Here is a 112062-nt window from a genome sequence, read left to right on the forward strand (position 1 = left end):
GTAAGCAAAGGAGCCCATGCTGTCCTCGTCCTCGACGGCGCGGGCTGGCACACCTCACCCAAGCTGCAACTGCCCGCAAACATCAGCCTGCTGCCGCTGCCTCGCTATGCGCCCGACCTGAACCCGGTCGAGAACCTGTGGGAGTTCCTGCGGGCCAACTTTCTCAGTCATCGCGTGTGGGAGAGCTACGACGCTATCGTGGACGCCTGCTGCTCAGCCTGGAACGCGCTGATGCGCAGACCAGAGCAGGTCACCTCCATCACCACCCGTGCCTGGGCTCAGGTCAAGCTCTAGGGCGGCTGGTATGAGAGGCTTCGCCATGAAGACGCGGCTGAAGCTCTTCTGAACCTCGCGCCCCGTCTCGGCATAGCCGCGGCGGGCGTAGAGGGCGATGTTCCGCTCCATCAGGACATTGGTGTAGAGCCGCACCTCCGGCAGGCCGCGCCGGGCCGCCTCGGTCTCGACGAAATCGAGCAGCAAGCGGCCCTCGCCGTGGCCCTGGCGGGCCGGGTCGACGGCGATGTTGTCGAGCAGGAGGTGGTCCGGATGCTGCTCGATGACCACGAGGGCGACGGGCGCGCCTGCCTCCTCCAGCACCCAGGCCTCGCCGGCGGCGATGCGCGCGGCGTAGTCGTCCTCCATCGGCATGGGGCGGCGGCCGATGACCGCCACCCAAGGGGCATAGGCGCGCTCGACGATGGCCGCCAGGACCGGCGCCTCCTCGGGCCGGGCCGGGCGGATGGTCATACGGCGGTGCCGCCGACCGTGAGGCCGGCGAGCTTCAGCGTCGGCTGGCCGACGCCGACGGGGACGCCCTGGCCCTGCTTGCCGCAGGTGCCGATGCCGGGGTCGAGCGCCATGTCGTTGCCGACCATCGTGACCTTGGTGAGGCTATCCGGGCCATTGCCGATCAGCGTCGCGCCCTTCACCGGGGCGCCGATCCTGCCGTCCTCGACCATATAGGCCTCGGAGGCGGAGAAGACGAACTTGCCGCTGGTGATGTCGACCTGGCCGCCGCCGAAATTCACCGCGTAGAGGCCGCGCTTCACGCTGCGGAGAATTTCCTCCGGCGCGTGCTGGCCGCCCAGCATCACCGTGTTGGTCATGCGCGGCATGGGGATATGGGCGTAGCTCTGGCGGCGGCCGTTGCCGGTGGAGGCGACGCCCATCAGCCGCGCATTCTGCCGGTCCTGCAGGAAGCCCGTCAGGATGCCGTCCTCGATCAGCACGGTGCGGTTGGAGGGCGTGCCCTCGTCATCGACGGTGAGGCTGCCGCGGCGGTCGGGCATGGTGCCGTCATCGATGACGGTGACGCCCGGGGCGGCGATGCGCTGGCCGAGCAGGCCGGCGAAGGCCGAGGTCTTCTTGCGGTTGAAGTCGCCCTCAAGGCCATGGCCGATCGCCTCGTGCAGGAGGATGCCGGGCCAGCCAGGGCCGAGCACCACCTCCATCTCGCCAGCCGGGGCCGGGACGCTGTCGAGGTTGACGAGGGCCTGGCGCAGCGCCTCATCGACGGCGCCCTGCCAGACCGGCTCGGCCAGGATGCGGGCATAGTCGAAGCGGCCGCCGAGGCCGTGGCTGCCGGTCTCGCGCCTTCCGTCCTGCTCCACCACCACGGCGACGTTGAGGCGGACCAGCGGGCGGATATCGGCGACGCGGGTGCCGTCCGGGCGGATGATCTGCACCGCCTGCCATTCGCCGAAGATCGAGGCCATCACCTGCTTGACGCGCGGGTCGCGGGCGCGGGCGAAGGCGTCGATCTCGCCGAGGAGGGCGGTCTTGGCGCCGAAATCCATCAGCGCCAGCGGGTTGCCGTCGGCGTAAAGCCGGGCATTGGTCGAGCGCGGGGCGAGGTCGAGCGTGCCGGAATGGCCGTGGCGGACGGCGCCGACCGTCTCCGCGGCGCGCTTCAGCGCGGCTTCCGACATCTCGCCGGAATGGGCGTAGCCGGCGGCCTCGCCGGCGACGGCGCGCAGGCCGAAGCCGCGTGTGGCGTCGAAACTCGCCGAGCGGATGCGGCCGTCATCGAGCGAGATGCCTTCGCTCTCGCGGTACTCGAGGAAAAGCTCGCCGTCGTCGGCGCCGGAGAGCGCCTCGCGGACCAGGCGCTCGGCGCCGGCGCGGTCGAGGCCTTCCTCGGCGAAGAAGAGGCGATCGGTGACCGAAAGCGGCGTGTCGAGCGGCATAGTGGGGCTCTCCGAGGGGCTGGTTATGCGGCCAGTTCGGCCAGCAGGCGGGCTTTCGGGAAACGCAGCAGGGCGGTGGTGCCCTGGCCGGGCGTGCTGTCGAGGGTGAGGGTCGCGCCCTGCGCCTCGGCCAGCGCCCTGGACAGATATAGGCCGAGGCCGGAGCCGGGGAAGCGCCGGGACAGCGAGGAATCGAGCTGGGTGAAGGGCTCGAAGGCGCGCGAGATGTCGCCCGGGGCGATGCCGATGCCGGTGTCGCTGACCTTGAGCAGCAGGTCGCCCTCGGGCGCGATCTCGGCGCCGAGGGTGACGCTGCCGCCGGCGGGGGTGAATTTCACCGCATTGGCGAGCAGGTTGAGCAGCACCTGGCGCAGCCGGAGCTCATCGGCGCGGAGCAGCGGCAGGTGCTGGGGCAGGCTGGCGGCGAGGCTGACCCCGGCCGTCGCCGCCGTCGCCTGCATCATCTGCACCGCGCCCTCGGCCAGGGGCAGCACCGCCACCTGACCCTCGGTGACCTGGAAGCCGGTCGTCTCCGAGCGGGTGACGTCGAGGATGTCGTCGATCAACGAGAGCAGGTGGCGCCCGGCCTCGTGGATCGATTGGACGTAGTCGAGGCGCCGGGCCGGGTCGGCGTCGATCAGGTAGGCCTCGGAGAAGCCGATGACGGCGTTGAGCGGCGTGCGCAGCTCATGGCTCATGGTGGCGAGGAAGCGGGACTTGGCGCGGTTCGCCGCCTCGGCCGCGTCGCGGGCGCGCTCCAGCTCGGCGCGGGCGCGCAGCTCCTCGCTGATGTCCCGGTAGCTGCGGATGTAGCCGACGCCGCCGACGCTGTCGGTGGTGATCTCGACCATCCGGCCGCCGAGCAGCCGGCGATGGGTGGAGGGCACCGGCCAGGGCCGGTCCGTCGGCACCAGCGCCAGGGCTTCGGCAAAGGCGGCCGGGTCGAGGTCGCCATTGGCGGCCTGCAGCTGGATCAGCGCCTGGATCGGCTGGCCGGGCCAGACCGCCTCGGCCGGAAGACCGTTCAGGGTGGCGGCGATGCCGTTGGCGGCGACGACGCGGCCTTGCATGTCGAACAGGATGATGCCCTGGCGGCTGTGGTCGAGCATGGCCTGAAGGATGGCGGCGCGGCTGCGCGTCTCTTCCTCCGCCCGGACCAAGGGGGTGATGTCGGCGGTGGTCACGACGAAGCCACCGCCCGGCGTCGGGTCCGAGGTGACTTCCAGAATCCGGCCGCCCACGCCCGGGCGGGTGTAGCGGGAGGGCTGGCTACGATCCATGGTGAGGGCGAGCTGCGCCGCCTGGGCGCCGCTCTCGCCGCCGACCTCGTGGGCGAGCTGGTCCTCGATCAACTCCTCGAGGCTGCGGCCGGGGCGGAGGCCGCCCGGCGAATAGCCGCCGAACTCGGCGGCGAGGGAGTTGGCGGCGATCACCCGGCGGTCCGGTCCGTAATAGCAGATGCCGTGCCGGGTATTCTCCAGCATCACCTGCAGCACGCCGGCCCGCTCACGCGCTGCGGCCTCGGCGCGGGTGAGGGCAGTGATGTCGGTATAGGTGGTGACGAAGCCACCCTCAGGGGTCGGGTTTGTGGTGACTTCGATCACCTGGCCTTCCACCCCGGGCCGGACGAAGCTGAGCGGGCGGCTGTAGTCGTCCGCGACGATCCGCGGGATCGTCGCTGGATCGAGCAGGCCGGCGGCGGCGATGTCGGCGACCACGTCGCCCCAGGCGCGGCCCGGCTCGAAGGCCGCCGGGTCGAGCCCATTGAGGCGGGCGGCAAGCGCATTGGCGGTCACCAGCCGGTGCTGCCGGTCGAACAGCGCGATGCCATGCAGCATGTTGTCCATCATCACCAGCAGCTGGGCGCTGCGGTCGGCGGCGGCGGCCTGCGCCTCCAACAGATTGGTCACGTCGGAATGGGTAACGACGAAGCCGCCATTCGGCGCCGGGTTCGAGGATACCTCGACCAGCCGGCCACCGGCGGTGCGGCGCAGGTAGCGGTGCGGCTTGCTGCGGTCGAGGGTGAGCCGCGCCTGCTTGATCGCCGCAGTCGCCTCGGCGTTGCCGTAGATGCCGGTGGCGGCGCTCCGCTCCACCAGATCCTCGAGCGAGTCGCCAGGTTGCAGAGGCACGCGGCCGCTTTCCCCGGCCAGTTCCTCGGCCAGGGAGTTGAAGGCGATCAGCCGGCGGTCCGGGCCGAAGTAGGAGATGCCATGCCGGATGTTGTCGAGCATCAGCTGCAGCGTGGCGGCGCGGTCGGAGGATTCAGCCTTGGCCTCCTCCAGCGCGGTCACATCGGACTGGGTGATGACGAAGCCACCCTCCGGCGTCGGGTCGCTGGCGATGTCGATCACCCGGGCGTCGGGCATGCGGCGCTGGATGCGCGCCGGGTGGGAGCGGTCGCGGCCGAGCGCCGCGGCGTAGCGCCGGCTCGCCTCCGGCTCGGGACCGAAATAGCCGAGGGCGTGCTGCTCGCGGAGGATGTCGTCGAACAGCCAGCCGCTGCGCTCGTGCAGGTCGGGCAGCCCGTGATGCGGCCCGGCCAGGCTGTTGGCGAGGATCAACCGGCGGTCCGGCCCGTAATAGGCGATGCCGTGGCGCACGCTGTCGAGCGTGACCTGGAGGACATGGGCGCGATTCTTGGCCTCGGCCTCGGCCTTGGCGCGGGCGGTGATGTCGGTGAAGGTGATGACGAAGCCGCCATCCGGCGTCGGTTCGCTGTAGACCTCGACCACCTGGCCGCCCGGCATGGGCCGCGTGCGCCGCCAGGACCGGCTGCGGTCGACCTTCAGCAACATGGCCAGGGTTTCGCTGCCCTCCGGCTCCGGGCCATACATGCCGCGGGCATGGTGCATGCGGATCTGGTCTTCGATGCTGATGCCGGGCGCCAGCTCCGCCGCCGAGAGCCCGCCGATCTCCGTGGCCAGGCTGTTGGCGACGAGCAGCCGCCGGTCGGGGCCGAACAGCATGAAGCCGTGCCGCATGGTCTCGAGCGCGGCGCGCAATATGGCGGCCTGGGAGCGCGCGGTCTCCTCGGCCTGGACCAGTGCGGTGACGTCGGCGAAGGTCAGGGCGAAGCCGTCGCCCGGCATCGGATCGGAATGGATCTCGATCAGCCGGCCGTCCGAGGTCTGGCGCATGTAGCGGTGCGGCTGGCTGCGGTCGAGCGCGAGCAGCTTTTCGATCTCCCGCTCGGGCTCGGGGCCGAGGCCGCCGATCGCGGCCTGGCGTTGCAGGATGTCGAGCATCGACGTCCCGGGCGGCAGCGGCGCGTCGCCCTCGGGGAAGGGGAGGTTGTCCGGCCCGCTATAGAGTCGGTGCACCGCGATCAGGCGCTGCTCGGCATCGTAGAGGGTGATGCCGTGCCGCATCGCCTTCAGCATCGCCCCTTGCAGCTCGGCGCGCTGGCGCAGCTCGGTCTCGGCGCGGGTGAGGGCGGTGATGTCGGTGATGGTGATGACGAAGCCGCCATCCGGCATCGGGTCCGAGGTGACGTCGAGCATGCGCCCGTCGCGCGTCGGGCGGGTATGGCGCTGCGGCTTCGAGCGGTCGGCGGCGAGCGCCGCGGCGGAATAGCGTTCGTCGAGCGCCGGGTCGCCGGAGACGGAGGCATCGCGCTGGGCGGCGATCAGCTCCTCGATGCGCAGCCCTGGCACTACAAGCTCGGCGGGGACGCCGGCCAGCTCGTGCATCAGCCGGTTGGCCGCCACCACGCGTCCTTCGGCATCGAACAGGGCGATGCCGTGGCGCATGTTTTCGATCATCGCCTGCAGGGCAGCGGCGCGGGCCTCGGCGGCGCGCTCCGCCTCGATCAGCGGCGTGACGTCGGACCAGGTGATGACGAAGCCGCCGTCGGGCGTCGGGTCGGAGCGCGAATCAACGATGCGGCCGTCATGCAGGCGGCGGCGAACGAAGCGCGGCAGCCGGCGGTCGTGACGGGTTGCGGCCTCGGCGATGGCGGCCGCCTCCGCCCCTTCGCCGAACAGGCCGCGGGCGAGCTGGACGGCGGCGATCTCGCCGGCGGTGGTGCCGGGCGGCATCTCGCCCGGGTGGAGGCCGGCCAGTTCGGCGGCGAGGTCGTTGGCGGCGATCAGCCGCTGGTCCGCGCCGAACATGGCGATGCCATGGTGCATCGTCTCCTGCATGGTCTGGAGCAGCTCGGCGCGCGCCCGCGAGGCGGCTTCGGCCTGGGCGATCGGGGTGATGTCGGTATAGGTGACGACATGGCCGCCTGGGCCTATCGGGTTGGAGATGACCTTGATCACCCGCCCGTCCGGCGTGGAACGGGTGATCTCATGGTAGCGGCCGGTCGGGCGTGCGGTCAGCCGGTCGCGCTCAGCCGCTGCGGCCTCGCCGCTGCCGAAGACGCCGCGGGCATATTGAAGGTCGATGAGCTCGGCGCGGGGACGTCCGGGGACCAGATCCTCGGGCGCCAGGCCAGTGCTGGAGGCGGCGAGGGCATTGGCGGCGACGAGCCTGTCGTCAGGCCCGTAGATGAGGCAGCCATGCTGCATCGAGTCGAGGGCGGCGGTCAGCGTGATGGCACGGTCCCGGGCGGCTTCCTCGGCCCGGGTACGGGCGGTGATGTCGGTATAGGTGACGATGAAGCCGCCATCCGGTGTCGGGTTACAGGCGATCTCGAGCACGGTGCCGTTGGGGCGGATGCGGACATAGCGGCCGGGAATGGTCCGGTCGAAGGCGCTGATGGCGGCCAGGCGCCGCTCGGTGGCCTCGGCATCGCCGAACTCGCCGGCGGCGGCCTGGGCGGCGACGATCGCCGCGTGGGTCGCGCCGATAGGGATGGTCTCGCCGGGGATGGCGCCGTAGCGGCGGGCCAGGTCGTTCGCGGCCACCAACCTGTCCTCGGCGTCGAACAGCGCGATGCCGTGCTGCATGCTGACGAGCACCAGCCGCAGCAGGGCAGGTTGGTCCGCCCCCGGCGCGACTGCGGCTTCTCCCTCGGTCATGTGGCTCTCCCGGGAGCGCGCAGCCCGTGCAATGCGAGCAGCGCCGCGGTCAGCACCAGGACGGCGGTCGCCTGATGCAGCGTGCCGAGCCAGACCGGCACGGCATGCAGCAGCGTGGCGACACCCAAAGCGTATTGCAGCACCACCGTGACGCCGAGGCCAATGCAGGCGCTGCGGGCGAAGCCGGGCGGCAGGCGGCGCCAGCCGGCGAAGGCGGCCCCCAGCGCGGCCAGGGCCGCTAGGCTCGCCAGCAGCCTGTGGTTGAATTGAACCGTGGCGATATTGAGTGTGAGGTTGGCCCAGGCGGAATCGAGGCGCCAGTACCCCGTGGGCACCAACCGTCCTTCCATCAGCGGGAAGGTGTTGTAGTCGAGGCCCGCGCGGTTGCCGGCGACGAAGCCGCCCGCGAGCATCGCCGCGGCCAGCAGCCAGGCAGCCGCCTTGGCCTGGCGGTGGATGCTGCCGACGGCGGGGAGCGCCTCGGCGGGGCGGGGGCGCAGCAGGCTGAGGCCGGTCCAGGTCAGCGCCGCGAAGAGGCCGAGCGCGAGGCTCAGATGCATCACCAACCGGTATGGGGAGACGGCCGTGCGGTCCGCCTCGAAGCCGGAGGCGACCATGAACCAGCCGACCGCGCCTTGCAGGCCGCCCAGCACCAGCAGCAGCAGCAGGCGCCCCTTGTATCCGGCCGGAATGCGGCCGCGCAGCCAGAACCAGGCGAGCGGCAGAGCATAGGCGAGTCCGATCAGCCGGCCCCAGAGCCGATGCGCCCATTCCAGCCAGAAGATCTGCTTGAAGCCCTCGATCCCGAAGCCTTGGTTGACGAGCTGGTATTGCGGAATGGTGCGGTAGAGGTCGTAGAGGCGTTGCCACTCGGCATCGGAGAGCGGCGGCAGGGCGCCGGAGAGCGGCGCCCATTCCATGATGGACAGGCCTGAGCCGGTGAGGCGGGTGGCGCCGCCGAGGGCGACCATGACCCAGACCATGGCAGCCACGCCGAGCAGCCAAAGGCCGATAGCGCGGGGCGCCGCCCGGCTGCGGACCGGGTGCGCGGAGGGAGCATCGAAAGGCATCCCCATACTATAGGATGGCAAGGCGATCAGGACACCAACCGAACGCCGCCCCGGCGCAACAATCGGCGCGGCTTGCGGCGCGCTCCCGTGGCTGCTACCGCAGCGGCGCGATGCAGACCGCCCCCGATGCGGCCGGTGGCCCGGCCAATCTCCCCTTGGCGGCTCCGGCTGGCTCCCCCCTGATCTCCGTCGTCATCCCGGTGCGGAACGAGGCGCCGAACATCGCGCCGCTGGTCGCCGAGATCGAGGCGGCGCTGGCCGGGATGGCGCATGAGATCGTCTATGTCGACGACGGCTCGACCGACGGGACGCCGACTGCCTTGCGCGAGGCGGCGGGCGCGGCGCCGCTCCGGCATCTGCGGCACCGGGCGAGTTGCGGCCAGTCGGCCGCCGTCATCACCGGGGTGAAGGCGGCGCGGGGAGCCTGGATCGCCACCCTCGACGGCGACGGGCAGAACGACCCGGCGGACATCCCCCGGCTGCTGGCGCGGGCGCAAGCCGAGATGGGGCCGGTGCTGGTGGCGGGGCATCGGGTGACGCGGCGGGACAGTTGGGTGAAGCGCCGGTCCAGCCGCATCGCCAACCGCATCCGCGCCCGGCTGCTCGGCGATGCGACGCCGGATACCGGCTGCGGGCTGAAGGTCTTCCCGCGCGCGCTCTTCCTCGACCTGCCGCATTTCGACCACATGCACCGCTTCCTGCCGGCGCTCGTGCTGCGCCAGGCCGGGCGGGTGGTGAGCGAGCCGGTGAACCATCGGCCGCGGGTGCGCGGGCGCTCGAATTATGGGACACTGGACCGGTTGGCGGTTTCCATCTTCGACCTCCTCGGGGTCGCCTGGCTGCAACGGCGCGGCTCCCGTCCGGTGGTCGAGGAGTGAGCGAGCGGGGGCGGGCGGTCGCCAAGCTCCTCGTGCTGGCGGCAGGGCTGGTGGCGGCCGGGCTGCTGCTCAGGGCGCTCGGCGGGCTGCTCGGGACGGAATGGGTGGACCGCGCCATCCGCGGGCAGGGGCTTTGGGGCGAGGGGATCTTCCTCCTCGTCGGGATGGCGGCGACGGCGGTAGGCATCCCGCGCCAGGGCGTTGCCTTCCTCGGGGGCTATGCCTTCGGCGCGGTGGTGGGGACGGGGCTCGCGCTGCTGTCCCAGTTGCTGGGCTGTGCGGTCTCCTTCCTCTGGGCGCGACTGGTCGGGCGCGGCTGGGCGGAGCGGCGACTGGCCGGGCGCTTCGGGCGGCGGCTCCGGCCGCTGCGCGACCTGCTGGCGGCTAGTCCCTTCGATGCGACGCTGGCGCTCCGGTTGCTGCCGCTTGGCAACAACCTGGCGCTCAACCTGCTGGCGGGGATGGCGGGGATCGCGCTGCTGCCCTTCCTCGCCGCCTCGGCGATCGGCTACCTGCCGCAGACGGTGGTCTTCGCCCTGCTCGGCAAGGGGGTGCGGGTGGACGGGGCCTGGCAACTCGGGCTTTCGGCCGTGCTGCTGCTGGGCTCGGTGGCGATTGGCTTCGCCCTGCTCAGGCGGCACCGGGCGGGGCGGGCGCTAGAGGAGTAGCGCCCACGGAGGCCACTCAGTGCAGCACGAATTGGCCGTTGGCGAAGCGCAGTTCAGCCGGGCGGGTGAGGGCGGCGGAGGCGACGCGGACGGAGTGCAGTGGTCCCTCGATCTCGCGCCGCCAGAATTCCAGGAAGCGGGAGAGTTCGGGGAAGGCCGGAGCGTGGTCGACCTTCTGCCAGACGAAGGTCTGGAGGACGCCCGGATGGTCCGGCATGTGGTAGAGGATCTCGGCGGTGGTCAGCCGCCAGTCGGGGATGCGGACGAAGCGTTCGAGGCTGTACAGCACGCAAGGCGATCCTTCTCTTCGGTGCCAGCCGTTGCGGCCGGCGATTTCCTCCACTTCTGCAACGCGAAGCTTGCCACGTCTTTCCGGGCGGGTTGCAACAAAATTGTTGGATTTCAGTGGGTTGGCACTCGCACTCCGAGAGTGCTGCAAATCCCTTGACGCCAACGCGAGCCTGCCCTAGATCGCTTGGCACTCCTCCGGGGTGAGTGCTAGCGGTCCCGCTGGCGCCTCCCGGCGGGGGGACCCATTCCTTGAGAATAGGCCAGGAGAGGACCGCATATGAGCTTCCGTCCCCTGCATGACCGCGTTCTCGTCCGTCGCGTGACGGCCGAGGAGAAGACCCGCGGCGGCATCATCATCCCCGACACCGCCAAGGAGAAGCCGCAGGAAGGCGAGGTGATCGCCGTCGGCAGCGGCACGCTGAACGACAAGGGCGAGATGCGCCCGCTCGACGTGAAGGCCGGCGACCGCATCCTGTTCGGCAAGTGGTCGGGCACTGAGGTGAAGCTCGATGGCGAGGAGCTCCTCATCATGAAGGAGTCCGACATCATGGGCATCCTCGACAACCCTTCCGTCGCCAAGGCCGCCTGACCCACCCGATCAGCCGCCTGACACTCGTCGTCAACAATGGCGGACGGGACCGCGCCGGGGCAGACCGCCCGGGCAGCGACCGGACGCCGAACCAATGAGGTACATACATGGCTGCGAAGGACGTTAAGTTCGGCGCCAATGCGCGCGACCGCATGCTGCGCGGCGTGGACATCCTGGCCGACGCCGTGAAGGTGACGCTCGGCCCCAAGGGCCGCAACGTCGTCATCGACAAGAGCTTCGGTGCCCCGCGGATCACCAAGGACGGCGTGACCGTCGCCAAGGAGATCGAGCTGGCCGACAAGTTCGAGAACATGGGCGCGCAGATGGTGCGCGAAGTGGCCTCGAAGACCAACGACATCGCCGGTGACGGCACCACCACCGCGACCGTGCTCGCCCAGGCGATCGTCCGCGAGGGCGCCAAGGCCGTGGCCGCCGGCATGAACCCGATGGACCTGAAGCGCGGCATCGACAAGGCTGTCGCCTCCGTCGTCGCCGAGCTCGAGGCCAAGACGAAGAAGATCTCGACCTCGGCCGAGGTGGCGCAGGTCGGCTCGATCTCCGCCAATGGCGAGACCGAGATCGGCGAGATGATCGCCCAGGCGATGGAGAAGGTCGGCAACGAGGGCGTCATCACGGTCGAGGAGGCCAAGGGCATCCAGACCGAGCTCGACGTCGTCGAGGGCATGCAGTTCGACCGCGGCTACGTCTCCCCGTATTTCATCACGAATGCGGAGAAGATGATCGTCGAGATGGAGAACCCCTACCTGCTGATCTTCGAGAAGAAGCTCAGCCAGCTGCAGCCGATGCTGCCGCTGCTCGAGGCGGTTGTTCAGTCCGGCCGTCCGCTCATCATCGTCGCCGAGGATGTCGAGGGCGAGGCCCTGGCTACGCTCGTCGTCAACAAGCTGCGCGGCGGCCTGAAGGTCGCAGCCGTGAAGGCGCCGGGCTTCGGCGATCGCCGCAAGGCGATGCTCGAGGACATCGCCATCCTGACCGGCGGTGAGGTGATCTCCGAGGATCTCGGCATCAAGCTCGAGAACGTGACGCTGGCCCAGCTCGGCCGCGCCAAGATGGTGCGGATCGAGAAGGAGAACACCACGATCGTCGACGGCGCTGGCGAGAAGTCCGCGATCACCGGCCGCGTGGAGCAGATCAAGGCGCAGATCGAGGAGACCACCTCGGACTACGACCGCGAGAAGCTGCAGGAGCGCCTGGCGAAGCTGGCCGGCGGCGTCGCCGTCATCCGCGTCGGCGGCTCGACCGAGGTCGAGGTGAAGGAGCGCAAGGACCGCGTCGACGACGCGCTGCATGCGACCCGCGCCGCGGTCCAGGAAGGCATCGTGCCGGGTGGCGGCGTGGCGCTGCTGCGCGCCTCGACCAACCTCGGCCACCTGAAGGGCCTGAACAACGACGAGCAGGTCGGCATCGAGATCGTCCGTCGCGCCATCCAGGCGCCGGCGAAGCAGATCGCCGAGAATGCCGGCAAGGACGGCGCGGTCGTGGCGGGTGAGGTGCTGCGCACCGACACCTATGTCTACGGCTACGACGCCCAGAAGGACGAGTACAAGGACCTCGTCGCTGCCGGCATCATCGACCCGACCAAGGTCGTGCGCACGGCGCTGCAGGACGCGGCCTCGGTCGCCTCGCTGCTGATCACCACCGAAGCCATGGTGGCCGAGCGTCCGGAGCGTAAGGCTCCGGCCGGTGGCCCCCCGGGCGGTGGCATGGGCGGCATGGGCGACATGGACTTCTGATCCAGCCCGCAAGGCTGATCGGAGAGAGGGGGCGGGCCGTGAGGCCCGCCCCTTTCTCGTGTCGGTTAGGGGCCTTTCCTGTTCCGAATCCCTCACGATAACGCGTATGCGTGATCGTTGACTTCAACCGGTCGATCCGTGTCCACTTCGGAAGCCAGCAGTCCTTGGCCCGCCTTGCCGTGCCGTCCCGGAGCCCTCCGGCCGCCTTCAAGCGATCAAGCCTGGCGGTTTCGCATGGGCGATCCTCGCCCGTGCCTGATGCAGGGGAGGGCGCGTCGCAATGGCGATCGGCACCGTGAAATGGTTCAACGCCACCAAGGGCTTCGGCTTCATCGTCCCGCAGGATGGCGGCAAGGACGTGTTTGTCCACATCACCGCCGTGCAGAAGGCCGGCCTTCAGGGGCTCAACGAGAATCAGAAGATCAGCTACGAAGTGGTGATGGAGCGCGGCAAGGCTGCGGCCGCGAACCTCAAGCCGCTCTAGGCTAATCCAGGCGTGCTCCGCTGCGCCGGACGACCCCGGTATGGTGGTGGAGTTCATTGGCGAGATGGGTGGACAGCCGCTCGGGCGGGCCGCCATAGGGGCGAGGCCGGCCTCCTCCAACCGCGCAGGCCGGGCCGGCTGAGCCTGGGCCGCGCCACCGGCGAGGTCGAGAAGGCTCCGCCGTGCCACCCGACCTGCCATAATGCCTCAATGCCCGCTGCCTGCGGGACACATTGTGGCCTGGTGGCGCAGGCTCAGGCGGCCTTGCTGTCCTCGACCCAGACGCGGCGAGCGCCCTGGCTTTGCAGGAAGCGCTGCGCCTCGGCCTTCTCCGCCTCGGTCTGCGCCTGGATGCCGAGGGAGGGGCCTGCGCTCTTCGTCACCTCCTCCGGGCGGCTGCCGCTATCGGACGGAGCGGCAGCGGCGCCGGCCGTCTCGCCGACCGCGAGCGTCGCGGCGCCAGCGGCCGCCGCGGCCGCGACGGCAGGCAGGGCGGCACCGCCAGTGGCGATGACGATGCCGGCCGCAAGCATCGAGGTGGAGGCCGTGCCGATGCCGACGAAATTCTGCCGCAGGTTGCGGGCATCGGCGCCCTTCGGGTTCTCGTCCGGGGTGATGACCTGGTCGTTGTCGGCGGGGCGCTCGCCTTGCGGCGCGGCGCGGGCCTGAAGCTCGCGGAACCAGGCCTCGGCCTGGAGCTTCGCGGCGGCGCTGTCGAGCGTCGCGCGATCCTCGAACTCGCCCCAGACGACCGGGCCGGCATGGGAGGTGTGGTCGTACTCGCCAGTCCACTGGCTGCTATCGGCGACGATGGCCATGGGCTTTCCCCTTGCAATGCTGGGCAAGAGGAACGCCGGCGGGGGGGCATTGTTCCGCGGCAGTGGCACCGCCGGAAGCATCGGAACGCGACGTTTCTCGAGGTCAGTAGCGGTCGGGGACGTAGAGCTCCACCGGCAGGGTGCGCCGCTCGTAGTTCGGGTCGAAGACGCGCTCGGGCAGCGCGACCGGCTGGTGCGGCACTTCCTCGTAGGGGATCTGCGAGAGGAGGTGCTGGATGCAATTCAGCCGCGCGCGCTTCTTGTCGTTGCCCTCGACGATGTACCACGGCGCCTCGGGGATGCTGGTGCGCTCGAACATCGCCTCCTTCGCCTTGGTGTACTGCTCCCAGCGGACGCGGGATTGCAGGTCCATCGGCGAGAGCTTCCACTGCTTGATCGGGTCGTGGATGCGCATGAGGAAGCGGAGCTGCTGCTCCTGGTCGGTGATGGAGAACCAGTACTTCATCAGGATGATACCGGAACGGACGAGCATGCGCTCGAATTCCGGCACGTCGCGGAAGAAATCCTCGACCTGCGCCTCGCTGGCGAAGCCCATGACACGCTCGACGCCGGCGCGGTTGTACCAGCTGCGGTCGAACAGCACGACCTCGCCAGCGGCGGGGAGGTGCGCGACGTAGCGCTGGAAGTACCACTGCGTCCGCTCGCGGTCGGAGGGCGCGGGGAGGGCCACGACGCGGCAGATACGCGGGTTGGTGCGCTGGGTGATGCGTTTGATGGCGCCGCCCTTGCCGGCACTGTCGCGGCCCTCGAACAGCACCACCACCTTGAGGCCGCGATGGGCGACCCAGTCCTGCAGCTTCACCAGCTCGCCCTGAAGGCGCAGCAGCTCCCGGAAGTAGAGGCTGCGGTCGATGGTACGGACCTGGCGGGATTGCAGCAGGTGGCGAACCTCCTCCGGCAGGCGGCGGTCGTCGATCTCCTGCTCCAGCTCCTCGTCGAAATCGTCCTCCAGCTCCGCCTGCAGCCACGGCCGCATGGCCCCCTCGTCGTCCGGCATCCGCCTCTCTCCATTCGTCGGCGGCAGAATAGCCCAGGAAGGTTGCAGGCCTATGACGCCGAGCCGCCGGTGCGGCGCATCACCGGGCCGCACAGGCCGAGGCCAGTATTGATCAGGGCGATATGGCTGAGCGCCTGGGGGAAATTGCCGATCAGGCGGCGGCTCGGCAGATGGTATTCCTCGGCGAGCAGGCCGACATCATTGCGGAGATCGAGCACGCGAAGGAACAGCGCGCGGGCTTCCTCGTGGCGGCCCTGCATGGCCATGCAATCGGCCAGCCAGCAGGAGCAGGCGATGAAGGCCCCCTCCTGGTCGTCGGCCCGGTCGGCATAGCGGTGGACGATGCCGCCATCGAGCAGGTGGCGCTCGATGGCAGCGATGGTGCCGGCGATGCGGGGGTCCTCGATGGGGAGGAAGCCCATGAGCGGCAGCATCAGCAGGCTCGCATCCAGCGCCTGCGCCCCGTAATACTGGACGAAATGGTCGAGCCTTGGGTCGTAGCCGCGGCGGCAGACCTCGGCATGGATCTCGTCGCGGAGGGCGGCAAGGCGGGTGAGGGCTTCCGGCTCCAGCCCGTCATCGGCATGGACCTTGAGGAAGCGGTCCACCGCGACCCAGCACATCGCCTTGGAATAGACGTGGTGCTGCGGCTCGCCGCGGCTTTCCCAGAGGCCCTGGTCGGGCTGGCGCCAGATGCGCTCGACGAACTCGATGAGGGTGCGGCCGACGCGGCGGCCATGCTCGCTGCCGTCGATGCCGGAGCGGCGGGCGAGATGGACGGTGTCGAGGATCTCGCCGAAGACGTCGAGCTGGACCTGACTGGCCGCAGCATTGCCGATGCGGACGGGGCGGGAGCCCTCATAGCCGGGCAGCCAGGGCGCCTGCCATTCCTCGAGGCAGCGGGAGCCGTCGACCCGGTACATGATACGCATCTTCTCCGGCGTGCCGCCGATGGCGCGCAGCAGCCATTGCAGCCAGTCGCGCGCCTCCTCGCGGAAGCCGGCATTCAGCAAGGCGCAGCAGGTGAAGGTGGAATCGCGCACCCAGCAATAGCGGTAGTCCCAGTTCATCCCGCCGCCCGGCTTCTCCGGCAGGCCGAGGGTCGGGGCGGCGATGAGGCCGCCGGTGCGGGGGTGGCTCAGCGCCTTCAGCGTGAGGAGGGAGCGGCGCACTGCCTCCGGCCATTCGGTCGGCTTGTCGAATTGACCTATCCAGCCCTGCCAGTAGGCGAGGGTGCGGTCGAGGGCCGCCCCGGCATCGATAGGGCCCGGCTCCGGGTCGTAGGAGCGGGCATAGCGCAGGACAAAGGGGATGGTCTCGCCGGCCGCAAGGGTGAAGCGGCCATGGGTGGTGCCCTCCGCCGTCTCGAGCGGGGCCGGGCTGTGGAGGATGACCTGGTCGGGGCCGACCACGGCATGCATGCCGTCCGGCCGCGGCGTCAGCCAGCAGGGGACGCTGCCATAGTCGAAGCGAAGGCGCAGGTCGCACTCCATCTCGACCTCGCCGCGGAGGCCGGTGAGCATGCGGACGAGCGCGGTGCCGCCCTCGGGCTTGGCCGGCATGAAGTCGGTGAGGCGGATGGCGCCGGTCGCGGTTTCGAACTCCGTCTCCAGCACCAGCGTGTCGCCCTGGTAGCGGCGGGTGACGCGCAGGGCGGGGTCGCGCGGGGCGAGGCGCCAGCGGCCATGGTCCGGGCCGCCGAGCAGTGCGGCGAAGCAGGCATCGTCGTCGAAGCGCGGCCAGCAGAGCCAGTCGATCGACCCGTCCCTCGCCACCAGCGCCGCGGTCTCGCCGTCGCCGATGAGCGCATAATCCTCGATGGGCTTTGACATGCGGCGCTGCAACCCGGAGCGGCGCCCCGGGTTGCCTGAGCGATATGGTTTGCGCCGCGCACGAAAGGAGGATGGATGGCTGGACGGCGGCATTCACCCCTGCGCAGCACATCTGCCGGCGGTGAGTGTCCCGCAATTCAAACGGGCGTCGATCGAGATGTGGCGGTGGGCCTGAGGGCCCGGCCTGGCTGACAGCTACGTCAACCGATACGGCCACACTTGCAATTGAGAATAACTCTCATTAATGGCGCTTCAAACCATTCCGGGGGTTGTTCCTTGTCCGCTCGCAGCCGCCTGCCCTTGCTTTGCCTTGGGCTGACCCATCTCGCCCTTGCCGGCCCCGCCTGGGCGCAGAGCGCCGATGATGCCGCGGTCCGCCTGCCGGAACTCTCGATCTCCGGCCGGCCGGCGCTCGGCGCCACGGAGCCCCCGCGTGGATTCGTCGCCAGCGAGGAGACCGCGGGCACCAAGGGCGCCTCCCGCCTGACCGAGGTGCCGCAATCCGTCTCGGTCGTGCCGCGGGCGACCATCGACGCGCTCCAGGCCCAGAGCCTGGGCGAGGCGGTGCGCTACCAGGCCGGGCTGCGGGCGGAGAGCTACGGGCCCGATCCACGCGCCGACTTCCTGCTGCTGCGTGGCTTCGATGCGGTGGACAACGGCTATTACCTCGACGGGCTGCGCTACAGCGTCGGCTTCGCCGCGGGCGCCTACGAGCCCTATGGCCTCGACCGCTTCGAGATCGTCCGCGGTCCGGCCTCGGTGCTCTATGGGCAAATCCAGCCGGGCGGGTTGATCAACCAGGTCTCGCGCCGGCCGACCCAGACGCCACAGGGCGAGATGCGCCTCACCGCCGGGGATTTCGGCCGGGCGCAGGCGGCAGGCACCAGCAGCGGGCCGCTCGACCGGGACGGCAAATGGTCCTACAGCCTGACCGGGCTCGGGCGGCTGGCGGACAGCCAGATCGACAAGGTGGGCAATGACCGGGCCTTCATCGCCCCGGCCATCACCTGGCGGCCGGATGAGGACACGCGCCTCACGCTGCACGCCTATTACCAGCGCGACCGCACCCAGGGCGCGCAGTTCCTGCCCTATCTGGGCACGGTGCGGGAGACGGCCTTCGGCCGCATCCCGACCCGGCGCTTCGTCGGCGAGTCGGGTTTCGACAAGTACGACATCACCCAATGGGGCATCGGCAGCGAGTTCGAGCGGCGGCTGAGCGACGCGGTGACGCTGCGGCAGAACATGCGCTGGGCGCATTCGGGGATCAATTGGCGGCAGACCGTCGGCATCGGGCTGCTGGCAGATGAGCGGACGCTCGGGCGCATCGGCTTCCTCTCGACGCCGGATATCGACCGCTTCCAGGTCGACAACCAGGCGGAGTTCCGCTTCACGACCGGCCCGGCCGGGCACCGGCTGCTGGCCGGCTTCGACTACTCGACGGTGCGGATCTCCAACCCGCAGGCCTTCGGCAGCGCGCCGAGCCTCGACGTCTTCCGGCCGGCCTATGGCTCGCCGGTGCCGCTTGCCGCGGCGGGGACGAATACGCGGCAGAACACCGCGCAATACGGGCTCTATGCGCAGGATCAGGTGCGCCTCGGCGAGCGCTGGGTGCTGACGGCGGGCGTGCGGCAGGATTGGGTGGAGAGCAGCACGCTCGACCGCATCGGCGGCGGCACGCAGCGGCAGAGCGATTCGGCGACGACGGCGCGGGTGGGGCTCGTCTATCTCGCGCCGGGCGGCTTCGCGCCCTATGCGAGCTGGTCCACCTCCTTCCTGCCCACGCCGGGAACGACTGCCGCCGGACGCGCCTTCACGCCGCGCGAGGGCGAGCAATTCGAGGTCGGCATCAAGTACCAGCCGCCGGGGCGGGACAGCTTCGTCCAGGCCTCGCTCTTCCAGATCACCCAGACGAACAGCCTGACGACGGACCCGAACAGCCCGCTCTTCCAGGTGCAGAGCGGCGAGATTCGAGTGCGGGGCGTGGAGCTGGAGGGCGTCGCGCGGCTGCCGCGTGGGCTCAGCCTCATCGGCTCCTTCACCGCGCTCGATGCGGAGATCACCAAGGGCGCGCCTGAGGAGCGCGGCAACCGCCCGGCCGGCGTGCCGGCGACGGGGGCCGGCCTCTATGCCGACCAGACCTTCGGCGAGGAGGCCGGGCGGCTGGCGGGCCTCGGCGCCGGCCTCGGGCTGCGCTTCCTCGGCAACAGCACGACGGGCAATGCGGCGCACAACGTCGTCCCCTCGGTGACGCTGGTGGATGCGGCGCTGCGCTACGACCTCTCGCGCTTCGGCAATGCCCTCGCCGGCGCGCAGCTCGCCGTCACCGCGAACAACCTGTTCGACACCGCCTATGTCGCGCGCTGCACCAGCGACACGGCGTGCTTCTACGGCAACCGCCGGACGGTGCTCGCCAGCCTGGTGAAGCGCTGGTGACCATCCGTGCCTGGTCGCGCCTGCATACCTGGTCGAGCCTGGTCTGCACCGTCTTCCTGCTGCTGCTCTGCCTGACCGGCCTGCCGCTGATCTTCCACCACGAGATCGGCCACCTGACGGGGGCCGAAGTGGAGGCGCCGGCCATGCCGGAGGGCACGCCGATGGCCGACCTCGACCGCGTCGTCGGCGCGGCCCGGGCGCAGCGGCCGGGCGAGGTGGTGCAGTACCTGATCTGGGAGGAGGACGACCCGGCCATCCTCTACTTGAGCCTGGCGCCGACCCCGACCTCGCCGCCGCAGGAGCTGCGCACGGTGGTGATCGATGCGCGCACCGCCTTGGTGCTGGACGAGCCGCGCGACGAGGGCTTCATGTACTGGATGCTCCGGCTGCACACGGACCTCTTCGCCGGCATTCCCGGCAAGCTGTGCCTCGGCGCGATGGGGCTGCTTTTCGTCATCGCCACCGTCTCGGGCGCGGTGCTCTACGGCCCCTTCGCGCGGCATGGCGAGTTCGGGACGGTGCGGCGCGGGCGGAGCGGGCGGCTGCGCTGGCTCGATCTGCACAATATCCTCGGCATCGTCACGCTGAGCTGGGTGCTGGTGGTCGGCGCGACCGGCGTCGTCAACACCTTGGCGGAGCAGGTGCTCGCGGTCTGGCGGGCGGACCAGCTGGCCGAGATGGTGGAGCCCTGGCGCGGGCAGCGGCCGGTTGTGGAGCCGGGCTCGGTGCAGGCGGCGGTGGCGGCGGCGCGGGCCGCGGCGCCGGACCGGAAACCGTTCTTCGTCGCCTGGCCGCAGACCATGTTCTCGAGCGGGCACCATTATGCCGTCTTCCTGCGCGGCGACACGCCGCTCACCCACCGGCTGCTGACCCCGGCACTGGTCGATGCCGAAACCGGGCGGCTCACCGACCTGCGCGCCCCGCCCTGGTACGTGACGGCGTTGCTGGTCTCGCAGCCGCTGCATTTCGGTGACTATGGCGGGCTCGCGCTGAAGATCGCCTGGGCGGTGCTCGACATCGCCACCATCGTCATCCTCGGCAGCGGTCTGTGGCTGTGGTGGCGCCGGCGGCGCGGGGCGGCGGCATGAGGGCGCGGCCGCGGGTGTGGCGCATCCCGGCGGTGCTGGCGGTGCTCTCCGCCGCCGCGCTGCTGGGCGGGCTGATGAGGGACGGCGTCTGGGACGCCGTCGCCAGCCTGGCCCTGGTGCTGCCGCTGCTCGTCGCCTGGTGGGCGGGGCGGCGGGTCAGAAGCCCAGGCGCGCGCGTGCCGCGCTGAGGGTGGCGCGGGCGCCCGAGGCATAGAGGGATTGCAGCCAGTGGCGGAGCGGCCCGGTGAAAGCCGGCTGCGCCGCGAGGTCGCCAAAGACGGCTTCGACCGCGAGCAGGGGGCCGGGGTCCGGGCCGCCCGCCGCCGCGCGTTCCCGCAGCAGCGGGGCGAGGGCGTGGCGGAGGGCGACCGGCCGGCCTGCCTCGTCCTCGCCACGGGCGCAGCGCATCCAGGCGGCGATGGCGAGGGCGAGGAGGTCCACCGGCTGGCCGGCGCGCAGCCGGTCGTGCAGTGGCTCCAGCACGATGTTGGGCGAACCGTCCGCGACGATGCGGCCGGGCGTGTCGCGGATGGCGGGGTTGGCGAAGCGCGCCGTCACCGAGTCCTTGTAGGCGTCGAGGTCGATGCCCGGGACGGGCGGCACGGTCGGGCCGGTCTCGCGGTCCATGACGGCGCGCATCAGCGCGGCGAGGTCGGCATCGGCCATGCAGTCGGAGACATGGGCGTGGCCGAGCAGCACGCCGAGGCCGGCGATGGTGTGGTGGCTGGCGTTCAGCAGGCGCAGCTTCATGAACTCGTAGGGGCCGACATCGGGGACGAGCTGTGCGCCCACCTCCTCCCAGGGCGGGCGACCGGCGGCGAAGCGGTCCTCGATCACCCATTGGCGGAAGGTTTCGCAGGGCACCGGCCAGCGGTCGCGGAGGCCGTGGCGGGCTTCGAGCGACTGCCGGTCCTCATCCGTGGTGCCGGGGGTGATGCGGTCCACCATGGTGGAGGGGAAGGCGGCGTTGTCCTCAATCCAGCGGGCGAGCGACGGGTCGCGCAGCGCGGCGAAGGCGAGCACGGCGTCGCGCAGGACCTGGCCATTGTGCTGGAGGTTGTCGCAGGACATCACCGTAAAAGCGGGAGCGCCGGCCTGGCGGCGGCGGCGCAGCGCCTCGGCGATGACGCCGATGGCGGAGCGCGGCGCCTCGGGGGCGACGAGGTCTGCCTGGATCAGCGGATTGGCGGGGTCGAGGCGACGGGTTGCGCGGTCGATGCAGTAGCCGTTCTCCGTCACGGTCAGGCTGACGATGCGGATGGCGGGCGCGTCCATCGCCCGCAGCAGGGCGGCGGATGATTCGCCGGCGAAGGTTAGCCCCGCGAGCGAGCCGATGACGGTGGCGCGCTCCTCGCCATCGCCCCGCTCGATCAGGGTGTAGAGCCCGTCCTGCGGCGCGAGCGCGTCCACGACCCACCGGTCGGACGACATCAGCCCGGCGCCGAGGATGCCCCAGGCGAGCGCATCGGCGTGGCGCTCCATCAGGTCGTGCGCGTAGCGGGCCATATGGGCGCGGTGGAAGTTGCCGGGGCCGAGATGAAGGATGCCGGCCGTGACGGCGGCCGGATCGTAGCAGGGGATGCGCAGGCTAGAGGGGAGGGTGCGCAGCGTGGCCCGGTTCAGTTCCATGGCGCCGTCCTTTCCTGTTGTGCGGGGATGATCGCCACGGCCGCCGCGCGGCGGAGTCTTGGCGCATCCGCCACGATCGGCAAGCGGCCGGAGGCGGTGGAATGGGCCTGCTGCGAGTTGCCTCGGGCTGCAGCGCCTGGCTGAGGTGGTGGAGCGCGCTGTCAGGGGCTGAACCCCCCTGGCGGTGCCGCGGGGCGAGGGTTATGGAGACGTATGCTGCGTGCAATCCGCCTCATCGTCCTCGGCCTGACCTTGCTGCTCGGCGGTGCCTGGGCCTATGCCTGGGTCAGCCGCGCGCCGAATCAGAGCGTCGGCGAGGCCTTCGTCGCGCTGCTCGGCGGCGCTTCGGGTGGCGGCGAGGCGGGGCCGGTCTCTTCCGGCGGGGTGCAGCTGCCGGCGGGCCTCGCCCTCGGTGGCCCCTTCAGCCTGACCGACCAGTCCGGCAAGCCGGTCACCGAGCGCGACTATGCCGGTGGGTGGATGCTGATCTACTTCGGCTACAGCTTCTGCCCGGATGTCTGCCCGACGGAACTCGGCACCATGGCGGCCGCGCTCGACCAGCTCGGCCCGGCCGGGGCGAAGGTCGTGCCGGTCTTCATCACCGTCGACCCGCAGCGCGACACGCCGGAGCACCTGACCGACTATGTGGGCCGCTTCCATCCGCGGATGCAGGGGCTGACCGGCACGCCGGAGCAGGTGGCGGAGGCGGCGCGGCGCTTCCGCGTCTACTACAGCAAGGTCCAGCGGCCGGAGATGACGGACTACCTGATGGACCATTCGAGCTTCATCTACCTGGTCGGGCCGGATGCGAAGGTCCGCAGCCTGTTCCGCCCGGAGCAGAGCCCGGAGGCTATCGCCGCTGCCATCGCCGCGCAGATCGGCCGCCCCACCGGATGAGCCAAAGCACGATTCCCGAGCCCGGGAAAATTTGTTAACCTGTTCATTGCAGCCGGTCCGCCGGCCGCGAGCGGAGACGACGCATGGCGGATGACGATTCGGATCAGGACGGCACGAGGGAGGCAGGCCGGGGCGCCGCACCGCGGCACAGCCGACGGCTGTCCGACAAGATCCTGATCGCTTTCCACCACGCCTGCGACCAAGGCGATTACGAGGTGGCGGAGCAGCTTCTCCGCATCCTCGAGATGATGCTGACCCGCCGCCCCGTTTCGCCCGACACCAACCGGCGCCGCAACATGGAAAGCCTGGTCGCGGCGCATGAGCGGCTGTGGCACCTGCGCCACCCGGACACCAACATCAGCTGATTGGGAGAGGGGCTGCGTCGCGCAGCACCGCCTCCGCCGCCGGGCTGAAGCCCTCGCCTGGCCCGTGCAGCACGAGGCCCGGGGCGATGCGTGCCGGGCCGCGCCCCTCGCGCCGGGCCTGGAGCAGCATCCGCTTGGCGGCGACGCCCTCGCGGGGCCAGAAGGGCAGCAGCAGCGTCCCGGCGCAGCCCGCCCCGGCCAGCGCGGCCATCCCGGCATCGAGCCGCGCCGCCGGCAGAATCAGGCTGAGCGTCCCCCGTCGGGCGAGCGGTGCGGCGAGGAAGCGCGCCCAATCCTCGAGCCCCGCCGCCTCGCCCGCCGCATGCGTCATCGCCTGGCGCCCGGGCTCCGGCGGCGGGGTGCCGCCCGGCCAGAAGGGCGGGTTGGCGAAGGCATGGTCGCAAGACGGCAGCCGTCGGGCCAGCGCCCGGTCGCGCACATCGCCCTCGATCACCTCGGCGGCGAGGCCGGCGGTGGCGGCATTCTCGCGCGCCAGCGCCGCCAGCCCGGCATCCCGCTCCAGCGCGATAATGCGGAGCCCCGGCACCCGCGCGGCGAGGCAGAGGAAGGCGGCCCCGCTGCCGCAGCCGGCCTCCAGCACCACCTGGCCGGGCCGGGCCGGGATGCCGGCGGCGAGCAGCACCGCATCCAGCCCCGCCCGCAGCCCCCGCCGCGGCTGCCGCAGCCGGACGCGCCCGCCGAGCAGCAGGTCCTCCGTGCAGTCCTCGCTCACCCTGCTTCCTCGCCCGCCTCCTGCAGCACGCGGCGGGCGCGCTCCCAGTCCTCCTCGGCGACGGCGAGCCGTCGGGGGAAGGCGCCGATCCCGCCTTCGATCGCGCTGATATGCTGGTCGAGCAGCACGCAGCCGATGCCGGCATCGCGCAGCAGAGCCATGAGGAAACTGAGGCGAACCGGGTCCACGCCCTGGGCGATCAGCCGCATAGTGCCGTCAAATCCTTGTTTTTCCTGCGCTTGCCGCCATCTGCCCGCATGGCTATGGTGCCGGCCGCCGCGGCGGCCCCGCCACGGCCTTTGTATTGGCGGGCGAAACGGGGCGTCCAGGCGATTCCGCCGAGAGGCCTTGCCCACCCGGAGCCAGGATTCAAGCGAAGTGGCAGCGGTTGCGCGTGCTGTGCCGGACGATTCCTCTGTGACCATGCCGGCGAGCGATGAGGGCGCCGAGGATGCGCTGACGGTGCTCACCACACTGGTCCAGGCCGATCTCGAAGCCTGCAACCGGCTGATTGTGCAACGCATGCACAGCCCGGTCGCGCTCATCCCGCAGCTTGCCGCGCATATCGTCGCCGCCGGCGGCAAGCGGCTGCGGCCGCTGCTGACCCTCGCCGCCGCCCAACTCTGCGGCTATCGCGGCGACCGCCACGTGGCGCTCGCCGCCTGCGTCGAGTTCATTCACACCGCGACGCTGCTGCATGACGACGTGGTCGATGAGAGCTCGCTTCGCCGCGGCCAGGCGAGCGCCAATGCGCTGTTCGGCAACAAGCCGAGCGTGCTGGTGGGCGACTTCCTCTTCGCCCGCGCCTTCCAGGTTATGGTCGCGGATGGCAGCCTGAAGGTGCTCGCCATCCTCTCCGAGGCCGCCGCCACCATCGCCGAGGGCGAGGTGCTGCAGCTTGCCACCCAGAACGACACAACGACGACCGAGGCGCAGTATCTAGAGGTGGTCGAAGGCAAGACCGCCGCGCTCTTCGCCGCCGCGACGCGCATCGGCGCCGTCGTCGCCGAGAGGCCGGAGGCGGAGGAGGCGGCGCTCGAGGCCTATGGCCGCAACCTCGGCATCGCCTTCCAGCTAGTGGACGATGCGCTCGACTATGCCGCGGAGCAGGAGCGTCTCGGCAAGACCATCGGCGACGATTTCCGCGAGGGCAAGATCACCCTGCCCGTGCTGCTCGCCTTCGAGCGCGGCGATGCGGCGGAGCGGAAGTTCTGGCGCCGCACGCTGGAGGAAAAGGAGCAGGGGTCGGAAGATCTCGCCCGCGCTCAGGCCCTTATCCAGCGTCATGGCGCGTTGCGCGACACCGTCGCCCGTGCCCAGGCCTATGGCGATGCGGCGCTGGAGGCGCTCGGGCATTTCGCCGACAGCCCGGTACGCCGCGCGCTGGCGGGCATTGTCGCCTTCTGCATCGCCCGGGCGCGGTAGGCCGTCAGGGACGGGCCAGGATCACTCCGGCGCCGACCAGGCATAACAGGGCGCCGAGGAGGTCCCGCCCATCGGGCGCCACGCCTTCGACCGCCCACATCCAGCCAAGCGATGCGGCGATATAGACCCCGCCATAGGCGGCGAAGGCCCGCCCCGCCGCCTCTGCCTCCACCAACGTCAGCAGCCAGGCGAAGAGGGCGAGGCTACCCATCCCTACCGCCAGCCACCAGGACGAAGCGCCGAGGCGCAGCACCGACCAGATGGCGAAGCAGCCGCCGATCTCGGCCAGCGCCGCGGCGGGATAGGCGAGAGGGGCGATCATGCTCCCCTCTCTCACAGCGCGAAGCGCGTGCCCACCAGCAGGCTCCGCCCCGGCGTGAGGAAGCCGTTCGCCGGCTCCCACCGGCTGTTGCCGAGGTTGCGCGCCTCAAGGAAAACCGCTGCCTGCTCGAAGGCCTGCCAGGTGGCGGTGAGGTTCACCAGCGTCCCGGCCGGGTTGCTGCGGGCATAGGTGTAGCTGTTGCCCCCGTTGTCATAGGAGGCGAAGGCCGCCTCCGGGCTGCGCCCGTTGAAGAGCACCGTCGGCGCGATCACCAGCTTCGGCAACGGCGCTACCCGTGCGGTGATGCTCACCACATGTTCGGGCCGCCGCGGCAGCCGCCGGTCGGTGACGGCGTCGAAGGCCTCGGTGATGGTGCAGGCAGCCGTCGTTTCGAACCAGGTGGCCGGCCGCAGCGTCAGCCCCAGCTCCACGCCATGGATGCGGGCGCGGTCGATATTCACCAGCGTGCTGAAGCCGCCATCGAAGTTGATCAGGTCCCGCACCCGGCTCTGGAAATAGGTGAAGCTCGGCGTGGCGAAGTTGGCGCGGCCGAAGGCGGGGATGTCCGTCTCGCTGCCGATCTCCCAGCCGGTGGAGCGCTCCGGCCGGAGTTCCGGATTGCCGCGGAAGAAGCCGGTGATGACGCCGAAGCGTTGATAGAGCGAGGGCGCCGCATAGCCCGTGCCCGCCGAAACCCGCAGCCGCGAGGCGATCTCCGGCACCGCCAGCACCGCGCCGACCCGCCAGGTGGTGGCGTCGGTGAAGCCCGTGGTCGCGTCGTGGCGGAGCCCCGCCGTCAGGTCGAGCCGGCCGAAGGCGCGGTATTGCAGCGTCGCATAGCCGCCCGTGCTGTGCTGGCTGGCATCCACCAGGGTCTGGAAGCCGGCGCCGCCGCTGCGGCTCCGCGCCTCCTCGCCTGTATGGGTCAGGCCGAAGCCGAGCGCCCCGTCATCGAGGGTGCCGAAGGCGGGCAGCCGCACCGTGTTGCCCCAGTCGAGCGTCGTGCGCGTGCCGCGGTAGAAGTCACGGGTGGTAGCGCTGCTGAGCCGGTCCGGCAGGTTGGAATAGGCGCGCCGGTCCTCGGTGGCGGCGACGCGCAGCCCGGTCGTCCAGGCCCCGTCGAGGAGGCGGGTCTGGCCGCGAAGCTGGCCGTAGTACCGGCGGTCCTCGCCCGAGTAATTCGGGTCGTCGTCGGGTATGTCGTCGAGGCCGGAATTAGTCTGCCGCCAGCGCAGCAGCGCCTCCACCCGGCTGCCCTCCGCCGGCGTCCAGCCGAGCCGCGCCGTGCCGAAGCCGCCGCGGAAGCCGTCCCGCTCGCCGAGCGAGCGTTCGAAGCGCGGCGCCGTGGCATTCGACCCCTCAGTCGACACCGACTGGCCGGAGACGAGGTAGTCGAAGGCGCCGACCGTGCCCGTCGCGCCAAGCCCGCTACGCAGCGTCCGCTGCGTGCCGCCGGCCAGTTCGCTATAGGGCTGGATGGCGCGGTCGGCCGGCGCCCGCCGCGTCACCAGGTTGATGACGCCGCCGACCGCCGAGGAGCCGTAGAGGGCGGAGGTCGGGCCGCGCAGCACCTTGATCCGCTCGATGTCGAAGAGCAGGTCATTGCCGAAGTTGAAGGCGCCGCTGGCCTCGGCCGGGTCGTTGAGCGGCACGCCGTCGAGCAGCACCAGCACCGCCCGCCCGGAATTGCCGCGCAGGAAGGCCGTGGTCTGCGCCCCGAGGCCACCGAGCGGCGCCAGCCTCACGCCCGGCACGGAGACCAGCGCCTCGGCGAGCGACTGGTAGCCCCGCTCCTCGATCTGCTGGCGGGTGATGACAGTGACGGCGGCGGGCACGCGTTCGGCCGGGGCCGGTATGCGGGTGCCGGTGACGATGGTGTCGGGGATAGCGGTCTGGGCGCGGGCGTGGGTGGCGAGGGCGGCCAGGCCGCTCGCCAGGAACAGGGACAGGCGTCGCATCGGGTCCTCCGAGTGCGCGTGACGACAGGGCCCCGGCCCGGCGAGCCGGATCGGGGCGGCGGACGTCGTTCCCGCAATCGGAGAGGCGCCGCGGGCCGCGGTGCCCCATGGTTCCGGTGCGCCGGTGCACCCCCGCCCGGCACGCGCGAGACAACTCTGCGTCGGCCGGTCTCCTGGCTCGCGGTGCGGGGCCTGGGCCCCCTGGGCTTTCCGCCTTCTCGCACTCCGCGGGGCGCAATGGCTTGTGGAAAGGCCTCACCGCCCACAGTTGCGAGGGCAGCCGCGGACCGGCGGGGCTGCCCCCGCCTGCCGCATTCCCGTTTCAGCCCTTGCAGGCCACCGGCGCATGCCGGCTCCCTAGCAGGGATTGCCCGGTGTGGGCAGCCGGGATCAGAAGATCCAGCCCAGCGCCTGGACGCCGAGCCAGCAGACGATGGTGAGCACCGCCGTGGCGAAGATGCAGCCGGCGACGGTCAGCCCGACGCCCCAGGCCATCACCCGGTTGTCGTGCTCGACGAGGCCGAGCGCCATGACGATATTGCCGAAGGCAGGTGGGCCGTTGGTGCCTGGCCCCGGCAGGATCAGCATCAGCGCCACATAGGCGGTGAGCCAGCCGAAGATGCGGTCGCCGAAGGGCGAGGTGAAGAAGCCCGGCCGCGGCCGCACATAAGTCTCGATCCGCGCCATCCACTTGGAGTCGCCGGCGGTCAGCCGCAGCAGGTCCGTCCGCTTCACGCTCTGCCGGGCGATGAAGGCCGGCAGCTTCGGCGTCCGTCGCCCGAGCCCCATCTGGATGCCGAGCAGCAGCACCGGCAGGCCGAAGACCGAGGCCATGCCCGGCAGCAGCGAGGGCAGCAGCAGCAGCAGGATCAGGAGTCCGAAGGCGCGGTCACCGAAGGCCTCGGCCATCTCGCCGAGGGTGATGCGCTCGCCCGGGAACCGCGCGGCCACCTCCGCCACGATGCGGGAGATGGGGGCACCTGCCCCATGCGCGCAGCTTTCCTTGGCCGGCAGGCCGACCGGCGGCGCGTCGAGGTGTCCATCCATGTGCGGTCAGTGGTCCCTTCGATCCCAGACGTCGTGAGAAGCCCAGCCCGCCACCCAATTGAGGAAGGGTGTGTCACGGCAGCCGCATCCTAGGGAAAGAATGCGCATCATGCACCGGGATTTTCGCGCGAAGCTGGACACCGGTGCGTGCCCGGCACGGTTACGCTCCGGTGAAGGCAGGCTTGCGCTTCTCCATGAAGGCGCGCCGGCCCTCGCGGTAGTCGCTGCTGTCGAAGCAGGCGGCCATGGCGGCCTGAAGCTTCGCCATGTCCCGCTCCGACCGGTCCATCAGCACGGCCTTCACCGTCTGCTTGTTGGTGCCGAGGGAGAGTGGGGCATTCGCGGCCATGGTCGCGGCCAGCTTCGCCACTGTCTCCTCCAGCTGGTCCACGGGGACGACCTTGTTCACGAGGCCCATCCGCTCTGCCTCGCGGGCGTCGAAGCGCTCGCCGGTCATCAGGATCATATGGGCATGGGCCGGGCCGACGAGGTCCACCAGGGCGCGGACCATGTCGAAGCCATAGGCGATGCCGAGCTTCGCTGCCGGGATGCCGAACTGGCTGTCCTCGGACGCGATGCGGATATCTGTCGACATGGCGATGCCCAGGCCGCCGCCCATGCAGAAGCCCCTGATCTGCGCGATCACCGGCTTGCGATAGGCGGCGAGCTTGGCGCGGCCCGCGCTGGTCAGCTTCTCGTATTCGCGTTGGGCATCGGCATTGGCGCGGTTCTTCTCGAACTGGCTGATATCGGCGCCCGAGACGAAGGCCTTGTCGCCTGCGCCCTGGAGGATGACGCAGCGCACCGCCGCATCCTCGGCGAAGAGGTCGAGCGCCTCGGCCATGCCGTTCCACATGTCGACCGACATGGCGTTGCGCTTCTCGGGCTGGTTGAACACCACCCGGCCGACGCCCCCCTCGCTACTGGCGAGGATCTTCCCTGCGGCGAATTCCATTTGGCTCATCCGAGCGCCCCCTTGGCCTTCAGCTCTTCGATCTCAGCCTCGGAGAGCCCGGCCTCGGCCAGGATCTCCGCCCCATGCTCGCCGAGCGCCGGCACGTCGCGGTAGACGCCGGTCTCCAGCCCTTCGATGTTCAGCGGGTTGGCGACGACATTGATGTTGCCCCGGCTGCGATGGTGCATCGGCATCGCCATCTCCAGGTGCTGCACCTGCGGGTCGGCGAAGACCTCGGCGATGTCGTTGACCGGGCCGCAGGGGATGCCGGCCTCCTCCAGCCGCTCGATCCACCATTCGCTCGGCTGGGTGCGGGTGACCTCGGCGATGGTGGCGTTCACCCGCGCGCGGTCCTTGCTGCGGCCCCCGGGCGTCTGCCATTCCGGCACCGCGAGCCATTCCTCATGGCCGGCCGCCTTGCAGAAATTGGTCCAGAGCTTGGGCGTGGAGGCGGCGATGTTGATCGGCTTGTCGGAGGTCGGGAAGACGCCCATCGGGATGTTGACGGGATGGTCGTTGCCCGCCTGGCCAGCCACCTCGCCATCCATCAGGTAGCGGCTGGCCTGGAAGTCCAGCATGAAAACTTGGGCTTCGAGCAGCGAGGTGTGGACATAGCCGCCGCGCCCCGTCCGCTCCCGGTCGAAGAGCTTCAGCATGATGCCGAAGGCCAGCAGGTTGCCCGCCGTCAGGTCGTTGATGGGAATGCCGACGCGCATCGGCCCGCGCCCCGGCTCGCCGGTGATGCTCATCAACCCGCCCATGCCCTGGGCGATCTGGTCCACGCCGCCGCGCTTGGAATAGGGCCCCGTCTGGCCGAAGCCGGAGATCGAGGCATAGACCAGCCGCGGATTGAGCGGAGCCAGGTCTTCATAGGCGATCTTCAGACGGTGCTTCACCTGCATCCGCATGTTCTCGACGACGACATCGGCGGTCGCCGCGAGCTTGAGGAAGGCGGCATGGCCGGCCGGGTTCTTGAGGTCGAGGGCGATGCCGCGCTTGTTGCGGTGGAGGTTCACGCTGTCGAACCCGTCGCGCGCGCCGGCCAGCGCGTCGGCGGTGCTCGGCGGCTCGATGCGGATGACGTCGGCACCCCAGTCGGCCAGGTGCCGCACGCAGGTCGGGCCGGCCCGGGCCAGGGTCAGGTCCAGCACGCGGATGCCGGCGAGCGGCAGCCGGGTCTCGGCCATCAGCTTCGGGTCGATCGGACTTTCGGGCATCGGCGTTCCTCCCCGCGGTCGGAGGAGACTAGGCCGGGTTCGTCGGCAGGGCCAGGGCAGGGGAGGCTGGGCGTGCCTGCCGCGCCTGCCCCTCGGGGCAGAGGTCGAGCAGCACGCAGCGTCCGCAGGCCGGTCCGCGGAAAAAGCAGCAGCGCTGGCCGTGGCGCATCATCATCTGGTGGTTGTCGTAGAACTGCTGCGCGTCCCACTCCGCCGGCAGCTGCGCCGCCAGCACCGCATGCGACGGCCCGACAGGCAAGGTGGCGGGGATCAGCCCGAGCCGCGCCGCCACCCGGTGGTGATGGCTGTCGACCGGCAGGGCCCGCCGCCGCAGGTTGCTGAAGGAGAGCACGGCCGCCGCCGTCTTCGGCCCGACGCCGGGCAGGGCGGCAAGCCAGGCCTCCGCCTCCACATCATCCATCGCTTCGAGATGCGAGAGGTCGAGGCTGCCGCGCCGTTCGGTCAGCGCCCGCAGCGTCCGTTGCAGCGCGGGCGCCTTGGCCTCGGGCCAGGTGACGCCGGCGATGGCGGCTTCCACCGCGGCGACCGGGGCGTCCCGCACTGCCTCCCACTCGGGGAAGGTCCGGCGCAGGCTCTCATAGGCCCGGGCGCTGTCGCGGTTCTTGGTCCGGTGCGAGAGCAGGGAGGAGACCAGCTCCGAGACCGGGTCGAGGGCGTGGAAGTAGTTCACCGGGCACCCGTATTCGGCGCAGAGCAGCCGGTGCGCCTCCAGCGCCAGGGCACATTTCGTGGGATCGGGCAAAAGGGACCGGGCCATCGCCTCAAAACGGCCATGGCCCGCGCCGGATGCCTATTCCGGCTGGAAATTCGCTGCCCGGAGCAGCGCCGTGTTCCGCCGGAGATCCGACTCGATATAGGCGGCGAACTCGGCCGGGCTCTCCTGCACTGGCTCGAAGCCAAGCTCGGTCAGCCGCTGCACCACGGCCGGCTCCGCCATTCCGTCGCGCAGTGCCGCATTCATCCGTCCGACGATCTCCGCCGGCATGCCTCTCGGCCCCCAGGCGCCATACCAGGAGAAGAATTCCAGTCCGGGCATCCCGACCTCCGCCACGGTCGGAATCTCGGGCGCAATGGGGCTTCGCGCCGCGCGGGTGATGGCCAGGGCCCGCACCTGCCCGCCGCGCGCCAGCGGCAGGGTGGCGAGAATCGGGTCCAGCATCAGCTGGACGTTGCCCGCCGCAATGTCGGCCAGCGCCGGCGCCGAGCCGCGATAGGGCACCATCGGGATGTCGAGCCCCGCCCGCCGGTTGAACTCGATGGAGGCGAGGTGCCCCGCCGCCCCGAGCGCCGAGACGCCGAAGCTCCAGGCGCCGGGTGATCGCCTCGCCGCCTCCACCACCGCCGGGATACTCGCCTCGGGCCGCCCCGGGTTGGTCACCAGCAACAACGGTCCCTGCCCGGTGCGGGCGATGGGGGTGAAGTCCGCCACCGGGTCATAGGGGACGCTCTTCAACACCTGGCGTCCCATGACATGGACCGATGCCGTGAGCAGGATCGTGGTGCCGTCCGGTGCCGCCTGGGCGACCGCCGCGCCGCCGACGGTGCCGCTGCCGCCCGGCCGGTTCTCCGGCACCACGGGCACGCCGAGCCGTTCGGAGAGCTTCTGCGCCGCCAGCCGCGACATCGCATCCGTCGCGCCGCCGGGCGTGTAGGGGATGACGGCGCGGATCGGCCGGTTCGGCCAGGGAGACTGGGCGAGCGCCGGGCTGGCGAGCAGGGGTAGCGTCAGCAGCGTGCGGCGTCGCATCGGCGGAAGGGCCTTCATAGTGCGGCGCACACTATAGAAGTGTCGTTCCGCCCCGCGCTATGGCTGCGGGATGGAGCCCGTGGACCTCGCCCTCTGCCTCGCCATCGATGTCTCGGCGAGCGTCAATTACGACGAGTTCGGCCTGATGATCGGCGGCCTCGCCGGGGCCTTCCGGGAGCCCGACATCGCCGCCGCCTGCGCCGCCGGCCCGCGCGGCGCCATCGCGGCCTGCGCCCTGTTCTGGTCGGTTGGCAGTGATCTGGCCGTGCCCTGGGCCCGCATCGACGGGCCTGCCGCCGCCGAGGCCATGGCCGTCGCACTGGAGAATGCCCCGCGCCTGCCCGGCCCCGGCGCCACGGCGTTGGGCGATGGGATGGCGGCGGGCCTCGCCCTGCTCGCCCGCTGCCCGGCCGAGGCAACGCGCCTCGCCCTCGACGTCTCCGGGGATGGACGGAACAACCGCGGGCGGGAGCCGGGGCCGGTGCGCGATATCGGCGTGGCGGCCGGCGTCACCATCAATGGCCTCGCGGTGCTGAACGAGGAGCCGGACCTGCTGGAGCACTACCGCGCCGAGGTGATCGGCGGGCCGGGGAGCTTCGCCATGGCTTGCCCGGACTATGCCGCCTTCGCCGCCGCGATGCGGGAAAAGCTGCGACGGGAAATCGGCGGCCTTCTGTTGTCGCGGGCGGATCGGGTATACATCACCAAGGCTTGAAGGTGCTTGTTCATGTTGCTGCTGATCCCCGGCCCGGTGCAGACCCGTCCCGAGACCCGCGCCGCCATGGCCCAGGACATCGCCCCCTGGGACAACGATTTCCGCCCGGTCTATGCCGAGATCCGCGAGCGCGTCCGCGCCATCGCCGGGGGGCAGGAGGGGGTGCATGCCACCCTGCCGCTGCAGGGCTGTGGGCACTTCATCATGGAGGCGGCGATCCGCACCTTCATCCCGGCCGGCGGCAAGGTGCTGATCCCGCAGAATGGCGCCTATGCCGACCGCGCCGTGCGCCTCGCCACGGAATGCGGCCGACAGGTCGTCGCCCTGCCGGGACCTGATACCCGGCCAGTCACGGGAGAGGAGATCGACACGGCGCTGGCCGCCGACCCCGCCATCACCCACGTCGCCGTGGTGCATCACGAGACGGGCAGCGGCATGGTGAACGACCCGGAGGTGATCGGCCCCGTGGTCCGCAAGCATGGCCGGCGGCTGATCCTCGATAGCGTCTCCGCCTTCGGCGCGCTGCCGGTCGACCTCTCGGCGCATCCGGAGATCGACGTGGTGCTCTTCACCTCGGGCAAGTGCCTCGAGGGGCTGCCCGGCATCGGCTTCGCGGTCGCGCGGGTCGACAGCGTGACGGCGGCGGCGGGCAATGCCGGCTCCTGGTCCTTCGACCTCTCGGATATCTACCAGCATGCGCTGCGTGCCGGGTGGGGCAGCTTCCGCTTCACTCCACCTGTCCAGGCGCTGATGGCCTTCCGCACCGCGCTCGACCTCTACGATGCCGAGGGTGGCCAACCCGCCCGCCTCGCCCGCTACCGTGAGAACGCCCGCATCCTGTACGATGGGCTACGCGGCATGGGCCTCACGCCCTATCTGGAGCCGCGGCACCAGGGGCCGGTGATCGTCACCACCCACCAGCCGGCCGATCCGCACTTCGCGCTGCAGCCCTTCGTCGATGCGCTGAAGGCGCGAGGCGTGCTGATCAGCAACTTCCACAATACCACGGTGCCGACCTTCCGCATCGGCTGCATCGGCGCCGTCACGCCGGAGGACATGCGCCGTGCCGTTGCTGCGATCGGCGGCGCGCTGGAAGACCTCGGCGTGCGGCAGCGCGAGGCGGCGTGAACCGCCTCGTGCGTGGCCTGCCTCAGAAGCGGTAGCGCACCGAGGCGCCGACCACCCAGGGGTCGAGATTGACCCGGGCATGCACAAGCCCGGAATTCACGCTCGCCTCCGGCCGCAGGATCAGCTTCTTCATGTCGATATTCGCCAGCCAGTGCGGGGAAACCTCGTAATCGAGGCCGGCATTGAAGGCGAAGCCGGGCGCGGTATCGACCACCACCCGCCGCACTGGCGCCGTCCGGCTGCCGCCCTCGCCGTAGAAGAAGCTGACATTGATGCCGGCGCCGACATAGGGGCTGATCCGCGCCTGCGGGAAGGGGTGGTATTGCAGGGTCAGCGTCGGCGGCAGCACCCAGACATGGCCGAGATTGAGGTTACCGAGTGCCGAGCCGCGCACGCTGACATCATGCTGCGTGCTCGCTGCGATCAGGTTCAGCGAGACATTCGGCACCATGAAATAGGTGAGGTCGAGTTGCGGGCTCGCGCTGTTGCTCGCGCGCGGATGCCCGCCGATGGCGTCGACATGCCCGCCATTGCTCGGCAGCACGCCGATGGCGCCGAGCCCCACCACGATATCGCCAGCCTGCTTGCCGCGCACGCCGTCCTCGGCCTGCGCCACGCCCATCATCGCTGCCAGCGCCGCAGCAGCCGCCAGCCCAACCGTCCTCGCCATCGCAGTCACATCCATCCCTGGCGGCCCATGCCGCGCGGGCGGACCCTAGGCGCCGCAGCGGAAACGTGCCTTGCGCGGAATCAATTCTTTTTCTTGGCGGCCTTGCCGACGCGCTGGCCGGCCGCGGCCATCGCATCGAGGCGCCCGGGCAACTCCGCCTTGATCGCCGGCCGGCGGTCCTTTTCCTTCTTCCAGTGCTTCTTGTCCTTGCGGGTCATGCCGCAGCCGAGGCACCAGCCGGTTTCCTCGTCGTATTTGCAGATATCGATGCAGGGGCTCGCCATGCCGGTCATATAGGGCCGCCATCCCGCTTGCAGGAGCGCGGCCGGGACGATAAGCGCGATCATCCAGCCGGAAGGGACAACGCGCATGGCAACCGACCTCGAAATCGCGCGTGCCGCGACCCTCCGCCCGATCGGTGAGATCGCCGCACGCGCCGGCATCCCGGACGAGGCGCTGATCCCCTACGGTAAGCACAAGGCGAAGGTGGACCTGCCCTTCCTGCGCAGCCAGGCAGCGAAGCCGGCGGGCCGCCTCGTCCTCGTCACCGGCATCAGCCCGACGCCCGCCGGCGAGGGCAAGACCACGACCACCATCGGCCTCGGCGACGCGCTGAACGCGCTCGGCACCCGCACCATGATCTGCCTGCGCGAGCCTTCGCTCGGCCCCTGCTTTGGCGTCAAGGGTGGCGCCACCGGCGGCGGCCATGCCCAGGTGGCGCCGATGGAGGAGATCAACCTCCACTTCACCGGCGACTTCCACGCCATCACCTCGGCCAACAACCTACTGGCCGCGATGATCGACAACCACATCTACTGGGGCAACGCGCTCAACATCGATGAGCGCCGCATCACCTGGCGCCGGGCGATGGATATGAACGACCGCGCTTTACGCGGCATCGTCAACTCGCTCGGCGGCGTCGCCAACGGCTATCCGCGCGAGGATGCATTCGACATCACCGTCGCCTCGGAGGTGATGGCGATCTTCTGCCTTGCGACCGACCTCGACGACCTGCAGGCGCGGCTCGGGCGCATCATCGTCGGCAGCACGCGCGAGGGGAAGCCGGTGACGGCGCGCGACATCAAGGCGGACGGCGCCATGGCGGCGCTGCTGCGCGATGCCTTCGCGCCCAATCTGGTGCAGACGCTGGCGGGCTCGCCCGCGCTCGTGCATGGCGGGCCCTTCGCCAATATCGCGCATGGCTGCAACAGCGTCGCCGCGACGAAGCTTGGGCTCTCGCTCGCAGAGGTTGTGGTGACGGAGGCCGGCTTCGGCGCGGATCTCGGTGCCGAGAAATTCCTCGACATTAAATGCACCTCCGCCGGCATCGCGCCTGCTGCCTGCGTCGTTGTTGCGACGGTGCGCGCATTGAAGATGCATGGCGGCGTGGCGAAGGCCGATCTCGGTCGCGAAGATGTCGGCGCGTTGAGGCGCAGTGTCGTCAACCTTGCCCGCCATGTCGAGAACATGCAGAAATTCGGGCTTAGTGTGGTTGTGGCCTTGAACGCCTTCACAACCGACACGGGTGACGAGATCGCCGCCGTGCAGGAGGCGATGGCTGCGCTCGGCACCGAAGCGGTGCTCTGCACGCACTGGGCCGATGGCGCAGCCGGCGCCGCCGATCTCGCCCGCGCAGTGCTGCGGCGGATGGAGGCCGGCGCGTCGCGCTTCGCCCCGCTCTATCCGCCCGAGTTGCCGCTCGAGCAGAAGCTCCGCCGCATCGCCGGCGAGATCTACCGCGCCGCCGATGTTCAAGTCCCTGTCAGCGTCGCGGCCAAATTGCGCCGCTTCGAGGAGATGGGTTTCGGCCATGTCCCGGTCTGCGTGGCAAAAACGCAGTACAGCTTCAGCGCCGACCCGACCCTGATGGGCGCGCCGAGCGGGCATGTGCTGCCGGTGCGCGACGTGCGGCTTTCCGCAGGCGCCGGATTCGTCGTCGCGATCTGCGGCGAGATCATGACGATGCCGGGCCTGCCGCGCCGTCCGGCAGCGGAATCCATCGGTCTCGATGCCGATGGCGCCATCGATGGGCTCTTTTGACACACGCCCCACGCAAGCGTGCATGCGAAGGGACGTGGGTACACGCAAGGGTGTCTCATCCCGTTCCCACCCCGGTCCAGGCTTCGGTTAGTGTCCGCCCCCATCGACGGCTGACGCTGCGCAGGGGATGACGGGGACCGCATGCAGGAGGAGGATAGCGCGAACGGGACGGAGGCCTTCGCGACTGCGATCGCCGCCGAGATTCCCCGCCTGCGCCGCTTCGCCCGCGTGCTCGCACGCGGCGGCGATGCGGCCGACGATCTGGTGCAGGAGACGCTGCTGCGCGCCATCTCGGCCCGCGAGCAGTTCGAACCGGGGACCAATCTTCGTGCCTGGCTCTTCACCATCCTTCGTCATGCGCGGGCGGCCAATCTCCGCCGCGCCTCGCGTAGCCCGATCATGGAAGCGGAGACGCTGCCCGAATCCCCCGTCTCGGGCGGCCAGGAGGAGCGGCAGGCGATGCGCGATGTCGCCACCGCCTTCCGCAAGCTCGCCCGCATTCATCGCGAGGCGCTCTGGCTGGTGGTGGTGGAGGGGCTGGATTATGCCGAGGCGGCGCGCATCCTGAACGTGCCACCTGGCACGTTGCGCTCTCGCCTGTCCCGGGCGCGGGAAGCTTTGCGTGAAGGCATCGGCGGCAGCCCGAACGACTTCGCCTCGGAAGGCGAGGAAGGTTAGCCGCCAGGTTTTCCGCGTAGTATCTCGATCAACCGCAGAGGCACTGGCGCTTCCAATATCCAGTCATGCGACTTGTGAAGCTCCCGCCGCAACAGGTCGTCGAGTTGCTCGTCATCCATCCTCGTCGCCTGGACAGAGCGTGGACGGGATGTCGTCATGGCGGTCTGCATCTCAGGGGTAAGCTTTTGCGCAGCGGATGGTTCCACCTGCGGGCCATCGACGGAGGGTGGCTTGCTCGGCATCGGGAAACCGCGGTTGAGGCCCGGGCGGGCCGCCGGGGATCATCCCCAACCTATGGGTGAAGTTGCGGCATCGCAAGCACTGAGATGTGACTGTGTTTAACGCGCATCGAAGCGTGATATGAAAGCTACATTGCCCACCTGCGCAGCCCCTCGCAAAGTGCGGCGATGCCCTCAGACCCTTCCGCGCTGCTTCAGTCAGGCGCCGCGCGCCACGCCGCGGGCGACTTGGCCGGCGCCGAGCATTTCTACCGGCAGGTGCTGAAGCGCCGCCCGCAGGATGCCAATGCGCATAACCTGCTCGGCGTATTGGCGCGGCAGCGCGGCGATGTCGCCGGCGCGCTTCGCCACACCGAGCGTGCTCTCGCCGTAGCGCCGGAGCAGGCGGCTTTCCTGGCCAATCGTGGCGCCGCTCTGGCCGAGGCCGGCCGCTTGCCGGAAGCCATCGCCATGCTCCGGGCCGCTCTCGCCCGCCGGCCGGAGGATGCGGTGGCGCTGCGCAATCTTGGCCAAGCCCTTTGTGCCCTGGGAGACCCGCAAGCCGCCCTGGCGCCATTGGAGGCCGCCACTAGGCTAGCACCCGGCGTGCCGGAGCCGCTGCTCGCCCTCGCCCATGCCAGGCGCGAGGCCGGCGACAAGGCTGGCGCTGCCGAGGCCGCCCGCGTGGCTCTCACCACGGCCGATGCGACGCTGGCCGAGCAGGTCCGCTTCCTCCTCGCCGCCCTTGGCGAGGATGATGCCCCGATCCGTGCGCCCGCCGCCTATGTACGTGACCTCTTCGATCAATTCGCGCCGCGTTTCGAGACGGAGCTTATGGATCGCCTCGGCTATCGCACGCCGGAGCTTCTGGCGGCGCTGCTGACGGAGGCCGGCATCGCCCCACGCCGTACTCTGCGGGTGCTCGATCTCGGTTGCGGCACCGGCCTCTCGGGCCTGGCGCTGGCGCCTTTCGCCCGCCGGCTCGAGGGCCTCGACCTCTCGCCGCGCATGCTGGCCGAAGCTCGTCGCCGGCCGCTCTACGATGCGCTGCACGAGGCAGACCTGCTGGAGTGGCTGCCGACGCGGCCGGCGGCCTTCGATCTCATCGCCGCGGCCGACGTGCTGAATTATCTCGGCGACCTCGCTCCGGCACTTGCTGCCATCGCCGCGGCGCTCACCCCCGGCGGCCATGTCGCCTTCTCGGTCGAGGCGGGGGAGGGGGCGCCCTTCGCCTTGGCCGAGGCGATGCGCTACCGCCACGACCCGGTGCATGTCGCCGGCCTTGCCACCGCCGCCGGCCTCACCCTCGTCGCGCAGCGCGCCGGGGTGTTGCGGATGGAGCGCGGCGCCCCGGTCGAGGGCGCCCTGTTCCTGCTCAGCCGATGATCCGCGCCTCGGCCAGGATGCGGCGCATCCGCTCGGTGTCGACGGCGCCGGCATCAACGGCGGCGATGGCCTTGGCCTCCGCCGCCCGCACCGCGTCCAGCCCCTCCGCCACCGCCTCCGCCTGATCGAGCGGTACGACGACCACGCCATCCGCATCGCCGACGACGATGTCGCCGCTGTGCACCGCCAGCCCGCCACAGGTGACGGGTGCCCCGACCGTGCCAGGCCCGTTCGCCGCCGGCGAGGTCGGCACTACCGCGGCGGTGAAGACCGGCAGACCGGTCGCCAGGATGCCGGCCTTGTCCCGCGCCGCGCCCTCGGTGACGAAGGCGGCGATGCCCTTGTTCTTCATCATGCCGGCGACGATGTCGCCGATCGCCGCCGCGCCGAGATAGGCATCGTTCGCTACGACGATCACGTCGCCCGCTTCCGCCTCGCCCAAGGCGCCATAGACGCCGACGATATCCGCTGGATAGGCGAAGGCTGTCAGCGCCGGGCCGACGAAGGCAGCATTGGCGGGATCGAGCGGCTTGACCGCCCAATGCATCGCCCCACGCCCGGCCATCACATCGACCAGATGCGAAGTCTGCGCCCCGCGGAACCGCTCGAGCAGGGCAGGGGAAGGGCGCTGGTGCCCGCGATGGATGGTCAGCAGCGGCGGGTTGTCGAGCATCGGGTCCTCCCTGGATGGACCGGCAGCTTCACCCTGCAGCGCTACTCCGCATAGATCATCTTCCGTGTCATGCCGCCATCGGAGAGGAATTCCGCCCCGGTGACGAAGCCGCTCTCCGGCCCGACCAGCCAGGCGACGAGAGCCGCCACATCCTCCGGCCGCCCGACGCGCCCGGCCGGGTGCTGCGCATGGTCCTCCGGGCGCAGCGCCTCGCCCTTGGTGTCGATCCAGCCCGGGCTCACGCAATTCACGCGCACCTCTGGCCCGAGGCTGATGGCGAGGGCATGGGTCAGCGCCATCAGGCCGCCCTTGGAGGCGCTGTAGCTCTCCGTATTTGCTTCCGACTGGTGCGCCCGAGTCGAGGCGATGGTGACGATGGCGCCACGTGCCGGCCGCAGCATCGTCTCGGCCGCCCGCGCCAGAAGGAAGGCGCTGGTGAGATTGGTGCCGAGCACGGCATTCCATTCGCCGAGGCTCAGCTCGCGGATCGGCTTGCGGATCATGAAGCCGGCATTGCAGACGAGGGCGTCGAGCCGGCCTTCCGCCTGCGCAATCCCCTCCACCAGGCGTCCGACCGCGGCCTCATCCGCTACATCGGCCTCGACGAGGCGACCCGGTACGTCCTCGGCCCCCTCACGGTCCGCGACCACCACCCGCCAGCCATCCGCTGCCAGCCGCGCCGCGACCGCCCGGCCGATGCCGCGGGCACCGCCCGTCACCAGCGCTACGCGCCGATCCTGCTCCATCGCCATCCTCCTGCTTCGGCCCTTATCCTCCCGCCGGGACGAGGGAGGAATCATCCATGGCTGCACCGCTGCTCTTCACGCCGATGACCATTCGCGGCGTGACGCTGAAGAACCGCATCGTGGTCGCGCCGATGCATCAATATGCCGCCAACCGGGGCTATGCGACGGATTGGCACCTCATGAATGCCGGCCGCTACGCCGCCGGCGGCGCGGGCCTTGTCATCATGGAGAGCACCAAGGTCGAGCGGCGCGGTTGCGGCACCCATGGCGATCTCGGCCTCTGGGAGGATGGGCAGATTCCGGGCCTCGCCCGCTGCGCGGCCTTCATCAAGGCGCAGAATGCCGTGCCCGGCCTGCAACTCGGCCATTCCGGGCGCAAGGCGCGGCGCTTCCGCCCCTGGGAGGGCGGCGGCCCGCTGCCGATCGAGGCGGCGGAGGATGAATGGGAGCTCGTCGCCCCCTCCGCCCTCGCCAGCCCGGAGAGCGACCCGCTGCCGCGCGCGCTGACCCGCGCCGAGGTGCAGGACCTTATCCAGCGCTGGGCGGATGCCGCCCGCCGTGCCGACGCGGCCGGCATCGAGGTGCTCGAGATCCATGGCGCGCATGGCTATCTGATCCACCAATTCCTCTCGCCCTTCAGCAACCTCCGCAACGACGAGTATGGCGGCAGCGAGCAGGGCCGCATGCGCTTCTGCCTGGAGGTGGTGGAGGCGGTGCGCGCCGTCTGGCCGGCGGATAAGCCGCTCTTCCTCCGCCTCTCGGTCGAGGACGATGCGGGCTGGGACGTGGCGCAATCCGCCCGCCTCGCGGCGCTGGCGAAGCCGCTTGGCGTCGATGTGGTTGATTGCTCCTCGGGCGGCATGCGCGGCGCCCCCGTGGTTGGCACCGGGCCGATCACCTATGGCTACCAGGTGCCCTATGCCGAACGGCTGCGGCGCGAGGCTGGCATCGCCACCATGGCCGTCGGCCTCATCGTCCATGCCGACCAGGCGGAGGGCATCCTCCAGCGCGGCGAGGCGGACCTCGTCGCCCTGGCGCGGGAGCTGCTTTACAATCCGAACTGGCCGATGGACGCCGCACAGAAGCTCGGCGCCGACCCCCGCTTCGCCCTGGTCCCGCCCGCCCAGTCCTACTGGCTGGAGAAGCGTGCCCGGCAGGTGAAGGAACTCGTGCCAAGCACCTGGCGGGAGGGGTTGGGCGGATAGGGAGCGGCAGGGTCCCTCGCGCATCCGGCGCGGGTCGGGCCTATACTCCCCGCATGGCCCCCCGCCGCTCCCCAGATCCGCCTTCCGACCTTTTCGGCGAGTCCGCCCCGCCGCCGCCCCGCGCCGAGATGCCGGCCGGTCCGCGGCCGCTCGCTGACCGCCTGCGCCCGGCCGAGCTGGAGGAGGTGGTCGGCCAGGACCATCTGGTCGGCCCGGCAGGCGCGCTGACCGGCATGCTCGCCCGCGGGGCGCTGGCCTCGCTGATCCTCTGGGGGCCGCCTGGCGTTGGCAAGACGACCATCGCCCGGCTGCTGGCGGAGCGGGCTGGCCTCGTCTTCGTCCAGCTCTCTGCCGTCTTCTCCGGCGTCGCCGACCTCAAGCGTGCCTTCGACGAGGCCCGCCAGCGGCGCCGGGCAGGGCAGGGGACGCTGCTATTCGTCGATGAGATCCACCGCTTCAACCGGGCCCAGCAGGACGGTTTCCTCCCGGTGGTGGAGGACGGCACAGTGACGCTGGTCGGCGCCACCACCGAGAATCCGAGCTTCGCCCTCAATGGCGCGCTGCTCTCGCGCTGCCAGGTCCTGGTGCTGCGCCGGCTGGATGAGGCCGCGCTCGACCTGCTGCTGACCCGCGCCGAGGCTGAGGCCAGCCGCCCCTTGCCGCTCGACCCGGCGGCGCGGGCCAGTCTCAAGGCCATGGCCGATGGCGATGGGCGCTACCTGTTGAACCTCGCCGAGCAGCTTCTCGCCCTGCCGCCCGGCCAGGCGCCGCTCGATGCCGCGGCCCTCGGCGAGTTGCTTGCCCGGCGCGCCGCCCTCTACGACAAGGATCGGGAGGAGCACTACAACCTCATCTCGGCGCTGCATAAGTCGCTGCGCGGCTCAGACCCCGATGCGGCGCTCTACTGGTTCGCTCGCATGATCCAGGGCGGTGAGGACCCGCGCTACATCGCCCGCCGGCTGACGCGCTTTGCCGCCGAGGATGTCGGCCTCGCCGACCCGCGCGCCCTGCCGCTGGCGATCGCCGCCTGGGAAACCTATGAGCGCCTCGGCTCGCCCGAAGGGGAGCTGGCGCTTGCCCAGCTCGTCCTGCATCTTGGCACTGCGCCGAAGTCGAATGCTGCCTATGTCGCCTGGGGTGAGGCGCAGCGCGCCGCGCGCGAGACCGGCAGCTTGATGCCGCCGAAGCACATCCTCAACGCACCGACCAAGCTGATGAAGAATCTCGGCTATGGCCGCGGCTATGCCTATGACCATGACGAGGCGGATGCCTTCTCGGGCCAGGACTACTTCCCGGAGGGGATGGAGCGCCGCGCCTTCTACCGCCCGGCCGGCCGCGGCGCCGAGGCCGCGATCGGCGAGCGGCTGGAGCGTTGGGCGGCGCTCCGGGCCGAAAAGAAGGGCGGCTGAGCTACCGCTGCGCCACCCGCTCGTCGCGGTCCGGCACCTGCACCGGCTGCACCACCACCGGCGCCGTGCCCTGCTCGCGCATGCCGAGATCCTGTGCCGTCTTCGGGCTCAGGTCGATCACCCGGTTCCGCGCATAGGGACCGCGATCCTCGACCTTTACTTCGGCGGTCCGGCCATTCTCCAGATTGGTGACCCGTGCCGTCGTGCCGAGCGGCAGGGTACGGTGGGCCGCCGAGTTGGAGCGGGCGTCAAAACGCTTGCCATTCGCCATGCGCCGGCCGTTGAACCTTTGTGCGTAATAGCTGGCGGTACCGCGCTGCGGCCGCGCCTGGGCCCGGGCCTGGTGTTGAGGGGCTCGCGCCTGTTCGGCGGCTTGAGCGGAGAGGACATGGCCCGGGGCGACGACGCCAAGGACCATGAGGGCCGCGCCGGCGGCCATTGCTGCTATCCGTGTCATGCTTCCGTTACGCCTGGGCGGCGGGAAAGTTCAACCCAACCCTGTTCGCATCGCGAGCGGCGCTGGGCTACACAGCGCGCATGACCATCCAGACCCGGATCGTGGCCGAGGCGGAGGCGGATACCCGCCTCGACCGCTGGTTCCGCCGCCACTTCCCCCAGCTCACCCAGGGCGCGTTGCAGAAGATGCTGCGCACCGGCCAAGTCCGCGTCGACGGCCGGCGCGCCGAGGCCAATACCCGCCTCGCCGCCGGCCAGGAGGTCCGCATCCCGCCGCTGCCGGATGGGCCGCCGCCGGAGCGCGACCAGTTCCTCGTCTCGCCCGAGGATGCCGAGATGCTGCAAGGCCTCGTCCTCCACCGCGACGAGAGCCTGATCGTGCTCGACAAGCCGCATGGCCTGCCGGTGCAGGGTGGCCCGGGCATCACCCGGCACCTCGACGGCATGCTGGATGCGCTGCGCTTCGGCTCGGAGGAGCGTCCGCGCCTGGTCCACCGCCTCGACCGCGATACCTCCGGCGTGCTGCTGCTGGCTCGCACGCCGGCCGCCGCCGCCTTCCTCGCCAAGGAGTTCCGCGGCCGCGGGGTGGAGAAGACCTATTGGGCCGTCGTCACCCCGCCGCCGCAGATCGAGGATGGCCGCATCGACATCCCGCTCGCCAAGCTGGACGGGCCGCGCGGCGAGCGCATGCAGGCGGTGGAGGACCCGGATGCGGGCGCCCGCGCCGTCACCGATTTCCGCACCCTCGATTCCGTCCGCGGCCGTGCCGCCTGGCTGGAGCTGAAGCCGCTCACGGGCCGTACCCACCAGCTTCGCGTGCATTGCGCCGAGGGGCTCGGCACCCCGATCCTCGGCGACGGAAAGTATGGCGGCGGCGCCGCCCATCTGGACGGGCTGCCGGGCGAGCTCCATCTGCATGCCCGTGCGCTGCATCTGCCGCATCCGGAGGGCGGCGTGCTGGAAGCCTATTCGGCCTTGCCGCACCATATGCGGGAGACCTTCGCCTTCTTCGGCTTCGAGGCTCCGAAAACGCCGAAAGCCCGGCGCCTCGCCGCCCGGCGCTGATCGCCACCAGCGGGAGAGTTCGCCAATGCCTGCCACCTCCCGCCGCCGCTGGCTCCGTTGGGTTCTGATCGCCCTGGCCGTGCTGGTGCTGCTGCCCGCCGCGGGCTTCGCTGCGCTGTTGCTGACCTTCGACCCGAACAGCCAGAAGCCGCGCATCCAGGCGACGGTGGAGGCGGCGACCGGCCGTAGCCTCACCCTCGGCGATATCGGCGTGAAGCTCGCCCTGGCACCGACCCTGACGGTCGAGAATGTCGCTCTTGCCAATGCCCCGGGCGGCAGCCGGCCACAGATGCTGACCATCCGCCGCGCCGAGGTGGAGCTTGCGTTGCTTCCCCTGCTTTCCCGGCGGGTGGAGGTGCGTCGCCTGGTGCTGCGGTCCCCCGACATGCTGCTGGAGACCGATGCCGAGGGCCGCCCGAACTGGACCTTCACGCCCGCCGGCCGCGCCGCCGCCCCGCCGCCGCCACCGCAGGCGGCTCCCGCCGAAGCGGCGCGCGAGACCGGCCAGCGCCTCGGCATCGCCGTCGACCAGGTGGAACTGACCGATGGCTTGCTCGCCTGGCGCGACGGCCGCACCGGCGCCAGCCGCAGCCTCGCCATTTCCCGGATCGAGACCCGCGCCGACATGGCCGGCGCCCTCCGGCTGAACGGGCAGTTTGCGCTGAACGGCGTCCCCGTCGCCCTCTCCGGCGAGACCGGCCCGATCGAGCGCCTGACCGACCCCGCTGCCACCACGCCCTGGCCGATCCGCCTCGCGCTGGAAGCCGCCGGTGCCCGGCTGGCGGCGCATGGGTTCATCGCCCAGCCGCGGCAGATGCGTGGCTGGCGGATAACGGTCGAGGCGCAGGTACCGGAGTTGGAAAAGCTCGCTCCGCTGCTGCCGGATGCCCCGCTGCCGCCGCTGCGCGACCTTGCCTTGGCCGCTAGTCTGGACGAGGCGGCGGTGAGCGATCTCCGCCTGACCCTTGGCGCCTCGGTGCTGGATGCGGTGCTGCCCGGCCTCCGCCTGACCAGCCTCACCGCCACGCTGCCGCGACAAGACCAGCCGCTTACCCTTGCCATGGAGGCGGCGCTGAACGGCGTGCCGCTGCGCCTGGGCGGCACGCTCGGGGCGCCGAGCCTGCTGCTGCCAGGCGCGGCACCGCAGCCCTTCCCGGTTGATCTCAGCCTCGCCGTGGCCGGCGCCACCGGTACGGCGAAGGGCGCGATCGCCGATCTTCGCCGCCTTGCCGGGGTCGACCTAGCGCTGTCCCTCCGCGCTCCCGACCTTGCCGCCTTCGCGCCCCTCGCCGGTACGCCGCTGCCGGCGGTGAAGGACGTTTCCCTCGATACGCGCTTCGCCGAGCGCACGCCGGGCTTTGCCGGCGGCGCCTTCCTGCGCGGGCTGCGGGTCGCCTCCTCCGCCGGCGATGCGGCGGGGGACCTCACTTATGTCATCGGCCAGCGCCAAGGCGTCATGGGCAGCCTCGCCTCCACCCGGCTCGACTTCGACGCGCTGCGCCTGCCACCCGCCGCGCCCGTGGCGGCGGCAACGGCAGCACCGCCCCCGCCGGCGGATCGCCGTGTCATCCCCGATGTGAAGCTGCCGCTGGAGGCGATCCGCATCATCGATGGCGACCTCCGCTGGCAGATCGGCAGCCTGATCGCCCAGGGCGTCACCCTCCGGCAGGTGCAGGCGCATCTGCTGATCCAGGATGGCCGCGCCCGGCTTGATCCCTTCGCCGCGCAGATGCCGGGCGGCCCCGTCACCCTCCGCGCCGCGGCCGACCTGACGACGACGCCGCCCACCGTGCAGGTCGCGGCGCAGTCGCCCGGCCTCGACCTCGCCCCGCTGCTGGCGGCGCTAGGGCAGGCCCAGCCTTTGGCGACCGGCCAGCTTGGACTTGATGCCGACCTGCGCGGGCATGGCAGCGACCTCCGCGCAGTCGCCGGCAGCGCGCATGGCCATCTCGGCCTGTCCGTGGTGCGCGGCAGCCTCTCCGGCAGCCTGATCGAGAAACTCCCGGCCGATCTTCGCCGCCTGCTGCCGGCCGGTGTCGCGGGGCGGGACGTCGCGTTGCGCTGCCTCGCCCTCCGCTTCCAGGCGGAGGACGGCATGGCGCAGTCCCGGGCGCTGCTGCTCGACACCGCGCTCGGCCGGCTGGGCGGGGAGGGGGGCGTGAACTTCAAGACCGAGGCGCTGGCCTTCCGCCTTCTGCCCGATCTCCGGCTCGGCGGCATCGAGCTGCGGGCGCCGGTCAATATCGCAGGCACCATGCGCGCGCCCCGTGTCGGCGTCTCGCCGGAGGCGGCCATCGCCGGTGGGCTCGGCGCTTTCCTCTCACTGCAGAATACGCCGGATCGCAGCCTCCAGGCCCTGGCCGGCGTGCTCGGCGGCGGCGGCCCGGCCCTGCCCGACTGCGAGGAGCAACTCGCCATCGCCCGCGGCGGCCAGCATGGCCCGGCACCCGCTGCCGCACCGCCCGCCCCGGCGTCGAATCCAACCCCCGGCCCCGCCCAGGCGTTGCCCGCCCCGGCGCAGGAGCTGCTGCGCGGCCTCTTCGGCCGAGGACGATGACATGAAGCGTTTCTGGGACAACGCCGCCACCATCCCGCAACCGGGCGGCTTCGGCGTGGTGCTGGACGGCAAGCCGGTGCGCCTGCCGGGCGGCGCCCCGCTGGTGGTCGATCATGCCCCGCTCGCCGAAGCGATCGCGGAGGAATGGGCCGCGGCCGGCGGCGGCGCCCGCGGTGGCGCGATGAGCATGAACGACATGCCGCTCACCCGCCTGGTCGGCACCGCGCAGGAGCGCATCGCCCCCGACCCCGCGGCGATGGTGGATGGCCTCGCCCGCTATGGCGAGAGCGACCTGCTCTGCTACCGCGCCGAGGATCCGCAGCTGGCCGCGTTGCAGGCCGCCGAGTGGCAGCCCCTGCTCGACTGGGCCGCGCTCCGGCACGATGCTCCCCTGCGCGTCACCGCGGGCATCATGCCGATCCGCCAGGAGGCCGCCGCGGTCGCCGCCTTGCGTGCCGCGGTCGCCGCCCGCAACGCGGTGGAACTCGCCGCCCTTGGCGTGCTGGTCCCCGCCCTGGGCAGCCTGGTGCTGGGCCTCGCCGTGGTGGAGGAGCGGCTGGAGGCTGCCGACGCGCATCGCCTCGCTATCCTCGATGAGACCTTCCAGGAGGAGTTCTGGGGCCTCGATCACGAGGCTGCCGAGCGCCGCGCCCGCATCGCCGGCGAGATCGCGGTCGTTGGTCGTCTGCTGTCGCTGGCGAGGCGGACATGAACGCTCATCACCTCCGTATCGAGGGCCGCGTTCAGGGCGTCGGCTACCGTGCCTGGATGGTCCGCGAGGCCCGCCGCCTCGGCCTTTCTGGTTGGGTCCGCAACTGCCTGGACGGCAGCGTGGAGGCCGTCATCGCCGGGCCGGAACCCGCCGTGCAGGCGCTGCTGACCGCATGCCGCCGCGGCCCGATCGCGGCGCGCGTCGACCGCATTGTCGAGGATTTCGCCGAGTTGCCGGAGAGCGAGGGCTTCCACCAACGGTGATGATCGACCCTGGCCGGCGTGGGGCGGCGTTACGGCGGGCAGGGGACCTAGCATATGGCGGAGAGGGTGGGATTCGAACCCACGGTAGGCTTGCACCTACTTCGGTTTTCGAGACCGACGCGATCGACCACTCTGCCACCTCTCCGGGTCGAGGGCAGCCCTATAGTCGGCCACGGCCCGGAGTGCAACGCCCTCACGCGACCCGCTGCTGCTCCATCAGCAACTCGGCGATGCGGAGTGCCAAGGTGGCCTGGTCGTAAACCTTCGCCAACACCTCGAAGCCATGATCCGCCGCGCCCTCGACCGGACCGGCATAGCCCGTCGCCAGCAGCACCGGCAGCAGCGGGCGCAGGCGCCTCGCCTCCCGTGCCAGCTCGATGCCCGTCATGCCGCCCGGCATGACGATATCGCTGAACAGCAGGTCGAAATGCTCATGGCGCTCGAACAGCGACAGAGCCTCCGGCGCGTCCTGCGCCGCGATCACGCGAAAGCCGGCATCGCGCAGCGTCGCGGCTGCGATCTCGCGGACCCGCTCGTCATCCTCCACCACCAGCACGATGGCGCGGGCGACGGCGCGGATGCAGTCCGGCGCCGGTGCCGCATGGACCGGCTCCTGCGCCGGCGCCTCGGTTGCGGCCGGCAGGAAAAGCGTCACCACCGTGCCCTCGGCCGGGGCGCTGTCGATGGTCACATGGCCACCAAGCTGACGGATGAAGCCGAAGACCTGCGAGAGTCCGAGCCCCGTGCCCTTGCCCCGCGGCTTGGTGGTGAAGAAGGGTTCGAAGGCCCGTTCCCGTACCTCGGGCGGCATGCCCGTGCCGGTATCCTGGAGGATGAGGGCCACGTGCAGTCCTGGCTTCGCATCCCCGTTGCCGGCGAGCTGCTCCGCTTCCAGCCAAGCCGCCCGGGTCGACAGGGTCACCGCCCCACCCCGCGGCATCGCATCCCGCGCATTGATGGCGAGGTTCAGCAGCGCCGCCTCGAGCTGCGTGGCGTCGGCCCGGCAAGGCGGCAGGTCCGGGTCGAGCCGCAACGCCAGCGTCACCGTTTCGCCGAGCGCACGCTGGATGAGCGGGGCGAAGCCCTGCACGAGTTCATTCGCATCGAGGCTCGTAGCGTGCAGTTTCTGCTGCCGGGCGAAGGCGAGAAGGCTGGCATTCAGCCGGGCGCCGCGTTGCACGGCATCCCGCGCCAGGCCGATATATTTCCGCACCCGCTCATCGGCGCCGCTGCCGATATGCCGTTCCAGCAGATGCACCGTGCCGAGGATGGCGGTCAGCAGGTTATTGAAGTCATGCGCTACGCCGCCGGTCAGACGGCTGAGCGATTCCAGCCGCTGCGCCTGCAGCAGCCCTGCCTCCACGGCCTCGCGCCGGACGATCTCGGCCTGTAACTCGTCCCGGCTCTGGCTGAGGCGGTGCTGCACCGCCTGTTCGGAGCGCCAGCGGCGGACGGCCAGCAGGGCGGTGAAGCCGAGCGCCAGCGCGACGCAGGCGCAGACCGCCGCGGTCCAGGCCGTATTGGCCAGCCATTGCGCATGCACCCAGTCCAGCGAGAGGCTGATGGACACCACCAGGGGGAATTCGCCGACCTGGCGGAAGGCGGTCAGCCATTCCCGCCGCTCGCCGAAGCGTTCGATGACCGGGCCGGTGCTGCTCGGATGCCGAACGGCCTCCGGCACGGTGGCGGGATCTGGCGGCCCGAACAGCCCGTCGCCCTCGGCTGGATGTGTGACGAGCACTTGCCCATCCGTCCGCAGCAGGGCGAAGCTGGCCTGGCCCTCCGGGTCCATCGCATGCCATTGCGCCTGGAATTAGCCGGGCAGGATGGAGCCGATCACCGCGCCGTCGAACTGGTCACCCGTGCTTGCGCGTCGCCGCGCGACGGCGAAGCTGACGATGCCGGTGAGCCGCGCCCGAGCCGGCTCGCCGAAGACGAGGCCCGGCTCCCCGTCGCGGAGACGGCGGAAATAGGAGCGATCGGCAATCGAGAGGGGTGGTGTCGGCCAAGCAATGCTGAGGGTCGTCACCCGCCCGTCCGGCCGGGTGAGGTGCAAGGCCGTGATCTGCGCCAGCCCCTCATCGAGGTCCTGCATCCAACGATGGAGTTCCGCGCCCCGGGCCTCGATCTCGTCCCAGCCGAGGCCACGGATGCGATCCTCCATGCGGTCGAGCACCAAGGCATTGGTCTCGGCGACCTTCAGCGCATGTTCCTTGGCGATGGCCGAGAGCCGGGTGATGTCGGCATAAGCCTCACCGTAGAGGCGGGTACGGTCGTACCAGGAGACGCCGCCCAGGAAGCCGAGCGGAACGACGATCGACGCCACCAGCAGAAGCCGCAGGGACAGCGGCAGCCGCCCAGGCAGAGAGACCCGCCGTGCCAGGTCGGCAGCGCCCTTCATCTCAACATCTCTGAAACGGTTGCCGACTCGTGCGGTATCTTGTAACGAGAGTCCGATCACGTTTTCGGCAAAATCGTTTCGAAATCTAAGGCGTCAATGCGCCTCGGCCCAGCTCCGCCCGGTGCCGACCTCGACGGCGAGGGGCACGCGAAGTGTGGCGACGCCCTCCATCACCTGTCGGACCAGGGCCTCGGTCGCCTCCACCTCCGCTTCCGGCACTTCGAGCACCAGCTCGTCATGCACCTGCAGCAGCAACCGGGCCTTGAGGCCTGCTTCGCGCAGTGCGCGCGGCAGCCGTACCATGGCGCGCTTGATGATCTCGGCCGCTCCGCCCTGGAAAGGAGCATTGATGGCGGCCCGCTCGGCCCCGGCCCGGCGCACCGGGTCCTTGGTGCCGATATCCTGAATCCAGAGCTTCCGCCCGAAGGAGGTGGAGACGTAGCCGCGCAGCCGCGCCTCCTCCTTCAGCCGCTCCATCGCCGCGCGGATGCCGGGATACTGGCCGAAATAGGCGTCGATGATGCCCTTGGCCTCACCGGCGCCGATGCCGAGCCGCCCGGCCAGGCCAAAGGCCGACATGCCGTAGATGATGCCGAAATTGATGGTCTTGGCGCGCCGCCGCGCTTCCCGGTCCACCGCCTCCGGGGCGAGGCGGAAGATGTCGGCGGCCGTGCGCGAGTGGATGTCCTGCCCGGTCTCGAAAGCCTCGCGCAGCGCCGGCACATCGGCCATGTGCGCCAGCAGCCGCAGCTCGATCTGCGAGTAGTCGGCCGACATAAGCACATGGCCCGGATCGGCGACGAAGGCACGGCGGATGCGCTGGCCTTCCTCGGTGCGGACCGGGATGTTCTGCAGGTTCGGCTCGGTCGAGGCCAGCCGCCCGGTGCTGGTATTCGCCATCGAGAAGTCGGTGTGGACGCGCCCCGTGCGCGGGTCGAGCTGCGCCGTCAGCCCATCCACATAGGTCGATTTCAGCTTTGAGAGCTGCCGCCAGTCGAGCACCTTGCGGGCGAGGGGAATGCCCTGCGCCGCCAGATCCTCCAGCACCGCGGCATCGGTGCCCCAGGCGCCGGACTTGCCCTTGCGGCCGCCCGGCAGCTTCATCTCGTCGAACAGGATCTCACCCAGTTGCTTCGGCGAGCCGACGGCGAAGGGGCGGCCGGCAAGGCCATGGATCTCCTGGTCCAGCACCGCCATCCGGGCGACGAAATCCTCGCCGATGCGGGCCAGCTCGACGCCGTCGACCTTGATGCCCTCCACCTCCATGTCGCGCAGCACGGCGACCATCCGCCGTTCCACCTGCTCGTAGAGGGCGAGCGACCCATCCTCGCGCAGCCGCGGCCGCAGCACATGCCAGAGGCGGAGCGTTACATCGGCATCCTCCGCGGCATAGGCGGTGGCCTTGTCGAGCGGGACAGCGGCGAAGCTGATGCGGGCGCGTCCGGTGCCGGTCACCTGGTCATAAGGGACGGGCGTATGGTCGAGATGGAGGCGGGAGAGCTCGTCCATCCCATGCCCGTGCTTCCCCGCTTCCATGGCGTAGGAGATCAGCATGGTGTCGTCGATCGGGGCGACGGCGATGCCGCCATTCTCCGCACGGCCCAGCACTTCGAGGTCGTATTTGGCGTGCTGCAGCACCTTCAGCACGCTGGGATCTTCCAGCAGCGGCTTCAGCGCCGCCATAGCCTCGGTAAAGGAGAGCTGCGGCGGGGCGGCCTTCTCAGGCTCGGTCGCCAGCATGTCGCCCTGGCCGGCGCCGGCGGAGACATGCCGCAGCGGGATGTAGCAGGCCCGGCCCGGCGCGGTGGCGAGGCAGACGCCGACGAGATTGGCCTTCAGTGCATCGAGGCTGTCCGTCTCGGTGTCGAGGCCGATGACGCCGGCGGTCCGCGCCTCGGCGATCCAGGCGGCGAGCGTTTCGGGCGTCGTTACCGTCTCATAGGGACCGAAGGGCGTGGCACCAGGGTCTGCCGGGGCGGCAGGCGCGGCGGCGGCGGCCTGGGCGGCGCTGATGGCGCTGTTGCGCGCCCGCGTCGCCGCATCGCCGGCCGCCTCGCCGAGGCCCATCCGGGCGATGACGCTGCGGAAGCCCTGGTCGGCCAGGAATTTGGAGAGCGCCGCCGGCTCCGGCGGGCGGACCGCCAGCGCTTCGATCGGCACGGTCAGCGGCGCTTGGTCGTCGAGCGTCACCAGCCGCTTCGAGAGCCGTGCCTGCTCGGCATATTGCTCGAGGTTCTGCCGCCGCATCGGCTGCTTGATCTGGGCGGTATTGGCCAGCACCGATTCCAGGTCGCCATAGGCGAGGATCAGCTCGGCCGCGGTCTTCGGCCCGATCTTCGGCACGCCAGGGACATTGTCCACCGGGTCGCCGATCAGCGCCTGGACCTCGATCACCTTCTCCGGCGGCACGCCGAATTTCTCGACGACCTCCGCCTCGCGGATCGGCTTCCGCTTGATCGGGTCGAGCATCTGCACGCCGGGGCGCACCAGCTGCATCAGGTCCTTGTCGGAGGAGACGATGGTCACCTCGCCGCCGGCCTCGCGGAAGGCGCGGGCATAGGCGGCGATCAGGTCGTCGGCCTCGAAGCCCGGCGCCTCCACCTGGGCGACGCCAAAGGCTTCCGTCGCCTCGCGGATGAGGGCGAATTGCGGGACCAGCTCCTCCGGCGGCTCGGGCCGATGGGCCTTGTAGTTCGGGAAGATCTCGTTGCGGAAGGTGCTGCGGCTGGCATCGAAGACCACCGCCAGATGGCTGCCGCGATGCTCGGCCAGGAAGCTCGACAGCATCTGGGTGAAGCCGAAGACGGCATTCACCGGCGTGCCGTCCGGCCGCGTCATCGGCGGCAGGGCGTGATAGGCGCGGAAGATGTAGCCCGAGCCATCGACCAGGACGAGGTGCCGGGTCCCCGGCGCCGCGACCGGGACGGCGGCCCCCTCAGTGATGGTCGTCGCCACCAGCACCCGCCTTCAGCACATAGGTGATGGAGCAATAGGGACAGGTCACCTGGTTCTGGTTCGGGTTCATCGGCAGCCAGACCCGGGGATGGCCGAGGCCGGGGCCCGCAACCTCGCCATCGCAGGGCACCTTGCGGCTGGTCACCTCGATCCGCTGCACCGGGGTCACGCCCTCGATGAGCTTCGGGGTGTATTGGGTGATCTTGCCGTCGCGCATCGGCGGTCCTCAATGGGAAGTCGGGTCGGGCGCACCATAGTCGCGGGCGGCCCCTGCGTCACGTCACCCCGCGCGGGGATGCGCCCGCCGCCAGGTCTCGAGTAGCGCCGCCGCATCCACCTTGGTGTAGCGCTGGGTGGTGGAAAGGCTGGCATGGCCGAGCAGTTCCTGGATCGCCCGCAGATCGGCGCCGCCGCCCAGCAGATGCGTGGCGAAGGAGTGCCGCAGCGCATGCGGCGTCGCATGCTCCGGCAGGCCAGCGAGCCGGCGGTAATGCTGCATGCAGCGCTCCGCGACGGTGGGGCTGAGCCGCGCCCCGCGCGCTCCGCGGAACAGCGGCGCCTCGGGCGGCGCGTCGCCGCGCTCGTGCAGATAGGCGGCGACCGCCTCCCGCACCGCTGGCAGCACCGGCACCAGCCGCTCCTTGCCGCCCTTGCCCAGGACGCGAAGCGCCGCCTGGTTGCCGGGCAGGGGGGCATCCCGCACATCGAGGGCCAATGCCTCGCTGATCCGTAGTCCGCAGCCATAAAGCAGGGTGAAGAGCGCCACGTCGCGCGCCGCCTGCTCGGCCGGCCGCTCGGCATGGCCCGGCTGGTGGATGCTGCCAGTCCGAGCTGCCACCTCCTTCGCCTGCTCCGGCGTAAGCGCCCGTGGCACCGGCGGCTTGGCCCGCGGCCCACGGATGTTGGCAATGGCGAGCGGCGCCAGCCCCCTGGTTTTGGCGAGATGGCGCAGGAAGCCGCGGATGGCGGCGAGCTGCCGTGCCCGCGTCGCATTCCCCGCCCCGGCATTGGCCCGGGCGGCGAGGAAGGCGCGGATATCGGCCGGCCGCAGGGCGGCGAGGGCCGCGAGGTCTGGCTCCTCCCCTAGATGCCCGGTCAGGAAGGCGAGGAAGTCGCGGAGGTCGAGCCCATAGGCCTCGACCGTATTCGCCGCCGCCCGGCGCTCCCGTGCCAGCCAGTCCAGATAGCCGGCGGCGAGGTGCCGCGCCTCGGTCAGCGGGCCAGCGCCGCCGCCACCGCGCGGCCGAGGAAGGCGAGGGTCGCCGTCGCCTGCCGGGTCGGCAGGGCCTGCGGGTCCCGCGCGCCGAGGGTCATCAGCGTCGGGTGGCCGGTCCAGACAGGAACCCGCACCAGCGCATCCCGCATCACGAGAGAGGCAGCCTCCTGGTGCAGCAGTTCGATATCGGTGGGCGTCGGCCGCACCAGCGCATCCTTGCCGGGGCCGAGCAGCGCCGCCACCATGCCGCGCGGCAGCTTCGGCACGCCGCGGCGATCAGGTGTCTCGGCCAGCAGCGTGCAGCTCTCAACGCCGAGCAGCGCCGGCAGCTCCTCCGTCACCGTCTCCACCACATCCTGCGCCCGCATCAGCGCCAGCACGGCGAGGCGGACACGGATGGACAGCCCATGCCCGGCCCGCCCGGCGGTGACGGCGGCGTCGACCTCCGCCTCCAGCGAGCGAACGCGGCGGCGCTCGGCGGCCAGCATGGCCGCCATATGGTCGGCCAGGCGCTCGCCATGGATGCGCTGCGGCGGGCTGAGGGCGCGGAACAGGTCCGGCCGCTCCGCCAGGAAGTCGGGATTGTCCCGGAGGAAGGCGGCCACCGCCTCGGGCGCCGGGGGCAGGGGGGCAGCTTCGGGTGCCGGCAGCAGCACCAGCTCGGCGCCGGGCATGGGGATGGCGTTCACAGAATGCTCTGGCCCGTCTTGCGCCAATCGGCCAGGAAGCTGTCAAGCCCCCGATCGGTCAGCGGGTGCTTGAAGAGCTGGCGGATGACATTCGGCGGCAGCGTCGCCACCTCCGCGCCGAGCTTCGCCGCCTCGACGATGTGGACCGGGTGGCGGATGGACGCGACCAGGACTTCCGTCTTAAAATAGGAGTAGTTTCGGTATATCTTGAGGATGTCCGCGATGAGGAGCATGCCATCATAGGCAATGTCGTCGAGCCGGCCGACGAAGGGCGAGATGTAGGCTGCCCCCGCCTTGGCGGCGAGCAATGCCTGGGCCGCGGAGAAGCAAAGGGTGACATTCACCTTCGTGCCCTCGTCGGCGAGGCTGCGGCAGACGCTGAGCCCGGCCTCGGTCAGCGGCACCTTCACCGCGACATTCTTGGCGATGCCGCGGAGGAATCGGCCCTCCGCCAGCATGGTGTCGAAATCCGTCGCTGTGACCTCGGCGGAGACCGGGCCGGGGGTGATCTCGCAGATCTCGGCGATCACCTCCGCCATCTTGCGCCCCGACTTGGCGATCAGGCTCGGATTGGTGGTGACGCCATCGACCAGCCCGGCCTCTGCCAGGGCGCGGATTTCATTCACCTCGGCGGTGTCGACGAAGAACTTCATGGGATGGGCCCTCAGGCCGACCCTCTTCTGGGCCGGCGTTGGAGGTGGGCTCGGCCGGTTAGGCCGAAGGGACTCAAGGACCTGAAATCGTTGCCTATTTGCTCAATACCAGGATAACCGATGCAGGCCAGGTCGGGGAAGCGGCGCGATATGAAGGACACGCCACCTGTGCTTTCTGTGCAACGGGTTGGGGTTCTTTTGCCTCTCCCACTCGTGGGGGCTTATGACTACCGCGTGCCGCCGGGTCTGAATATCCGATCAGGCGAATTCGTGACCGTTCCCCTCAATCACAGGACGCTGATCGGGGTGGTCTGGGATGCCGCGGAGGCGAGCGAGGCCCCGCCGGTCGCCGATCATCGGCTGAAGCCCATTACAGGCGTGTTGCCTGCGCCGCCCATGACGCCGAGCCTCCGCCGCTTCATAGACTGGGTGGCGGCCTATACGCTGAGCCCACCCGGCGCCGTGCTGCGCATGGCGATGAGCTCGACCGCCGCGCTGGAGCCGCCGACCCAGCAGGCCGGCTGGACGCTGGCCGGCCCCGGCTCCAACCGCCAGCCGCGGATGACGCCGGAGCGGCAGCGCGTACTGGCGCAGATGCAGCCCGGCCGGGTCTATGCCGGGGCGCCGCTCGCCGAGGCGGCCGGCGTTTCGCTCGGCGTCCTGCGCGGCATGGCGGATAACGGGCTGATCCGCCCGGCCCTGCTGCCGCATGCCAGCCGCTTCAACCGGCCCGACCCGGAGCATCCCGGCCCGAAGCTCGGCGGCGCCCAGGCCGAAGCGGCGGCGCGCCTCGTCGCCAAGGTCGCCGACCGGAGCTTCGGCGTAACATTGCTCACCGGCGTCACCGGCTCTGGCAAGACTGAGGTCTATCTGGATGCGGTGGCGGAGGCGCTTCGCCAAGGTCGTCAGGCGCTGGTCCTGCTGCCGGAGATCGCCCTTTCCGCCCAATGGCTCGAGCGGTTCAAGGCGCGCTTCGGCGTCGCCCCCGCCCTCTGGCATTCCGAGGTGACGCCGCGCACCCGCCGCGACACTTGGCGCGCCGTGGCGGAGGGGGAGGCGCCGGTCGTGGTCGGCGCTCGCTCCGCCCTCTTCCTGCCCTTCCCCGATCTCGGGCTCATCGTCGTCGATGAGGAGCACGAGACCGCTTTCAAGCAGGAGGACGGCGTCGTCTACAACGCCCGCGACATGGCCGTGGTCCGCGCCCGGATGGCCTCGGCCTCCTGCGTGCTGGTCTCGGCGACGCCCTCGCTGGAGAGCCTCACCAATGCCGAGACCGGCCGCTACGAGGCGCTGAACCTGCCCGAGCGCCATGGCGGCGCCAGCCTGCCGGCAGTGGAGACGATCGACCTCCGTCGCACCCCGCCGGAGCGCGGCCGCTTTCTCTCCCCGCCGCTGATCGAGGCCGTCACCGCGACGCTGGAGCGTGGGGAGCAGGCGATGCTCTTCCTCAACCGCCGCGGCTACGCACCGCTGACGCTTTGCCGCCATTGCGGCCACCGCATGCGTTGCCCCAACTGCACGGCGTGGCTGGTCGAGCACCGTGCGCGTCGACAGCTGCAATGCCATCATTGCGGCCATGCCGAGACCCCGCCGGCCGAATGTCCGGAATGCGGCTCCGCCAACAGCCTGGTCGCCGTCGGGCCCGGGGTGGAGCGGGTGCTGGAGGAAGCCGCCGCGCATTGGCCGGAGGCCCGGCGCCTGGTGATGGCGAGCGACACCCTGCCGGGCCCCGCCGCGGCCGGCATGGCGGCGCAGCAGATCCAGAACCGCGAGGTCGATCTCATCATCGGCACCCAGATCGTCGCCAAGGGCTGGCACTTCCCGCACCTTACCCTGGTCGGCGTGGTCGATGCCGATCTCGGTCTCGCCGGCGGCGACCTCCGCGCCGCGGAGCGGACGGTGCAGCTGCTGCATCAGGTCGCCGGCCGCGCCGGGCGGGCTGAGGCGCCGGGCCGGGTGCTGCTGCAGAGCTTCAGCCCGGAGCATCCGGTGATGGGGGCCCTCATCTCTGGCGATCTCGATGCCTTCATGTCGGAGGAGGCGGCGATTCGCCGGCCCGGCCACTGGCCGCCCTTCGGTCGACTCGCGGCGCTGATCGTGAGTTCGGAGGACGAGCGGGAGGCGGACCGTACCGCCCGCGACCTCGGCCTCGCTGCGCCGGGCGGGGAGGGGGTGCAAGTGCTCGGCCCCGCACCGGCGCCGCTCGCCCTGCTGCGCGGCCGGCACCGGCGCCGGCTGCTGCTGAAGACACGGCGGGAGGTCGCGGTGCAGCCCATCCTGCGCGATTGGCTGGCGCGGGTGCCGGTGCCGAACAGCGTCCGCGTCCAGGTCGATGTGGACCCGGTCAGCTTCCTCTGAATCCGCTCGCGGGGCACGGCTGGAACATGGTATAAGAGTTACTTAGAGGTAATTTACGCAAGGAGGACAGCGCCATGCCCATCCTCGACGCTACCGAAATCGCCGCCTGGGCTTTGATCGCGGGCGCCGTGGTCTATGCCGGCCTGGCTTCGCGCGGTGTGGCGACGGCGGCGGTCGCCGCGGCGCTCGCGGCCATTGCGGCGAAGACGGTGCTGATCGGCTACGCCTGAGGCGGCCGGAGCTTTTGCGACAGAACGCCCACGCCTTCGATGCGCCGGGCGAAGACCTTTACGTGGCCCCGCTCTGGGCCCGCGACCGTCGAAAAATGCTGCGCGATGGAGTGAATTCGGCCCGCCGGCGCGGATTGCGGGGCTGTAAGCCCCATGGTAAAGCCCGCCCGCCGCGACGGGAGACCCCGCCACGGACCCGCGCTTGCGCACCACCAGGAATCAGGACCGGGATCGCCCGTGGCCTCTGCCGAGACCATCGCCACCAACGCGCCCAAGGCGCCCACCCCGACCGGCCTCGCCGAGCGCTATGCGCTGGCGATGTTGGGTCTCGCCGATGACCGGCGCGCGACCGATCCTGGCGCGCTCGACCGCATCGCCGGCGATCTGGAAGCGCTCGCTTCCCTTTGGCTGGGAGACGCGGATTTCCGCGGCTTCATCGCCGATCCGCGGCTCGACTCCGTCGCCCAGCGCAAGGGTGCCTTCGCGGTGCTCGATCGCGTGGGGACGGGGCCAGAGGTGCGGAACCTGGCCGGTGTGCTGATCGGCAACCGGCGCCTCGCGCTGCTGCCGCAGGTGGCCGCCGCCTTTGGTGCCCAGCTCGCGGCGCGCCGCGGTCAGCAGGTGGCCGAGGTCATCAGCGCCCATGCGCTTACCGATACCCAGCGGGCGCAGATCGCCGCCCGTCTGACGGAGGCCGGCTATTCCGGCGTCAAGCTTACGGAGCAGGTGGATCCCTCGATCCTCGGCGGGCTGATCGTGCGGATCGGCTCCCGGCTCTACGACAACAGCATCAAATCCAAGCTGCAGAGATTGCAGTACGCCATGAAGGGGGCCGCCTGACCATGGAAATCCGTCCCGCCGAGATCTCCGAGATCCTCAAGAAGCAGATCGCCGGCTTCGATGCCGAGGCGAATGTGGCCGAGGTCGGCACCGTGCTTACCGTGGGTGACGGCATCGCCCGCGTCTACGGCTTGCAGAACGTGATGGCCGGTGAGCTGGTGCTCTTCCCGAGTGCCGGCATCCGCGGCATGGCGCTGAACCTTGAGACCGACAATGTCGGCATCGTCATCTTCGGCTCCGACGCCGAGATCAAGGAAGGCGACACCGTCGAGCGCACCGGCGACATCGTCGATGTGCCGGTCGGCCGTGGACTGCTCGGCCGCGTGGTCGACGGCCTCGGCAACCCGATCGACGGCAAGGGCCCGCTCACCGACGTGACGCGCACCCGCGTCGAGGTGAAGGCGCCGGGCATCATCCCGCGCAAGTCCGTGCATGAGCCGATGCAGACCGGCATCAAGGCGATCGACGCCCTGATCCCGATCGGCCGTGGCCAGCGCGAGCTGATCATCGGCGATCGCCAGACCGGCAAGACGGCCGTCATCATCGATACCATCATCAACCAGAAGGCGATCAACGCCGGCACGGACGAGAGCAAGAAGCTCTACACGATCTATGTCGCCGTCGGGCAGAAGCGTTCGACCGTCGCCCAGCTGGTCCGCACGCTGGAAGAGAACGGCGCGCTCGAGTACTCGATCGTCATCGCCGCCACCGCCTCCGAGCCGGCGCCGCTGCAGTTCCTGGCGCCGTACACCGGCTGCGCCATGGGCGAGTTCTTCCGCGACAACGGTATGCACGCCGTTATCTTCTACGACGACCTGTCGAAGCAGGCCGTCGCCTACCGCCAGATGTCGCTGCTGCTGCGCCGTCCGCCGGGCCGCGAGGCCTATCCGGGCGACGTCTTCTACCTGCACTCGCGCCTGCTCGAGCGTGCGGCCAAGATGAACGACGATTTCGGCGCCGGCTCGCTGACCGCGCTGCCGGTCATCGAGACCCAGGCGGGCGACGTCTCGGCCTATATCCCGACCAACGTGATCTCGATCACCGACGGGCAGATCTTCCTCGAGACGGAGCTCTTCTTCAAAGGCATCCGTCCTGCCGTGAATGTCGGCCTGTCGGTGTCGCGCGTCGGTTCCGCCGCCCAGATTAAGGCGATGAAGCAGGTCGCCGGCCGCATCAAGCTCGAGCTGGCGCAGTACCGCGAGATGGCGGCCTTCGCCCAGTTCTCCTCGGACCTCGATGCCTCGACCCAGGCCCTGCTCGGCCGCGGCGCGCGGCTGACGGAGCTGTTGAAGCAGCCGCAGTACAAGCCGGTCCCGGTCGAGGAGCAGGTCGTCTCGCTCTTCGCCGGCACTCGTGGCTACCTCGACAAGCTGCCGGTCTCGGCGGTCGGCGAGTTCGAGCGGCGGATGCTCTCGGAGCTGAAGTCGCGCGAGCCGGCGCTGCTGGAGTCCATCCGCACGGACCGCGAGATCAAGAAGCCGACCGAGGACAAGCTCGTCGCTTTCCTCGACGGCTTCGCCAAGTCCTTCTCGGCCTGAGCTAGGAGAAGCGGGCCCGATGCCTAGCCTCAAGGACCTGCGCGGTCGCATCAACAGCGTGAAGTCCACGCGGAAGATCACGCAGGCGATGAAGATGGTGGCCGCGGCCAAGCTGCGCCGGGCCCAGGCCCAGGCGGAGGCCGCGCGCCCCTACGCGCAGCGGATGGAGGCGATCCTCGCCTCCCTCGGCGCCGCCGTCGCCGCCTCGCCGGACGCGCCGCGCATGCTGGTCGGCACCGGCGGCGACCGGGTGCATCTGCTGGTGGTCGTCACCGCGGATCGCGGCCTCGCTGGCCCCTTCAACACCCAGGTCGGCCGGCTCGCCCGCGCCCGCATCCGGGCGCTGGAGGCCGAGGGCAAGCAGGTGAAGCTGCTGACGGTGGGCCGCAAGGGCGCGGCCTATCTCAAGCGGGAATTCGCCAGCCGCTTCGTCGGCGAGGTGACCTATGCCGGCAAGAAGCGGGTCGACTTCGCCGATGCCGAGGCGGTGGCGATGCAGGTGGCGGGGCTGCTAGAGGAAGGCGGCTTCGACGTCTGCAGCCTGATCTACAATCGCTTCCGCAATGTGATCAGCCAGATCCCGACCGAGCAGCGGCTGATCCCGACGCCGCTGCCGGAAGGCGCCGTCGCGGCCGAGGGGCCGCAGGCGCTCTATGAGTACGAGCCGGCCGAGGACCAGATCCTCGCCACCCTCTTGCCGCGCAACCTCGCCATCCAGATCTACCGCGCGATCCTGGAGAGCACCGCGGGTGAGCATGGCGCGCGCATGACGGCGATGGACAATGCCACGCGCAATGCTGGCGAGATGATCAACAGGCTTACGCTCAATTATAACCGCACGCGCCAGGCCAACATCACCAGGGAGCTGATCGAGATCATCTCCGGGGCCGAGGCAGTCTGACGAGGGGCATGACACCATGAAGAACAATGTCGGGCGCATCGCACAGGTCCTGGGCGCCGTGGTGGACGTGCAGTTCCCGGGCGAACTGCCGGCCATGCTCAACGCGCTCACCACGAAGAACGGCGACAGCACGCTGGTCCTCGAGGTTTCGCAGCACCTGGGCGAGCGCACCGTGCGCTGCATCGCCATGGACAGCACCGACGGCTTGGTCCGCGGCCAGGAGGTGGTCGATACCGGGACCGGCATCGCCGTTCCGGTGGGCGAGGGCACGCTCGGGCGCATCCTGAACGTCATCGGCCAGCCGATCGACGAGCGTGGCCCGGTGCCGCATGAGAAGACCTACACCATCCACCGCGCCGCCCCCTCCTTCGAGGATCAGGCGACGGCGGCCGAGATCCTTGTCACCGGGATTAAGGTCATCGACCTGCTCGCCCCTTATCTGAAGGGCGGCAAGATCGGCCTGTTCGGCGGCGCCGGCGTCGGCAAGACCGTGACCATCCAGGAGCTGATCAACAACATCGCCAAGGCCCATGGCGGCGTGTCGGTCTTCGCCGGCGTCGGTGAGCGGACCCGCGAGGGCAACGACCTCTATCACGAGATGGTCGATGCCGGCGTCATCAAGCTCGGCGAGGGCACCACCGAGGGCTCCAAGGTGGCGCTGGTCTATGGCCAGATGAACGAGCCGCCGGGCGCCCGTGCCCGCGTCGCGCTGTCGGGCCTGTCTATCGCGGAATACTTCCGCGACGAGCAGGGCCAGGACGTGCTGTTCTTTGTTGACAACATCTTCCGCTTCACCCAGGCGGGCGCCGAGGTTTCGGCGCTGCTCGGCCGCATCCCTTCGGCGGTGGGCTACCAGCCGACGCTCGCCACCGACATGGGCGCGCTGCAGGAGCGGATCACCTCGACCAAGAAGGGCTCGATCACCTCGGTGCAGGCCATCTACGTGCCCGCCGACGACCTGACCGACCCAGCGCCTGCCACCTCCTTCGCCCACCTCGACGCGACGACCGTGCTCAACCGCTCGATCGCCGAGCTCGGTATCTTCCCGGCCGTGGACCCGCTCGACTCGACCAGCCGCGCGCTCGACCCGCGGATCGTCGGTGACGAGCACTACCGCGTCGCCCGCGAGGTGCAGCGCATCCTGCAGACCTACAAGTCGCTGCAGGACATCATCGCCATCCTGGGCATGGATGAGCTCTCGGAAGAGGACAAGCTGGTCGTCGCCCGCGCGCGGAAGATCCAGCGCTTCCTCAGCCAGCCCTTCCACGTGGCCGAGGTCTTCACCGGCTCCCCGGGCGTGTTTGTGAAGCTTGAGGACACCGTCCGCAGCTTCGCCGCCATCTGCGCCGGCGAGTACGACCACCTGCCGGAGGCCGCCTTCTACATGGTCGGCACCATCGAGGAGGCCGTGAAGAAGGGCGAGACCCTGAAGGTCGCCGCCTGATCATGGCGACCTTCCTGCTCGAACTCGTCTCGCCGGAGAAGCTGCTGCTCTCCCGCCCGGTGGAGATGGCGACCCTCCCCGCCGAGGAAGGCGAGATGGGTGTACTCCCCGGGCATTCCCCGATGATCGTCGCCCTCCGGGGCGGCGTGATCCGGGTGCGGGAGAATGGTGCCGAAACCGAGGCGCTGTTCATCGCCGGCGGCTTCGCCGAAGTGTCGCCCGAGCGGGTCACCATCCTCGCCGACGAGGCGACGCCGCTCGCCAGCCTCTCCCGCGCCACGGCGGAGCGCCGCTTGGCCGAGGCCGAGGCTGCCTTGCAGGAGGCCATCGCCGAGCCGGAGCCGAAGCGGGATGCCGCCTATGCCCGGGTCCAGGCCTTCCGCACCGCGGTTTCTGTCGCGCAGGCAGCCTGAGCATCGCATCCCGGCCACGGTGGGGCGAATTCCGTCCGCCACACCGTGGCTTTTCGGCAACCTCGCTTGAATCCGCCGCGGCCCTGCCGAACATTGCGCTCAGGCATGGCGTTGGGGGCCCTGCCCGGATCGCGGGTGTCGCAGGATAACGGCCCCCTTTGGGCCGCGGGGACAGGATGAAGCACTGGCGCGTCGAGCAGGTCGCCTGGGATCGTTTCGAGCCTTCGAAGGTGGACCCGGACATCATCCCGCTGGTCAAGGCGGCGGCGATGGTGGAACGCAATGGCGGCGACTACGCCATCTATCTCAACCGGGTCTTCAACGACGATCCGGATTTCGCACGTGCCGCCGACCATTGGGCGGAAGAGGAGATCCAGCACGGCGACGCCCTCGGTAAATGGGCGAGCCTGGCCGATCCAGGCTGGGATTATGCCGCGGCCTTCGAGCGTTACCGCAACGGCTACAGCATCGACATCAATGCCGATGCCTCTATCCGTGGCTCCCGCACCGGAGAGCTGATCGCCCGGTGCATCGTCGAGACCGGCACCAGCAGCTACTACACGGCGCTCGCAGAGGCGACGGAGGAGCCGGTGCTCCAGCAGGTCTGCAAGCTGATCGCTGCCGACGAGTACCGGCACTTCAAGCTCTTCTACGACCATATGAAGCGCTACCTGGCGCGGGAGGATCTTTCCTTCGCCAAGCGGCTGCGCGTCGCCTTCGGCCGGGTCGGCGAGTCGGAGGATGACGAACTCGCCTTCGCCTTCCATTGCGCCAATGAAGACCCGAGCATGGCCTATGACCATGAGCGCTGCATTACCGGCTATATGGGTCGGGCCATGGGCTTCTACCGCTACCGCCACCTGGAGCGGGGCATGGGCATGATCTTCAAGGCGGTGGGGCTGGAGCCGCGCGGCCGACTGTCCCAGCTTGCCGCCCGCGGTGCCTGGCGGCTGCTCTGCTGGCGGCGGGACCGCTACCGGGAGGCGATCCGCCGCATGACGCCGACCACACCGCTCGCGCAGGCCGCTTGAGTCTCCACCTTCCCCGTCGGCACCTGTTCGGAGCCGCCCTGGCGGGCCTCCTCGCACGTCAGGCCGCTGCCCAGGGCGGCGAGGGGCTGGCCGCCATCGCCCGGGACAACGGCATCACCTTCGGCACCGCCGTCGATTCGACCAAGCTCGGCGATGCCACCTATGCCGCCCAGCTGGTGGCCGAGGCGCAACTGCTCGTGCCGGAATGGGAGGCGAAATGGGCGGCCTTGCAGCCGAGGCAGGGTACCTTCGATTTCAGCCCGCTCGGCAGCATTGCCAGCTTCGCTCAGGCCCATGGTAAGCAGCTCCGCGGCCATGCCCTCGTCTGGCACGAGGCCATGCCGCCCTGGCTGACCGAGAGCCTTGCCGAGGGGGCGGCCAAGGCCCGCAGCCTGCTCGCCGCGCATCTGGACGGCGTGTTGCCGGCCACCCGCCCCGCCATCCGCGACTGGGACGTAGTGAACGAGGCCGTCGCCAATTCCGAGGGCAACCCCTTCACCGCTCGCACTCCGGCCCAGGGCGACCTGCGCGACACGCCCTGGCTCCGTGCCCTTGGCCCCGGCTATATCGAGGAGGCCTTCCGCGCCGCCCGCGAGCGGGACCGCACCCTCCGCCTCACCTATAATGACTATGGCCTCGAAGGCGATACGCCCTGGGTCGAGGAGAAGCGGCAGCGCGTGCTCCGCCTGCTGCGGCGGCTGGTGGGCGCGCAATGCCCGGTCGATGCGCTGGGTCTGCAGGCGCATCTGCTGATGGATGAGCCGTTCCGGCCGGAGCCATTCGCCGCCTTCCTCAGGGCGGTGCGGGAACTCGGCCTCGCCGTCCTCGTCACCGAGCTGGACGTGCGCGAGGCGAGACAGCTCCCGGCCGGCCTCCCGGCCCGGGATGCCGCGGTGGCGGGGCGGGTGCGCCAAGTCATCGGCACCGCGCTTGAGCAGGGGTGCCGTACGGTCCTGACCTGGGGCCTCTCCGACAAGGACAGCTGGTTGGCGCGGGAGCCGGATGTGATGCGGAAGGATGGCCAGGTGCATCGCGGCCTGCCGCTTGACGATGCCGGAGCGCGCAAGGCGATGTGGCAGGCTCTCGTCACCGCCTTCGGCACGCGCCGGGGCTAGCTGCGGCCCGTCAGCGGGGTTTCCTCCAGGCGGCGGCACGGCAGCGCCGAGGGCTCTGCCAGTCAGCCGGGAGACCATGGCGACGGAGATGGCGATGCCGCCGTTGCGCGAATCGACAATATTCTGGACGGCTACGGTCATCGGCGAGAGCCGGCAACCGAAGGACAGGGCAAGCAGCAGCGTCACCGCCATATCGGGTGGCAAGCAATGGCCGTGGCATGCGGTGGCAAGGACGGGGCACATCGCCAGCGCATGCCAGGCGAGGAAGCTGCCGTTGACGCGTTCAAGCGTCATGGCGCTCATCTTGAGCCCTGCTTCTTTCCAGATGATGATCGAGCGGCACCAGGATCACGAGGGCCATCATCGCTATGGAGGTGAGGCCGCTCGGCAGGATGCTGATGGTGGCAAGGCGGTTGTCGAAACGCTGGAGCTGCAGCACCGGGCGCTCCTGCGCGATCGGCGCGACGAGGCCGGCGAAGCCGAGCGCCAGGCAGAGAAGCGCCTCCGGCGCCTTCTGCCCCTTGCGTGCCGCATCAGGATGACGCCGAGCAGCAGCGGCATGCAGGAGAGCAGGATCACCACAGCTCCCGCCCGTCGATTCTCACCCACCGGCCGGGCTTCGGCGGGCGGCGGAGCTGGAACCCAATGGTGGCGAAGGTCGCCGCGCTGAATGGCAGATTGATCCAGAAGACCTGACCCCAAGACACGTATCCGACGAAGAGCCCACCGCGCAGTGGCCGGCGATATGGGCGGTGGCGAAGGCGGCCGGGAGTACCTCTGCATCCTCGCCCGCTTCCGCGACGGCAGGGTGGCGCATGCCACGGCAAGAGAGATCGTCCCGGAGCCCGGCGCCGAGCCCTGCACCACTCTTGCCGCGATCGTCGCCGGCATGGTCGGCGAGAGCGCCGCCAGCATCGAACCGCCGACGACCATGGATGTCAGAGCCGCCGGCAGATCGGCGCCGTCGTGGTGAAGGCGACGCGATGGGCTGGGACGATCCGGGGCAGCAGCCCCCAGCCGTCGACATCGCCGGCGACGACGAAGAGCGCCGTCGCGGCTATTGGCTGGGCGAGGCTGTAGAGGCAGAGCGCCAGCATCGGCTCCACTGCGATGGTGCGGACCTCGCGAGGCGGGAAGACGGCGAGGCTCGGGGATGTCGCTTGATCGGGCACAAGGCGGGGCGCTATGCCCCGAAGCGGTTGCCGCCAAGCCCACCGGCGCCGCACAGTGCGGCCGGATCCGTCACATGAAGGCTTCGACATGCCCGCACCGCAAAAACCCGTCCTCCTCACCGGCGCCAGCGGCAATCTCGGCCGCGTCCTTGCCCCGGCGCTGGCCGCGCAGGGCTGGATATTGCGGCTGACGGATATCACGCCCTTTCCGGATACGGTGCCGCAAGGCGCCAGCTTCACCCGCCTCGATCTGAACGAGGGACTCGGCCTGGCTCGCCTGGCGGAGGGCTGCGGCGCCATCCTGCATTTCGGCGGCATCAGCGTGGAGCAGCCCTTCGAGACGGTGCTCGGCCCGAACCTGCGCGGCCTCTACCATGTGTACGAAGCCGCGCGGCGCGAGGGCGCCCGCGTCCTCTTCGCCAGCAGCAACCACTCCATCGGCTTTCACGAGCGGCCGCAGGGCAACGAGGCGAAGATCGATGTCGACTGCGCCTTCCGCCCGGACGGCTATTACGGCTTGTCGAAGGCCTATGGCGAACTGATGGGCCGGCTCTATTGGGACAAGCACGGCGTCGAGAACGTCAACTGCCGCATCGGCTCCTGCTTTCCGAAGCCCACGAATGCGCGGATGCTCTCCACCTGGCTCTCTTTCGGCGACCTTACGCGGCTGGTGACGGCGGCGGTCGAGGCGCCACGCACCGGGCATTGCGTGATCTGGGCCTGCTCCAACAACCCGGCCAGCTTTTGGGGGAAGGACCACCGCGAGCGCATTGGCTGGCAGCCGGAGGATACGGCGGAGGATTTCCGCACCGAGGTCGGCCACATCCTCTCCGGTGACCCAGTGGAGGAGCGCTACCAGGGCGGCGGCTATACCAGCATCGAGTATTCCCGCAGAACGCCTTCGCCCCGCGATCCCTTCACACTGGACTGAGCCCATGCTGGAACTCGCCCGCGGCGACTGGCAGGCGCAGCTGCTGCCGGAGCAGGGCGCAGCCGTCGCGCAATTGGCCTGGCAGGGACGGGACGTGCTGGTCCCGCTGCCGCTTGGTGCCGACCCGACGGCGAGCTTCGCCGGCGCCTTCGTCATGCTGCCTTGGACCAACCGGCTGGATGGCGGGCGGCTGCCCGTCGCCGGCATGGTGTACCACCTGCCCGTCAATCGTCCTGAGGACGGCACCGCGATTCACGGCCTTTCGCGCGATCGCGTCTGGGCGATCGAGTCGCAGGCGGGCGATCGCTGCATGCTGACGCAGGCGCTCGACGGCACGGCGGAAGGCTTGCCCTATTCCTATCGTGCGCAGCTTTCCCTCGCGCTGGGGGATGACGGTGCGCACCTCTCCATCGCGGTGACGAACACGGCCGATCAGCCCTTCCCCTTCGGCCTAGGCTGGCACCCGTTCTTCCTGCGACCTGCCGGTACGGGACTGCGCTTCCGCGCCAGCGCCTTGTTCGCCCGGGATGCACGCACGCTCCCCGTCGCGGTGCAGGTGAGCGATGGGCTCGTCGGCGACGAGGCAGCCTATGAAGGCCTCGACACGCATTTCGCCGGATGGGACGGCGCGGCGGAAATCCTTCGTCCCGATCTCCGCCTGCATCTCGCGGTATCGGGCGCCTGGTCGCGCAACCTGCATGTCTTCGCTCCGGCCGGCAGTGGTATCATCTGCCTCGAGCCGGTGAGCCATGTGCCGGATGCGCCCAACCGCCCCGACTTCGCCGGCTACGGCCCGTTGACGATGCTGGCGCCCGACGAGTCGCTGACCGCCTCACTGCTGCTTCGGGCCGAGTTCTGACTCTGTCGTGTTGACTCCCGCGTGCGCAAAGCGGCGCGCGCGGGAACGCTTGCCTTGGCGTGACGTTGCCGGATGCAACCATGTCGAAGGAAGCGCAGCATGGCAGGCACCGCGCGCAAATCCGATCCCGAACTCTGGGAGCAAGTGAAGAAGGAAGTGACCGAAGGCGACAAGGGCGGCAAGCCCGGCCAATGGTCCGCCCGCAAGGCGCAGATGGCGAGCGCCGAGTACCAGAAACGCGGCGGCGATTACGAAGGCCCGAAGCAGCCCGACAACCACCTCGCTCAGTGGACCGAGGAGGAGTGGGGCACGAAGTCCGGCCAAGAGTCGCTCGAGACCGGCGAGCGCTACCTCCCGAAAGCCGCGCGCGAGCGTCTCTCGGACGAGGAGTATGACCGCAGCACCGCCGCCAAGCGGCATGATCTGGAGGCCGGGCGGCAGTTCTCGCCGCAGCCCGAGGATGTCGCGCGGAAGAGCGCGGCTGCCCGTCACCACCCGCAGCAAGGGAGCAGCACCCGCATGCCGGAGGAGGATTTCGAGGAGTCGACCGGGGCGGTCTTTCGCCGCCTCGTGAACCTGTCAGCCGCCGAGATGCGCCGCTGGCTGGACAGCGACGAGAGCCGTACGACCGGCTTCACCCGCGAGGGCGAGACGGAAGCCGTCGGCCACCAATCCGGCCGCCGCATCCTCGCCGTGCTCGAGCGCGAGGAGCCCGCGGACGAGGACTTCCAGCGCGAAGTTATCGGCTTCATCCGGCGCCACCTGGCCCAGCGGCCCGGTGGCGACGTGACCGACACGCGCTGGCGCCATTCACTCATGAACTGGGGACACGATCCGATGAAGGACGACACCGACTCCATGCCGACGACCGAAGAGACCCAGCAGGACGCCGCCCCCGAGGCAGCGCCCGAGCCCGCGCCGCGGAAGACCCGCACCCGTCGCAGCCCCGCTGCGGCGGATGGCGAGGAACCGGCCCGGAAGCCGCGCCGCGCAGCCTCCGCCACACCAGCCAAGCGTGGTGCCGCTGGTCGCACCGCGGCCGCGGCGGAAGGCGGCCGCAGCTCCAGCAGCCGCACCCGCAGCGCTGCCGGCCGTGCGGCGCAGAGCGAGGGCGGCCGCAAGGGCGGCAGCGCCCGCACCCCGCGCAAGGCGGCTGCGGCACGCAGCAACGGCGCCAAGGGCGGCGCGACCCGGAGCGCGACGGCGAAGAGCACCGCCACTCGCCGCAGCAGCACGGCGACGACGAAGCGCACCTCCGCCGCCACCACGAAGCGCTCGGCCGGCACAGCCAAGACCGCGACGCGTGGCGCCGCCGGCCGCACGGCCGCGGCAGCCAAGGGCGGCCGCAACAGCGCCGGCACCACCAGGCGCGCATCTTCCGCGACGACGAAGCGCGCTTCCGCCACTACCACGAAGCGCTCGACCGGCACCGCCAAGACCGCGACGCGCGGCGCCGCCGGTCGCACGGCCGCGGCAGCTAAGGGCGGCCGCAGCAGCGCCGGCACCACCAAGCGCGCCTCTGCCACGACGGCAAAGCGCTCGACCGGCACCGCCAAGACCGCGACGCGCGGCGCTGCAGGCCGTACGGCCGCGGCAGCGAAGGGCGGCCGCAACAGCACCGGCACCACCAAGCGAGCCACGGCCTCCACTGCAAAGCGCAGCACGGCGAAATCTGCTGGCGGCAGCACCGCCAAGCGGGCGACCGGTACTGCGGCCAAGCGCGGAGCCGCCAAGACGACGACGCGCGGCGCCGCCGGCCGTACGGCCGCGGCGGCGAAGGGCGGGCGCAACAGCGCCGGCACGTCCCGTAGTCGGAGCCGCTAGAGGAAACTCCGCTCGGATGGGATCGTCCGAGCGGAGTAATCGGCTCTTGCGACCCGAGAATGAAATGGGCGGATTTTGCTCTCGGGTCGCCAGCCATTATTGTCGGTGGACTGCTTGTCCGCAAAGCTCGTGGGCAAACCCAGAAGCTTCACGGGCCGGACACTGAGCGGCCTCCGGTCAGGCGACGCCCGATCGGGGTTGTTCGTCCGTCCCGGTTTCGGTTCGCAGCCGACGCAGCTCGCACGGGCCGCGTCGCGCTGTGCTAGGCTCGGCGAAACCGCCACCGGGGAGAGCCGATCCAGCCGATGACCCACGCCACGACCCCCGCCGAGGACCTCATCCTCGGCCTCACCCGGGTTGTCGATCTGCCCGGCATCACCGCCTCCACCGGCTTGCCGATCAGCCCGGACGACATCACGGCGATCATCCGCGAGGCGGAGCGCTATGCGCGGGAGGTGCTCTGGCCGCATGCCCAGGCGGCCGACCGGCACGGCGCGGTCTACGAGAATGGCGTGGTCCGCGTGCCGCCCTCCTATCACGAGGCCTATAGGGGCTGGATCGATGGCGGCTGGCAGGGCCTCGCCGCCCCTGCGGAGGTGAACGGCATCCCCGTCGGCGGGCAGGAGCTGCCCCAGGCGCTGTGGATGGCGGTCTCGGAACTGGTCACGAGCGGCGACATGGCCTTCAGCCTCTGCCCTCTGCTGACCGGCGGCGCCATCGAGGCGCTGGTCCGCTTCGCCAGCCCCGCCCAGCAGGAGGCGTGGCTGCCGAAGCTGGTCTCCGGCGAATGGACCGGAACCATGTGCCTGACCGAGCCCCAGGCCGGCAGCGACCTCTCCCAGGTCCGCACCAAGGCGGAGCCGGACGGTACCGGCGGTTACAAGGTCACCGGCCAGAAGATCTACATCACCTTCGGCGATCACGACCTGACGCCGAATACCCTCCACTTGGTCCTCGCCCGGCTGCCCGATGCGCCACCCGGCACCAAGGGCATTAGCCTCTTCGCCGCGCCCAAGGTGCTGCCGGACGGGCGGGCCAACGCGCTCCGCTGCGGCGGCATCGAGAAGAAGCTCGGCATCCATGCCGCGCCGACCTGCGTCATGCTTTTCGAGGGCGCCGAGGCGCAGATGGTGGGCGAGCCCAATCGCGGGCTCAACGCCATGTTTGCGATGATGAACGCCGCACGGCTCGGCGTCGGCGTCGAGGGTGTGGCCCAGGGTGCCCGGGCGCTGGCCCTGGCAGAAGCCTATGCCGCCGACCGCATCCAGGGCGGCGGGCCGATCAGCCGCCACCCGGATGTCGCCCGGATGCTGGCCGAGATGCGCGCCATCACCCTGGCCGGCCGGTTGCTGGCACTCGAGGCCGGGGCGGCACTCGACCGCGCGCGCCTCGCCGGCGCCAGCGAGGCACGCGTCGCGCTGCTGACCCCGATCGTGAAGTCCTGGTGCACCGATCGCGGCGTCGATGTCGCCTCGCTCGGTATCCAGGTCCATGGCGGCATGGGCTTCGTCGAGGATACCGGCGCCGCCCAGGTGCTGCGCGATGTCCGCATTGCCCCGATCTACGAGGGCACCAACGGCATCCAGGCCATCGACCTCGTCACCCGCAAGCTGTTCCGCGATGGCGGGGCGGAGATGACCGCCGTCATCGCCGAGATCCGTGCCGCCGACCCTCGCCTTGCGGAGGCTGCCACCGCCTTGGAGCGGGCGACGGCCTGGATGCTCGACCGCGGCCAGCGCGACCCGGCCGCGGCCCAGGCCTCAGCCGCCGCTTATCTGGATGCCGCCGGCTGGACCATGGGGGGCTGGATGCTGGCCCGTGCTGCCGCAGCCGATGAGCGCTATGCCCCGATCTGCGCCTTCTACCTGGCCCGGTTGCTGCCCCGCGCGGCCGCCCGGCTGGCGGAGATCGAGGCGGCCGACAGCCTGCTCGCCCTGCTTCCCGCCGCGTGACGCGGCCGGTGCTTTATTGCGCGCTCGGACCCTTGCGGAAGGCTGGTTGCACCGCATCTGGCCCAGGGCCGCTCCCTTCGTCTTGCCTGGATGACCGACGCGAATGAATGCACCGCTTGCCGCCCCCGCCCTGCAGGCCTCGCGTCCGCGTATCGCCATTATCGGGGCCGGTCCGGGCGGGCTGGCGGCGGCCATGCTGCTGGCGGCGCAGGGCGCCCGCGTCACCCTGCATGAAAAGGATGAGGTGGTCGGCGGCCGCACCCGCACGCTGACGACGGATGAGGGCTACCGCTTCGACCTCGGCCCCACCTTCTTCCTCTATCCCCGCATTCTCTCCGAGATCTTCTCGAGTTGTGGCGCCAGCCTTGAGGAGGAGGTGGCGCTCAAGCGCCTCGACCCGCAATACCGCCTGATCTTCGAGGGCAGCGAGACCATCGAGGCCACCTCCGACATCGCTAGGATGGAGGCCGAGATCGCCCGGCTAAACCCGGGCGATGCCGCCGGCCTCCGCCCCTTCTTTGCCGAGAATAAGCGGAAGCTCGAGGCCTTCCGCCCGGTACTGGAGAATGCCTTCGCCTCTCCGGCACGCTTCCTCTCGCCCGGCCTGCTGAAGAGCCTGCCGCTGATGCGGCCGCACCAGACCGTCGACCAGGACCTCGCGCGGTACTTCAAAGACCCACGGGTGCGCCTCGCCTTCTCCTTCCAGACCAAGTATCTCGGGATGAGTCCCTTCCGGTGCCCGAGCCTCTTCACCATCCTCTCCTTCCTCGAATACGAGCATGGCGTCTTCCATCCCATCGGCGGATGCGGCGCTGTTTCCTCGGCGATGGCGCGCGTGGCGGAGCGGCTGGGCGTCGATATCCGCCTCGGCTCCGAGATCGAGCGCATCAGCTTTGATGGCCGCAAGGCGACCGGCGTCGAGATCGGCGGCACTCGCCAGGCTGCCGATGCAGTGGTGGTGAACGCCGATTTCGCCCATGCCATGCCGCGGCTGATCCCCGATGCGTTGCGCCGCCGCTGGCCGGACAAGCGCATCGCCAAGGCGCGCTATTCCTGCTCGACCTTCATGCTTTACCTGGGCGTCGAAGGGACATTCCCGGATCTCGCCCATCACACCATCCTGCTCGCCGAGGACTACCGCCGGAACATCGGCCAGATCGAGGCGGGCGAGATCCCCGACGTGCCGAGCCTCTACCTCCACCATCCCGGCAGGACCGACGACACCATGGCGCCGGCCGGCCATACCTCGCTCTACCTGCTCGTCCCGGTCCCCAACATGCGCGATGCCGAGGAGCACGGCTTCGACTGGGAGGCTGAGGCGCCGCGCTACCGCCGCCTCGCCCTCGACCGGCTGAAGCTGCTCGGCCTGCATGACCTCGAGAGTCGCATCCGCTATGAGCGCATGATCACGCCGCGCGAATGGCGCGATGAGTATGCGGTGGGCTTCGGCGCCACCTTCAACCTCTCGCACGATCTCGGCCAGATGCTCTGCTTCCGGCCGCGCAACCGCTTCGAGGGGGTGGAGGGCGTCTATCTGGTCGGCGGCGGTACGCATCCGGGCAGCGGGCTGCCGGTAATCTACGAAGGTGCGCGCATCAGCTCCGGACTGCTGGCGCGCGATCTCGGCCTGGGGGCCGTGCCGCAAGGCACCGGCTTCGCCGAGATCGCGCCCAGCTACCAGACCGCGCGCTAAGAACAGGGAAGGAAGACCAGCCATGGTCTCGCATGTTGTGGTGGTGGGCGGTGGCCTCGGCGGGCTTGCGGCGGCGGCGGTGTCGGCGGCGCGCGGCCACAAGGTGACGCTGCTCGACAAGAATCCCTGGCTCGGCGGCAAGGCCGCGGTGCTGAACCTGCCCGATCCGGAGCGCCCTGGCAGCAACCAAGGCTTCCGCTTCGACATGGGCCCGACGATCCTGACCGTGCCGCGCGTCCTCCGCCGCATCTTCGCCGAGGCCGGGCGCGACCAGGCGCAGGACCTGCCGCTGATCCGGCTCGACCCGCAATGGCGCTGCTTCTTCGAGGACGGCACGCGGATCGACCTGATCGAGGACGTGGCGAAGATGGCTGCCGCCATGGACGCCTTCGCCCCGGGCACCGGCCAGGGCGCCGGCTACCAGCGTTTCCAGGCCGAGGCACGGCGGCTGCACGAGATTTCGGAGAAGTTCTTCTTCTGGAAGTCGGTCGAGGGCCTCTCCGACACCATCGACCTGAAATCCAATTTCGACCCGAACACCATGCGCGACGTGCTGGCGCTGCGCATGGGCAAGCGGGTGGCGAATGTCATCCGCGGCCATGTGCCGGATGCCCGCCTCGCCCAGATGCTCGACCATTTCTGCCAGTATGTCGGCTCCAGCCCCTATCTGGCGCCGGCCGTGCTCTGCTCGATCGGCGACATGCAGGCGAGCGAAGGCATCTGGTATCCGAAGGGCGGCACCCGCGCCGTGGCCGAGGGGCTGGCCAACCTCGCCGCCTCGCTCGGCGCCGACCTTCGGCCGGGCGTCGAGGTGAGCGGCTTCGACATCGAGAACAACGCGGTGAAGGCCGTCCGCACCGCGGGCGGCGAGCGCATCGCGTGCGATGCCGTCATTTCCAACATGGACGCCATCCGCACCTATACCGAGCTGGTGGGCGGCCCCATCGGGCAGAAGGTGGCGAAGAAGGGCCATGAGCCGGCCTGCTCGGGCGTCGTGCTCTATCTCGGCCTCAACAAGCGCTACGAGCACCTGGCGCATCACTGCTTCGTCTTCTCCCGCGATGCGGAGGAGGAGTTCGACGCCATCTACAAGCGCGGCATCCCGGCGGCGGACCCGACCGCCTATCTCGCCGCGCCATCCGGCACCGACCCGACGGTCGCGCCCGAGGGCGGCGAGGCTCTCTATGTGCTGGTCCACACGCCCTGGCTCCGCCCCAGCCATGACTGGTCCAAGATGTTCGCCCCTTACCGGCAGACCATCCTCGACAAGCTGAAGCGCACCGTGGGGATGGAAGATATCGAGGAGCGCATCGTCACCGAGAGCGCGCTCACCCCGGTCGACATCCATGAGCGCTACAAGGTCCTCAACGGCGCCATCTACGGGCTTGCCAGCCACGGCGCCTGGCTCGGCGCCTTCAAGCCGGGTAATCGCTCGAAGCGCATCAAGGGCCTCTACCTCGCCGGCGGCGCCGCCCATCCGGGGCCGGGCATGCCGATGGTGATGATGAGCGGCTGGATCGCCGCCGACAGCCTCGACCAGGATCTCGGCGGGCGCGGCATGAGCGCGGCGGCGCGGGAGGCCGGCTTGCCGGACGCCTTCCGCATGCCGCTCGCCGCCGAATGACCCAGTCCGGGCCGGCGGAACTCTTTTCGCCGGCCCGCTTCGCCTTCTTCCGCTTCATCTTCTTCCGCCATGCGCAGCGGCGGCTGCGGGCGGTGCGGCTCGCCAACTGGGGCGCACCGCGGCCGGGGGAGGGGGAGGGCCCGCTGGTCATCTATGCCAATCACCCCTCCTGGTGGGACGGCGTGGCCTTCATGCTTCTCTCGACCGAGTTGCTGCCCGGCCGGCGCATGTTCATCCCGATGGAGGCGGAGGCGCTGTCGCGCTACGGCTTCATGCGCCGCCTTGGCGTCTTCGGCGTCGAGCAGCAATCCGCCCGCGGCGCCGTCGCCTTCCTCCGCACCGCACAGTCGGTGCTGGCCGATCCCGATCATATGCTCTGGATGAACGCTCCCGGCCGCTTCTGCGACGTGCGCGAGCGCCCGGTCCCCATCGCCCCCGGCCTCACCCGCCTGGCCGAGCTGGCGCCGGAGGCCCGCTTCATTCCTCTCGCCCTCGAATACCCTTTCTGGACCGAGGCGATGCCGGAGATGCTCGCCGCATTCGGCCCGCCAATCCCGGCAGCGGAGCTGGCCGTCCTCGACCGCGAGGCGCGCAGCCAACGCCTACGCACCGGGTTGGAATCGGTGATGGATCGCCTCGCCGAGGATGCCATCGCCCGCGATCCCGGCCGTTTCCGGGTGGTGCTGGAGGGGAGGGCAGGGATGGGCGGCATCTATCAGGGCTGGCGGCAGGCCAGGGCGGCGCTGCGCGGCGAGGCCTTCGACCCCCGCCACGACCCGCGGGCCGGGGGCTGAGCGCGATGCTGCTCGCCTGGATCGCCCTCGGCCTCGCCGCCCTGCCGGCGCTGTTCGGCGTGCTGAATCTCTGGCTGCTGCCGCGCCTGCGGGCGCCCCGGGGCGAGCAGGATGGGCTGGTTTCCATCCTCATCCCTGCCCGCGACGAGGCGGCCAATATCGAGGCCTGCCTCCGCGCCGCTTTGGCCAGCCGCGGCGTCGCCGTCGAGGCGGTGGTGATGGACGATGCCAGCCGCGACGGCACCGGGGAGATCGTCGCCCGCCTCGCCGAGGCCGACCCGCGCATCCGCCTAGTCGAGGCGCCGCCCCTGCCACCGGACTGGACCGGCAAGGTCCATGCCTGCGCCCGCCTCGCCGAGGCCGCCCGCGGCACGCATCTGCTCTTCATCGACGCCGATGTCCGCCTCGCCCCGGACGCCGCCGCCGCCATGCTCGCCCATGGCCGCGCCCACCGCATCGCCATGCTGAGCGGCGTCCCCCGTCAGCTCATCGGCTCGCTCGGCGAGGCGTTGACCGTCCCCGCCATCAACCTGCTGCTGCTTGGCTACCTGCCCGCGGTCGGCCGCGCCTTCACCCACCGGGCCGACCTCGCCGCCGCCTGCGGCCAGCTCATCCTCTGCGATCGCGCCGTCTATGAGGCGGTGGGTGGCCATGGCGCCGTCCGCCATGTCCTGCATGACGGGCTGGCGCTCGCCCGCCGCTTCCGCGCCGAGGGCCACCGGACGGAGGTGGTGGACGGCGCCCCGCTCGCCACCTGCCGCATGTATGGCGGCTTCGCCGAATCCTGGGCGGGCTTCGTCAAGAATGCGCGGGAGGGGATGGCGACGCCGATGGGCCTTCCCGTCTGGACGGTGCTGCTGTCCGGCGCCCATCTCTGGCCCTGGGCGCTGCTGCCGGCGCCCCCCGCCATCGCCGCCATTCTGCTGATGTTCGCCCTCCGCGCCGCCATCACTTGGCGGGCGCGGGAGCCCTGGTGGACCATCCCGCTCCACCCGCTGACCGTTCTGGTCGCGCTGGCAATCCAGTGGACGGCGCTGATCCGATGGCTTCTCGGTCGACCGGCGGGCTGGAAAGGCCGCGCATATCCAGCCACAAAGGCGGCATGAGCAGCGCCGCCAGCATCGCCGTCACCCCGAACCGGGACCACGACACCGAGAATTTCCCGACCGCGTCGCTGCTGCTCGCCAGGACAGCGCGGGCGCAGGTGATGGCCTTCTACCGCTTCGTCCGCACCGCCGACGACATCGCCGACAGCGCCGAATTGCCCGCCGTGGAGAAGCTAGCCCGGCTCGACGCCATGGAGCGGAGCCTCGACGACCCCTCGATCCCGCTGAACCGGCTCGGGGTCGGCACGGCGGAGGCGCGGCTGATGCTCTCCGCCTTCCGCCAGGACGCCACCTGCACCCGCTACGAGGACTGGGCCGCGCTGGAGGATTACTGCCGCCGCTCTGCAGACCCTGTCGGGCGGATGCTGCTCCGCCTTCACGGCGATGGTGACAACCATGAGGCCAATGCCGCCGCTGATGGGCTCTGCACCGCCCTCCAAGTGCTGAACCACCTGCAGGACTTGGTGCCTGACCGCGACCAGCTGGATCGCATCTACCTGCCTCGGTCCTGGATGGACCTCGCCGGTGGCGAGGCCGCCTTCTTCGACCCTGCCAACGCTGCCCGACGGCGCGAGGTGCTCGACGCCGCCCTCGATCGCGTCCAGGAGCAACTCGACCGCGCTGCAGCCCTCCCACGCCTGCTCCGCGCCCGCCGCCTCGCCTGGCAGAGCACCGTGACCATTGCGCTGGCCCGGCGCCTGCTCGCACGCCTCCGTGCCGCCGACCCGGTGCTCGGTCGCGTGGCGCTGGGCAAGGCCGATTTCGCCCGCGCCTTCGCCGCCGCGCCCTTGCTCGGCCCGCGCGACGCACCGATCGTCGCAAGCCGCGTCTCCCGCGCCGGCTCCTCCTTCGCCCGCGGCATGGCAGCGCTGAAGGGCGAGCGCCGCCGCGCCCTTTGGGCCGTCTATGCCTTCTGCCGCGCCGTGGACGACATCGCCGACGGTGCCATGCCCGAGGCCGAGAAGCGCCGCTTTCTCGCCGATTGGCGCCGCAAGCTGGAGCGGCCAGACTGCGTCCTTTCTCGCGAACTGGCATGGGCTCGCGCCGCCTACGCCGTTCCGCTCGAGGAATGCGAGGCGATGATCGCCGGCATGGAAACCGACTCTTCCGACCGCCTTCGCCTGCAGACCGAGGCCGATCTCGATCTCTACTGCCGCCGCGTCGCCGGCAGCGTCGGCGCGATGAGCGTGCGCATCTTCGGTGCGCCGGAGGCGGAGGGCTTCGGCCTGGCGCTGGGCCACACCTTCCAGCTCACCAACATCCTCCGCGACGTGGACGAGGATGCGGCACGCGACCGGGTCTACATCCCGCTCGACCTGCTCGCCGCCGAGGGCATCCCGGACGGGCCGGCCGAGGGGATCATCCGCCACCCCCGCTTCGCCGCCATCTGCGCCCGCCTCGGCGAGCGGACGCAGGCCGGCTTCACCCGTGCCGAGCAGGACATCCGCCAATACAGCCCCGTCGCCCTCCGCCCCGCCGCCGTCATGGCCTGGGGCTATCGCCGCCTGCTGGACCGCCTCGTCGCCCGCGGTTGGGAAGGCGCACGGCCGCGCCCGCGCCTTACCAAGGGCGAGAAGCTGCGTATGGCCTGGATGGCGCTCGGCCGCTGACATGACCATCCATGTGATCGGCGCCGGCGTCGCCGGCCTTGCCGCCGCGCTGCGCCTCGCCGACCGGGGCTGTCAGGTCGTGCTGCACGAAGCCTCGCCCGGCGCCGGCGGCCGTGCCCGCGCCCTGCCGGACGGAACCGATAACGGCACTCACGCCCTGCTCGGCGCCAACACCGCTGCCCTCGGCCTACTGAAGCGGGTCGGCGCGCTGGAGGGTTGGGTGGAGCCGGAGCCGGCAGGCCTGCCCGTGCTCGATCGGCGCGACGGTCGCGCCTTCCGCGTTGCCCTCTCGCCCTTCCATTGGCGCGACCCGTCGCTCCGGCCGCCCGGTGTCTCGGCGCGCTCCATGCTGGCGCTCACCCGCCTCGCCGCGCCCTGGGGCGACCGGCCGGTGGCCGAGGCCATGGCCGCCCACCCCGAATTCCATCGTGGCTTCGTCGATCCGCTGGTGATTGCGGCGCTGAACACGCCCTCCGTCGAGGCCTCCTCCCGCCGGCTCGGCGCCGTGCTGCGGCGGATGGGTGGGCCGGGGGCGACGCGGTTGCTGGTCGCCCGCTCCGGCCTTGGCCCCGATCTCGTCGCCCCGGCGCTGGCCACGCTGGAGGCCGCCGGCGCCGAGATCCGCTTCGGCGCCCGGCTGCGGCGGCTGGTGCAGCAGGGCGGCCGCCTTGCCGCCCTGGATTTCGGCGAGGATGCGGTGCGCCTCGGTCCCGGCGATGCCGCAGTACTGGCAACGCCGCCTTGGGAGAGCCTACGCCTCCTGCCTCATCTCCCGGCGCCCGAAGCCTATGCCCCGATCGTCAACCTGCACTACGCCCATCCCGGCTCCGGCCCGGTGCGCTTCCTCGGCCTGCTGGACGCGCTCTGCCAATGGGTGCTGGTGCGCCCGGCCGGTGTCAGCGTCACCGTCAGCGCCGGCGACGAGGCGGCACGGGAGGACCAGGACAGCCTCGCCCGCCGCGCCTGGGCCGAGCTGCGCGAGGCGGCGCTCGCCTTCGGCCTCGCCGGCAACTGGCCCGAGGAGGCACCGCCCTGCCGCGTGGTAAAGGAGCGCCGCGCCACCCCACGCCATACCCCAGGGCCCCCGCCACGCCCGCCCCGCCTGCCGCTGCCGAATTTGGCGCTCGCCGGCGACTGGACCGACCCTGTCCTCCCCGCCACCATCGAGGCCGCGACCCGCAGCGGCCAGGCCGCCGCCGATGCCCTCCGCGACTGAGGCCCTTGGCGCCCTTCGTGCCGCCGAGGCGCGGGACGGCGCCTTAAACCTCGCTCGCCGCCGCGCCCTGCTCGCCGCGCTGGCCACCGTGCTGCTGCGTCGGGCGGAGGAAGCTGCCGCCGCCATCGACGCGGATTACGGCGGCCGCAGCCCAGAGGAGACGCTGCTCGCCGAGGTGAAGCTGGTGGTGGACGGCGCGCGCCATGCCGCTCGCCACCTGCATCGCTGGGCACGGCCCCGCCGCGTCGCCGTGCCCTTTCCCTTCCTGCCGGCTCGCGCCTGGCAGGAGCCGGTGCCGAAAGGCGTCATCGGCATCATGGCGCCCTGGAACTACCCGCTCCAGCTCGCCCTGCTGCCGGCCGTGGATGCATTGGCCGCCGGCAACCGTATCGTGGTGAAGCCCGCCGAGGCGACGCCCCGCACTGCCGTCTTGCTGGCCGAGCTGCTGGCGGAGGCACTGGGCGAGGACATCGCTCGCGTTGTCCAAGGCGGTCCGGAGATCGCTGCCGACTTCGCCACGCAACCTTGGGACCACCTGGTCTTCACCGGCGGCACCGAGATCGGCCGGCGCGTCATGCAGGCCGCCGCCGCCAACCTTACCCCGCTGACCCTGGAACTGGGCGGCAAATGTCCCGCTCTCGTCCTGCCGGGCGCCGATCTCGCCCGCGCGGCGCAGGCGATCCTCGCCGGCAAGGCGGTGAATGCCGGGCAGACCTGCATCGCCCCGGATACCGTGCTGCTGATCGGCCATCGCCGGGAGGATTTCATTGCCGCTTGCCGCGCCACGGGCATCGGCCTGCCGGAGACGGCGGTGGTGAACGACCGCCAGGCCGATCGCCTCGCCCGCCTCTGCACCGGCGCCGCGCTGACGCCGCTCGCCGAGCCCGGCTCCGGCCGGCGACAGGCCCTCGCACTTGCTGAAGCGCCGCCCGGCCATGCCCTGCATGAGGCAGAGCTCTTCGGCCCGATCCTGGCCTTGCAGCCATTGCCCGACCTCGCCGCCGCCATCGGCTGGATTACTGCCCGGCCGCCGCCGCTCGCCATCTACCTCTTCGGCGCCACCACATCGGAGCGCGAGGCCATCGCGGCTGGCACGCGTAGCGGCGCCATCATCGAGGGCCGCTGCGTCGAATATGCCGCCTTCCCCGGGCTTGCCTTCGGTGGCGTCGGCGCCTCCGGCTTCGGCCGACGCAACGGCGAGGCGGGATTTGCCGAATTCAGCATCCTTCGCGCCCGCGTCTCACATGGCGGCTGGAGCCTCTCCCGTCTTTTCGACCCGCCCCGCAACGCTCGGGCCAGGGCGCTGGTGCGGAAAATCCTGCGCTAGACCCTCTTCATTCACGTCGTTCCAAGGCGAAAAGAGTTTGGCCGTATCTCGAGCTCATTTCCCGAGCCGTCCGGCGTCTCCGCTGGACCGGGAAACTCCCTAGCTCCGCCGAAACCAACGCCGCAGCATGCCGAGTAGCCCCGTCCTGCCCTTGGGCTGGCTCCGCTGCTGATGCGTCACATGCGGCCGGCGTGCCGGCGGGGGGAGGGCGCTTGCTACCGTATGCCGCCCGGCATCCTGCGCTGCGATCAGCCGCATCTCGAGCCCGACCACCTGCGCCACCGCCTCCGGCATATCGGCCTGGGCGAGGGCCTGGGCCGTCGTCCGCGCATCCTCCCATGCTTCGGCCCGGCGCAGCGCATCGATGATGCGCACCGTCTGCTCCTGGTCGAGCGGCGGCCCGCCGCGCCAGAGCGCCACCGCCTCCAGCCGCCAGAGCCGTGCCAAGTCGCGCTGGTCGAGGTCATCCGCCACCCAGGCCGCCTGGAGCGTCGCCTCGGCCGCGGCATGCAGCGCGCCCGTCTCCTCCAGCACATGCGCCCAGGCGAGGAAGCGCCGCGCAAGTGCCGGATAGGCCGCCTCCGCCATCAGGGCGCGGAAGGGGGCCGCCGCCACGGCCTGCGCCGCCGCCGGATGGGCGCGGGTGATGTTCGGTGCCGAATAGCCGCAGCTCGGGCATTGCTGCAGCCAGCGCGCCATGGTGGAGCGCACCGGCTCGCCCGGCCGCAGGTCAAGGTCAGGCGCCTGTTCCGGCGGACTGGGACGGAAGGGCGGCTGGCGGCTGCCCGTGCCGCAGACGGCGCAGCGCGGCAAGGCTTCGGGCGCCGTCGGGCGTGAATTCGTGGGCGATGACATGGCCATTGGCGTCAAGTTAGGCACGCTCCGGCGAAAGGCGAAGGGGCGCCGCGCGCCATGGGCCCCGCCGATGCCGGGATTCTGTCACTTTCCGGTGCCATGCGGCGGAAACCGCACGGCCGGACCCTGCGCGGCCAGTTGCCGAGCGGGCTTTGCCCGTCGATATTACGCCATGCCCCGTGGCGACCTTTTCCCCGATATCGCACCCTTCGAAACCGGATTGCTGCCGCTCTCCGGTGGCCATGTCATGTATTGGGAGCAGGTCGGCAATCCGCGCGGCCAGCCCGCGCTCTTCCTGCATGGCGGGCCGGGGGCGGGAGCCGGCGCGGTGCATCGCCGCTTCTTCGACCCCGGCCATTGGCGCGTGGTAATCTTCGACCAGCGCGGCGCCGGCCGCTCCCGCCCGCTCGGGGAGCTGCGCGAGAACACCACGCCGCACCTGGTCGAGGATATCGAGACCCTGCGCCGCTTCCTCGGCATCGAGCGCTGGCTGCTCTTCGGCGGCTCCTGGGGAAGCACCCTCGCCTTGGCCTATGCCCAGGCGCATCCGGAGCGGGTGACGGGCTGCGTGCTGCGCGGCGTCTTCCTCGGCCGGCGCTCCGAGGTTGATTGGTTCCTGACCGGCCTCCGCCGCATCTTCCCAGATGCCTGGGCTGCGTTCACCGAGCACCTGCCACCGGAGGAGCGCGGCGACCTGCTCGGCGCCTATCTCCGGCGGCTATGCGACCCGGACCCGATGGTCCACCTTCCCGCCGCCCGCGCCTGGAGCCAGTACGAGGGCAGCTGTTCCACCCTGCTGCCAAGCCCCGAGACGGTGGCGAGCTTCGCCCAGGACCGCACTGCCCTCGGCCTCGCCCGGATCGAGGCGCATTACTTCGCCCATGACCTCTTCCTGCCGCGGGCCGGGCTGCTCGGCCATATGGACCGCATCGCCCATATCCCGGCGGAGATCGTGCAGGGTCGCTACGACATGGTCTGCCCGGCCGAGACCGCCTTCGACCTGGCTGCCGCCTGGCCCCGCGCCCGGCTGACCGTGGTGCCTGATGCGGGCCATTCCGCCCTCGAGCCCGGCGTGCGGACGGCGTTGGTGAGCGCGGTGGAGCGGTTCCGGCGGCGTGGCTGATGTGCTAGCTTATCGATGGGTCTCCGTAGCTCAGCAGGATAGAGCACCAGATTCCTAATCTGGGGGCCGTGGGTTCGAATCCCGCCGGGGACACCAGCTCTATTTCAGTGAGCAGAAGCAAGGGCTGCTCCTTTTGCACCTCGCCTCCTCACTGCTTGGACCCGCGTTCAGGGACGCGAGAACGGGGCGAAAACATCCCAACCCGGGAGCATGACGTGACCAACCGCCTGCTTCGGTGACCCGGTGGCGGTTCATCGGGGGAGGCATGGGCCAGCCGGGGTACCCGGATAGCGGATGTAACCGAACACCAAACATTCCCAATACAAGCCGGATACCACTTTGCCAGCGCCCACAGGTGCTGCCGAAAGCTTCGGACTGGCAGTCTGAGCCTCGTAAGCTTGAGAAGCACCCCCCGACTGTCGGCGCCGCCTACCAGTTCAAGCCGGTTCCCACCTGATGCGATGGCTGGTGCGGTCCACAACGCGCTTCACTCCCGGCACATTCTCGGCAAGCACGCAAAGCGCGCGGCTGACCGCCCCCGAGCGGCTGAAGCCGAAGACTTCCACTACCCCATCCTGGACATGCACCGCGGTATGAACCGTGTCAGCCCAAGGCTCACGCTGCATGGCGGCGATGACGGCGCGGTGGATTTCGTCGTCGGTGGAGTTGTCGGCCTGCGGTGCCTGCTGCGAGACGAGAGCGCGGACAAGATCGGAGCGAGTTACGACACCAAGCAGCTTCCCGACCTCGGTGATCGGCACGCGGCGAATCCGACGCTCCTCCATGATGCGGGCAACGTGCGCGGCGCTGTCGCCAGGGCTCGCTGTCACCACCTGCTCGGTCATGACCTCGCTGGCCTTGACACCATGGCTCCGGGCATAGCGGTCTGCCCTTCCAACCGGGCTGTCGAACAGCCGCGATAGCCATCCGGACGGCTGCTCATCCTCATCCGCCAAGCGCCGGATTAGGTCGGATTCGGTGACGATGCCGAGTAGCGTTCCAGCGGTGTCAGTAACCGCAACGGCCGAAATGCCGCGGTCAGCGAACATGCGTGCAATCGCCGCTACTGGCGTCTCGGGCGGGACTGTCGCCATCCCTGCCGTCATTACGTCACGGGCACAAAGCGAGGTCATGGCGTCCTCCTTGTTCTTGCGCCTAGGCAGCATGCGCCTTCATCAAGGTTCGGTTCCAGCACCAACTAGGGGTAGCCAAGGTCAGTTCGGCTAACGGGCAGATCGGGCGGGGTCAGGGTACCTCCACCAAGGGCCGTAGATTGCCGCTGCTGCATTAGGAAGCACCCCCGCCCCAAACCTCCATCGCGGATTTGCCTGCGGGCTAGGATAGGCTTCGGCTGGGTTAGCCACGCAGCGGCAGGATGCGACCGAAGCTCAGTCATCCTCTGTTGAGGACAACAGCCATGTGCAGGCGGCCGTCAACGCCATGCACGGCCGGCTCATGTTCGGGCGGGACGCAACCGAAATTTGTTCACTTCACGGAAAAATGATATTAATTAACCAGCAGTCCCGGGGGCGTTGCTGACGTCCTCCCCATCCCCTCCAAGGCTATCCAGGCCGAGGATGCGGTCGGTGGGTACGGGCATAAACTAAGCCCTTCTCCCATACAGGTCCCGACATGCCCCCCGTCGATCGCCTCTGCCCCTCGGCAGAAGTGCCGGCAGATGATGCCTGCACGCTTAAGTCTATAAGTAGGCCCCCCCCGGGGGCCGTATAACCATGAGGGTCATCTTGAGGGACAAGAAGCCGCTCCGGACAATGATTGGCTGCAAGATTTCTTCGACAGGGAAACTGACCTGTGGAAGCTTCGGTCGGCATCCCTTCGACGCAGCTTCCTCGCTCAGTCCCGGAATTCGAGGCCCGAGATTCCTCCAAGACACCCGCGGCACGCCCCTCACGATCGAGAAAACCGGCGCCCACGCCTGAACCAATTGCTCCTCTTCGCCCGGAGTCACCGCTGGACCGGATGGGAGGCTTCCGGTTCCCCCGGAGAAGCTGTCTCAGAAAGCGGTTGCTGCCTCCCGCGCCAGGCGCTCCTGCGCGATGGCAGGGAGGCGCGGGGTGGAACGCCACGCCTGAACTGCGCCCTGCTTCAATCAGCGGGCTCCGGCTTTGCCAAGAGCGACTGATACGCCCCAGGCAGGCTTGGGTGCAGCCGCCCTATCCACTTTCACGGCAAAGTCGCGGAAGGACACAGGTTTCCATGGCCGTTCCGGACGATCAGAAACTCATCCTTGCCCCCACATAAAGGCTGCGCCCTTCGCCCGGATATAAGACGGCAGTGTTCGCTCCCGCCGCGCGGGCATTCTGAATAGTACCGAGATCGCTGACGTGGCGCTTGTTGGTGAGGTTCCTCGCATCAAGGAAAAGCGAGAGATTCGGCGCGACCCGCAGCCCCGCCTCAAGGCCCAGTTTGAAATACTGGTTCGCCCGCAGTGTGTTGGCGTAGTCCGCCCAGGCACCCTGCGGCACCCAGTCCAGCACCGGCGAGACGAAGCCGCGCTCCTCTGGCGCCGTATAGGTCAGCACTGTCCGCAGCACATGCGGCGGAAGGCCGGCGATGCGGTTGTCGCCATATTGCCGGTCGGCGCGGAAGCGGAAGTCGTTGAACGTCCAGCTCCCCCGCAGGACGACGCGGTCGCCGGCCGCGAGGGCGCCGCGGGCGAGGTCGAGATGGCCCGCGAACTCCACCCCCTGGTTCACCGTGTTGCCGGCATTGAAGGTGCTGGCCGGAATGCTTGGATCGACAGTGAATTGCAGCAACTGGCCGCGGATGTTGGAGCGGAACAGCGTCAGGTCCCAGCCATAGCCCTCGTAGCGGCCGCGGGTGCCAAGCTCCACCGTCCAGGCGCGCTGGGCCTGCAGCGGCACCCAGAAGGGTCGGTTACCGACGGTCTGAAGCTGGTCGGAGAAATCCGGCACGTCCTGGCTGCGGGTGATGTTGGCGAAGACCTGCACCGCCGGCCGCGGCTGCCAGAGCAGCCCGATCCTCGGGTTGAGCCCCTCATAGGCACGGCCGAAGCGCTGGCCGGTCAGCCGGTTCTCGTAGTCCCGCTCGTTGCGCAGCATCTTGGTGCCGGTGACAAGGGCAACGGTCGGCAGCACCCAGAGCCGGTTCTCGGCGAAGGCCTCGTAGTTCTGCGCCCGCTGCACGCCGTTCGCTGTCAGCGCTCCGCGCGAGCCGCGGGTGTTGAGGTACTGCAGCGCATCGTTGGTCCCGGCGAAGTATCGCCCGCCGAGCACCAGCTCGCCCCGCAACCCGGCCAGCTCGTAGCGCTGCGTCCAGCGCGGGGCGATGCCCCAGGTCAGCCCGTCCTGGTCGATGACCTGGAAGATCGGGTGATGGAGCTGCTTGTGGGTGATCCAGCTGTCCACATCCACCTGCCCGGCATCGAGGCGGATGGTGGTGCGGTTGGCGAAGCGCTCGGCCCAGAGGTTGCGCGCCTGGTTGCCGCTGATGGCGGCGGGGTTGGCAGTCTGCGGCCGGTTCAGCGCATCGGCGAGGGTCAGCGAGCCAGGGAGCTGCTGCCGGACGATATAGGCGCCGGCGTAGAAGCGCGTCTCCACGCGATCGTTCAGCCGGTAGCCGAGATTGGCGTTGAACTGCTCGTATTGCCCACGGCTGTGCTGCCGCCATCCGTCGGAATGGGCGATGCTGCCGGCGGCCAGCGCATCCCATTCGCCGAAGATCGCCGAAGCCTGGCCGGAGAGCCGCCAGGTGCCATAGGTGCCGCCCTCGACGCGCAGGCTGTTTGCCTCCAGCGCGGTCCGCGCAGTCGGCGTGACGAAGTTGATGGCGCCGCCCAGCGTCGAACTGCCGAAGGCCAGCGCATTGCCGCCGGGATAGACCGCCGCCGAGCGCACTCCGCTCGGGTCGATCTGGTAGAAGTCGCCGCTCCCATCGGCGAAGTTCACCGGCACGCCGTCCTGCAGCACCTCGACGCCCCGCAGGTGGAATCCCCGCGCGATGCCAGAGCCGCGTATGGAGAGCCGCAGCTCCTGCCCATAGCGGCTTTGGACGAAGACGCCGGGCGTGTCCGCCAGCACGTCGCGCAGGGTGAAGGCGTAACGGTTGGCGAAGTCCCGCCCGTCCACGAAGCGCACGGCGGCGGGCGTCTGCTCCAGCGCCTCCCGCTGCTCGGCGACGGAGGGGACGGTGAGGGAGCCCGGCGCCTGGCCGGTGACGACGAGATCGGGGAGGGTGGTCTGGCCGAAGGCCGGGCCGGCGATTCCGGCAAGCAGCAGGGCGCGCCGCGTGGCGCGCGTAAGTGGATGCATGGTCTGGAACTCCTGACGAGAGCGACGGCGGGCGTGCTGGCGTCAGGCAGCGGGTGGGGCTCTCGGCTGCTGCGGCGGGGCGCGGGCCGGGGCGGGCGGCATGCCCTCGTGGTTGGCATAAGGCGCCGGTGCATAGGCGATGCGCAGCGCCGGCAGCTGCGGCCCGGGCGAGACCGGGGCGACGCCGCCGGGGCAGACCGGGCAGCTGTCATGCATCGCCTGAGGCGGATCGGTCGGCTGGCCGTCGGCATCGACATGCAGGACGCGGATGCCCTCCGCGGTGCAGATCTCGATGCCCGAGGCGGCCCCGAGCGCGCCCAGGCAATGTGCGAAGGCCTGGCCCCACTGCAGCATCAGCAGCAGGGCCAGCATCGCCGTCAGCAGGGGCGGGCGCCGGGCCATGCTGCCGCTATGCCGCATCGGCCGCGGCCTGTCACCCCGGCGATTCAGGCATAGGGCATGCCGACGTAGGTCTCGGCCAGCGCCGTCGCCGCGGCGCGGGAGCTGGTGACGAGCTCCAGCTCCGCCAGCTGCCGCCGGTCGTCGAATTCGCTGGCGCCCTCGAAGCGGTGCAGCATGGAGGTCATCCACCAGGAGAAATGCTGCGCCCGCCAGACCCGGCGCAGCGCCGTCGCCGTGTAGGCTTCGAGCATCGCCATACCCTGGCCGGCGAAGTGGGCACCGAGTGCGCGGTCGAGGTGCCAGACATCGCTGGCGGCGAGGTTCAGCCCCTTCGCTCCCGTGGGCGGCACCGCATGCGCCGCGTCGCCGGCAAGGAATAGCCGGCCATACTGCATCGGCTCGCAGACGAAGCTGCGCATAGGCACGATGTTCTTCTGGAAGATGCGGCCCTCCTTCAGCCGGAAGCCGTCCTCGCCCGCAATGCGCGCCTGCAGCTCCGCCCAGATCCGGTCCTCCGACCAGTTCTCGACGCTGTCGCTCGGGTCGCACTGGAAGTACATGCGCTGCACTTCCGGCGTGCGGCTGCTGATGAGGGCGAAGCCGCGCTCGTGCCGCGCATAGACCAGCTCCTCCGAGGAGGGCGGCGCCTCGCAGAGGATGCCGAACCAGCCGAAGGGATAGATGCGGAGGTAATCCTTCCGCTTGTCCGTGGGGATCGCCGGCCGGCAGGCTCCGTAGGAGCCGTCCGCCCCCACCACCATGTCGCAATGCAGCTCGCGTGCCTGCCCTTCGGCATCGGTGAAGCGCAGCACCGGCCGACCGGTCGTGACATCCGCCACCTCCGTGACCTTGGCGCTGAACAGGATATCGCCGCCCTGGGCGAGGCGGGCGGCGATCAGGTCCTTCAGCACCTCGTGTTGCGGGTAGAGCGTGGCGACGCGGCCGGTGAGCCCCTCGAAGTCGATCCGGTGGTTGCGCCCGCCGAAGCGCAGGATGGTGCCGTGATGCACCACGCCCTCCCGCCGCAGCCGATCGGCGACGCCGAGTTCCGCCATCAGGTCGACGGTGGTCTGCTCAAGGATGCCGGCGCGGATCGTCGCCTCGATTGTCGCCCGGTCGCGCGATTCGATGATGACCGAGGCGATGCCCCGTCGCTCCAGCATCAGTGAGAGCAGCAGCCCCGCCGGGCCGGCCCCGACGATCCCGACCTGTGTGCGCATCATGCCTCCTCCAACCCGCCAGGCTTCCGGTGACAGGGCTTCCACGATAGATCGGAATCATGCCGAAGCCCGCCTCCGAGCCCGAGATCACTCCGTCTCGGGAGAATGCGATCAGCTCGCCCCTGGCGGAGAGCCCGGCCTTCCTCGTCCGCCTCGCCCAGCTCCGTGCCTTCGATGAATTCCACCGCAATTTCGCCGAGCTCGGGGTGACGCCGGCGGGCTTCTCGGTCTTCGCGCTGATCGTCGCCAATCCCGGCATCCGCCCGGGCGCCATCGCCGAGGAGCTGCGGGTGAAGCCCTCCAATGTCGCGGTGCTGGTGAACGGGCTGGTCTCGGCCGGGCTGGTGCGGCGCGAAGCCGACCGGGCGGAGCTTCGGGCCAGCCTGCTGCACCCGACCGCGGACGGCAGCCGCGTCTGGCGCGAGATGGACCGCATCCAACGGGAGACCGACGCCCAATTCGCCGCCGGCCTCACCCCTGCCGAGCGCAGCCAATTCGTGACGCTGCTGCGAAAGCTCCTGCATCGCTGAGACGCTTTCTCCCCTTAGGAGATTATTATGTAGCTTAATAATCGGTGCAAGAGTCCTCCCGGAGGCTGGGTCGCATGACCGACATCACCTATGAACTCCGCGACCGCACCGCCTGGATCGGGCTGAACCGCCCGCAGAAGCGCAATGCCATCAACGACGCGCTGCTCCAGGCGATCGAAGCCGTGGTGCGCCGGGCCCAGGGCGAGGCGCGGGCGATGGTGCTCTTCGGCCATGGCCCGTGCTTCTGCGCCGGGCTCGACCTCGCCGAGCACCGGGCGCGCGAGGCGCCGGAGGTCTTCCACCACTCCCGCGCCTGGCATGCCGTCTTCTCGCTGATCCGCCGCGGGCCGATCCCGGCCATCGCCGCGCTGCATGGGGCGACGGTCGGCGGCGGGCTGGAACTGGCGGCCGCCTGCCACCTGCGCATCGCCGATGCCACGGCTTTCTTCGCCCTGCCGGAGGGCAGCCGCGGCATCTATGTCGGCGGCGGCGCCTCGGTGCATGTCGCCCGCCTTCTCGGCACGGCGCGGATGATGGACATGATGCTGACCGGCCGCGTGCTCTCCGCCGCCGAGGCGGAGCGCTTCGGCCTCGTCCAGTATCTGGTCGAGGCGGAGGCGAAGGCAACCGAGCTGGCTGGCAAGGTCGTCGAGATGGCGCCGCTCACCGTGCTCGGCGTGCTGCAGGCGCTGCCGCGCATCCAGGACATGAGCGAGGAGGACGGGCTCTTCGTCGAGAGCATGATGGCCGCGCTTGCCCAGACTGGGCCGGAGGCGGCGGCGCGGCTGGCGGATTTCGCTGACAAGCGTGGGGCGAAGGTGGCAAGGCTGTCCTCGTGAGCGATGCCCCCATCCGGCGTGCCGCCATCATCGGCACCGGCGTGATCGGCGCGAGCTGGGCGACCTGCTTCCTCGCCCGCGGCCTCGACGTAACCGCGAGCGACCCGGCGCCCAATGCCGAGGCGGTGCTGCGCGCGACCATCGCCCGGCAGTGGCCAGCGATGGAGGCGATGGGCCTCGCCCCCGGCGCCTCGACCGAGCGGCTGCGTTTCTGCTCCACTCCGGAGGGGGCGGTGGAGGCGGCGGAATTTGTCCAGGAGAGTGGGCCGGAGCGGCTGGCGTTGAAGCGGGAGGTTTTCGCCGCCCTCGATGCCGCGGCGCCGCCTGATGCTATCCTCGCCACCAGTTCCTCCACCATCACCGTCAGCGAATTCCAGGATGCCTGCGCGCGTCATCCGGAGCGGGTGGTGCTCGGCCATCCGTTCAACCCGCCGCACCTCATCCCGCTAGTCGAAGTCGCCGGCGGCACCGCGACTTCCGCCGAGACGGTGGAGCGGGCGCTCGGCTTCTACCGGATGATGCGCAAGCACCCGATCCATCTGCGGCGAGAGGTGCGCGGCCATGTCGCCAACCGGCTGCAGGCGGCGCTTTGGCAGGAGGCCTTCCATCTCGTGCAGGCCGGCGTCGCCAGCGTGGCGGATATCGATGCCGCCATCGCGCATGGGCCGGGGCTGCGCTGGGCGCTGCTCGGGCCCTTCCTCAACCTGCATCTCTCGGGCGGGCCGGGCGGCATCGGCGGGCTGCTCGAGAAGCCGCTCTGGCAGGCGACGGAGGGGATGTGGCGCGACCTCGGCCAGCTTTCGGTCGATCCAGCGCTCGGCGCGCAGGTGGCGGAAGGCGTCGCCGTGCAACTGGCCGGGCGAGATGAGGCAGAGATGCTCCGCCAGCGCGATGCACTGCTGCTCGACCTGTTGACGTGGAAGGCCGGGGCAGGGGAACTGCCCTAACCCCCTCGCAACCCCGCCTCGGCGGCCGCGAACCGCTCGGGGTCCGCCAGCACCCGCGGCACCTTGTGCTGCCCCCCGAGCTTGCCCTGCGCCCGCATCCAGCCGGCGAAGGCACCCGGCGGCAGCAATATCATCTCCGGCGACGCCATCTGCCCGCCGCGGCGATGCGCGGCATAGTCCTCGTTTGCCGCGATCAGCGCCGCATCCACCGCGCGGGCGAGCCTCTCCGCCAACTCGGGCGCGGCCGCCTCCTCCGGCTCCACCAGCCAGCGATGCGTCCCCTGCGCGCCGAGGAAGACCGGCCCCACCGTATAGTCGGCAACCGTCACGCCAAGCGCCCCGGCGGCATCGAGCAATGCCGCTTCGATCTCCTCCCCGCTCAGATGCTCTCCGAAGGCCGAGAGGCTGTAGGAGGTGCGGCCGGTGACCAGCAGCCGCGGCGGCGCACGATCGACGAAGCGCACCGTGTCCCCGAGCACATAGGACCAGAGCCCGGCGCAGGAGGTGACGACCACGGCATAGTCGATGCCCGTCTCGACGGTCGCCACCCAATGCCGCGTCGGGTTCGGCGCATCCAGCTCCTCCAGGGGGACGAATTCCCAGAACACGCCGGCATCGAGGGTGAGCCGCATGCCCTCGCCATCGCCGCGGTCAGCCAGCGCGACGAAACCTTCGCTCGCCGGATAGACCTCCCGCGTCGCGCAGCGGGTGGGGAGGAGGGGCCGCAGCCGGTCGCGATAGGGCGCCCAGGCGACGCCGCCATGGACCAGCAGCTCCAGCCCCGGCAGGGGCGGGGTTCCGTGCCGCTCGGTCAGGCGTTGCAGCAGCACCAGCAGCCAGCTCGGCGTGCCGGAGAGGACGCGGATCGCCGCCGCCGGCGTCGCCTCGGCCAGCGCCGCCAGCTTGCGGTCCCAGTCGGGAAGCAGGGCGATCTCCGGCGGCGGGAAGCTCCAGCCGCGCAGCAGCGCCGGCACCTCCGCGGCGGCGATGCCGGAAAGGTCGCCCTGCCGCACGTCGGCCGCCAGCCGCTCCAGCGCCGTCGAGCCGCCGAGCATGAAGGACGGCCCGCCGAAGATCGCGCTCCGCGGATGGTGGTGCAGATGCCAGGCCAGCACGTCGAGCGCCGCCCGCCGGTTGCCGCGCATCATCGGCGCTGTGACGGGGATGTATTTCGTCGTCCCCGATGTGGTGCCCGAGGACAGCGCGAAATAGGGCACCCGCCCCGGCCAGGTGACGTCGACCAGCACCGGATAGGCGGCCTGCCACCAGTCGCGCCAGAACTCCTCGTAGCGACGGAGCGGCACCCGCGCCTGGTACTCCGCCACACCGCGGATACCGGCGAAACCATGCGCCTTGCCGAACCGCGTCCCCGCCGCCCGGCGCAGCAGGCGCGCCAGCAGGCGTTCCTGCAGGGCGACGGGCTCCATCCGCTGCACCCGCGCGATGCGCAGCGCCGAGGTCGCCCGCAGCAGCGGCGTCGCATCGAAGGGCACGCTCATGGCCGCAGCACCGTCACGCGCGGGAACTCGGCGGCGACCGTCTCCGGCCGCAGCGGCAGGCGGATGCTGCGCCCCTCGCGCCAGAGCGGGATCTGGTCGGCGAAGGCGGCGCTGCCGAGCCAGCCATCCTGCCCGCCGAATAGCGTGAACCAATTGGAGTCGAGGTCGGCGAGATCCGAGACGTAGCGTGCCATGGAGCCGAAGCTCACCTCATGCGGGCCGTTGACCAAGCCATGCCCGGTCTTCATCGGCGTCTCGCGCGAGCCGCCGACCGGCATCTCCCCCAGCACGAAGGCGCGGCCGAGCACCGGCAGGTTCACCAGCCAGTGCGCCGCGCGCAGCTGGTGGACATCGCCCCAGACGCGATAGCGCGCGGCGAGCGGCGCCGCCTCGGCCGCTGCCTGGCGCAGCAGCGCGGCGCGGCGTGATTCCGGCAGGGCGTCGAGGTCGCGCAGCAGGAAGGTGGTGACGAAATTCCACCCCGTCTCCGGGCCGCGTCCGTTGCTGCCCTCCGGCAGCAGGCCGGGCAGCAGCCGGGCGAGCACCAGTTCGAAGACCAGCGCGGCGCGACTACCGGCGGCATAATCGCCATCCCAGCCGCGCAACGGGCCGAGGAAGTCCGGCGCCCCGCCCTGCAGCGCGTCGAACCGCGCCAGCAGCCCGGCCGCCAGCACCGCGGCCTTCGGCGCCAGAGTGTCGCGCTGCAGGGCGGCAAGGTCCTCCGGCCGCAGCTTCGGCCGGGCCAGCAGCAGTGCCCGCAGCCGGGCCACGCGATCGCCGTCGCTGAAGAAATAGCCAAGCGGCGGCGGGTCCTTTGCCCAGAGGCTCGGGTTTTCGTTGGCCGAGGCGAGCACGCCCTCCGGCGGGTTCTCCAGCGCCGGCAAATCGCCGGCATGCAGCAGGTGCGACCAGGGGCCGGTGGCCGCAGGATCGCCCCCGTCGAGGACCGGGCCGTCGGCGGGGAAGCCGCGCCGCGCTGGCAGGATGGCCGCCGTCAGCCGCCCGATCGTCCCGGCCCGGTCGGCATAGAGGAAATTTTGCGGTGAGACGGCGAAGCTGTCGAAGCTTGCCCGGAACTCGGCGCCGCTCCGGGCGCGGGCGGCGCGCAGCAGGCTGGTGATCTCATCCGCCGGCTCCTGCCCCGCCCAGCGCAGTGCGAGCGTCTCGCCCGGCCGGCCCGGCACCACGCGCGCATCGGTCAGCACCGGCCCGAGCGGCGACATCCGCACTCGCCGCGTCGTGCCGAACCAGAAGCGCTGGCGGACTGTCGTCTCGCTTTCGGCGAAGGCTTCCGGCGGCAGGCCCGAAACATCGAACAGGTCGGAGGAAGCGGCGCGGAGATTGGTCCCGCCCCAGGCCACCTCCGGGTTGCGGCCGAGGCCGATGATCGGCACCCCCGGCACCATCATCCCGACGGCATGGAAGGAGGGCGAACGCATCCCCACCAGCAGCCAGAGATTGGGTAGCGACAGGCCGAGATGCGGGTCGGAGGCCAGCATCGCCGCCCCCGAGGCGCTATGTGTGGGCGCGACCGCCACCGCATTGCTGCCCGCGCGGGAGAGGCCGGCCAGCAGTCCCGGCAGGTTGGCCTCGCGCGGCGAGGGTGGGGTGAGGTTGGCCCCCGCCTCCAGCGTCCGCCGCCAGGCCGTGGCGAAGCCCGGCTTCCCCCGCTCGGCCAGCAGGGAGAAGTAGGAGAACCAGTTTACGTCCGTCCCCGCCAGCCGGCCGATCGCCAGCAGGTCGGTGGTGGTGAAGGCCTCCCGCCGCAGCCCGAGCAGGCCAAATTCCGGTGGCCGCGGCCCCTCCAGAGCGGCCTTATTCAAGCCGGCGAGGAAGGCCGTCATGAAGGCCCGCGTCTCCGCCGGCCAGCGCCGCTCGATCTCCGGCGCCGCGCGGTCGAAGCCGAGGATGCGGATCGCGTGGTCGTAGTCCCGCGCCAACGGCCCGGCCATCTCGGAAAGCCGCCCGCGCGCCACCATCCGCAGCAGGGCGATCTGCCCGCCGCGCAGATGCCCGTGCACCAGGCCAAGCGCATAGGCGAGGTCTCCATCCGACCCGGCCTCTATCCAGGGCACCAGATGCTCGTTCCAGCGGATGGTCACCGGACCGGTGAGGCCGAGCCCCTCCCGTGGCAGGGCGGTCAAGCGCTGGTCGATCCCGGCCGGCCGCGGCGCCAGCGCGCCACAGCCTGGCAGCAGGGCAAGCAGCGCCAGCATCGCGGCCATGCCCGGCCGCTTCCCCTTCGAATCCGTCACGCTGCGCTCCCTGGCGGTCATCAGGGAGATTGGCCGCAGGCCTCGCCAAGCAAGCCGCGGAAACGAAACCGGAGGGTCAGCCCCCGCCGGCCACCTGCCGGATGGCATCGACCAGCCGGGCGAGCTCGATCGGCTTGGTCAGCAATTCGAGCGGGGCGGACCCGTCATGCAGTTCCGTCGTGCCGCCATGGGGAGGATAGCCGGTCATGACCACAACCGGCAGCTTTGGCCGGCCAGCACGCAGCCGGGCGATCAGCGCGCGCCCATCGAGCCGCGGCATGCGAAGATCGGTCAGCAGCACGTCGAACAGGGTGCCGGTGCTGGCCAGCTCCAGAGCCGCCTCGCCATCCGGGGCGGCGATCACCTCGAAGCCCGCATCGACCAGCCCTTCCTCGAGAACCTCGGCGGCGAGCCGCTCGTCCTCGGCCATCAGTACGCGAAGAGGGATCGCCGTCATGCCGGATGTTCCCGCGCCAATGGGAGCGCAACCTGGAACACCGCGCCGGCCCCTTGGTTCAGCCAGGCCAGCCTGCCGCCCATGCTGCGGAGGATGCCGGCGGCGATGGGCAGGCCGAGGCCGGTGCCCTCGCCGGGTTCCTTGCTGGTGACAAAAGGCTCCAGGATGCGCTGCCCGAGGGCGGCGGAGACACCACCGCCGGTATCCTGCACGGCGAGGGTCATCTGCCCCGAATGCGGCCCGGGGCGAAGGGTGACATGAATCTGCGCCGGCGCGTCCGGCTCCTCCCGCCGGCGGCGTAGAACGGCGTCGCGGGCATTCTCCAGCAGGTGGAGCAGGGCTTGCTCGAATTGCGCGGCACGGCCGGTCACCGGGGCCGGTTCCGGCGCTTCGATCGCGACCTCGATTCGGTCGAGCGCCCAGGAGCGGCGGGCGACATCCACCGCGGCGGCGGCAGCCTCGGCGGCATCGAAGGTCTCGGCGGCGCCCGGGGTGTCGCGCGCCAGCTCCCGCATCCGCTCCAGCAGGGCGCCGAGGCGGCGGGTCTGGCCGAGGATCACCTCGATCGCCCGGCGCGGGCCGGCGGCGGCCTCCAGCGTGGCGCGGGCGCGGTCGGCCCAGAGGCCGATGATGTTGACCGGCTGGCTCATCTCATGCGCGACGCCGGCGCACATGGCGCCGATGGTGGCCCGCCGTGCCGCCTCCACCAGATCGGCCTGCAACCGGCGCAGCTCGGTCACGTCGCGCAGGCTGCCGAGCAGGCGGCGCGGCTGGCCGTCGAGCGCGGGCAGCGGGGCGAGCACGGTATGCCAGTGCCGCGTGCTGTCGGGGCCGGCGATGGCACTTTCCCAGTCGCGCGGCGCGCCGCTGACGAGGCAGGCGTTGAAGGCGTGGTCCAGCTCGGCGGCCGGCGCGGCCTCCAGCAGCGCCGCCGGGCCGCTGCCCTCCACCGTCTCGCGCGGCCGGCCGAAGAGGCGGCAGAAGCTCGGATTCACCGTCTCGAAGACGAAGCCCCCGCGTTCCGCCCGCACGACGAAGAGGGCATCCGACATATGCTCGAAGAAGCCGGCGAGCCGCGCCTCGCTCTGCCGCGTGCGCATCTCGGCCTCGCGCCGCTCGGCGACCTCGCGCGAGAGGGCCGCATTGGCCTCGGCTAGCTCGCTGGCGGAGGGTATCGCCAGCACCCGCGGCAGCAACGGCCAGAGGGCGATGGCGGTGATCACCGACACCACCGCCGTCATCGCCTTCACCGCCCCTTCCAGCCCGTAATCCGGGTACCAGAGGGTCCAGATCGAGAGGAAATGCGTCGCCCCGCACGCCAGGATGAACAGCGCGAACAGCTCGAAGGCCCAGGGGAAGACGAGGTCCCGCCGGCGCAGCGCGATGACGATGAGCACCACCGGGATGGACCAGTAAGCGAGGCCGGTCAACGCATCCGAGACGACATGCAACCAGAGCAGTTCCGGTCGCCATAGGAGACAGACGCCATGGGGCGCCAGCGCATCGCTATCGAAGAATGCGGCCAGGTTGGGCATTAAGTCGAACCACCGATCAGGACAGGGCAACCGCGCATCGTGGCGTGCGCGAGTTCGGGAGCTGCGTACAACTTCGGCGTGTAGACAAGCGCAAGACCGCGAGAGAAACACCGCCGCGTCGACAGATGTTCATTCTGGAACGCGAAGGTTGAATGGTGCAAACCATGCCAACCGCTCGCGCGTCAACGAATCCCGCTGACAAACATCGCGAGCACGTCAATGCCGGTGTGAGGCTCGGGTGAGCGCCAGCACCGGCAGCAGCCCCGCCGCGACGATGAGCAGCGCCGAGGTGCTGGCCTCCGCCAACCTTTCATCGGCGGCGAGGTTGTGGACCCGGACGGCCAGCGTGTCGAAGTCGAAGGGGCGGATAATGAGCGTCGCCGGCAACTCCTTCATCGTATCGACGAAGACGAGGAGGCCCGCGGTCAGCAGGCTCGCGCGGGCGAGTGGCCATTCGACCCGCAGCACCGCCGCGGCCGGCCCGGCGCCAAGACTGCGCGCCGCCTCGCGCAGGCTCGGCCGCAGCCGCGCCAGCCCTGCCTCCACCGCGGAGAGGGCAACGGCCAGGAAGCGCACGAGATAGGCGAAGACCAGCGCCGCGATTCCGCCCGAGAGCAGCAGGCCGGTCGAGACCCCGAAGCGTGCCCGCATCCAGCCATCGAGCGCATTGTCGAACAGGCCGAGCGGCACCAGCGTGCCGACGGCGATGACGGAGCCCGGCAACGCATAGCCAAGCCCCGCCACGCGCAGGGCCACACGCTGCGCCGGCCGCGGATGCAGCCGCGCCGCCCAGCCGAGCAGCGCCGCCAGCAGCACCGCGAGCAGTGCCGCCAGCCCGGCGAGGGTCACGCTGTTGCGGGCGAAGGGCAGGAAGCGCTCGGGCGAGAGCGGATCGCCGACCTGCAGCATCAGCGCCAGCAATGTTCCCGCCGGTACCAGGAAGCCGAGCGCCACCGGCAGTGCACAGGCGAGGAAGGCCGCAGCCGCCCGCCAGCCCCGCAGCGGTGCCGGCCGCAAGGGCACTTCCCGCGCGGTCGTCGCATGGAAGCGCCGACCGCCGCGGCTCGCCCGCTCGAAAACCAGCAGCAACGCCGCCAACCCCATCAGGCAGGCGGCGAGCTGGCTGGCCGCGCCACGGTCGCCCAAGCTGAACCAGGCCTCGTAGACGCCGGTGGTGAGGGTGCGCACGCCGAAATGCTGCACCGTGCCGAAATCCGCCAGCGTCTCCATCAGCGCCAGCGCCACGCCCCCGGCAATGGCCGGCCGCGCCATCGGCAAGGCGAGGCGGAAGAAGCAGCCGGTGAGGGACCGACCGAGCGTCCGCGCCGCCTCGACCAGCCCCAGGCTCTGCTGCGCGAAGGCGCTGCGGCAGAGGAGGTACACATAAGGATACAGCACCAGGCCGAGCATCAGCGCCGCCCCGGGCAGGCTGCGGATTTCGGGGAACCAGTATTGGCCCCAGCGCAGCCCGGTCGCGCTGCGGAAAGCGGTTTGCACTGGCCCTGCCACATCGAGCAGCCAGGTATAGGCATAGCCGCAGACATAGGCCGGCATCGCCATCGGCAGCAGCAACGCCACTTCCAGCATCCGGCGCCCCGGGAAGCGGCAGGCGGTGACCAGCCAGGCCGTGAGCGTGCCGGTACCGGCCGTGATCGCCCCGACACCGAATGCCAGCAGGGCGGAGTTGCCCAGCATCTCCGGCAGTGTGGTGCCGGCGATATGGCGCCAAGCGGCACCCGCCGGCCCCGCCGCCGCGGCCAGGACGGCGAGCAGCGGCGCGGCGACCAGCGCGGCCAGGGGCAGGGCGAGCAAGGCCCAGGCCGGAGCCCGGCGGGCCCTGGGTTTATTGGGCAGCCTTCTTCGCCTTCCAATCGGCGACCGAGAGGCGGGGCACCTCGATCCGGTCCGTGGTGCGGGCATACCAGCCGCGGCCATGCATGCGGCCGAGCAGGTTCAGCTTCGGCGTATCGACGTAACACTTCGCTGGGTCGAGCACGCAATCGTCCTGGATATGCACCGCGACGACACGGCCGAGCACGACGGTGTGCTCCCCGGCCGGGACCAGCTGGTAGGTGACGCATTCCAGCGCCACTGGGCTCTCCGCGATGCGCGGCGGCTTCACCTTGGCGGAGGCGATGCGGGTGAGTCCGGCCTCGGCGACCTCATCCACCCCGGCCGGGAAGTCCACCGCCGTGGCATTCATCTGATGGACCGCCTGCTCCGGCACTAAGCAGACGACGAATTCGCCGGTCGCCTTAATGTTGGCGCAGGTGTCCTTCAGCGCGCCCGGCGCCTTCGGCCCGCAGCCGATGCCAACCACCACGGGGTTGGAGGAGAAGGCGTTGAAGAAGGAGTAGGGCGCCGCATTGGTCACCCCCGCGGCATCCTGGGAGACGACCCAGGCGATCGGGCGGGGCACGACGGAGGAGACGATCAGCTTGTAGCAATCCTGCGGATTGAGCGTCTCGAAATCGAACAGCATCGGCGGCGTATCCTTCATCGCGTCATGGTGAAGAAAGTGCCGCCCGGCGACAGGCCTGTCGAGTGGGGCGTTTGCGGGATGTTAAAACCTGAGGCGGCATGCTTGGCGCGTAAGGAGATACCCCGATGCGCCTGTTCCGTGACCTCTCAGTCGGCCGAAAATTCGCCGCCAGCGCGATCCTCGCAGTTTTGCTGCTGATCGGTATGGTAGGGCTGGTGCGACGGGATCTGGGCCTGGCCCGGGAGCAGAGCGTAGCGGAACGCGCCGCCATCGCCGCAGCCGGCTCGGCGCAGCAGGCGGCAGTCCATGTCGCCCGCATCGCCACCGCCTCCCGCGGCCTGAGGACGGCGCAGACACCGGAGACGCTGGCCGCGGAACTCGCCCGGGTCGAGGAGGAGGCCCAGCTCACCCGGCAGCAGCTGGAGGCCGCCGGCGCCGCCAGAATCGCGCGCGGGACGCTGGCAGAAGCGGCTTCGGTACTTGGCGAGTACCTGACAGTGGCGGCCGAGCAGGCGACCCAGCGGCGCCAGATGATCGCCGAACGCGACGGGCCCCTGACGCGCTCCAGTGCCGATTACGACCAGGCCTATGAGGCCGCCGCCTCGATGATCGACTTCGATGTGCCCGCCGACCTGCGGGAGGAAGCCAGGCAACGCCTTGGCACCTTGCATGGGGCCGTGAATGAGGTCCGTCTCGGCATCCAGCGCTTCCTGGCGACCGAGGATGACGCCCAGGCCCGGCGCGTCCGTCGTGCCGCAGCCCAGCTCGGGGTGCATCAACGGGCGCTCTCCGCGCTGGTGCCCGAAGGGGCCGCGCGGGTGCCGCTGACGCGCCTGGCCGAGTTGGCGCAGGCCACGAGTCGCTCCGCAGTCGAGGTGGTGCGGCTGGCCGAGTCCATCGCCGCTCTTCGTACCCAGCGTGCCAACCCCCTCCGCCAGGCGCTGGAGGACCATATGGCCGAAGCCGGGCGCCAGCTCGCGGCGGAGGCGGCGGAGCGCAACCAGGCCAGCGCCGCGGCAGAGGTCCGGCTGGAGCGAAACGTTCTGTGGATCGGCGTCGCGGTGGCGCTGCTGCTCGCCCTGTCCGGCTGGGCGAGTGCCCGCGCGATCGGTACCCCGCTGCGCCGGCTGGCCGACGCGGTGCGCGCCATCGCCGCGGGCGATGCGACGGTCGAGGTGCCGGACCGCGGGAGGCGCGACGAGATCGGCGGAATCGCCAATGCGCTGGAAGGGCTGCGCGGCACCGTGCAACGCGCCTTCGCCCAGCAGCAGATGCTGGAGCAGCTGCCGATCGCGGTGATGACCGCCGATCCGCGGGACGATTTCCGCATGGGCTACATGAACCCGGCGACACATGCGCTGTTCGGCCGCATCGGCAACTGGCTGCCCTGTCCGGTGGAGGAGATGGTGGGCCGGAGCATCGATATCCTGCATCGCCACCCGGAGCACCAGCGCGCAATCCTTGCGGATCCGAGTCGCCTGCCGCACAAGGCGCGCATCCGGCTGGGTGAGGAGGTGCTCGATCTCACCGTCAGCGCCATCCGCGATGCCGAAGGCCAGTATGTCAACGCCATGCTGGTCTGGTCGCTGGTGACGGCCCAGGCACGGCTTGCCGACCGGTTCGAGGCGGAGATCGGCGGCGTGGTCGAGGCGGTGTCGACCGCGGCGGCACAGATGCAAGAGGCGGCCCGGGCGCTCACCGGCGCTTCCGAAACCAGCGGGCGGGAGGCGGATGCAGTGGCAGAGGCCGGACATCAGGCCGGAGCCGATGTGCAATCCGTCGCGGCGAGCGCCGAGGAACTGGCAGCGAGCGTCGCCGAGATCAGCCGTCAGGTCGCCGATGGCGCCGCCGTGGCACGCGATGCGGCGGCCGAGGCGCGGGCCACGGATGAGACGGTGCAGGGCCTCGCTCAGGCGGCGCAGCGCATCGGCGATGTGGTGCGGTTGATCGGCGACATCGCTGGCCAGACCAACCTGCTGGCGCTGAATGCGACCATCGAGGCTGCCCGCGCCGGCGAGGCCGGCAAGGGCTTTGCAGTAGTGGCGAGCGAGGTGAAACAGCTTGCCGGCCAGACCGCCAAGGCCACGGAGGAGATCGCCAGCCAGGTCGGCGGCATCCAGACGGCGACGGAGAAGGCGGTCACGGCGTTGCGCTCCATCGGCGGCACCATCGAGCGCATCAACGAGGTGACGGCGGCGATCGCCGCGGCCGTCGAGGAGCAGGGCAGCGCAACGCAGGAAATCGCCCGCAGCGCCAGCCAGGTGGCATCCGGCACGGCGGCCGTGGCCCGGCGCATTCAGGACGTGCAGCGCGCGGCGCAGGAGACGGGCGAGGCCTCGGCCGGTCTGCTCGGCGCCGCGGATGGGCTGGGTGGCCATGCCGGCACGCTCCGCGCCCGCGCCGGCGAGTTCCTGGAAGGAATCCGCCGGGCATAGCGCCCGGCCCGGGCCGGCGATAGCCTCGGCGCCAAACCGCTGGAGGAGCGCAGCCCATGCAACCGACCGAACAGGTCCCGGCCGTCTACCACCGCCGCATCGGCGACATCACCCTCACCGCCATCGGTGACGGGCATCTGGATGGCTCCATGGCTGTCATCCAGAACATCGCACCGGAGGAGGCCGCGCAGATGTTGCGCGAGGCCTTCCGCCCGGTACCGCGGCGGACGGCGGTGAACACCTTCCTCATCCGCTCCGGTCGGCGGACGGCGCTGGTCGATACCGGCTGCGGAACGGCGATGGCGGCGAGCGCGGGCAAGCTGTTCCGCAACCTGGCGGCGGCGGGCGTCGATCCGGGGGAGATCGACACGGTCTTCCTCACCCATATGCATCCCGACCATTCGAACGGCCTCTCGGCGAACGGGATGCCGCTCTTCCCCCGGGCGGAACTGGCGATGCATGAGGCCGAGCATCGCTTCTGGCACGACGACGCGGCCATGGCGCGGGCCGACGAGGCGAGCCGCGAGCGCAACTTCCAGGCCTGCCGCGACCAGTCGGCTCCCTACCGGGACCGGCTGAAGCTGTTCAGCGGCGGCGAGGTCTTCCCCGGCGTCACCGCCATGCCCTTTCCCGGCCATACGCCCGGGCATAGCGGCTACCTGTTGGCCTCCGGCGGCGAGAGCCTGCTGATCTGGGGCGACATCATACACGTGCCGGAGATCCAGGTGCCGCGGCCGGAGGTCACCATGGCCTTCGACGTTGATCCAACCCAGGCGGAGGCGACGCGGCGCCGGGTCTTCGAGATGGTGGCGAGCGAGGGGCTGGCGGCCGCCGGGATGCACATGCACTTCCCCGGCTTCCTCCATCTGACCCGGCGCGGCACGGGCTATGCGCTGATCCCGGAGGCCTGGGCGACCGCCCTTTAGCGTGGCAGGGTGCCGCGCCACCATCGAAAGGGAGGAATGGCGCATGCTCGCACCGGGTCGGCCGAAGCCGAAACCAACACCGGAAACCCAGCATTTCTGGGATGGCTGCAAGCAGGGCAAGCTGCTGCTGCAGCGTTGCGGCGATACGGGCAAGGCCTATTTCCCGCCGCGCCCCTTCAGCCCCTATACCGGCACGCGGAACGTGGAGGTCTTCGAGGCCTCGGGCCGCGCCAAGCTGCACAGCTACGTCATCCATCACCGCCCTGTCCCCGGCTTCACCCCGCCCTACGCCATCGCGGTGGTGGAGCTCGAGGAAGGACCGCGGCTGATGACCAACATTGTGGATTGCGAGCAGACGCCGGAGGCGCTCCAGCTCGACATGCCGATGGAGGTTGCCTTCACCCCGCTCGACGAGGAGGTCACGCTGCCCCTCTTCCGCCCCGCGAAGGAGAGCAAGTAATGATCCGTCCGGGAGAGATTGCCGTCGTCGGCGCGGCCGAATCGACGAAGATTGGCGCCGTGCCGGGCATGTCGCAGATCATGCTGCATGCCGATGCCGCGCTGAATGCGATGGAGGAGACGGGGCTGAAACCGGGCGACATCGACGGCGTCGCCTGCGTCGGCCCGATGATGCCGCAGCAGATCGCGCATTACCTCGGCATCACGCCGAAATGGGTGGACGGCACCGGGGTGGGGGGCTGTTCTTTCATGCTGCATGTGCGGCATGCAGCGGCGGCCATCCATGCCGGCTATGCCAAGACCATCCTCATCACCCATGGCGAGAGCGGCAAGTCGCGCATCAATGCGACGCCCCGCCCGCCGGAGCCGGAGAGCCTGAACGGCCAGTTCGAGGTGCCCTACGGCCCCTTCGGCCCGCCGACGCTCTTCCCCATCCCCGTGCTGCGCTACATGAAGGAGCGCGGCGTCAGCCACGAGGACCTGGCAATGGTCGCCGTGGTGCAACGGGAATGGGCGGGCAAGAACCCGCGCGCCATGTTCCGCGACCCGATCACGGTCGATGACGTGCTGAACAGCCGGATGATCGCCTACCCCTTCCGCATCCTGCAATGCTGCCTGGTGACGGATGGCGGCGGCGCGTTGATCCTGACCAGCGCCGACCGGGCGAAGGACTTCCCGACCAAGCCGGTCTACATCCTTGGAACCGGCGAATCGGTCGAGACCAACATGGTCTCGCAGATGAAGGACTTCACCTCCTCCTCCGCCTTCCGGGTCGCGGGGCCGACGGCGATTGAGGCGGCGGGGATCGACCGCTCGGCCGTGGATCACATGATGATCTACGACGCCTTCGCCCATCTGCCGCTCTACGGGCTGGAAGATCTCGGCTTCTGCAAGCCGGGCGAGGCGGCGGGCTTCATCCGCGAGGGCAACACCCGGCCAGGCGGCAAGCTGCCGCTCAACACCAATGGCGGCGGCCTGTCCTACACCCATACCGGCATGTACGGCATGTTCGCCCTGCAGGAGAGCATCCGGCAGATGCGCGGCACGGCGCCGGCCCAGGTGCCGGATGCGAAGATCTCCGTCTGCCATGGCGTCGGCGGCATGTTCAGCGCCAGCGGCACGGTCGTCTTCTCCAACCAGAAGCCGTGACAAAACAGGGGCGGTGCTGCGGCGCCGCCCCATCCAACCCACTGATTTTCAACCGGAAAAAGGCATGGTGGGCGCAACAGGGATTGAACCTGTGACCCCTACCGTGTCAAGGTAGTGCTCTACCGCTGAGCTATGCGCCCATGCCTGCGGTGCGGCTATCTAGCGTGGCGTTGCCGTCACGGCAAGCCATCCTGCGGCCGATGATGACACTTCCCCGCAGCTATGGCTTGATCGGCCCTGATGGACCTTCCCTTGACCCCGGATGCCGGGCCGCCGCTCCAGGATGAGCCGCTGCCCTACGGCCTGATCCGCCCCGCCACGCATCGCGTCCCGGTCATATTCGCCTCGCCGCATTCCGGCCGGGCCTATCCGGCGGATTTCGTCGCCGCCGCGCGGCTCGACCCGGTGGCGCTCCGCAAGTCGGAGGACGGTTTCGTCGACGAGCTTTTCGGCGCCGCCCCGGCCGAAGGTATGCCGCTCCTGGCCGCGACCTTCCCCCGCGTCTTTTGCGACGTGAACCGGGAGCCCTGGGAACTCGACCCGGGCATGTTCGACGGCCCGCTGCCCCCTTGGGTTAACACCGCCTCGCCCCGCGTCGGCGCCGGGCTCGGCACCATCGCCCGCGTGGTGGCGTCAGGGGAGGCGGTCTATCGCCGCAAGCTGAGCTTCGCCGAGGCGGAGGACCGCATCCGCCGCTTCTGGCAGCCCTACCATGCGGCGCTGGCGGCGCTGATCGCCGAGACCCGGGCGGAATTCGGTACCTGCCTGCTGATCGATTGCCACTCCATGCCGACGCACCCGGCCCAGGCGGCGAACCCGCCCGACTTCGTCCTGGGCGATGCCCATGGCACCGCCTGTGCCCCGCGTGCGACCCGGCTGGTGGAGGAAGCGCTGGCAGGCATGGGCTACCGGGTACGGCGAAATGACCCCTACGCCGGCGGCTACGTCACCCGCCATTACGGCCGGCCGCGCGAGGGGGTGCATGCCCTACAGATCGAGGTCGCCCGGCCGCTCTACATGGATGAGGCGCGGATCGAGCGGCTGCCCCGCATGGCGGCGCTCCAGGCCGACATCACCCGGCTGATCGCCGGCCTTGCCGCGACCGACTGGCGCTTCCTGGGCTGATTTCGGACAAAAGGCAGTAGGACGCGCGCGGCGTCGCCGCGCCTCCGGCCCGCAGACAAAAAAAAGGGCGGTGGCTTGCGCCACCGCCGAGTTTAGGGAGGAAACGTCCAAGAAAGACAACAACCCGGCAACGCCGTGTTGCTGCGATGCACAATCTAGGTCCGGCGCGGCCCCGATGCAAGCGCTTTTTTGCAGTGCAGCATCGCAATGGAAGCATGGCTCCTCAGGCCGCAAACTCCGCGCGAATGGCCTCGCTGTGCTGGCCGAGCGAGGGCACCGGGCCGAGGCTCCGCGCCCCGTCCGACAGCCGTGCCGGGGGAGCGCCGATACCGATCGGCCCTGCCTCGGTCTCCACCGTGACCCGGCGGAAGGCCGGATGGGTCTTGAGCCCCTCGCAATCATTGACGAAGCCGAAGGCGATGTTGGCGCGCAGCAGCATCTCCGCGCAGGCGGCGCGATCGAGCGTGGCGAAGGTCCGGGCGATATAGGCGTCCACCATCGGCCGGTGCGCCACCCGCTCGTTGTTGCTGCGGAATCCTTCGCGCTGTGGCAGCTCCGGCTCCTCCAGGAAATGGGTGCAGAAATTGGCCCATTCCCGCTCGTTCTGGATGGAGATGAGCACCGGCACCCCGCCCGCCGTCTCGAAGGCGCCATAAGGGCAGATGGAGGGATGGGCGAGGCCGATCCGCGGCGGGTTCCGCCCCGTTCCCTCGTATTGCAGCAGCGGCACCGTCATCCAGTCCGCCATGCCGTCGAAGAGGCTGACGGCGATGCCCTTGCCCCGGCCGGTGATGCCGCGCTCGATCAACGCCTCCAGCACCGCCGCATGGGCGTGCATCCCGCAGGCGATGTCGCAGGCCGAGACGCCGACGCGCCCCGGCCCCTCGGCCCGACCGGTGATGCTGGCGAGACCCGATTCGGCCTGCACCAACAGGTCATAGGCCTTCATCTTGGCGTATTCGCCCTCCTCGCCGTAGCCAGAGATGTCGACGGTGATCAGCCGCGGATGCCGCTCGCGCAGCGCCGCCGAGCCGAAGCCAGCGCGGGCCATCGCCCCTGGTGCCAGGTTCTGTATGAAGACATCCGCCCGTGCCACCAGCCGCTCCAGCAGCGCCTTGTCGTCCGGCGCCTTGATGTCGAGGCAGAGGCTCTCCTTCCCCCGATTCAGCCAGACGAAATAGGAGGAGAGGCCCTGGGCCGCCGCGTCATAGGCCCGGGCGAAGTCGCCCTCCGGCCGCTCGATCTTGATCACCCGCGCCCCCGCATCGGCAAGGCGGGAAGCGCAATAGGGCGCGGCGACGGCCTGCTCCATCGAGACGACGAGCAGGCCCTTCAGCGGCTGGCTGCCCATCTTCAGTAGCTCCGCGGCATGCCGAGGACGTGCTCGCCGACATAGCTCAGCACCAGGTTCGTGCTGATCGGCGCCACTTGGTAGAGCCGCGCCTCGCGGTACTTCCGCTCGACATCGTATTCCTCGGCGAAGCCGAAGCCGCCATGGGTCTGGATGCAGGCCTCGCCCGCAGCCCAGGCGGCATCGGCGGCGAGCATCTTGCCCATGTTGGCCTCCTCGCCGCAGGGCTCGCCGCGCTCGAATTTGGCGAGGCCCTGGCGCAGCAACGCCTCGGCGGCGCGCATCTGGGCATAGGCCTTGGCGATCGGGAACTGGACACCCTGGTTCTGCCCGATCGGCCGGCCGAACAGCACCCGCTCCTTGCTGTACTCGACGGCCTTGTGGATGAACCACTTGGCATCGCCGATGCTCTCGGAGGAGATCAGCAGCCGCTCCGCATTCATGCCGTCGAGGATGTAGCGGAAGCCCTTGCCCTCGATGCCGACCAGGTTCTCCGCCGGCACCACCATGTTGTCGAAGAAGACCTCGGTGGTGTTGTGGTTCATCATCGTGCGGATCGGGCGGATGGTGAGGCCGTTGCCGAGCGCCGCCTTCATGTCGACGATGAAGGTGGAGAGCCCATCGGTCTTCTTCGCCACCTCGCCGCGCGGCGTGGTGCGCGCGAGCAGGAGCATCAGGTCGGAATGCTCGGCGCGGCTGGTCCAGATCTTCTGGCCGTTGACGATGTACTTGTCGCCTTCCCGCTTGGCGAAGGTCCTGAGCGCCGTGGTGTCCGTCCCGCTCGTCGGCTCGGTCACGCCGAAGGCCTGTAGCCGCAACTCGCCCGAGGCGATGCCGGGCAGGTAGCGCTGCTTCTGCTCCGGGCTGCCATGCTTCAGGATGGTGCCCATGATGTACATCTGCGCGTGGCAGGCGCCGGCATTGCCGCCCGAGCGGTGGATCTCCTCGAGGATCGCCGCGGCGGCCGAGAGCGGCAGGCCCGCGCCACCAAACTCCTCCGGGATCAGCGCACCGAGATAGCCCGCCTCGGTCAGCGCCTTCACGAATTCGGTCGGATAGGCGCGGTCGCGGTCTACCTGGCGCCAGTACTCACCGGGGAAGCGGGCGCAAAGCTTCGCCACTTCCTCGCGGATCTCGGCATGCGGGTCGGCGATCGGCAGCGACTGATCCATGGCGTGTTCCTCCGGGCTTCGGGATTAGGGCGCGGCCTGGGCCCTTGGCAAGCCAGGGGGAAGATGGGCTCCGCTGAGGCTTCAGGTAATTCGAATTCAGCGATGGCAGCCATAACCGTGCGCTATAGGCTGGCAGGATGGACCTGAAGCAGCTCCGCACCTTCCGCGAGGTTGCCGATTCCGGCTCCCTCAGCCGCGCCGCGGACCGGCTGCACCTGGCGCAGCCGGCGCTCTCCCGCCAGATCCGCCTGCTTGAGGCGGAGATCGGCCTGCCGCTCTTCGCCCGGCACGGGCGGGGGATGCAGCTCACCGAGGCTGGCACGGCGCTGCTCGAGCGCATCGACGGCCCGGTGCGCCAGCTCGAACGCGCGGTGGAGGAGGTGAGGGGCCTCGCCGGCGCCGTGGCCGGGCAGGTGGCGCTCGGGATGATGCCGACCATCGCCACCGTCCTCGCCGGGCCGCTGGCGCGACGGGTGGCGCTCGAGCATCCCGCGCTCTCGCTCCGCATCGTCGAGGGCTATACCGGCCATCTCGTCGAATGGGTCCAGCGCGGCGTCACCGATGCGACCCTGCTCTACGGGCCGGCGCCGGCGCTGCATCTCCGCGTCACGCCGCTGCTGATCGAGGAGATGGTGCTGGTCGGCGCCGCCGGCAGCGGCATCGGGCCGGAGCCGGTGCCCTTCGCCAGCCTCGCCGGGCGGCGCTTGGTGATGCCGAGCCGCCAGCACGGCCTCCGCCGCATCGTCGAGGCGGCGGCGGGGCGGGCGCGGATCGCCCTCAACGTCGCCTTCGAGGCGGACAGCTTCGGCGTGCTGAAGGACCTCGTGGTGAGCGGCATCGGCGAGGCGGTGCTGCCCCGCTCGGCCATCCGCGAGGAAGAGGCGGCCGGCCGCCTGCGCTCCGCCCCGCTGGTCCGGCCGGTGCCGCGCCGGCAGGTGGTGCTCGCCCTGCCGACCGACCGCGCCCCCTCCCGCGCCACCTCCCTGGTGCTCGCCCTGCTGGCCGAAGAGGTCGCAGCACGCGAGGCCGCCGGCGACTGGCACCAGATGGAGGCGGGGGCTACTGCCGCGGCAGCACCGCCTCCAGCGAGGTCCGCACCATCACCGCCGAGGGCCCCGGCGCCCGCAGCGCCGCCTCCAGCGCCGGCAGGTCCGCTTGGCTCTCCACCACCGTCACCGGCACCCGGAAGGCAGCGCACCAGGCGGCGAAGTCCGGGTTGACCAGACTGGTTCCGGAGACCCGGCCGGGATGCGCCCGCTCCTGGTGGATGCGGATGCTGGCATAGCTGCCGTTGTCGGAGAGGATCAGCGTCATCGGCGCCCCGCGTGCCACGGCGACGGCGAACTCACCCCCTGTCATCAGCGCCCCGCCATCGCCGACGAGGCCGATCACCCGCCGCTCCGGGTGGCGCAGCGCCGCGGCGACCGCGGCCGGGACGCCGAAGCCCATCGCGCCGGAGACGGGCACCAGCAGCCGCTGCGGCGGCGTCCAGCCGGCCTTGCGGTAGAAGGGCGCGCCGAAGGTGCCGGCGTCCAGGGCAACAATGGCATCGGCCGGCGCCACCCGCTCGATCAGCTTCGCCACCTCGGCGAAGGCGACGCCGTCGGGCCAGGCGCGTGGCGCCACCTGGCAGTCGGAGAGATGCAGGTCGTGCAGCCGCGCCGCCCAGGCCTCGCGCCCGGCCGATGCGCCGGGCGCCTCGGCCGCGAGCGCCGCGACGGTCGCCCGCGCATCGGCGGCGATCGCCATCTCGGCCGGGAAGAGCCAGCCGAGGAAGCGCGGATCGGCGCAGACATGGGCGAGGCGCTGCCCCGGCGCAGGCCAGGACCAGCCCTGGGTCGTGATGTCGGTCAGCCGCGTCCCCAGCGCCAGCACGAGGTCGGCCTCGGCGAAGGCCGCGCGCTGCGCATCCGGGTTGCGCAGGCCGAGATCGCCCGCATAGAGCGGATGCCGGTTGGGGAAGAGGTCCTGCCGCCGGAAGGAGACCGCAACCGGCAGCTGCCAGGCCTCGGCGAAGGCGAGAAGCGCCTCGCGCCCGCCCTCGGCCTCGAAGCCGTGGCCGGCGAGCAGGATCGGCCGCTCCGCCCCGCGCAGCAGCGCCGCCAGCCGCGCCGCATCGGCCGGCGAGGGGGCCACGGCCCCTGGCAGCGTCGCCAGCGGGGCGGGCGCAGCGCAATCCGTCGCCAGCAGGTCCTCCGGCAGGGCGAGCACCACCGGGCCCGGCACGCCGCCCATGGCCATCGCATGGGCGCGGGCGATCAGCTCCGGCACCTGCTCGGCATCCGTCGCCTCGCCAACCCATTTGGCGACGCCACGGAACATGTTGGCGTAGTCGATCTCCTGGAAGGCGTTGCGCCGCAGGTCCCGCCGTTCCACCTGGCCGATCAGCAGGATCAGCGGCACCGCATCCTGCTCCGCCGTATGGACGGCGATGGCGGCGTTGCAGGCGCCGGGGCCGCGCGAGACCAGCACCACCCCCGGCCGCCCCGTCAGCTTGGCATCGGCGACGGCCATGAAGCCCGCCCCACCCTCGCTCCGGCAGGTGACGAGGTCGATGGCCGAACCGTGCAGCGCATCGAGCAAGGCGATATAGCTTTCGCCGGGCACGCAGAAGGCGCGGTCGATGCCCTGCGCGGCGAGAAATTCCACGATGCGGTCGGCGGCGGTGGCCATCTGTGCGGCGTCTCCCCTGGTTCGCCCTGCGTAGACCCGGAGCCGCCTTCCGCCAAGCTCAGGACCCGCGCCCCTCCGCCGAAGTCTCGATGGAGAGGATGCGGTCGCCGGCGACGCCGAGGCTGGCACGC

The 112062-nt window shown here is 70.4% G+C and carries 100 protein-coding genes, 3 tRNA genes, 2 pseudogenes and 1 riboswitch (1 of these 106 only partly in view); of the genes and pseudogenes, 56 read left to right on the plus strand and 49 right to left on the minus strand.

The genetic code is table 11. The annotated features are described in order from the left end of the window. Positions 1-294, plus strand: a 294-nt coding sequence (locus EP26_RS32955; protein ID WP_043343229.1) for a transposase, incomplete at its 5' end; no start/stop codon positions are given. Here EP26_RS32955 and EP26_RS07695 read toward each other — a convergent pair. The 4 genes from EP26_RS07695 to EP26_RS07710 are packed head-to-tail and all read right to left on the minus strand — an operon-like array spanning position 214 to position 8223. Beyond that, positions 214-747: a GNAT family N-acetyltransferase gene (locus tag EP26_RS07695; protein ID WP_084112383.1), complete on the minus strand. Its 534-nt coding sequence runs from the start codon at positions 745-747 to the stop codon at positions 214-216. The genes EP26_RS32955 and EP26_RS07695 overlap by 81 nt on opposite strands. After that, complete coding sequence (gene tldD, locus EP26_RS07700; protein WP_043337596.1) at positions 744-2186, minus strand: metalloprotease TldD; 1443 nt, start codon at positions 2184-2186, stop codon at positions 744-746. The genes EP26_RS07695 and tldD overlap by 4 nt, the downstream gene beginning before the upstream one ends. Positions 2187-2209: 23 nt before the next feature. Continuing rightward, the gene (locus EP26_RS31790; protein WP_052388927.1) at positions 2210-7153 is read right to left on the minus strand and encodes a PAS-domain containing protein; all 4944 of its coding nucleotides are present in this window, start codon (positions 7151-7153) and stop codon (positions 2210-2212) included. After that, on the minus strand, positions 7150-8223 hold the full coding sequence (locus EP26_RS07710) for a COX15/CtaA family protein (RefSeq protein WP_043337735.1): 1074 nt from the start codon (positions 8221-8223) through the stop codon (positions 7150-7152). The genes EP26_RS31790 and EP26_RS07710 overlap by 4 nt, the downstream gene beginning before the upstream one ends. Before the next feature lie 110 nt (positions 8224-8333). Between EP26_RS07710 and EP26_RS07715 the strand changes: the two genes are divergently transcribed. Both EP26_RS07715 and EP26_RS07720 read left to right on the plus strand, forming a co-directional pair. Further along, the gene (locus EP26_RS07715; RefSeq protein WP_084112384.1) at positions 8334-9101 is read left to right on the plus strand and encodes a glycosyltransferase family 2 protein; all 768 of its coding nucleotides are present in this window, start codon (positions 8334-8336) and stop codon (positions 9099-9101) included. Next, the gene (locus EP26_RS07720) at positions 9098-9769 is read left to right on the plus strand and encodes a TVP38/TMEM64 family protein (protein WP_043337597.1); all 672 of its coding nucleotides are present in this window, start codon (positions 9098-9100) and stop codon (positions 9767-9769) included. Before EP26_RS07715 ends, EP26_RS07720 begins: the two co-directional genes overlap by 4 nt. Before the next feature lie 16 nt (positions 9770-9785). Here the strand turns inward: EP26_RS07720 and EP26_RS37325 are convergent, their stop codons facing one another. Beyond that, positions 9786-10058, minus strand: a complete 273-nt coding sequence (locus EP26_RS37325; protein WP_281177071.1) for an usg protein — start codon at positions 10056-10058, stop codon at positions 9786-9788. Between the two features lie 279 nt (positions 10059-10337). On the opposite strand from EP26_RS37325, the gene groES reads away from it, so the two are divergent. From groES to EP26_RS07740, 3 genes are all read left to right on the plus strand, one after another. Continuing rightward, positions 10338-10649: a co-chaperone GroES gene (groES, locus tag EP26_RS07730; RefSeq protein WP_043337599.1), complete on the plus strand. Its 312-nt coding sequence runs from the start codon at positions 10338-10340 to the stop codon at positions 10647-10649. Positions 10650-10756: 107 nt separating this feature from the next. Next, positions 10757-12403 carry a chaperonin GroEL gene (gene groL, locus EP26_RS07735; protein ID WP_043337600.1) on the plus strand — a complete coding sequence of 549 codons (1647 nt, stop codon included), beginning with the start codon at positions 10757-10759 and terminating at the stop codon, positions 12401-12403. 280 nt (positions 12404-12683) lie between these two features. Beyond that, positions 12684-12887 (plus strand): cold-shock protein, encoded by a 204-nt coding sequence (locus tag EP26_RS07740; RefSeq protein ID WP_043337601.1) that lies wholly within the window; start codon positions 12684-12686, stop codon positions 12885-12887. Between the two features lie 254 nt (positions 12888-13141). Here EP26_RS07740 and EP26_RS07745 read toward each other — a convergent pair whose 3' ends face one another. The 3 genes from EP26_RS07745 to EP26_RS07755 form a co-directional block, all read right to left on the minus strand. After that, entirely contained in the window at positions 13142-13705 is a 564-nt protein-coding gene (locus tag EP26_RS07745; RefSeq protein WP_043337603.1) for a hypothetical protein, read from the minus strand. A 103-nt stretch (positions 13706-13808) separates the two neighbouring features. After that, the gene (gene ppk2, locus EP26_RS07750; protein WP_043337604.1) at positions 13809-14723 is read right to left on the minus strand and encodes a polyphosphate kinase 2; all 915 of its coding nucleotides are present in this window, start codon (positions 14721-14723) and stop codon (positions 13809-13811) included. Positions 14724-14773: 50 nt separating this feature from the next. Further along, positions 14774-16648 carry a glycoside hydrolase family 15 protein gene (locus EP26_RS07755; protein WP_281177072.1) on the minus strand — a complete coding sequence of 625 codons (1875 nt, stop codon included), beginning with the start codon at positions 16646-16648 and terminating at the stop codon, positions 14774-14776. Between the two features lie 183 nt (positions 16649-16831). Between EP26_RS07755 and EP26_RS07760 the strand changes: the two genes are divergently transcribed. The 3 genes from EP26_RS07760 to EP26_RS07770 are packed head-to-tail and all read left to right on the plus strand — an operon-like array spanning position 16832 to position 20264. Next, complete coding sequence (locus EP26_RS07760; RefSeq protein ID WP_169747371.1) at positions 16832-18988, plus strand: TonB-dependent siderophore receptor; 2157 nt, start codon at positions 16832-16834, stop codon at positions 18986-18988. Further along, the gene (locus EP26_RS07765) at positions 18985-20076 is read left to right on the plus strand and encodes a PepSY-associated TM helix domain-containing protein (protein WP_043337606.1); all 1092 of its coding nucleotides are present in this window, start codon (positions 18985-18987) and stop codon (positions 20074-20076) included. The genes EP26_RS07760 and EP26_RS07765 overlap by 4 nt, the downstream gene beginning before the upstream one ends. Continuing rightward, positions 20073-20264 carry a hypothetical protein gene (locus EP26_RS07770; protein WP_157033438.1) on the plus strand — a complete coding sequence of 64 codons (192 nt, stop codon included), beginning with the start codon at positions 20073-20075 and terminating at the stop codon, positions 20262-20264. The genes EP26_RS07765 and EP26_RS07770 overlap by 4 nt, the downstream gene beginning before the upstream one ends. Here the strand turns inward: EP26_RS07770 and EP26_RS07775 are convergent. Next, positions 20233-21705 (minus strand): mannitol dehydrogenase family protein, encoded by a 1473-nt coding sequence (locus tag EP26_RS07775; RefSeq protein WP_043337609.1) that lies wholly within the window; start codon positions 21703-21705, stop codon positions 20233-20235. The genes EP26_RS07770 and EP26_RS07775 overlap by 32 nt on opposite strands. Positions 21706-21918: 213 nt before the next feature. Here EP26_RS07775 and EP26_RS07780 point away from each other — a divergent pair, with 213 nt between their 5' ends. After that, on the plus strand, positions 21919-22602 hold the full coding sequence (locus EP26_RS07780; RefSeq protein WP_043337610.1) for an SCO family protein: 684 nt from the start codon (positions 21919-21921) through the stop codon (positions 22600-22602). 83 nt (positions 22603-22685) lie between these two features. Beyond that, positions 22686-22967, plus strand: coding sequence for a hypothetical protein (locus EP26_RS07785; protein ID WP_043337613.1), 282 nt, complete (start codon positions 22686-22688; stop codon positions 22965-22967). Here the strand turns inward: EP26_RS07785 and EP26_RS07790 are convergent. Both EP26_RS07790 and EP26_RS07795 read right to left on the minus strand, forming a co-directional pair. Beyond that, the gene (locus EP26_RS07790) at positions 22960-23700 is read right to left on the minus strand and encodes a tRNA1(Val) (adenine(37)-N6)-methyltransferase (RefSeq protein ID WP_043337614.1); all 741 of its coding nucleotides are present in this window, start codon (positions 23698-23700) and stop codon (positions 22960-22962) included. The genes EP26_RS07785 and EP26_RS07790 overlap by 8 nt on opposite strands. Continuing rightward, positions 23697-23909 (minus strand): putative signal transducing protein, encoded by a 213-nt coding sequence (locus EP26_RS07795; protein WP_043337616.1) that lies wholly within the window; start codon positions 23907-23909, stop codon positions 23697-23699. The genes EP26_RS07790 and EP26_RS07795 overlap by 4 nt, the downstream gene beginning before the upstream one ends. A gap of 214 nt (positions 23910-24123) precedes the next feature. Between EP26_RS07795 and EP26_RS07800 the strand changes: the two genes are divergently transcribed. Further along, positions 24124-25125 (plus strand): polyprenyl synthetase family protein, encoded by a 1002-nt coding sequence (locus tag EP26_RS07800; protein ID WP_052388948.1) that lies wholly within the window; start codon positions 24124-24126, stop codon positions 25123-25125. 4 nt (positions 25126-25129) lie between these two features. Here the strand turns inward: EP26_RS07800 and EP26_RS07805 are convergent, their stop codons facing one another. From EP26_RS07805 to EP26_RS36750, 7 genes are all read right to left on the minus strand, one after another. Then, entirely contained in the window at positions 25130-25447 is a 318-nt protein-coding gene (locus tag EP26_RS07805) for a YnfA family protein (RefSeq protein WP_043337618.1), read from the minus strand. 11 nt (positions 25448-25458) lie between these two features. Beyond that, the gene (locus EP26_RS07810) at positions 25459-27405 is read right to left on the minus strand and encodes a TonB-dependent receptor plug domain-containing protein (RefSeq protein ID WP_043337620.1); all 1947 of its coding nucleotides are present in this window, start codon (positions 27403-27405) and stop codon (positions 25459-25461) included. 146 nt (positions 27406-27551) lie between these two features. Beyond that, positions 27552-27764: riboswitch (cobalamin riboswitch) on the minus strand. A gap of 31 nt (positions 27765-27795) precedes the next feature. After that, positions 27796-28452 (minus strand): exopolysaccharide biosynthesis protein, encoded by a 657-nt coding sequence (locus EP26_RS07815; protein ID WP_084112386.1) that lies wholly within the window; start codon positions 28450-28452, stop codon positions 27796-27798. Positions 28453-28612: 160 nt separating this feature from the next. After that, on the minus strand, positions 28613-29407 hold the full coding sequence (locus EP26_RS07820; RefSeq protein WP_245624320.1) for an enoyl-CoA hydratase: 795 nt from the start codon (positions 29405-29407) through the stop codon (positions 28613-28615). A 5-nt stretch (positions 29408-29412) separates the two neighbouring features. Beyond that, positions 29413-30624 carry a CaiB/BaiF CoA transferase family protein gene (locus EP26_RS07825; RefSeq protein ID WP_245624321.1) on the minus strand — a complete coding sequence of 404 codons (1212 nt, stop codon included), beginning with the start codon at positions 30622-30624 and terminating at the stop codon, positions 29413-29415. A 28-nt stretch (positions 30625-30652) separates the two neighbouring features. Further along, complete coding sequence (locus EP26_RS36745; protein WP_043337743.1) at positions 30653-31387, minus strand: endonuclease III domain-containing protein; 735 nt, start codon at positions 31385-31387, stop codon at positions 30653-30655. 48 nt (positions 31388-31435) lie between these two features. Continuing rightward, positions 31436-32392: a Bug family tripartite tricarboxylate transporter substrate binding protein gene (locus EP26_RS36750; protein WP_052388949.1), complete on the minus strand. Its 957-nt coding sequence runs from the start codon at positions 32390-32392 to the stop codon at positions 31436-31438. A 70-nt stretch (positions 32393-32462) separates the two neighbouring features. On the opposite strand from EP26_RS36750, the gene EP26_RS07840 reads away from it, so the two are divergent. Further along, positions 32463-33107: a DUF1194 domain-containing protein gene (locus EP26_RS07840; RefSeq protein WP_043337623.1), complete on the plus strand. Its 645-nt coding sequence runs from the start codon at positions 32463-32465 to the stop codon at positions 33105-33107. 12 nt (positions 33108-33119) lie between these two features. Then, positions 33120-34235: a 2-aminoethylphosphonate--pyruvate transaminase gene (locus EP26_RS07845; RefSeq protein ID WP_043337624.1), complete on the plus strand. Its 1116-nt coding sequence runs from the start codon at positions 33120-33122 to the stop codon at positions 34233-34235. Positions 34236-34257: 22 nt separating this feature from the next. Here the strand turns inward: EP26_RS07845 and EP26_RS07850 are convergent, their stop codons facing one another. After that, the gene (locus EP26_RS07850; RefSeq protein WP_245624322.1) at positions 34258-34905 is read right to left on the minus strand and encodes an OmpW/AlkL family protein; all 648 of its coding nucleotides are present in this window, start codon (positions 34903-34905) and stop codon (positions 34258-34260) included. Positions 34906-34985: 80 nt separating this feature from the next. Next, positions 34986-35276, minus strand: a complete 291-nt coding sequence (locus EP26_RS07855; RefSeq protein WP_245624323.1) for a DUF1289 domain-containing protein — start codon at positions 35274-35276, stop codon at positions 34986-34988. Here EP26_RS07855 and EP26_RS07860 point away from each other — a divergent pair. From EP26_RS07860 to EP26_RS07870, 3 genes are all read left to right on the plus strand, one after another. Next, a complete protein-coding gene (locus EP26_RS07860; RefSeq protein WP_043337626.1) occupies positions 35275-36945 on the plus strand; it encodes a formate--tetrahydrofolate ligase in 1671 nt (556 codons plus the stop codon). The genes EP26_RS07855 and EP26_RS07860 overlap by 2 nt on opposite strands. Before the next feature lie 141 nt (positions 36946-37086). Next, positions 37087-37623 (plus strand): RNA polymerase sigma factor, encoded by a 537-nt coding sequence (locus EP26_RS07865; RefSeq protein ID WP_052388931.1) that lies wholly within the window; start codon positions 37087-37089, stop codon positions 37621-37623. 407 nt (positions 37624-38030) lie between these two features. Continuing rightward, positions 38031-39227 (plus strand): tetratricopeptide repeat protein, encoded by a 1197-nt coding sequence (locus tag EP26_RS07870; protein WP_043337627.1) that lies wholly within the window; start codon positions 38031-38033, stop codon positions 39225-39227. Here EP26_RS07870 and EP26_RS07875 read toward each other — a convergent pair. Continuing rightward, the gene (locus tag EP26_RS07875; RefSeq protein ID WP_043337629.1) at positions 39217-39900 is read right to left on the minus strand and encodes an RraA family protein; all 684 of its coding nucleotides are present in this window, start codon (positions 39898-39900) and stop codon (positions 39217-39219) included. The genes EP26_RS07870 and EP26_RS07875 overlap by 11 nt on opposite strands. A gap of 41 nt (positions 39901-39941) precedes the next feature. After that, on the minus strand, positions 39942-40646 hold the full coding sequence (locus EP26_RS07880; RefSeq protein ID WP_043337750.1) for an SDR family oxidoreductase: 705 nt from the start codon (positions 40644-40646) through the stop codon (positions 39942-39944). A gap of 56 nt (positions 40647-40702) precedes the next feature. Between EP26_RS07880 and EP26_RS07885 the strand changes: the two genes are divergently transcribed. Together EP26_RS07885 and EP26_RS07890 are read left to right on the plus strand one after the other, a co-directional pair. Then, the gene (locus tag EP26_RS07885; protein ID WP_043337630.1) at positions 40703-41851 is read left to right on the plus strand and encodes an NADH:flavin oxidoreductase/NADH oxidase; all 1149 of its coding nucleotides are present in this window, start codon (positions 40703-40705) and stop codon (positions 41849-41851) included. A 53-nt stretch (positions 41852-41904) separates the two neighbouring features. Then, positions 41905-43260 (plus strand): replication-associated recombination protein A, encoded by a 1356-nt coding sequence (locus EP26_RS07890; RefSeq protein WP_043337631.1) that lies wholly within the window; start codon positions 41905-41907, stop codon positions 43258-43260. 1 nt (position 43261) lies between these two features. Here EP26_RS07890 and EP26_RS07895 read toward each other — a convergent pair whose 3' ends face one another. Further along, positions 43262-43699, minus strand: coding sequence for a septal ring lytic transglycosylase RlpA family protein (locus EP26_RS07895; protein WP_245624324.1), 438 nt, complete (start codon positions 43697-43699; stop codon positions 43262-43264). A gap of 98 nt (positions 43700-43797) precedes the next feature. Here EP26_RS07895 and EP26_RS07900 point away from each other — a divergent pair, with 98 nt between their 5' ends. From EP26_RS07900 to EP26_RS07915, 4 genes are read left to right on the plus strand one after another with little or no spacing between them, the layout of a single operon-like run. After that, positions 43798-44781, plus strand: a complete 984-nt coding sequence (locus EP26_RS07900; protein WP_043337633.1) for an RluA family pseudouridine synthase — start codon at positions 43798-43800, stop codon at positions 44779-44781. Positions 44782-44806: 25 nt separating this feature from the next. Continuing rightward, the gene (locus EP26_RS07905) at positions 44807-47338 is read left to right on the plus strand and encodes an AsmA family protein (RefSeq protein ID WP_043337635.1); all 2532 of its coding nucleotides are present in this window, start codon (positions 44807-44809) and stop codon (positions 47336-47338) included. A 1-nt stretch (position 47339) separates the two neighbouring features. Beyond that, positions 47340-48050 (plus strand): ATP12 family chaperone protein, encoded by a 711-nt coding sequence (locus EP26_RS07910; protein ID WP_043337637.1) that lies wholly within the window; start codon positions 47340-47342, stop codon positions 48048-48050. Continuing rightward, entirely contained in the window at positions 48047-48313 is a 267-nt protein-coding gene (locus tag EP26_RS07915) for an acylphosphatase (protein WP_043337638.1), read from the plus strand. The genes EP26_RS07910 and EP26_RS07915 overlap by 4 nt, the downstream gene beginning before the upstream one ends. Positions 48314-48368: 55 nt before the next feature. Here the strand turns inward: EP26_RS07915 and EP26_RS07920 are convergent. From EP26_RS07920 to fsa, 9 genes and pseudogenes are all read right to left on the minus strand, one after another. Continuing rightward, positions 48369-48458: transfer RNA gene (locus tag EP26_RS07920), tRNA-Ser, on the minus strand. Positions 48459-48506: 48 nt separating this feature from the next. Next, entirely contained in the window at positions 48507-50105 is a 1599-nt protein-coding gene (locus EP26_RS07925) for an ATP-binding protein (protein WP_052388932.1), read from the minus strand. A 21-nt stretch (positions 50106-50126) separates the two neighbouring features. Continuing rightward, the gene (locus EP26_RS07930) at positions 50127-50714 is read right to left on the minus strand and encodes a PDC sensor domain-containing protein (RefSeq protein ID WP_043337639.1); all 588 of its coding nucleotides are present in this window, start codon (positions 50712-50714) and stop codon (positions 50127-50129) included. 93 nt (positions 50715-50807) lie between these two features. Then, positions 50808-53669: a DNA polymerase I gene (gene polA, locus EP26_RS07935; protein WP_084112397.1), complete on the minus strand. Its 2862-nt coding sequence runs from the start codon at positions 53667-53669 to the stop codon at positions 50808-50810. Then, positions 53650-53886 carry a zinc-finger domain-containing protein gene (locus EP26_RS07940; RefSeq protein WP_052388933.1) on the minus strand — a complete coding sequence of 79 codons (237 nt, stop codon included), beginning with the start codon at positions 53884-53886 and terminating at the stop codon, positions 53650-53652. Before EP26_RS07940 ends, polA begins: the two co-directional genes overlap by 20 nt. A 63-nt stretch (positions 53887-53949) precedes the next feature. After that, positions 53950-54507 (minus strand): tyrosine-type recombinase/integrase, encoded by a 558-nt coding sequence (locus EP26_RS38460; RefSeq protein ID WP_342669092.1) that lies wholly within the window; start codon positions 54505-54507, stop codon positions 53950-53952. Positions 54508-54666: 159 nt separating this feature from the next. Further along, positions 54667-54885, minus strand: a pseudogene (locus EP26_RS38465) (site-specific integrase); the annotation flags it as partial. Then, on the minus strand, positions 54882-55574 hold the full coding sequence (locus EP26_RS07950; RefSeq protein WP_157033439.1) for a DUF484 family protein: 693 nt from the start codon (positions 55572-55574) through the stop codon (positions 54882-54884). The gene EP26_RS07950 and the pseudogene EP26_RS38465, both read right to left, overlap by 4 nt. Continuing rightward, complete coding sequence (gene fsa, locus EP26_RS07955; RefSeq protein ID WP_043337643.1) at positions 55571-56227, minus strand: fructose-6-phosphate aldolase; 657 nt, start codon at positions 56225-56227, stop codon at positions 55571-55573. Before fsa ends, EP26_RS07950 begins: the two co-directional genes overlap by 4 nt. Positions 56228-56377: 150 nt before the next feature. Between fsa and EP26_RS07960 the strand changes: the two genes are divergently transcribed. From EP26_RS07960 to EP26_RS08005, 11 genes are all read left to right on the plus strand, one after another. Then, positions 56378-58585 carry a primosomal protein N' gene (locus tag EP26_RS07960; RefSeq protein WP_157033448.1) on the plus strand — a complete coding sequence of 736 codons (2208 nt, stop codon included), beginning with the start codon at positions 56378-56380 and terminating at the stop codon, positions 58583-58585. Between the two features lie 74 nt (positions 58586-58659). After that, entirely contained in the window at positions 58660-58815 is a 156-nt protein-coding gene (locus EP26_RS34690; RefSeq protein ID WP_157033440.1) for a hypothetical protein, read from the plus strand. A 153-nt stretch (positions 58816-58968) separates the two neighbouring features. Next, entirely contained in the window at positions 58969-59655 is a 687-nt protein-coding gene (gene atpH, locus EP26_RS07965) for an ATP synthase F1 subunit delta (protein WP_084112387.1), read from the plus strand. Positions 59656-59657: 2 nt separating this feature from the next. Next, a complete protein-coding gene (gene atpA / locus EP26_RS07970) occupies positions 59658-61193 on the plus strand; it encodes a F0F1 ATP synthase subunit alpha (RefSeq protein WP_043337648.1) in 1536 nt (511 codons plus the stop codon). A 19-nt stretch (positions 61194-61212) separates the two neighbouring features. Next, on the plus strand, positions 61213-62094 hold the full coding sequence (locus EP26_RS07975; RefSeq protein ID WP_043337649.1) for a F0F1 ATP synthase subunit gamma: 882 nt from the start codon (positions 61213-61215) through the stop codon (positions 62092-62094). Positions 62095-62110: 16 nt separating this feature from the next. Beyond that, positions 62111-63538, plus strand: a complete 1428-nt coding sequence (gene atpD / locus EP26_RS07980) for a F0F1 ATP synthase subunit beta (RefSeq protein WP_043337650.1) — start codon at positions 62111-62113, stop codon at positions 63536-63538. 2 nt (positions 63539-63540) lie between these two features. Continuing rightward, positions 63541-63951, plus strand: coding sequence for an ATP synthase F1 subunit epsilon (gene atpC / locus EP26_RS07985; protein ID WP_043337652.1), 411 nt, complete (start codon positions 63541-63543; stop codon positions 63949-63951). 176 nt (positions 63952-64127) lie between these two features. Continuing rightward, entirely contained in the window at positions 64128-64982 is an 855-nt protein-coding gene (locus EP26_RS07990) for a ferritin-like domain-containing protein (RefSeq protein WP_043337653.1), read from the plus strand. Then, a complete protein-coding gene (locus EP26_RS07995) occupies positions 64979-66097 on the plus strand; it encodes an endo-1,4-beta-xylanase (protein WP_245624325.1) in 1119 nt (372 codons plus the stop codon). Before EP26_RS07990 ends, EP26_RS07995 begins: the two co-directional genes overlap by 4 nt. A 76-nt stretch (positions 66098-66173) precedes the next feature. Then, positions 66174-66767 (plus strand): hypothetical protein, encoded by a 594-nt coding sequence (locus tag EP26_RS08000; RefSeq protein WP_043337655.1) that lies wholly within the window; start codon positions 66174-66176, stop codon positions 66765-66767. Between the two features lie 63 nt (positions 66768-66830). Next, positions 66831-67070, plus strand: coding sequence for a hypothetical protein (locus tag EP26_RS08005; RefSeq protein ID WP_157033442.1), 240 nt, complete (start codon positions 66831-66833; stop codon positions 67068-67070). Here EP26_RS08005 and EP26_RS08010 read toward each other — a convergent pair. Beyond that, positions 67036-67269 carry a hypothetical protein gene (locus tag EP26_RS08010; RefSeq protein ID WP_043337657.1) on the minus strand — a complete coding sequence of 78 codons (234 nt, stop codon included), beginning with the start codon at positions 67267-67269 and terminating at the stop codon, positions 67036-67038. The two genes, EP26_RS08005 and EP26_RS08010, sit on opposite strands and share 35 nt — an antisense overlap. An 88-nt stretch (positions 67270-67357) precedes the next feature. Here EP26_RS08010 and EP26_RS08015 point away from each other — a divergent pair, with 88 nt between their 5' ends. From EP26_RS08015 to EP26_RS08065, 11 genes are all read left to right on the plus strand, one after another. Beyond that, the gene (locus EP26_RS08015; protein ID WP_043337659.1) at positions 67358-68200 is read left to right on the plus strand and encodes an NAD-dependent epimerase/dehydratase family protein; all 843 of its coding nucleotides are present in this window, start codon (positions 67358-67360) and stop codon (positions 68198-68200) included. A gap of 4 nt (positions 68201-68204) precedes the next feature. Beyond that, positions 68205-69059 carry an aldose epimerase family protein gene (locus tag EP26_RS08020; protein ID WP_043337660.1) on the plus strand — a complete coding sequence of 285 codons (855 nt, stop codon included), beginning with the start codon at positions 68205-68207 and terminating at the stop codon, positions 69057-69059. A gap of 99 nt (positions 69060-69158) precedes the next feature. Further along, positions 69159-70883, plus strand: a complete 1725-nt coding sequence (locus EP26_RS34695; protein ID WP_245624326.1) for a DUF3140 domain-containing protein — start codon at positions 69159-69161, stop codon at positions 70881-70883. A gap of 305 nt (positions 70884-71188) precedes the next feature. Continuing rightward, a complete protein-coding gene (locus tag EP26_RS08030; protein ID WP_043337661.1) occupies positions 71189-72835 on the plus strand; it encodes an acyl-CoA dehydrogenase in 1647 nt (548 codons plus the stop codon). Positions 72836-72938: 103 nt separating this feature from the next. After that, positions 72939-74528 (plus strand): phytoene desaturase family protein, encoded by a 1590-nt coding sequence (crtI, locus tag EP26_RS08035; protein WP_043337662.1) that lies wholly within the window; start codon positions 72939-72941, stop codon positions 74526-74528. 22 nt (positions 74529-74550) lie between these two features. Further along, on the plus strand, positions 74551-76152 hold the full coding sequence (locus EP26_RS08040; RefSeq protein WP_043337664.1) for a phytoene desaturase family protein: 1602 nt from the start codon (positions 74551-74553) through the stop codon (positions 76150-76152). After that, positions 76149-76946, plus strand: a complete 798-nt coding sequence (locus EP26_RS08045) for a lysophospholipid acyltransferase family protein (protein WP_052388934.1) — start codon at positions 76149-76151, stop codon at positions 76944-76946. The genes EP26_RS08040 and EP26_RS08045 overlap by 4 nt, the downstream gene beginning before the upstream one ends. Positions 76947-76951: 5 nt before the next feature. Next, a complete protein-coding gene (locus tag EP26_RS08050) occupies positions 76952-78052 on the plus strand; it encodes a glycosyltransferase (protein WP_043337666.1) in 1101 nt (366 codons plus the stop codon). Next, on the plus strand, positions 78049-79662 hold the full coding sequence (locus EP26_RS31795; RefSeq protein WP_052388935.1) for a squalene/phytoene synthase family protein: 1614 nt from the start codon (positions 78049-78051) through the stop codon (positions 79660-79662). Before EP26_RS08050 ends, EP26_RS31795 begins: the two co-directional genes overlap by 4 nt. A gap of 1 nt (position 79663) precedes the next feature. Beyond that, positions 79664-80878, plus strand: a complete 1215-nt coding sequence (locus EP26_RS08060; RefSeq protein WP_043337667.1) for a hydroxysqualene dehydroxylase — start codon at positions 79664-79666, stop codon at positions 80876-80878. After that, on the plus strand, positions 80862-82205 hold the full coding sequence (locus EP26_RS08065) for an aldehyde dehydrogenase family protein (protein ID WP_043337668.1): 1344 nt from the start codon (positions 80862-80864) through the stop codon (positions 82203-82205). The genes EP26_RS08060 and EP26_RS08065 overlap by 17 nt, the downstream gene beginning before the upstream one ends. Positions 82206-82304: 99 nt before the next feature. Here the strand turns inward: EP26_RS08065 and EP26_RS08070 are convergent, their stop codons facing one another. Further along, a complete protein-coding gene (locus EP26_RS08070) occupies positions 82305-83060 on the minus strand; it encodes a hypothetical protein (protein WP_245624327.1) in 756 nt (251 codons plus the stop codon). A 172-nt stretch (positions 83061-83232) separates the two neighbouring features. Here EP26_RS08070 and pip point away from each other — a divergent pair, with 172 nt between their 5' ends. Together pip and EP26_RS08080 are read left to right on the plus strand one after the other, a co-directional pair. After that, entirely contained in the window at positions 83233-84183 is a 951-nt protein-coding gene (gene pip / locus EP26_RS08075; protein WP_043337671.1) for a prolyl aminopeptidase, read from the plus strand. 19 nt (positions 84184-84202) lie between these two features. Beyond that, a tRNA-Arg gene (locus tag EP26_RS08080) sits at positions 84203-84279 on the plus strand. 341 nt (positions 84280-84620) lie between these two features. On the opposite strand, the gene EP26_RS08085 is transcribed toward EP26_RS08080, so the two are convergent. The 4 genes from EP26_RS08085 to EP26_RS08100 form a co-directional block, all read right to left on the minus strand. After that, positions 84621-85349: a CBS domain-containing protein gene (locus EP26_RS08085; RefSeq protein WP_052388936.1), complete on the minus strand. Its 729-nt coding sequence runs from the start codon at positions 85347-85349 to the stop codon at positions 84621-84623. A 1068-nt stretch (positions 85350-86417) separates the two neighbouring features. Next, positions 86418-88475, minus strand: coding sequence for a TonB-dependent receptor family protein (locus EP26_RS08090; protein WP_043337672.1), 2058 nt, complete (start codon positions 88473-88475; stop codon positions 86418-86420). A gap of 42 nt (positions 88476-88517) precedes the next feature. Continuing rightward, a complete protein-coding gene (locus tag EP26_RS08095) occupies positions 88518-88877 on the minus strand; it encodes a DUF2946 family protein (RefSeq protein WP_157033443.1) in 360 nt (119 codons plus the stop codon). A gap of 44 nt (positions 88878-88921) precedes the next feature. Continuing rightward, positions 88922-90100, minus strand: a complete 1179-nt coding sequence (locus tag EP26_RS08100) for a 4-hydroxybenzoate 3-monooxygenase (RefSeq protein ID WP_342669093.1) — start codon at positions 90098-90100, stop codon at positions 88922-88924. A gap of 56 nt (positions 90101-90156) precedes the next feature. On the opposite strand from EP26_RS08100, the gene EP26_RS08105 reads away from it, so the two are divergent. The 3 genes from EP26_RS08105 (at position 90157) to EP26_RS08115 (ending at position 92413) form a co-directional block, all read left to right on the plus strand. Continuing rightward, positions 90157-90627, plus strand: coding sequence for a MarR family winged helix-turn-helix transcriptional regulator (locus EP26_RS08105; RefSeq protein ID WP_052388937.1), 471 nt, complete (start codon positions 90157-90159; stop codon positions 90625-90627). A 74-nt stretch (positions 90628-90701) separates the two neighbouring features. Continuing rightward, positions 90702-91466 (plus strand): crotonase/enoyl-CoA hydratase family protein, encoded by a 765-nt coding sequence (locus EP26_RS08110; RefSeq protein ID WP_043337674.1) that lies wholly within the window; start codon positions 90702-90704, stop codon positions 91464-91466. Further along, complete coding sequence (locus EP26_RS08115) at positions 91463-92413, plus strand: 3-hydroxyacyl-CoA dehydrogenase NAD-binding domain-containing protein (protein ID WP_043337675.1); 951 nt, start codon at positions 91463-91465, stop codon at positions 92411-92413. Before EP26_RS08110 ends, EP26_RS08115 begins: the two co-directional genes overlap by 4 nt. On the opposite strand, the gene EP26_RS08120 is transcribed toward EP26_RS08115, so the two are convergent. The 6 genes from EP26_RS08120 to EP26_RS08145 form a co-directional block, all read right to left on the minus strand. Then, positions 92410-93912: a GH3 family domain-containing protein gene (locus tag EP26_RS08120; protein ID WP_052388938.1), complete on the minus strand. Its 1503-nt coding sequence runs from the start codon at positions 93910-93912 to the stop codon at positions 92410-92412. The genes EP26_RS08115 and EP26_RS08120 overlap by 4 nt on opposite strands. Continuing rightward, positions 93909-96167 carry a penicillin acylase family protein gene (locus EP26_RS08125; protein ID WP_043337764.1) on the minus strand — a complete coding sequence of 753 codons (2259 nt, stop codon included), beginning with the start codon at positions 96165-96167 and terminating at the stop codon, positions 93909-93911. The genes EP26_RS08120 and EP26_RS08125 overlap by 4 nt, the downstream gene beginning before the upstream one ends. 76 nt (positions 96168-96243) lie before the next feature. Beyond that, positions 96244-96624 (minus strand): response regulator, encoded by a 381-nt coding sequence (locus tag EP26_RS08130; RefSeq protein ID WP_043337676.1) that lies wholly within the window; start codon positions 96622-96624, stop codon positions 96244-96246. Continuing rightward, positions 96621-98159 (minus strand): sensor histidine kinase, encoded by a 1539-nt coding sequence (locus EP26_RS08135; RefSeq protein ID WP_043337678.1) that lies wholly within the window; start codon positions 98157-98159, stop codon positions 96621-96623. Before EP26_RS08135 ends, EP26_RS08130 begins: the two co-directional genes overlap by 4 nt. A 216-nt stretch (positions 98160-98375) precedes the next feature. Continuing rightward, positions 98376-99971, minus strand: coding sequence for an ABC transporter permease (locus tag EP26_RS08140; protein WP_245624328.1), 1596 nt, complete (start codon positions 99969-99971; stop codon positions 98376-98378). A gap of 31 nt (positions 99972-100002) precedes the next feature. Further along, positions 100003-100641 (minus strand): flavin reductase family protein, encoded by a 639-nt coding sequence (locus EP26_RS08145; protein ID WP_043337679.1) that lies wholly within the window; start codon positions 100639-100641, stop codon positions 100003-100005. A 125-nt stretch (positions 100642-100766) separates the two neighbouring features. On the opposite strand from EP26_RS08145, the gene EP26_RS08150 reads away from it, so the two are divergent. The 4 genes from EP26_RS08150 to EP26_RS08165 are packed head-to-tail and all read left to right on the plus strand — an operon-like array spanning position 100767 to position 105610. Continuing rightward, complete coding sequence (locus EP26_RS08150; RefSeq protein ID WP_043337680.1) at positions 100767-103076, plus strand: methyl-accepting chemotaxis protein; 2310 nt, start codon at positions 100767-100769, stop codon at positions 103074-103076. 56 nt (positions 103077-103132) lie between these two features. Beyond that, positions 103133-104002, plus strand: a complete 870-nt coding sequence (locus tag EP26_RS08155; protein WP_052388940.1) for an MBL fold metallo-hydrolase — start codon at positions 103133-103135, stop codon at positions 104000-104002. 43 nt (positions 104003-104045) lie between these two features. Then, the gene (locus tag EP26_RS08160; protein ID WP_043337681.1) at positions 104046-104462 is read left to right on the plus strand and encodes a Zn-ribbon domain-containing OB-fold protein; all 417 of its coding nucleotides are present in this window, start codon (positions 104046-104048) and stop codon (positions 104460-104462) included. Further along, positions 104462-105610 carry a thiolase C-terminal domain-containing protein gene (locus EP26_RS08165; RefSeq protein ID WP_211259397.1) on the plus strand — a complete coding sequence of 383 codons (1149 nt, stop codon included), beginning with the start codon at positions 104462-104464 and terminating at the stop codon, positions 105608-105610. The genes EP26_RS08160 and EP26_RS08165 overlap by 1 nt, the downstream gene beginning before the upstream one ends. A 65-nt stretch (positions 105611-105675) precedes the next feature. Here the strand turns inward: EP26_RS08165 and EP26_RS08170 are convergent. Further along, a tRNA-Val gene (locus EP26_RS08170) sits at positions 105676-105750 on the minus strand. 100 nt (positions 105751-105850) lie between these two features. Here EP26_RS08170 and EP26_RS08175 point away from each other — a divergent pair. Further along, entirely contained in the window at positions 105851-106735 is an 885-nt protein-coding gene (locus EP26_RS08175) for an N-formylglutamate amidohydrolase (protein WP_043337683.1), read from the plus strand. 223 nt (positions 106736-106958) lie between these two features. On the opposite strand, the gene EP26_RS08180 is transcribed toward EP26_RS08175, so the two are convergent. Both EP26_RS08180 and EP26_RS08185 read right to left on the minus strand, forming a co-directional pair. Beyond that, positions 106959-108086: a CaiB/BaiF CoA transferase family protein gene (locus EP26_RS08180; protein WP_043337685.1), complete on the minus strand. Its 1128-nt coding sequence runs from the start codon at positions 108084-108086 to the stop codon at positions 106959-106961. A 2-nt stretch (positions 108087-108088) separates the two neighbouring features. Next, positions 108089-109258 (minus strand): acyl-CoA dehydrogenase family protein, encoded by a 1170-nt coding sequence (locus EP26_RS08185; RefSeq protein ID WP_043337686.1) that lies wholly within the window; start codon positions 109256-109258, stop codon positions 108089-108091. A gap of 137 nt (positions 109259-109395) precedes the next feature. Between EP26_RS08185 and EP26_RS32970 the strand changes: the two are divergent. Then, positions 109396-110259, plus strand: a pseudogene (locus tag EP26_RS32970) (LysR family transcriptional regulator); the annotation flags it as partial. Between the two features lie 58 nt (positions 110260-110317). Here EP26_RS32970 and EP26_RS37330 read toward each other — a convergent pair. Both EP26_RS37330 and EP26_RS08195 read right to left on the minus strand, forming a co-directional pair. Continuing rightward, positions 110318-111931: a thiamine pyrophosphate-binding protein gene (locus EP26_RS37330; protein ID WP_043337688.1), complete on the minus strand. Its 1614-nt coding sequence runs from the start codon at positions 111929-111931 to the stop codon at positions 110318-110320. Between the two features lie 58 nt (positions 111932-111989). Further along, positions 111990-112062, minus strand: the 3' end of a protein-coding gene (locus EP26_RS08195; protein WP_043337689.1) for a hypothetical protein. 350 nt of this gene lie beyond the right edge of the window; 73 of the gene's 423 nt are visible here — the last part of the coding sequence; its start codon lies beyond the right edge, outside the window — the gene reads right to left on this strand; its stop codon occupies positions 111990-111992.

Source organism: Belnapia moabensis DSM 16746, from assembly GCF_000745835.1.
In the GTDB taxonomy this organism is placed as follows: domain Bacteria; phylum Pseudomonadota; class Alphaproteobacteria; order Acetobacterales; family Acetobacteraceae; genus Belnapia; species Belnapia moabensis.

What these genes read in the sequence shown, in the direction of transcription:
- EP26_RS07695 (WP_084112383.1), bottom strand. Translation starts at nt 747, where the DNA reads ATGACCATCCGCCCGGCCCGGCCCGAGGAGGCGCCGGTCCTGGCGGCC.
- tldD (WP_043337596.1), bottom strand. Translation starts at nt 2,186, where the DNA reads ATGCCGCTCGACACGCCGCTTTCGGTCACCGATCGCCTCTTCTTCGCC.
- EP26_RS31790 (WP_052388927.1), bottom strand. Translation starts at nt 7,153, where the DNA reads ATGACCGAGGGAGAAGCCGCAGTCGCGCCGGGGGCGGACCAACCTGCC.
- EP26_RS07710 (WP_043337735.1), bottom strand. Translation starts at nt 8,223, where the DNA reads ATGCCTTTCGATGCTCCCTCCGCGCACCCGGTCCGCAGCCGGGCGGCG.
- EP26_RS07715 (WP_084112384.1), top strand. Translation starts at nt 8,334, where the DNA reads ATGCAGACCGCCCCCGATGCGGCCGGTGGCCCGGCCAATCTCCCCTTG.
- groES (WP_043337599.1), top strand. Translation starts at nt 10,338, where the DNA reads ATGAGCTTCCGTCCCCTGCATGACCGCGTTCTCGTCCGTCGCGTGACG.
- groL (WP_043337600.1), top strand. Translation starts at nt 10,757, where the DNA reads ATGGCTGCGAAGGACGTTAAGTTCGGCGCCAATGCGCGCGACCGCATG.
- EP26_RS07740 (WP_043337601.1), top strand. Translation starts at nt 12,684, where the DNA reads ATGGCGATCGGCACCGTGAAATGGTTCAACGCCACCAAGGGCTTCGGC.
- EP26_RS07745 (WP_043337603.1), bottom strand. Translation starts at nt 13,705, where the DNA reads ATGGCCATCGTCGCCGATAGCAGCCAGTGGACTGGCGAGTACGACCAC.
- ppk2 (WP_043337604.1), bottom strand. Translation starts at nt 14,723, where the DNA reads ATGCCGGACGACGAGGGGGCCATGCGGCCGTGGCTGCAGGCGGAGCTG.
- EP26_RS07755 (WP_281177072.1), bottom strand. Translation starts at nt 16,648, where the DNA reads ATGCCGCCGTCCAGCCATCCATCCTCCTTTCGTGCGCGGCGCAAACCA.
- EP26_RS07770 (WP_157033438.1), top strand. Translation starts at nt 20,073, where the DNA reads ATGAGGGCGCGGCCGCGGGTGTGGCGCATCCCGGCGGTGCTGGCGGTG.
- EP26_RS07775 (WP_043337609.1), bottom strand. Translation starts at nt 21,705, where the DNA reads ATGGAACTGAACCGGGCCACGCTGCGCACCCTCCCCTCTAGCCTGCGC.
- EP26_RS07780 (WP_043337610.1), top strand. Translation starts at nt 21,919, where the DNA reads ATGCTGCGTGCAATCCGCCTCATCGTCCTCGGCCTGACCTTGCTGCTC.
- EP26_RS07785 (WP_043337613.1), top strand. Translation starts at nt 22,686, where the DNA reads ATGGCGGATGACGATTCGGATCAGGACGGCACGAGGGAGGCAGGCCGG.
- EP26_RS07795 (WP_043337616.1), bottom strand. Translation starts at nt 23,909, where the DNA reads ATGCGGCTGATCGCCCAGGGCGTGGACCCGGTTCGCCTCAGTTTCCTC.
- EP26_RS07800 (WP_052388948.1), top strand. Translation starts at nt 24,124, where the DNA reads ATGCCGGCGAGCGATGAGGGCGCCGAGGATGCGCTGACGGTGCTCACC.
- EP26_RS07805 (WP_043337618.1), bottom strand. Translation starts at nt 25,447, where the DNA reads ATGATCGCCCCTCTCGCCTATCCCGCCGCGGCGCTGGCCGAGATCGGC.
- EP26_RS07810 (WP_043337620.1), bottom strand. Translation starts at nt 27,405, where the DNA reads ATGCGACGCCTGTCCCTGTTCCTGGCGAGCGGCCTGGCCGCCCTCGCC.
- EP26_RS07815 (WP_084112386.1), bottom strand. Translation starts at nt 28,452, where the DNA reads ATGGATGGACACCTCGACGCGCCGCCGGTCGGCCTGCCGGCCAAGGAA.
- EP26_RS07820 (WP_245624320.1), bottom strand. Translation starts at nt 29,407, where the DNA reads ATGGAATTCGCCGCAGGGAAGATCCTCGCCAGTAGCGAGGGGGGCGTC.
- EP26_RS07825 (WP_245624321.1), bottom strand. Translation starts at nt 30,624, where the DNA reads ATGCCCGAAAGTCCGATCGACCCGAAGCTGATGGCCGAGACCCGGCTG.
- EP26_RS36750 (WP_052388949.1), bottom strand. Translation starts at nt 32,392, where the DNA reads ATGCGACGCCGCACGCTGCTGACGCTACCCCTGCTCGCCAGCCCGGCG.
- EP26_RS07840 (WP_043337623.1), top strand. Translation starts at nt 32,463, where the DNA reads ATGGAGCCCGTGGACCTCGCCCTCTGCCTCGCCATCGATGTCTCGGCG.
- EP26_RS07845 (WP_043337624.1), top strand. Translation starts at nt 33,120, where the DNA reads ATGTTGCTGCTGATCCCCGGCCCGGTGCAGACCCGTCCCGAGACCCGC.
- EP26_RS07850 (WP_245624322.1), bottom strand. Translation starts at nt 34,905, where the DNA reads ATGGCGAGGACGGTTGGGCTGGCGGCTGCTGCGGCGCTGGCAGCGATG.
- EP26_RS07860 (WP_043337626.1), top strand. Translation starts at nt 35,275, where the DNA reads ATGGCAACCGACCTCGAAATCGCGCGTGCCGCGACCCTCCGCCCGATC.
- EP26_RS07855 (WP_245624323.1), bottom strand. Translation starts at nt 35,276, where the DNA reads ATGCGCGTTGTCCCTTCCGGCTGGATGATCGCGCTTATCGTCCCGGCC.
- EP26_RS07865 (WP_052388931.1), top strand. Translation starts at nt 37,087, where the DNA reads ATGCAGGAGGAGGATAGCGCGAACGGGACGGAGGCCTTCGCGACTGCG.
- EP26_RS07870 (WP_043337627.1), top strand. Translation starts at nt 38,031, where the DNA reads ATGCCCTCAGACCCTTCCGCGCTGCTTCAGTCAGGCGCCGCGCGCCAC.
- EP26_RS07875 (WP_043337629.1), bottom strand. Translation starts at nt 39,900, where the DNA reads ATGCTCGACAACCCGCCGCTGCTGACCATCCATCGCGGGCACCAGCGC.
- EP26_RS07880 (WP_043337750.1), bottom strand. Translation starts at nt 40,646, where the DNA reads ATGGAGCAGGATCGGCGCGTAGCGCTGGTGACGGGCGGTGCCCGCGGC.
- EP26_RS07885 (WP_043337630.1), top strand. Translation starts at nt 40,703, where the DNA reads ATGGCTGCACCGCTGCTCTTCACGCCGATGACCATTCGCGGCGTGACG.
- EP26_RS07890 (WP_043337631.1), top strand. Translation starts at nt 41,905, where the DNA reads ATGGCCCCCCGCCGCTCCCCAGATCCGCCTTCCGACCTTTTCGGCGAG.
- EP26_RS07895 (WP_245624324.1), bottom strand. Translation starts at nt 43,699, where the DNA reads ATGGCCGCCGGCGCGGCCCTCATGGTCCTTGGCGTCGTCGCCCCGGGC.
- EP26_RS07900 (WP_043337633.1), top strand. Translation starts at nt 43,798, where the DNA reads ATGACCATCCAGACCCGGATCGTGGCCGAGGCGGAGGCGGATACCCGC.
- EP26_RS07905 (WP_043337635.1), top strand. Translation starts at nt 44,807, where the DNA reads ATGCCTGCCACCTCCCGCCGCCGCTGGCTCCGTTGGGTTCTGATCGCC.
- EP26_RS07910 (WP_043337637.1), top strand. Translation starts at nt 47,340, where the DNA reads ATGAAGCGTTTCTGGGACAACGCCGCCACCATCCCGCAACCGGGCGGC.
- EP26_RS07915 (WP_043337638.1), top strand. Translation starts at nt 48,047, where the DNA reads ATGAACGCTCATCACCTCCGTATCGAGGGCCGCGTTCAGGGCGTCGGC.
- EP26_RS07925 (WP_052388932.1), bottom strand. Translation starts at nt 50,105, where the DNA reads ATGGACCCGGAGGGCCAGGCCAGCTTCGCCCTGCTGCGGACGGATGGG.
- EP26_RS07930 (WP_043337639.1), bottom strand. Translation starts at nt 50,714, where the DNA reads ATGAAGGGCGCTGCCGACCTGGCACGGCGGGTCTCTCTGCCTGGGCGG.
- EP26_RS07940 (WP_052388933.1), bottom strand. Translation starts at nt 53,886, where the DNA reads ATGCGCGACGGCAAGATCACCCAATACACCCCGAAGCTCATCGAGGGC.
- fsa (WP_043337643.1), bottom strand. Translation starts at nt 56,227, where the DNA reads ATGAAGTTCTTCGTCGACACCGCCGAGGTGAATGAAATCCGCGCCCTG.
- EP26_RS07960 (WP_157033448.1), top strand. Translation starts at nt 56,378, where the DNA reads ATGAAGGACACGCCACCTGTGCTTTCTGTGCAACGGGTTGGGGTTCTT.
- EP26_RS34690 (WP_157033440.1), top strand. Translation starts at nt 58,660, where the DNA reads ATGCCCATCCTCGACGCTACCGAAATCGCCGCCTGGGCTTTGATCGCG.
- atpH (WP_084112387.1), top strand. Translation starts at nt 58,969, where the DNA reads ATGGTAAAGCCCGCCCGCCGCGACGGGAGACCCCGCCACGGACCCGCG.
- atpA (WP_043337648.1), top strand. Translation starts at nt 59,658, where the DNA reads ATGGAAATCCGTCCCGCCGAGATCTCCGAGATCCTCAAGAAGCAGATC.
- EP26_RS07975 (WP_043337649.1), top strand. Translation starts at nt 61,213, where the DNA reads ATGCCTAGCCTCAAGGACCTGCGCGGTCGCATCAACAGCGTGAAGTCC.
- atpD (WP_043337650.1), top strand. Translation starts at nt 62,111, where the DNA reads ATGAAGAACAATGTCGGGCGCATCGCACAGGTCCTGGGCGCCGTGGTG.
- atpC (WP_043337652.1), top strand. Translation starts at nt 63,541, where the DNA reads ATGGCGACCTTCCTGCTCGAACTCGTCTCGCCGGAGAAGCTGCTGCTC.
- EP26_RS07990 (WP_043337653.1), top strand. Translation starts at nt 64,128, where the DNA reads ATGAAGCACTGGCGCGTCGAGCAGGTCGCCTGGGATCGTTTCGAGCCT.
- EP26_RS08000 (WP_043337655.1), top strand. Translation starts at nt 66,174, where the DNA reads ATGGCGACGGAGATGGCGATGCCGCCGTTGCGCGAATCGACAATATTC.
- EP26_RS08015 (WP_043337659.1), top strand. Translation starts at nt 67,358, where the DNA reads ATGCCCGCACCGCAAAAACCCGTCCTCCTCACCGGCGCCAGCGGCAAT.
- EP26_RS08020 (WP_043337660.1), top strand. Translation starts at nt 68,205, where the DNA reads ATGCTGGAACTCGCCCGCGGCGACTGGCAGGCGCAGCTGCTGCCGGAG.
- EP26_RS34695 (WP_245624326.1), top strand. Translation starts at nt 69,159, where the DNA reads ATGGCAGGCACCGCGCGCAAATCCGATCCCGAACTCTGGGAGCAAGTG.
- EP26_RS08030 (WP_043337661.1), top strand. Translation starts at nt 71,189, where the DNA reads ATGACCCACGCCACGACCCCCGCCGAGGACCTCATCCTCGGCCTCACC.
- crtI (WP_043337662.1), top strand. Translation starts at nt 72,939, where the DNA reads ATGAATGCACCGCTTGCCGCCCCCGCCCTGCAGGCCTCGCGTCCGCGT.
- EP26_RS08040 (WP_043337664.1), top strand. Translation starts at nt 74,551, where the DNA reads ATGGTCTCGCATGTTGTGGTGGTGGGCGGTGGCCTCGGCGGGCTTGCG.
- EP26_RS08045 (WP_052388934.1), top strand. Translation starts at nt 76,149, where the DNA reads ATGACCCAGTCCGGGCCGGCGGAACTCTTTTCGCCGGCCCGCTTCGCC.
- EP26_RS08050 (WP_043337666.1), top strand. Translation starts at nt 76,952, where the DNA reads ATGCTGCTCGCCTGGATCGCCCTCGGCCTCGCCGCCCTGCCGGCGCTG.
- EP26_RS31795 (WP_052388935.1), top strand. Translation starts at nt 78,049, where the DNA reads ATGAGCAGCGCCGCCAGCATCGCCGTCACCCCGAACCGGGACCACGAC.
- EP26_RS08060 (WP_043337667.1), top strand. Translation starts at nt 79,664, where the DNA reads ATGACCATCCATGTGATCGGCGCCGGCGTCGCCGGCCTTGCCGCCGCG.
- EP26_RS08065 (WP_043337668.1), top strand. Translation starts at nt 80,862, where the DNA reads ATGCCCTCCGCGACTGAGGCCCTTGGCGCCCTTCGTGCCGCCGAGGCG.
- EP26_RS08070 (WP_245624327.1), bottom strand. Translation starts at nt 83,060, where the DNA reads ATGTCATCGCCCACGAATTCACGCCCGACGGCGCCCGAAGCCTTGCCG.
- pip (WP_043337671.1), top strand. Translation starts at nt 83,233, where the DNA reads ATGCCCCGTGGCGACCTTTTCCCCGATATCGCACCCTTCGAAACCGGA.
- EP26_RS08085 (WP_052388936.1), bottom strand. Translation starts at nt 85,349, where the DNA reads ATGCTGCCTAGGCGCAAGAACAAGGAGGACGCCATGACCTCGCTTTGT.
- EP26_RS08090 (WP_043337672.1), bottom strand. Translation starts at nt 88,475, where the DNA reads ATGCATCCACTTACGCGCGCCACGCGGCGCGCCCTGCTGCTTGCCGGA.
- EP26_RS08095 (WP_157033443.1), bottom strand. Translation starts at nt 88,877, where the DNA reads ATGGCCCGGCGCCCGCCCCTGCTGACGGCGATGCTGGCCCTGCTGCTG.
- EP26_RS08100 (WP_342669093.1), bottom strand. Translation starts at nt 90,100, where the DNA reads ATGATGCGCACACAGGTCGGGATCGTCGGGGCCGGCCCGGCGGGGCTG.
- EP26_RS08105 (WP_052388937.1), top strand. Translation starts at nt 90,157, where the DNA reads ATGCCGAAGCCCGCCTCCGAGCCCGAGATCACTCCGTCTCGGGAGAAT.
- EP26_RS08110 (WP_043337674.1), top strand. Translation starts at nt 90,702, where the DNA reads ATGACCGACATCACCTATGAACTCCGCGACCGCACCGCCTGGATCGGG.
- EP26_RS08120 (WP_052388938.1), bottom strand. Translation starts at nt 93,912, where the DNA reads ATGAGCGTGCCCTTCGATGCGACGCCGCTGCTGCGGGCGACCTCGGCG.
- EP26_RS08130 (WP_043337676.1), bottom strand. Translation starts at nt 96,624, where the DNA reads ATGACGGCGATCCCTCTTCGCGTACTGATGGCCGAGGACGAGCGGCTC.
- EP26_RS08135 (WP_043337678.1), bottom strand. Translation starts at nt 98,159, where the DNA reads ATGCCCAACCTGGCCGCATTCTTCGATAGCGATGCGCTGGCGCCCCAT.
- EP26_RS08145 (WP_043337679.1), bottom strand. Translation starts at nt 100,641, where the DNA reads ATGCTGTTCGATTTCGAGACGCTCAATCCGCAGGATTGCTACAAGCTG.
- EP26_RS08150 (WP_043337680.1), top strand. Translation starts at nt 100,767, where the DNA reads ATGCGCCTGTTCCGTGACCTCTCAGTCGGCCGAAAATTCGCCGCCAGC.
- EP26_RS08155 (WP_052388940.1), top strand. Translation starts at nt 103,133, where the DNA reads ATGCAACCGACCGAACAGGTCCCGGCCGTCTACCACCGCCGCATCGGC.
- EP26_RS08160 (WP_043337681.1), top strand. Translation starts at nt 104,046, where the DNA reads ATGCTCGCACCGGGTCGGCCGAAGCCGAAACCAACACCGGAAACCCAG.
- EP26_RS08165 (WP_211259397.1), top strand. Translation starts at nt 104,462, where the DNA reads ATGATCCGTCCGGGAGAGATTGCCGTCGTCGGCGCGGCCGAATCGACG.
- EP26_RS08175 (WP_043337683.1), top strand. Translation starts at nt 105,851, where the DNA reads ATGGACCTTCCCTTGACCCCGGATGCCGGGCCGCCGCTCCAGGATGAG.
- EP26_RS08180 (WP_043337685.1), bottom strand. Translation starts at nt 108,086, where the DNA reads ATGGGCAGCCAGCCGCTGAAGGGCCTGCTCGTCGTCTCGATGGAGCAG.
- EP26_RS08185 (WP_043337686.1), bottom strand. Translation starts at nt 109,258, where the DNA reads ATGGATCAGTCGCTGCCGATCGCCGACCCGCATGCCGAGATCCGCGAG.
- EP26_RS37330 (WP_043337688.1), bottom strand. Translation starts at nt 111,931, where the DNA reads ATGGCCACCGCCGCCGACCGCATCGTGGAATTTCTCGCCGCGCAGGGC.